This window comes from Caulobacter sp. CCNWLW153 (assembly GCF_036889365.1).
GTDB lineage: Bacteria > Pseudomonadota > Alphaproteobacteria > Caulobacterales > Caulobacteraceae > Caulobacter > Caulobacter radicis.
Genome location: NZ_JBAKFV010000007.1, coordinates 170735 through 262976 on the forward strand (window position 1 = coordinate 170735; position 92242 = coordinate 262976).

Sequence of the window (92242 nt, forward strand, 5' to 3'; positions counted from 1 at the left end):
CTGGCTGCTGGTCTACCGCCGTCCGCGCGAACACAAGAAGCTGGGCGCGGCCGAACTGGCCCACATCGAGCAGGATCCGGCCGACCCCGTCGAGAAGATCGGCTGGGCCAAGCTGCTGACCAAGCGCGAAACCTGGGCCTACTCGCTGGGCAAGTTCCTGATCGACCCGATCTGGTGGATGTTCCTGTTCTGGCTGCCCGACTTCCTGGGCAAGCGCTATGGCCTGGATCTGAAGACCTTCGGTCCGCCGCTGATCGCCATCTACCTGCTGAGCGACGTCGGCAGCGTCGGCGGCGGCTGGCTGTCGTCGAACCTGATGAAGCGTGGCTGGAGCATCAACGCCGCCCGCAAGACGACCATGCTGGTCTGCGCCCTGCTGGCCGTGCCGGTGATGTTCGCCTCGTTCGCCAGCAACGTCTGGCTGGCCGTGCTGATCATCGGCGTGGCGACCGCGGCCCACCAGGGCTTTTCGGCCAACCTCTACACCCTGCCCTCAGACGTCTTCCCGCGCGCCGCCGTCGGCTCGGTGGTCGGCATCGGCGGCATGCTGGGCGCCCTGGGCGGCATGGTGTTCTCCAAGTACATCGGCAAGGTTCTGGAGGACATCGGCACCTACACCCCGATCTTCGTGGTCGCTGGCACGGCCTACCTGATCGCCCTGCTGGTGGTGCACCTGCTGACCCCCAAGATGGAGCCGGTGAAGATCTGATCTTCGCCCCTCCGCTGAAATCGAGCCCCCGGACGCAGCCGCGCCGGGGGCTTTTTCGTTGTGCATTTCGCCCGCCGGCGCCGTGACCTCGCCGCGATCACGGCTTAGATTGGATGCATGACAACGTTGTCTCCCACCACGACCGCCCCGCTCAACGTCGCCCTCGTCGGCTACGGCTATGTCGGCAAGACCTTTCACGCCCCGCTGATCACCACGACGCCGGGCCTCGTCCTGCACACCGTGGTGTCGAGCGACCCGGCCAAGGTGCTCGCCGACCACCCGGAGACCAAGGTCGTCGCCGGCCTCGACGAGGCGTTGGCCGACCCGGCCATCGACCTGGTGGTGATCGCCACGCCCAACGACCTGCACGCCCCGCAGGGCCAGGCGGCCCTCTCCGCCGGCAAGCACGTGGTGATCGACAAGCCGTTCACCGTCACCCTCGACGAGGCCCGCGCCCTGATCGCCTCGGCCGAGACCCACGATCGCCTGTTGTCGGTGTTCCACAACCGCCGCTGGGACGCCGACTTCCTGACGCTGAAAGGCCTGATCGCGGAAGGCGCGCTGGGCGAGGTGACGCAGTACGAAAGCCACTTCGATCGCTTCCGCCCCGTGGTCCGCGACCGCTGGCGCGAGCGGGCGGGTCCGGGCGCAGGCGCCTGGTTCGACCTTGGCCCGCACCTGCTGGACCAGGCGTTGCAACTGTTCGGCCCGCCCCTGGCGGTCAATGCCGATATCGGCGTCCAGCGCCAGGGCGCGGGGGCCGACGACTATTTCCACGTGACCCTGCGCTATGCGGCGCTGCGGGTGATCCTGCACGGCAGCCTGCTGACCGCCGCGGCCGACCTGCGCCTGGCCGTGCACGGCACGAAGGGCAGCTTCGTCAAGCAGGGCCTCGACGCCCAGGAGGACGCGCTCAAGCGCGGTCTCACGCCCGCCGACGAGGGCTTCGGCCAGGATCCGCGCCCCGGGACCCTGACCCGCGCCGACGGCGACGCCCTGGCCAGCCAAGTCGTTCAGGGCCAGCGCGGCGACTATGCCGCCTACTACGCCGGGATCCGCGACGCGATCCTGACCGGAGCGGCCAATCCCGTGCCGGCCCGCGAGGCCCTGCAGGTGATGGAGCTTCTGAACCTGGCCGCCCGCTCTGCCGCCGAACGCCGCGAGCTTTCGGTCGAGGCCGCCCGATGAGCTGCAAGGACGACCTGGACCGCATCGCCGCCCAGGAGGCCAGCCTGGTCTTCCCGCGCTTCGACCTCGACGCCGCCTGGGCCCTGGGCGCGGGCCTGCGCGACGCGGCCCTGGCCCGCAAGGCGCCGCTGGCCATCGACATCTCGCTGCGCGACCGGCCGCTGTTCCACGCCGCCCTGCCCGGCTCGACCGGCGAGAACGCCGACTGGATCCGCCGCAAGCGCAACACCGTGCTGCATTTCTCCAAGAGTTCGTACGGGATCGGCCTGGCCCTGGCGGCCAAGGGCGAGACGCTCGAGGCCAAGCACGGCCTGCCGACGCGGGACTACGCCGCCCACGGCGGCGGCTTTCCGCTGCTGGTGAAGGGCCTGGGTTGCATCGGCGCGGTCACCGTCTCGGGCCTGCCGCAACGCCAGGACCACGTGCTGGTGGTCGAGGCCCTGGCGCTGGTGCTGGGCAAGGAGCTGGACGATCTGGCGCTGGGGTAGAGATCAAAGAACGAAGCGATCGGTTGGGGGACGTGGCCGCGAGCCTTCCTCAAAAGCGGAAGCTGAAAACGCCCCCCTCCGGCCCTTCGGGCCACCGCCCCCGGAGGGGGAGGATCTTTGCCCCAAGCACCCACTTTTCCCGCACGGCCTAGCCTCCCCCGCCCGCCGCCCCTAGAAACGGACTCGCCGTTTTCGTGGGGACCTCGACATGCGCCGTCGCACTTTCTTCGCCGCCTTGCCCGCCGTCGCCTTCGCGGGGCAAGCCCTGGCGCAGTCGCAGATCCTCACCGGCCCCAACCCGAACCGTAAGCGCCCCGACGTGCATGGCGGCGACCGGGTGGACGGCGCCAGCTTCGCCTCGCGCTCGGCGGCCTGGGGGATCCACGGCGCGGCGGCCACGGCCCATCCGCTGGCGACCCAGGCGGCGATCGCCGTCCTGAAGAAGGGCGGCTCGGCGGCCGACGCGGCGGTGGCCGCCAACGCCATGCTGGGCCTGTGCGAGCCGATCGCCTGCGGCATCGGCGGCGACTGCTACGTGCTCCTCTGGGATCCCAAGACCCGCAAGGTGGTGGGCCTGAACGGCTCGGGCCGATCGCCCAAGGGCCTGTCGCTGGAGACGGTCCGCTCGCGCGCCAAGGACGGCAAGATCCCCAGCTACGGCGCCGTCAGCGTCAGCGTGCCCGGCGCGGTCGACGCCTGGCGGGCCCTGCACGAGCGCTACGGCAAGCTGAAGTGGGCCGAACTGTTCGAGCCGGCGATCGCCACGGCCGAGGAAGGCCACCCGATCACCCAGAACGTCGCCTTCTACCTGGCGGGCAGCCATCGCCGCTTCACCAATCCGGCGTCCAACATCGAGGAGGTCGAGAACTTCAAGAAGGTCTGGGCGCCCGAGGGCAAGACCCCGGTCGAGGGCGAGATCTTCAAGAACCCGGCCCTGGCCCGCACCTACCGCCTGATCGCGCAAGGCGGCGGCCGGGCCTTCTACGAGGGCGAGATCGCGACCACGATCGAGGCCTATTTCAAGCGCATCGGCGGCTGGATGACCAAGGCCGACCTGGCGGCCCACCGCTCGGTCTGGACCACGGTGCACACCACCGGCTATCGCGGCGTCGACGTCCATGCCCTGGGCGACAACACCCAAGGCCTGGCCACCCTGCAGATGCTGGGCATCCTCGAGCAGTTCGACGTGGCCGGCATGGGCTTCCAGTCGGCCCAGGCCATCCACCACGCCGTCGAGGCCAAGCGCCTGGCCTATGAGGACCGCGCCCGGTTCTACGCCGACCAGGACTTCTACAAGTCGCCGATCGAGTGGCTGATCTCCAAGGACTACGCCAAGGAACGCGCCAGGCTGATCCGTCCCGACAGGATCTGGACGCCGAGCTATCCGGGCACGGCGCCCAGCAAGGGCGACACCACCTATTTCACCACCGCCGACAAGGACGGGATGATGGTGTCGATCATCCAGTCGAACTATCGCGGCATGGGTTCGGGCCTGATGCCCGACGGCCTGGGCTTCATGTTCCAGGACCGTGGCGAACTGTTCGCCCTGACCGACGGCCATCCCAATGTCTATGCGCCCGGCAAGCGGCCGTTCCAGACGATCATCCCGGGCTTCGCCACCCGCAAGGGCGAGCCGTGGCTGAGCTTTGGCGTCATGGGCGGCGACATGCAGCCCCAGGGCCAGACCCAGATCATCAGCAACATGGTCGACTTCGGCCTGGGCGTGCAGGAAGCCGGCGACGCCCCGCGCTGGCACCATGGCGGCTCGCCCGAGCCGACCGGGATCGCCGCCGAGGACATCGCCGCGCTCGACCTGGAGACCGGCGTGCCGGCCGCGACCCGCAAGGCTCTGGAAGCCATCGGCTGGACCCTCAAGACCGACGCCGGCGGCTATGGCGGCTACCAGGCCATCGAGCGCTGGCCGGGGCGCTATGCGGCGGCGACCGAGATGCGCAAGGACGGGGTCGCGCTGGGGTATTGAGACCGCGCAAGGCCCCCTCCGGCCCTCCAGGCCACCTCCCCCTTCAGGGAGAGGGTTCGAAGCCTTGCGGTGATGGGGAGTGCGCCTTGGGCGGCGCCCTCTAGGAGCGGGCAAATCAAGCGCTACAAGAATTGCGGCCCGAATCCGGCAGAAACGGCGCCATTCCGGGTCAGGAGGAACCACGTTCGAAACCTCCCGTTACTTATCCCGACAAGGATAAGCTGAGGAGGACCCAAATGCCTGCCTTGAACCTCGATGGTCCTGAACCCGCGATCGCCAATGCTGGCGACGGTTCGGCCCTGTTTCCGCAAGCCCCCGTCTATGCCCGCACCTCGACGCACAAGAAGAAGTCTTCCAGCAATCTGCCATTGCTGATCGGCGCCCCCGTCGCCGTGGTCGCCGTCGGCGCCCTGGCCTGGGGGATCATGAGCAATCAGGCCCAGACCCCGGCCTCGCCGGACGAAGGCTTGAAGGTCGCAGAAGCCGAGGCGGTTCCCACGCCGGCGCCGGCGCCGACCCCGGCTCCGATGCCTGAACCGGCGGCCGTGGTGCCCGCCGCCACGCCCGCTCCCGCTCCCGCGGCTCGCGTAGAAGTGGCCCGCGCCGAGCCGCGCCCGGCCGCCCGCCGCGCGGCTCGCCCGGCGCCCGTGGAAAGCGCGCCGTCGGCCGAGGAGGCCTCGAGCAACGTCAGCGCCACGGTCCCGGCCCCGACGCCGGCTCCGGCGCCCGCCGCTCCGGCCGCGATCGTCGCCGAACCGGCTCCGCTGGCCGTGCCGGCGCCCATCGCGGCTCCGGCTCCGCAGCCGGCCGTTCCGGTGGTCCCGGTGACGCCGAACACGCCCCAATAAGATACTGGCCAGTAAGGGCCTGAAACGACAAAGGGCGGCTCCATCGCTGGAGCCGCCCTTTCTGTACGTGAAACCTCGTCCTTCGACAGGCTCAGGAAGAGGCTTCAATGCGGGCGTCGAAATCGATCCTCACCCTGAACTCGTCGAAGGGCGAGGATCGCACCTCACATCACCACCACTTGTCGGCCTTGGCCGTGAAGCCGGCGGCCTTTTCGATGGCGCCGGCCACCGAGAACACCGTGCCTTCGTCCAGCGGCTTGCCGATGATCTGCAGACCCAGCGGCAGGCCGTTGGCGTCCAGGCCCGCGGGCAAGGACAGGCCCGGCAGGCCGGCAAGGTTGGTCGTCACAGTGAAGACGTCGTTCAGGTACATGGCGATCGGGTCGCTCGAGTTCTCGCCCAGGCCGAACGCCGCCGAGGGCGCGGTCGGGGTGAGGATGGCGTCGACCTTGGTCCAGGCGTTGTCGAAGTCCTCGGCGATGCGGCGGCGCACCTTGAGCGCCTTCAGGTAGTAGGCGTCGTAGTAGCCGGCCGACAGCACGTAGGTGCCGATCAGGATGCGGCGCTTGACCTCGTCGCCGAAGCCGGCGGCGCGGGTGTTCTCGTAGATCTCGGCGAGGTTGGCGCCCTCTTCGCGCAGGCCGTAGCGCATGCCGTCGTAGCGGGCGAGGTTCGACGAGGCTTCGGCCGGCGCGACGATGTAGTAGGCCGGCAGGGCGTACTTGGTGTGCGGCAGGCTGATCTCGACGATCTCGCAGCCGGCTTCCTTCAGCCAGGCGACGCCGTCGTCCCACAGCTTCTGGATCTCGGCCGGCATGCCGTCGACGCGATACTCCTTCGGCATGCCGATGCGCAGACCCTTGACCGACTTGCCGACGAACTGGGTGAAGTCCGGCGTGGCGATGTCGAGGCTGGTGGAGTCCTTCTCGTCGTGGCCCGACATCGAGTTCAGCAGCAGGGCCGCGTCCTCGACGGTCTTGGCGATCGGGCCGGCCTGGTCCAGGGAGCTCGCGAAGGCGACGACGCCCCAGCGCGAGCAGCGGCCATAGGTCGGCTTGATGCCGACGGTGCCGGTGAAGGCGGCCGGCTGGCGGATCGAGCCGCCGGTATCGGTGGCGGTGGCGCCCAGGCAGAGATCAGCGGCGACGGCCGCGGCGCTGCCGCCCGACGAACCGCCCGGGGTCAGGGCCTTGTTGCTGTCCTTGGCGCGCCAGGGGTTGGTGACCGGGCCGAAGTAGCTGGTCTCGTTCGACGAGCCCATGGCGAACTGGTCGAGGTTCAGCTTGCCCAGCATCACCGCGCCGTCGCGCCACAGGTTCGACGTCACGGTCGACTCGTAGGCCGGGACGAAGTTCTCGAGGATCTTCGAGCAGGCCGTGGTGCGCACGCCCTTGGTGCAGAAGAGGTCCTTCACGCCCAGCGGCGCGCCATCCAGCGGGCCGGCCTCGCCCTTGGCGCGGCGGGCGTCCGAGGCGGCGGCCATCTCGAGCGCCTGCTCCGGGGTTTCCAGGATGTAGGCGTTGAGGCCGCGGGCGGCTTCGACGGCGTCGATGTGGGCCTGGGTCAGCTCGACCGAGGTGAACTCCTTGGCGGCCAGGCCGTCGATGGCGCCCTTGAGGGTGAGCTTGTTAAGCGCGCTCATTATTCGACCACCTTGGGCACGACGAAGAAGTTGGAGACGGTCTTGGGGGCGTTGCCGGTCACGACTTCCGGCTCGCCGCCCATGGTGACGACGTCGTCGCGCAGCGGCAGGCCGGCGGCCACGACGCTGGTCAGCGGCTCGGCGCCGTCGGTGTCGACCTCGGCCAGCTGCTCGATCCACGTCATGATCCCGTTGAGCTCTTGCGTCAGAGCTTCGATGCGCTCTTCGGGTTCGGCGATGCGGGCGAGCCGGGCGACCTTGCGGACGGTCGCGGCGTCGATGGCCATGGGGCCTTCTCCAAGCAGTAGTGACGGCAGTCGGAAATTTCCGACAGTAGAGGGGTGGGTTACCCGCCTAGCCTTGTCTTTGACAAGCCCGACGGCTCTCGCATGGGGCTTTTCCTCGCCTGAGGGCCCGCGAAGCGCTAGAAGCCGCCCATGCCCGTTCTCGACATCGAACAATTCGCCGCCGCCATTCCCGACTACAAGCCGGTCATCGGCCTGGACCCTGGCGAGAAGACCATCGGCGTGGCCGTGTCCGACGTGACCCTGACGGTCGCCAGTCCGCTGACCGTGATCCACAAGACCAAGTTCACCCAGGACGCCGCGGCGCTGTTCGACATCATCGACTATCGCAAGGTCGCCGGGATCGTCATCGGCCTGCCGGTCAACATGGACGGCACCGAGGGCGTGCGCTGCCAGAGCAACCGGGCGCTGGCCCGCAACCTGCTGCGCCTGCGCCCCGACCTGACCATCACCTTCTGGGACGAGCGCCTGTCGACGGCGGCGGTGACCCGCGTGCTGATCGATGAGCACGACGTCAACCGCAAGCGCCGCGGCGAGGTCGTCGACAAGATGGCCGCCGGCTGGATCCTGCAGGGCGCCCTGGAACGGATGCGAGGGATCCGGGGGGAAGTCTGACTTCCCCTTCTCCCCTTGCGGGAGAAGGTGTCGGCGCAGTCGACGGATGAGGGGGTCTCTCGGAATTCCGATGCCCCACCCAGCCTGACCGCTTCCGAGCGGACAGCGCCTTCATCCCCTCACCCGACCTCGCTCCGCGAGGCCACCCTCTCCCGCAAGGGGAGAGGGGGCAGACTAGCCTTCCCTTCCCGCCCAAAGCCGCCTATGACGCGGGCTCATGACGGCTTCAGCCCATGACCCGAGCGCGGCGATCGAGACGATCCGCAAGCGCCTCTTCTCGTTCCCCAAGCGGCACTTCCTTTCGGCGGGCGATCTCAACGCTCCCCAGGCGGCCGACCTTCTGGACCTGGCCGACGCCTTCGTGGCGTTGAACCGGCAGACGTCCAAGTCCCTCGACCTGCTCAAGGGACGGACTCTGATGAACCTGTTCTTCGAGAACAGCACCCGCACCCAGAGCTCGTTCGAGCTGGCCGGCAAGCGGCTGGGCGCCGACGTCGTCAACATGAACCCCAAGACCTCGTCGGTGGCCAAGGGCGAGACCCTGATCGACACGGCCGTGACGCTGAACGCCATGCGGCCCGACCTGCTGGTGGTGCGCCACGCCTCGTCGGGGGCGGCGTCCCTGCTCAGCCAGAAGGTCAGCGGCAGCGTCGTCAACGCCGGCGACGGCCAGCACGAGCACCCGACCCAGGCCCTGCTCGACGCCCTGTCGGTCCGGCGGGCTTTCGGCCGCGTCTCGGGCCTGACCGTGGCCATCTGCGGCGACGTGCTGCACAGCCGCGTCGCCCGCTCGAACGTCGCCCTGCTCCAGATCCTGGGCGCCAGCGTGCGCCTGGTGGGCCCGCCCACCCTGATGCCGGCCCAGGCCGAGCGCTGGGGCGTGACCGTGCACCACGACATGAAGTCGGGCCTGGCCGGCGCCGACGTGGTGATGATGCTGCGCCTGCAGCTGGAGCGGATGCAGGGCGGCTTCGTGCCCTCGACCCGCGAATACTTCCGCTTCTACGGCCTGGACCGCGAGAAGCTGTCGCGCGCCGCGCCGGGAGCCAAGGTCATGCACCCGGGGCCGATGAACCGGGGCGTCGAGATCGACAGCGACGTCGCCGACGATCCCGCCGTCAGCCTGATCCAGGACCAGGTCGAGATGGGCGTCGCCGCCCGCATGGCCGTGCTCGCCGCCCTCGCCCACCGTCTCGAGGAGGAAGGCCGATGACCGCGCCCCAGCCGCTCGCCTTCGTCAACGCCCGCCTCGTCGATCCCGAAAGCGGCTATGACGGTCCCGGCGGCGTCATCGTCTCCGAAGGCGTCATCGCCGACGTGGCCAAGGGCCGCGAGTTCGGCAAGCTCAGCAAGGGCGTGCGCGTCGTCGACTGCGGCGGGGCCATGCTGGCGCCGGGCCTGATCGACCTGCGGGTCAAGACCGGCGAGCCGGGCGCGGAAACCAAGGAAACCCTGGCCAGCGCCGCGCGCGCCGCGGCAGCCGGCGGCGTCACCAGCTTCGTCGTCCAGCCCGACACCGATCCGGCGGTCGACGATCCCAGCACGGTCGACTTCCTGCTGCGCCGCGCGCGAGACATCGACAGCGCCCGCATCCTCTGCGCCGGCGCGGCCACCAAGGGCCTGCGCGGCGAGGAGATGGCCGAGATCGGCCTGATGCGCGAAGCCGGCTGCGTCTATGTCACCGACGCCGACAGGCCGATCGCCGACAGCAAGGTGTTCCAGCGCCTGCTCTCCTACGCCAGGGGCTTCGACACCATCCTGGCCCACCGCCCGCTCGACCCGTGGCTGGCCAAGGGCGGAGCCGCCACCGGCGGCGAGTTCGCCGCGCGCATGGGCCTGCCGTCGATCTCGCCGATGGCCGAGCGGATCATGCTGGAGCGCGACGTGGCCCTCCTGGAAGCCACCGGCGGACGCCTGCTGGTCGACCAGCTGACCAGCGCCCAGGCGCTGGAGACCCTGGGCCGCGCCAAGGCCAAGGGCCTGCGCATCCACGCCAGCGTGTCGATCAACCACCTGAGCTTCAACGAACTGGACATCGGCGACTACCGCACGTTCGCCAAGCTGACCCCGCCCCTGCGCGGCGAGGACGACCGCCAGGGGCTGATCGAGGCCCTGGCCTCGGGCCTGATCGACATCGTCGTCAGCGCCCACGCCCCGGCTCCGGCCGAGGACAAGCGCCTGCCGTTCGACCAGGCCGCGCCGGGCGCGGTGGGCCTGGAAACCCTGCTGCCGGCGCTGCTGGGCCTCTATCACGACGAGCGCCTGCCCCTGATCGACCTGATCCGCGCGGTGACCCTGGCTCCAGCGTCCCTGCTTGGCCTGCAGACCGGCCGCATCGCGCCCGGCGCGCCGGCCGACCTCGTGCTGTGCGACCTCGACGCGCCGATCATCGTCGACGCCGCCAGGCTGCTCTCGAAGTCGAAGAACTCGCCGTTCGACGGCCGCAGGCTGCAAGGTCAGGTGCTGATGACCATCGTCGACGGCCGGATCGTGCACCGCGCCGAGGGCTGAGGCCTAAGGGCAGGCCCGCGCCGGAACCAGGGCGACGCGTGCGGGGCTGAGCCTGATCTGGCGGGCCTGCCCCATGTCGCCATAGACGCCGACCTGGGCCGTGCCCGACACGCCGACGGTGGAGGCGTCGCCGCCGGGGATCTCGACCAGGGCCAGGCCGCCCAGGTCGCCGACGTGGTCGCGATCGAGGAAGGCCGCGCCCACCGAAGCCTGGCCGTCCAGGCCCGCGCCGCCGCGCGCGGCGGTCAGCGACCAGCCGGCCGGCGTCTTGCAGACCTTCGTGACCTTGGCGCCTGCCAGCTTCAGGCCGAAGGCGCCGACATAGTCGTCCGGGCCGAGCGCGATCCCCTGGATCGACAGCAGGAAGGTCGTCGCCGCGACGGGCTCCGGCGCGGTCTCCACCGGCTTGGGCGGCGCGATCTTGGCGGGCGACGCCGGCGCGGGCTTGTCGGCGGCCCCGGGCTTGCCGACGAAGTGGGCCAGGGCCAGGGCGGCGCCGACGCCGAGCACGGCGGCGGCGAGGATGGGAATCAGACGGGCGTAGCGCGGATCCTTCATGGACCGCTCAATAGAACAGGCGCGTCCGGACGCCCAAGCCGAACTTCCCAAACGGAAGCATGAACCGGCGCGCGAAGCGGCTATAAGAAGCGAAAACGGGCTTGCCTCACCGGCCAAGCTTGGCCATGTTTCGCTCGCGCAAAGGTAGCATTTCTTGGAAAGCCTCGCCCCCGTCGCCTATCTGACCCTCGCGATCGCCGTGATCGGGGGCTACCTGCTGGGCTCGATCCCGTTCGGCCTGATCGCCACGCGCCTGGGCGGGGCCGGCGACATCCGCAAGATCGGTTCGGGCAACATCGGCGCGACCAACGTGCTGCGCTCGGGCCGCAAGGACCTGGCGGCCATCACCCTGCTGGGCGACGGCGGCAAGGGCGCGGTCGCCGTGGGCCTGGCCCACCTGCTCAGCCACGGCAACCCGCTGGTCGTCGCCCTGGCCGGCGGCGCGGCCTTCGCCGGCCACATCTTCCCGGTCTGGCTGAAGTTCAACGGCGGCAAGGGCGTGGCCACCTTCTACGGCGTGCTGCTGGCCGCCGCCTGGCCCGTGGGCCTGCTGGCCGCCGCCACCTGGCTGGCCGTAGCCGCCCTGTTCCGCATCAGCTCGCTGGCGGCCCTGACCGCCGCCGCCCTGGCCGCCCCCTTCGCCCTGGCCACCGACCGCCCCTACCCGATCCTGGGCCTCTGCCTGTTCATGGCCGTGCTGATCTACATCCGCCACAAGGACAACATCACCCGCCTGCTCAAGGGCGAGGAGCCGAAGATCGGCAAGAAGAAGACGGCGGAAACGCCGCCCACGGGGGCCTGATGACCCGGGGCCTTTCCGATCAGGAGCGCCTGGCCTGGCTTCGCCTGGCGCGCACCGAGACGGTCGGCCCCGTCGCCTTCGACCACCTTCTTCAGCGCTTCGGCTCGCCCGAGCGGGCGCTGATCGCCCTGCCTGACCTGGCCCGCCGGGCAGGCCGGGCGGCCCCGCTGCGGCCGCCGCCCACGGACGAGATCCTGCGCGAACTGGACGACGGCGGCAAACTCGGCGCCCGCCTGATCTGCGCCTGCGAGCCCGACTTTCCCCATCGCCTGGCCACGCTGGACCCGCCGCCGCCGGTGATCTGGGCGCTGGGTCACTACGAGCTTCTGCCCCAGCCCAGCGTCGCCATCGTCGGCGCCCGCATCGCCTCGGCCGCCGGCCAGCGCTTCGCCCGGCAACTGGCGGCGGAACTGGGCCAGCACGGCCACGTGGTGGTCTCGGGCCTGGCGCGCGGCGTCGACGGCGCCGCGCACGAGGGTTCGCTGTCGACCGGCACGATCGCCGTGCTTGGCGGCGGGATCGCCGACATCTATCCGCCCGAGCACGCCAGCTTGCACGCCCGCATCGCCGAGCACGGCTGCGTCGTTTCCGAAAGCGCGCCGCTGCGCCGCGCCCAGGCCAAGGACTTCCCGCGCCGCAACCGGATCATCTCGGGCCTGTCCATGGGCGTGGTCGTGGTCGAGGCCGAACTGAAGTCGGGCTCGCTGATTACCGCCCGCCTGGCCGCCGAGCAGGGCCGCGACGTCTTCGCCGTGCCCGGCTCGCCGCTGGATCCCCGCGCCAAGGGCCCCAACGACCTGATCCGCCAGGGCGCGATCCTGTGCGAGGGGGTCGAGGACGTGCTGCGCTCGCTGTCCGCGTCGCCGTCCATGCGCGAGCGCGACAGGGCCTGGGATCCGGATGAAGCCGCCGACGATCTGGACCACGACGCCCTGCGCGAACAGGTGGCCGCGCTGCTTTCGCCCACGCCGGTGTCGCGCGACGAGCTGGTGCGCGCCGTAAAAGCGCCGACTTCGGCGGTGATGGCGGCGCTGGTGGAGCTCGCCCTGGCCGACCGGGCCGAATTGCTGCCCGGGGGCATGGTGGCCGGCGTCTGAGGGGGCGTTGAGTTGAAATCCAAGACCTTGAGCGTCGCAACGACGCTGACCCTGGCCATGCTGGCCGCGCCGGCGTGGGCCGCGCCCGTGGCCTATGTCGTTTCGCCGGTGATGAAGGACGGCGACCTGACGGCGCTGGAGGTCACGGCCACCTTCAAGGCCGACGCCGACGGCGAGACCCACCTGTCGCTGCCCAACAACTGGATGGGCCGCAGCGGCATCTGGCGCAACCTGACCGACCTGACGGTCGAAGGCGCGGACTCCGTCGTCGAGGACACGCCCAAGGCGCGGATCATCCGCTCCAGGCCAGGGCGCAGGCTGACCCTTCGCTACAGGGTCAACGACACCCTGAAGCGCGACCCCGTCCAGTCCGACAGCTATCCCAGCGAGCCCTGGATCCGGCCTTCGTGGTTCTATGTCGACGGGGTGAGCGCCCTGATCACGATCGACGGGCGAGAAGACGGCCCCGTCTCCTTTCGCTGGGGCAAGGGCTGGTCAAAGGACTTCAAGCTGGCCAGCAATCTCGACGACGCCGATTGGGACGAGGACGCGCGCCAGAGCGTGCTGATCGGCGGTCGCGACCTGCGCGTCGTACGCGCCGGTCCGGTGCGGCTGGCCATTCGCGGCGACCACGCCTTCTCGGACGCCGAGCTGAGCGGCGCGCTGGAAGCGATCCTGTGGGCCGAACGCGGCTTCTTCGGCGACGACCGCGAGAAACCCTTCCTGGTCACCGCCCTGAGCCTGGCCCCGCAGAGCGGGGCGTCGTTCCACGGCACGGGCAAGCACCAGGCCTTCGCCATGGCCGTCACGCCCAACATGACGCTGGAGGACATCCGCGTGCTGCTGGCGCACGAGATCTTCCATGCCTGGAACCCGAACCGGCTGGGCCAGGCCTTCGGGCCCCGCGGCTACTGGTTCAGCGAGGGCTTCACCGATTTCTACGCTCGCCGCCTGATGGTTCGCGAACGCCAGATCACGCCGCAGGCCTTCGCGGCCGCCTGGAACGAGACCTTGCGCGACTATGCGACTTCACCGGCCATCGCCATGCCCGGCGACGAGGCGGCCGGGAAATTCTGGACCGATCCCTACGCCGACAAGCTGGCCTACCAGCGCGGCGCGCTGCTGGCCGCGATCTGGGACCTGAAACTGCGGCGAGCCGGATCGAGCCTGGACGTCGTGCTGCGGGACCAGGCGCGAAACCGCGATCCCAAGGCCACCATGGTCCGCGCCTTCGTCGAAGCCGCGAAAGCCAAGGGCCTGGACGTCACGGCCGACATCGAGGCCCACATCGACCAGGGCCGGCCAATCCGCCTGCCCGCCGACGCCTTCGCCCCGTGCGCCACGGTGACGGACGTGACAGCGCCGGTCTTCGATCGCGGCTTCGAGCCCAAGACCGACGACAAGGGAACCATGACCATCGCCGACCTGCGCGAGGACAGCGCCGCCTATCGCGCCGGCCTGCGCAACGGCATGGTCATCGTCGAGCGCCGCAAGGGCCGAGGCGGCGACGCGACCACGCCGTACGAACTGGTCGTGCGCGAGGGCGACGGCCCGGTCCGGGTCGTCACCTTCCTTCCGCAAGGGACCCAGACCGAGCGCTTTCAGCAGCTGGCGCTGACGCCCGAGGCGGCCAAGGCGCCGGCGCTGTGCGCCTTTACCCGCACCGAGGCCTCGGCGACCGCTTCAAAACCCATCGAGTTGGGTTAAAATGATAGACCGTCCTTCGAGTGCTAGGGCTGCGTGCGGTGATCTTCACCAATGATCATGCCCAAGCCATGACGCGCGCGGAAATCCGCCGCGCCATGGCGATCGTCGTCGAGCACCGCAACGCCTGCTGGCGCGATGGAGGGATATCAATGGCTGACCTGACCGATGCCGAAATAGACGCCGCACTGGCCCTCGGCGAAAAGCAGGCCAATACCAAGCCCAGAGCACGGTCCGCGCGATATGATCGCGCGAGCGGCCGCATCGAGGTCGAACTGACCAGCGGCGCCGCGTTCGCCTTCCCCGCGCGCCTCGGCCAAGGCCTCGAAGCCGCGACCGAAGAGGAACTGGCGCAGGTCCTCGTCAGCCCGGGCGGATATGGTCTGCATTGGAAGGCGCTGGACGTCGACTTGTCGATCCCGGAGCTGGCCGCCGGGGTTTTCGGGACCAAGGCGCACATGGCCAGGATCGCCGGACAGGCCAGATCCGCCGCCAAGAGCGCGGCGGCGCGGGCCAACGGCGCCAAGGGCGGCCGCCCACGCAAATCCGGAATGGCCTGACGCTCGACACCCCTCTCTCTAAAGAGAGAGGTCGACAGGCGAATGCTCGGCAATTGCGAAGGTTCGCACAGCCGCCGTTGACATTGTCATAGGGTCGCCCCCACTTTCCGGCGCTCGCCTCCTGGTTCGCCGGAAGGTCGATCCACCTCCCCCTAGCTCAGAGTCGTAATGAACGTCGTCGTCGTCGAGAGCCCGGCCAAGGCCAAGACCATCAACAAGTACCTCGGGTCCGACTACACGGTTCTGGCCTCCTATGGGCATATCCGCGACCTGCCCTCGAAGGACGGCTCGGTGGAGCCCGACAACGACTTCGCCATGAGCTGGGAGGTCGACGCCAAGTCGTCCAAGCGCATCTCCGACATCGTCGACGCGCTGAAGAACGCCGACCGCCTGATCCTCGCCACCGACCCGGATCGCGAAGGGGAAGCGATCAGTTGGCACGTGCTCGAGGTGCTGAACAAGAAGAAGGCGCTGAAGGACAAGCAGATCCAGCGCGTCACCTTCAACGCCATCACCAAGAGCGCCGTGACCGAGGCCATGAAGGCCCCGCGCGACCTCGACATGGAGCTGGTCGAGGCCTACCTGGCCCGCCGCGCCCTCGACTACCTCGTCGGTTTCACGCTCTCGCCGGTGCTGTGGCGCAAGCTGCCGGGCAGCCGCTCGGCCGGCCGCGTGCAATCGGTGGCCCTGCGCCTGGTCGTCGACCGCGAGATCGAGATCGAGCGCTTCAGGACCCAGGAATACTGGACGGTCGACGCCGACGTCTCGGCCGGCTCCGACCCGTTCCTGGCGCGCCTGGTCAAGCACGACGGCAAGAAGCTCACCAAGTTCGACCTCGGCAACGAGGCCTCGGCGCTGGCCGCCAAGGCCGCCGTGCAGGCCGCGACCTTCAAGGTCGAGGCCGTCGAGAAGAAGCCGGGCAAGCGCTCGCCCGCCCCGCCCTTCACCACCTCGACCCTGCAGCAGGAAGCCGCCCGCAAGCTCGGGTTCTCGGCCCAGCGCACCATGCAGGCCGCCCAGAAGCTGTACGAAGGCATCGACATCGGCGGCGAGACCGTGGGTCTGATCACCTACATGCGTACCGACGGCGTCTCGATCGCGCCGGAAGGCATCGCCGACGCCCGCGACGTGATCGGAAACGTCTACGGCAAGGACTACGTGCCGGACGCCCCGCGCATCTACAAGTCGAAGGCCAAGAACGCCCAGGAGGCCCACGAAGCCATCCGCCCGACCAGCATGCGCCGCAACCCCGGCTCGCTGCGCCTGGATCCGGACCTGGGGCGCCTGTACGAACTGATCTGGAAGCGCACCATCGCCTCGCAGATGGAAAGCGCCCGCATCGAGCGCACCACGGTCGACCTGGAAAGCCACGACGGCCGCACCGGCCTGCGCGCCACCGGCCAGGTGGTGCTGTTCCCGGGCTACCTGGCGGTCTACGAAGAAGGCCGTGACGACGAGGAGGGCGAAGACAGCGCCCGCCTGCCCGCCATCGTCGAAGGCGCCGCCGCCAAGGTCATCGAGGCCCGCGCCGACCAGCACTTCACCGAGCCGCCCCCGCGCTATTCCGAAGCCAGCCTCGTCAAGAAGATGGAAGAGCTGGGCATCGGCCGTCCGTCGACCTACGCCTCGGTCCTGACCGTGCTGCGCGACCGCGAGTACGTGCGGATGGAGAAGCAGCGCTTCATCCCCGAAGACAAGGGCCGCCTGGTCACCGCCTTCCTCGAGCAGTTCTTCCGCCGCTACGTGGAGTACGACTTCACCGCCTCGCTGGAAGAGCGCCTCGACCTCGTCTCGGACGGCCAGCTCGACTGGAAGGAATTCCTGCGCGAGTTCTGGAAGGACTTCCACGCCGCCGTCGGCGAGATCGCCGAACTGCGCACCACCAACGTGCTCGACGCGCTGAACGACGCCCTGGGCCCGCACATCTTCCCCGACAAGGGCGACGGGTCGAACCCGCGCCTGTGCCCGACCTGCGGCTCGGGGATGCTGTCGCTGAAGACCGGCAAGTTCGGCGCCTTCATCGGCTGCTCGAACTATCCGGAATGCCGCTACACCCGCCAGCTGGGCGTGGCCGAGGGCGACGGCGAGGCCGAGAGCGCCGACAAGGAACTGGGGATCAACCCCGCCACCGGCCGCGCCGTGTGGCTGAAGAACGGCCGCTTCGGCCCCTATGTGGAAGAGGTGGCGGCCGAGGGCGAGAAGCCCAAGCGCTCGTCCCTGCCCAAGGGCTGGACGCCGGCGGCGCTGGACCTGGAGAAGGCCCTGCGGCTGCTGTCCCTCCCCCGCGAGGTCGGCATGCACCCCGACGACGGCAAGCCGATCACGGCCGGCCTGGGGCGCTTTGGGCCGTTCGTGCTGCACGACGGCACCTACGCCAACCTGGAGAACGCCGACGAGGTGTTCGACGTCGGCCTAAACCGCGCCGTCGCCATCCTGGCCGACAAACGGGCCGGCGGCGGACGTCCGCAGCGCGCGGCCGCCGCGGCGCTGGCCGAGCTGGGCGCCCACCCCGAGGACGGCAAGCCGGTGCGGGTGCTGTCGGGCCGCTTTGGTCCGTACATCAAGCACGGCGACACCAACGCCAACGTGCCCAAGGGCGCGGATCCGGCGGCCCTGACCCTGGCGGAAGCGGTGACCCTGCTGGCCGAGCGCGTCGCCAAGGGCGGCGGCAAGAAGCCGGCCAAGAAGGCCGCCGCGCCCAAGAAGGCTCCGGCCAAGGCAAAGGCCGCCAAGGCTGAAGGCGACGCCGCCGAGGCCAAGCCGAAGAAGGCCGCCGCCAAGACCACGGCGGCCAAGAAGCCGGCCGCCAAGAAGGCGCCGGCCAAGGCCAAGACCGAGGCGTGACGGCAGGCGACCGGGGGGAGTAGACTAGCGCGATGACCACGCTCGAACGTCCCATGCCGCTGCCTCTGGTGGTGGTCCTGCTGTCGGCGGTCAGCGTCGTGGGCTTCGTGCTGGGCCTGCGCGGCGCGCTGGACACCGGCAAGCCGGCCGACGCGGTCTCGACCGCGCCGCTGGCCGAGGTCTCGGGCGTGCCGGTCAAGGACGCGACCCCGGCTCCGGTCGAGGTCGCGCCCCCGCCGCCTCCCCCGCCGGTCAAGCCGGTCGAGGAAGCGCCCGAGGAGGTCGCCCCCGAGACGCCGCCGGTGGTCCAGGCCCCGGTCGCCCCGGCCACGCCCCCGCCGGCCGAGAAGAAGCCCGAGGTCCCTCCCGCCCAGCAGACGCCGCAGCGGATCGAGGACCTGTACTAGGGCCTAACCGCGCCTGCCCGTTCCCCTCGGCCGTGAAACGGCTTAGAGGGGAGCAATGGCCAAACCTCGCCTCCCCAAGACCGCTGCCCCGAAGTCCTCGCGCCCGAAGGTGGCTTCGAAGGCTCGCCCGCCCGCCGGCCTGCCCGACAAGGAGACGCTGCTGGCGTTCCTGCGCGACGCCGGCGAGGCCGCCAAGGCCGACATCGCCCGTCACTTCGGCCTGAAGGGCGCCGATCGCCGCGCCCTGCGCGAGATGATCCGCGAGATGGAGGCCCAGGGGCAGCTGGGCAAGCGCGGCCGCCGCGGCTTCGCCGAGGCCGGCGCCCTGCCGCCGGTCGGCGTGGCCGACGTGATCGAGCGCGACGCCGACGGCGACCTGTTCGTCAAGCTGACCAAGGCCGACGACGACGTGCCGATGGTGCGCCTGGCGCCCGACCGTCGCGAGGCCGCCGCCGGCGCGCCTGGCCTCGGCGATCGCCTGCTGGTGCGCTTCGAGCAGCTGGAGAGCGGCGAATACGAGGCCCGCCTGATCAAGCGCCTGGGCCAGAGCGCCCACAAGGTGCTGGGCGTGGTTCGCAAGCAGCGCCGCGAGATCCGCGTCGAGCCGGTCGACCGCAAGTCCAAGGAAAGCTTCATCCTCGACGTCGCCCAGCCGGGCGTCGGCGACCTGAAGGACGGCGACCTGGTGGTCGTGCAGCAGAGCGGCCACGCCGGCCGCTATGGCCCCAAGCCCTGCCGCGTTCTGGAGACGGTCGGACACGAGGAAGACCCCCGCGCCGCCTCGCTGATCGCCATCCACAGCCACGGCATCCCCACCGGCTTCTCGGACGAGGCCGAGGAAGAGGCCAAGGCCGCCAAGGAGCCGACGCTGGAGGGCCGCGAGGACCTGCGCGACCTGCCGTTCGTGACCATCGACCCGGTCGACGCCCGCGACCACGACGACGCCGTCTACGCCCATCCCGACGACAGCGAAGGCAACAAGGGCGGCTGGGTGGTCTGGGTGGCCATCGCCGACGTCGCCGCCTATGTCCGCCCGGGCTCGGCCCTGGACCGCGACGCCCGCGACAAGGGCAACAGCGTCTACTTCCCCGACCGGGTGGAGCCGATGCTGCCCGAGACCCTGTCGAACGGCCTATGCTCGCTGCGCGAAGGCGAGAACCGCGCCACGCTGGCGGTGCGGATGGTGTTCGACAAGTCGGGCCACAAGAAGAGCCACCGCTTCGTGCGCGGCCTGATGCGCTCGGCCGCCAAGCTCTCGTACGAGCAGGCCCAGGCCGCCATCGATGGCACGCCCCCGCCGGCCGGCCAGGATCCGGACAAGGCCCCGCCCCTGCTGGACGCGATCCTGACGCCGCTGTGGGAGGCCTTCCGCCTGATGGGCAAGGGCCGCGAGCAGCGCTCGCCGCTGGCCATCGAAAGCGACGAGCGCCGCATCGTCATCACCAAGGACGGCGAGATCGCCTCGATCACGCGCCGCGCCAGCCTCGAGGCCCACAAGCTGATCGAGGAGATGATGATCCAGGCCAACGTCTCGGCCGCCGAGAGCCTGGAAGCCAAGCGCTCGCCGCTGATCTACCGCGTGCACGACACGCCGAGTCTGGAGAAGGTGCAGAACCTGGCCGAATTCCTGCAGACCCTGGAGATCCGCTGGAATAAGGGCGAGGCCCCGCAGACCAAGCGGTTCAACCAGCTGCTGGAAGAGACGCGAGAGAGCCCGCACGCGGCGATCATCAACGAGGTGGTCCTGCGCACCCAGATGCAGGCCCACTACTCCAGCGACAACATCGGCCACTTCGGCCTGAATCTCGCCAAGTACGCCCACTTCACCAGCCCGATCCGGCGCTATGCCGACCTGATCGTGCACCGCGGCCTGATCCGGGCCCTGGGCCTGGGCGACGACGGCCTGACCGACCAGGACATCGCGCGGATCAAGGACACCGCCGAGGTCATCACCCACGCCGAGCGCCGGGCCATGGCCGCCGAGCGCGACGCCACCGACCGCTACATCGCCTCGTTCCTGTCAGACCGGGTGGGCGCGACCTTCAGCGGCCGCATCACCGGCGTCACCCGCTTTGGCCTGTTCATCAAGCTGGACGAGACCGGCGCCGACGGCCTGGTGCCGATCTCCAACCTCGGCGACGAGTTCTTCGTCCACGACGAGAAGCTGCACTCGCTGGTCGGCGAGCGCACCGGCAAGCGCTGGCCGCTGGGCCTGTCGGTCGAGGTGCGCCTGCGCGAGGCGACGCCCGTGACCGGCGGCCTGCTGTTCGAGATGCTCACCGACCCGCTGCCGGCCGACCCGAAGCTGCCGAGGCCTCGCCTGGGGGCAAGGCGGCAGGCGGCGGTGAAACCGCGCGGCGGCCTGCCGAAGGGCGTGCGGCGGGGAAAGCGGCGCTGATGTCCGGAACCTCCCCCTCTGGGGGAGGCGATCGCGCAGCGATCGGTGGGGGGTGTTACTGAGAAATCGGCCGGCGGCGCGGAAGCTGAAAACTGCCCCCCCCACCGGCCTTCGGCCGCCTCCCCCAAAGGGGGAGGTTTCTGTCAGACGGGCTTCTCGATCTCGTAGACCACGTCTTCCAGCTTTTGCAGGAACAGCGTCTGTGCGTCGCGGACGCCCTGGTTGAAGAACACCGGGCCCAGGGTCTCGCCGATGAAGTCGAGCAGGAAGCCGGCCTCCAGGCCGCTGACCGGGCGATCGAGCTCGTCGCGGAGGTAGAGTGAGAGCTTGCGCAGCGCGGCCTCGCGGACGTCCTTGTCGAGCTCGATGCGGGCCATGGTCAGCCGATGGCCCCGAAGCACCAGGCCAGGACCGACTTCTGGGCGTGGATACGGTTCTCGGCCTCGTCCCAGACCAGCGAGCGCGGGCCGTCGAGGACGGCGTCGGTGACTTCCTCGCCGCGGTGCGCGGGCAGGCAGTGCAGGAACACGCCGTCGGGCTTGGCCAGATCCATCAGGGCGTCGTCGACCTGATAGGGCTCGAAGGCCTTCAGGCGCTCGTCATGGTCGGTGTCGCCCATCGAGACCCAGGTGTCGGCCACGACCACGTCGGCGCCGCGCACGGCTTCCTTGGGGTCCTCGCTCATGGTCACGTCGCCGTTCAGGCCGGCGGCGCGGGCCAGGTCGTGCAGGTCGGCGTGATAGACCGCCGGGCAGGCGATCTTCAGCTTGAAGCCCAGCAGCGGGGCGGCGTGGATGAAGCTGGAGCAGACGTTGTTGCCGTCGCCCACCCAGGCGATGGTCTTGCCGCCCACGTCGCCGCGATGCTCTTCGATCGTCAGCAGGTCGGCCATGATCTGGCACGGGTGGCTCTTGTCGGTCAGGCCGTTGATCACCGGCACCGTCGAGACCTGAGCGAAGCGCTCGACGTCGGCGTGGACGTTGGCGCGGATCATCACTGCGTCGACCATGCGCGACAGCACCTTGGCGGTGTCCTCGATGGTCTCGCCGCGGCCCAGCTGCATGTCGTTGGACGTCGAGATGATGGCGTCGCCGCCCAGCTGGCGCATGGCCGCGTCGAACGAGAAGCGGGTGCGGGTCGAGTTCTTCTGGAAGATCATCGACAGCACGCGGTCCTTGGCGGGCGCGTCGGCGTCGACGCGGCCCTGCGGCCAGCCCTTGCGGGCGGTCTTGCGGGCCTTGGCGTCCTCGAGGATCAGGCGCAGCGTGGCGCCGTCGAGCTTCCAGAGATCGATGAAGTGACGGGGGGCGGTCATCTCAGGCCACCTTTCCGAAAATGGGCTGGAGTGGACGCCCCCGCTTGAGCGCGGAGGCGTCGGGTCATCGAGACGTCAGGCCGCCGCTTGGGCGCGGACGACCTCGCAGGTCTTTTCGAGCTTGGCCACGGCTTCCTGGGCCTCGGCCAGCGTCAGGTTCAGCGGCGGCAGCAGGCGCACGCAATTGTCGCCGCCGCCGGCCACCAGCAGTTGCTGGTCGCGGGCCAGGGCCATGAACTCACGGTTGTTGGACGCCAGCTTGATGCCGATCAGCAGGCCCTTGCCGCGGATGTCGAGCACGACGTCCGGGAAGCGGTCCTTCAGGCCGTTCAGCTGCTGGGTGAAGTAGCCGGCGACGGTCTTCACGTTGTCGAGCAGCTCGGGCGTATTGATCGCGTCGAAGGCCGCCGTGCCGACCGCCATGGCCAGCGGGTTGCCGCCGTAGGTCGAGCCGTGGGTGCCGGGGGTCATGCCCTTGGCGCCCTCGTGGGTGGCGAGGCACGCGCCGACGGGGAAGCCGCCGCCCAGGGCCTTGGCCACGCACATGATGTCGGGCTCGGCGCCGTCGGCCCACTCGTGGGCGAAGAGCTTGCCGGTCCGGCCCATGCCGCTCTGGACCTCGTCGAAGATCAGCAGGACGCCGGCCTCGCGGGTGATCTCGCGCAATTCGACCAGCTGGGCCTCGGTCAGGGCGCGCGCCCCGCCCTCGCCCTGCACCGGCTCGATGATGACGCCGGCCGTGGTCGGGCCGATGGCGGCCTTCAGGGCGTCGAAGTCGCCGAACGGCAGCTGGACGAAGCCCGGCAGGCGCGGGCCGAAGCCGTCGAGATAGCCGGCGTTGCCCGAGGCGTTGACTGCCGCGTACGAGCGGCCGTGGAACGAGCCGTCGAAGCCGATGATGTCGATGCGTTCCGGATTGCCGGCCACCGCGTGATAGCGGCGGGCGGCCTTCAGGGCGCACTCGATCGCCTCGGTGCCCGAGTTGGTGAAGAACACCACGTCGGCGAAGGTGGCCGCGCACAGCTTGTCGGCCAGCACTTCCTGCTCGGGGATCGTGTAGATGTTGGAGACGTGCCAGAGCTTTTCGCCCTGGGTCTTCAGGGCGTCGACCAGCACCGGGTGGGCGTGGCCCAGGCCGCAGGTGGCGATGCCCGCCACGCAGTCCAGGTATTCGCCGCCGTCGGTCGAGAACAGGCGCGCGCCTCGGCCTCGTTCGAACGCCAGCGGAGCGCGGTTGTACACGCCCATGATGTGGTGTTGCGAGGAGTTGGACGACGTCGCAGTGCTCAATTCGGCCTCCCAAAAAGGCAAGAAGCCCCCGGGCTTTCGCGCGGGGACTGGAAGGCCCGACGTTGTCGACGCGAAGCCCTGCCCTGTCAATGAAATCACTATGAATTTTCGCCCGGCGGGGCGTGGCGGACACACCCTGGCGGCGCGGGACCGCTAACTTGCCATCGGGGCGCGATCCGACCTAAGCCTGGGCGTGGGGGAGATGCATGGAGGATCCACGATGAAGGCCGCCGTTTCACTCGCCCTGCTGGCCCTGGCCGCCCTGCCCGGCTGCGCCTCGACGCCGCCCGCCGCCGGCCCCGCCGTCGTCACCGGGACCGTGGTCTGGCGCGAGCGCATCATGCTGCCGCCGAACACGAAGACGATCGTGCGCCTGCAGGACGTCAGCCTGGCCGACGCGCCGGCCAAGGTGCTGGCCGAGGACGTGATCGACGCCACGCGCGCCCCGCCCGTGGCGTTCAAGCTGGCCTATGATCCGGCCCAGATCGTTCCGAACCACCGCTACTCGGTGTCGGCCCGTGTGGAGGTGGACGGCCAGCTGCGCTTCATCAACGACACCCACATCGCGGTGATCAACGACGGCCCGACCAAGGACGTCGAGGTGCTGGTCAAGGGCGTGGGACGGTAGTCACCCCTACTCCCGTCATTCCCGCCCTTGTGGCGGGAACCTCTCTGTCGGCCGCAAGTGCGAATGGGGCGGCGTGCCAGGCACGCCGCTTGCGCCGCCCCTGCGAGCGGAACCAGGGGTTCCCGCCACAAGGGCGGGAATGACGGTAGGGAGGGAAAGGCTGAGCGAGCGACCTTCGCAGGCCGCCCCACGCCTCAGCTCTTCAGCCGGTACCCGCTGCGGAACAGGGCCCAGCACCACAGGAACAGGCCCGTGGCCAGCACGGCCGTGACCACGACGCCGATGGCGATGCTGCCGTCGGCGTGGCCGATGAAGCCGTAGCGGAAGCCGTCGATCAGGTAGAAAAACGGGTTGAAGTGGCTGGCCGTGCGGAACGGCTCGGGCAGTTTGTCGACCAGGTAGAAGGTGCCCGACAGGAAAGTCATCGGCATGATGGCGAAGTTGGTCACCGCCGCCAGCTGGTCGAACTTCTCCGACCACAGGCCCGCCAGCACGCCGGCCAGGCCCAGGATGATCGCAGCGCCGACCGCGAAGTAGATGATCGCCCAAAGGTGCGAGACCTGTAGCCCCGCGCCCGGCAGCACGCCGATCACGGCCGCCGTCACCGCGCCGACCACGACGCCGCGCGTCGCAGCCCCCAGGCCGAAGGCGGCCACCTGCTCCAGCGGGGTCAGGGGCGGCGTCAGGAAGTCGGACGTCAGGCCCATCATCTTGGCCTGGATCAGCGACGACGACGAATTGGCGAAGGCGTTGTTGAGCACGGCCATCATGATCAGGCCCGGGGCCACGAAATGGCCGAAGGTCACCCCCTCGACCGCGGGACGGTCAGACCCGACCGCGACCACGAACACCAGCATGTAAAGCAGCGTGGTGACCACCGGGGCGGCCACGGTCTGCATGCCCACCTTCCAGAAGCGGCGGATCTCGCGCTGATAGAGGGTGAGGAACCCGCTCCAGTTCCAGCCGTGATAGTCGCGCGGCTGCGGCGGAACGACGCTGTCTGCCATGTCTCTCATTGGCCCGATCCTGGAAATTCCTTCGCCATGTGCGCCCGGCGAGGGTCGGACGCAAGCGTCCCGCTCCGAGAATCAATATATAGTTTCTGTGGACAGACTACCTGGCGCCTATTGTGCGTCTTAACGCATTCTTTACACTATCTGGTAGGTCAGCCGCCGGCGGGGCGGTCTGTACACCAGATGTAGGGCGATGGCGAGGTGGGGTTTCTCGTCATGGCCCGATTTTAGGCGGAGATGGGCCATGAGCTGGACTGACGAGCGGGTCACCACCCTGAAGAAGCTTTGGCTGGACGGCCTGTCGGCCAGCCAGATCGCCAAACAACTGGGCGGGGTCACCCGCAACGCCGTGATCGGCAAGGTCCATCGCCTGGGCCTGTCGGGTCGCGCCGCGCCGTCGCAACCGGCTCGCCCGGCCTTCAAGGCCCCGCGTCCGGCCCGTCCGGCCGCCGCCTCGACGATCCCGGCCGCGCCGCGCCGCGTGGTCGCCGCCGAGCCGGTCGCCCCGGCCCCGGTCCAGGTCTCGGCCCACCAGCAGCCGTCGGTTCCGGTGCTGCGCAACGAAGCCCCGGGCTCGGCCACCGTGCTGACCCTGGGCGCCCACATGTGCAAGTGGCCGATCGGCGACCCGTCGTCGGACAGCTTCACCTTCTGCGGCCGCCGCTCGTCGGAAGGCCCCTACTGCGTCGAGCACGCCCGGGTGGCCTACCAGCCGCAGCAGTCGACCAAGAAAAAGGGCGGCGCCACCGAGCTGGCCCGTTCGCTGCGCCGCTACATCTAGCGCCAGCCGCCGATAAGAAGAGAGGCGTCGAAAAGGCGCTCTCGCCATGCAGCCCTCCCCGTTCCGCGGGGAGGGCTTTATGTTGTCTCCGATGACCGACCTCGCCCCCGATTCCAACGCGCCCGCCTATTCCGTCTCGGAACTGGCCTTCGCGCTGAAGCGCACGCTGGAAGACCGCTACGGCTTCGTGCGGCTGCGCGGCGAGCTGAGCAAGGTCACGCACCACTCCAACGGCCACGTCTACCTGACCATCAAGGACGACAAGGCCGCCATCGACGGCGTCGTCTGGAAGGGCAATGTACGCGGCCTGGGCGTGCGCCCCGAGCACGGGCTCGAGGTCATCGTCACCGGCAAGATCACCACCTATCCGGCCGGCTCGCGCTACCAGATCGTCATCGACAGCATGGAGGCCGCCGGCGTCGGCGCGCTGCTCGCGCAGCTTGAACGCCTGAAGGCGAAGCTGGCCGGCGAGGGCCTGTTCGCGCCCGAGCGCAAGCGGCCCCTGCCCTCGATGCCGGCCGTGGTCGGCGTCATCACCAGCCCCACGGGCGCGGTGATCCGCGACATCCTGCACCGCATCCGCGACCGCTGGCCCTGCCGGGTCATCGTCTGGCCGGTGGTCGTGCAGGGCGACGCCGCCGCCGGCCAGGTGGCCGGAGCCATCCGGGGCTTCAACGCCCTGGCGCCCGGCGGCCCGGTCCCACGCCCCGACATCCTGATCGTCGCCCGCGGCGGCGGCTCGGTGGAGGATCTCTGGGCCTTCAACGACGAGGCCCTGGCCCGCACGGTGGCGGAAGGGACGATCCCGCTGATCTCGGCCGTCGGCCACGAGACCGACACGACGCTGATCGATTTCGTCTCCGACCGCCGGGCCCCCACCCCAACGGCCGCGGCCGAGATGGCCACGCCGGTGCTGGCCGAACTGCGGGGCCTGGTTTCCGACTACGACCGCCGCCTGTCGCGCTGCGCCGGCCGGGTGGTCGAGGAGCGCCGCACGCGCCTGCAGGCGGCCGCCCGGGGCCTGCCACGCCCCAACGACCTGCTGGCGCTGGCCCAGCAGCGGTTCGACATCGCCGCCGGCCGCCTGGACGCGGCGCTGGAGCGCAACACCTCGGTCCACGCCCAGGACCTCCTGAAGATCACCGCCCGCCTGTCGCCCGAGGCCCTGGCCCGCCAGCGCCAGGCCAAGGGCGAGCGCCTTTCCGACCTGTCGCGTCGCCTGGACCTGGCCGCCCGCCGCGCGCCCGAGCGCGCCGCCCAGCACGCCCGCCTGCCGGCCCTTTGGGATCGCCTGAACGCCGTGGCCCGTCGCCGCCTGGACCGCGAGGCCGACCGCCTGGCGGGCCTGGACAAGCTGCGCCAGTCGCTGAACCCCGAGCGTCCGCTGGAGCTGGGCTTTGCCTTGGTGCGCAAGATGGACGGGACGCTGGCCCGCTCGGCCGCCGACCTGGCCGCCGGCGAGCGCGTGAACCTGAAGTTCAAGGTCGGCGAGCGCGACGCGGTGATCGACGGCGAAGGCGCCACGCCGCCGCCTCCCCCGCCCGCGCCGGTCGCTGCGGCCGCGCCCAAGCCCGCACCTCGCCCGAAACCCGCGCCGCCTTCGTCGTCGCAGGGCGACCTGTTCTAGACCCCGAGATTGGCGTAGAAGAGACCCATGAACGCTTACGATCGCGACCTCGGAAAATCCGGCCTGGCCGTCCTGCACTATGGCGACGGCGACTTCGCCGTGCTCCAGCCCGGCCAGTACGTGGTCTGCGCCGTCACCGGCGCGAAGATCCCGCTGGAGGCCCTGCGCTACTGGAGCCCCGAGTTGCAGGAAGCCTACGCCACGCCGAAGGAAGCGCTGAAGCGCTGGCAGGAGACCAAGGCCTGAATCCCTGGCCTCCGAATAGACGGGCGCTTCTCGCCGCCTTCGTCGGCGGCGTCGCTCCCCTTGCCTTCCCCGCCGCCGCCGCGGCGCCGGGACTGGTCCTGAACGGTCGCCTGGAACAGGGCGGCTATGCCCTCGGCCGCACCGCGCCCCGCGCCGAGGTGCTGGTCGACGGCCTGCCCCTCACCCAGGCCTCGGCCGACGGCTGGTTCATCGTCGGCTTCGACCGCGACGCCCCGCCGACCGCCGAGATCACCGTCCAGACCCCAGACGGCTCGGCCAGCCACCGCGTGGCGATCGCGCCGGGAACCTTCGACATCCAGCGCATCGACGGCCTGCCGCCGTCGCAGGTCTCGCCGGAAGACCCGGTCCTGCTGGCCCGCATCGCCGCCGAGGGCGCGCGCAAGGCCGCCGGCTTCGCCAGCCGCGTCGACGGCGACTTCTTCCGCGCGGGCTTCATCTGGCCGGTGAAGGCCACGCGGCGCTCGTCGCGCTTCGGCGGCCAGCGGATCCTCAACGGCGAGCCCAAGCGCCCGCACTACGGCGTCGACCTGGCCGCGCCGGCGGGAACCCCGGTGGTCGCCCCGGCGGCCGGGGTCGTCGCCTTCGCCGAGACCGGCCTGCACTTCGAGGGCGGCCTCGTCCTCATCGACCACGGCCAGGGCCTGATCAGCGCCTACCTGCACCTTTCGCGGGTCGACGTGGCCGCCGGCCAGCGGCTGGCCCAGGGCCAGGTCATCGGCGCGGTCGGCAAGGAGGGCCGCGCCACGGGCCCGCATCTGTGCTGGCGCCTCAAGTGGCGCGACCGCAATCTCGACCCCAGCCTGTGGGTCGTTGACGCAGGAATGCGACAGTGACGCGATCAAACTTGACCATTTCGGGACACCGCCTATCGACAGGTCCGCTCGGTTATGGTTATCCCCAGCCCCGCTTTTGAAACTCGCGTATGAGGCGTAATCCCGCATGTCCGCGGTGCTCGATAAGCTCCGTTTCCTCCTGGTGGACGATAACCACCACATGCGGGCGATCGTCAGCACGATCCTGAAAGGGGTCGGCGTGCGCCATGTGCACGAGGCGATCGATGGCGCCGAGGGCCTGCAGATCCTGAAGGATCGCCAGATCGACATCGCCATCGTCGACTTCAAGATGTCGCCGCTGGACGGGGTGCAGTTCACCCAGCTGGTGCGCAATTCGCCCGACAGCCCCGACCCGTTCCTGCCGATCATCATGCTGACCGGCTTCGCCGAACGGCATCGGGTGTTCGAGGCGCGCGACGCCGGCGTCACCGAGATCGTCGTCAAGCCGGTCACGGCCCGTTCGCTGCTCGACCGCATCGACATGGTGATCTTCAAGCCGCGGCCGTTCATCCGCAGCGGCGACTATTTCGGCCCCTGCCGCCGCCGTCGCCAGGACCCGCACTACGGCGGCCCGTTCCGTCGGGGAACGGACAAGGGCGCGATCGAGCTTTAGGGGAAGCCCTGCCCGTTCATTCCTCCCGTCATTCCCGCCCTTGTGGCGGGAACCTCTGGTTCCGCTCGCACGTGAGGCGCAAGCGGGCTGCTCCGCAGTCCGCCCCCCACTGCCCTTGCGGCTGACAGAGGGGTTCCCGCCACAAGGGCGGGAATGACGGGAATGAAGGAGACTCAGTTCGTGGGGATCTCGCCCGCCAGCAGCGCCGCATAGACCTCGTTGGGCCAGCGGCGGTGGACCCAGAACCACTCTTCCGGACGCTCGCGGATGCGGTCTTCCATGAAGGCGTTGATCATCCGTACGCCGGCCTCGATGTCGGCCGTGCGATCGCCGGTGCTGGGCGGGATGATCGGGTCGTGGACCACGGCGCGGAAATGCGCGCCCTTGGTGCGCTGTACCGACATCGGTTGCAGCACCGTGCCGAAACGGATGGCCAGGCGCGTGGGCCCAGGCGCGGTGCGCGAGTCGTGGCCGAAGAACGGGGCGGCCACGCCGCCGTTGAACTTCTGGTCGTTCATCAGCGCCACCGACTCGCCGCGCTTCATGGCGTCCAGCAGTTCGCGCGCGCCGTCCCCGCCCTTGGGCGCGAACAGGCGCACGCCGTAGCGGAACCGGCTCTTCTTGATGCGCTCGTCGATGTAGGGGTTGTTGGCCGCGCGATAGGTCATCTGGCAGGTGACGCCGGAATCGACGATCGCCGCCGGCATCACCTCCCAGTTCGACAGGTGGCCCGAAACGAACACCACCGGCTCGCTGTCGCGGGCGATCTGGGCCAGGCGCTCGGCGCCCACCACCTCGACCCGGCCGGTCGAGGGCAGGAGCTTGTCCATCAGCGGGAACTCGCCGAACGTGCGGCCCAGGCCGTCCCACTGCCGGCGCAGCATGTCAGCGCGCCAGGCGGCGTCCTTTTCCGGGAACGCCAGGCGCAGGTTGCGGTCGGCCACCTTGTGGGCGCCGCTCAGCGGCCCGAACGTGCGCCCGAACCAGCCGCCCAGGGCCGAGGCGGCGTCCACGCCCAGCAGCCGGAACAGACCCATGAACAGGTCGTAGCCGAACGCCTCGAGGCGCCAGAAGAAGTCTTGGGTGGGGGAAATACGAGCGTCGGACATCGGCCCTTACTAGCTCGACTTGGCCGGCGGCGGAACTGTGGCGTCGGAGACCCTCGCCGCCTCAAAGGCGATCCAGCTTCGCTTGGCGCGCGACTTGCGGCTGTCAGGGCAGACCGTTCCGTTTCGGGACGGGGGAAAGCCATCGGGGGTCAAGGGTCCACATCATGGGCAACGACATCGACACTCACCTGGGCAAGCGCCTTCGCCGCCGTCGCCGGCTGCTCGGCCTGACCCAGCAGCAACTGGCCGGCGCCGTCGGCGTGCGCTTCCAGCAGATCCAGAAGTACGAATGCGGCGCCAACCGCATCTCGGCCGCCCGCCTGTGGCAGCTGTCCGAGGCGCTGGAGGTTCCGGTCGGCTACTTCTACGACGGCCTGTCGGCGGTCGCCCGCGACACCGCGCCGACGGCCAGCAACGACTCCGAGGGCGGCGAGATGTTCGCCCGCAAGGAGACGATCGACCTGATCCGGGCCTACTACCTGCTGGGCGAGCGTCCGCGCCGCCGGCTGCTGGACCTGGCCAAGTCGCTGAACGGCGTCGAGCAGCTCGAGGCCTGAGCCGCTTTCGTGGAGTAGCGTCCTGGGCCAAGGCGGGCTAAAGCCTGCCCCCATGACGCTCTCCGCCGATCGCCTCGCCGCCCTCGACGCCTTCATCGTCGAGCTCAACGCCGCCTCCGCGGGCGCCATCCTGCCGCTGTTCCGGTCCGACCACGGGCTGGAGGACAAGGCCGCCGGCAAGAACCTGCCGCGTGACACCCACGCGGCGTTCGACCCCGTCACCGAGGCCGACCGCGGCGCCGAGGCGGCCATCCGCAAGCTGATCGCCGAGCGCTTTCCCGAGCACGGCGTGATCGGCGAGGAATACGGCGAGGACCGCCCGGACGCCGAGTTCGTCTGGGTGCTGGATCCCGTCGACGGCACGCGCGCCTTCATTTCCGGCCTGCCGCTGTGGACCACCCTGATCGGCCTGCGCCACCAGGGGCGTCCCGTTCTGGGCTCCATCGGTCAGCCCTATCTGGACGAGCTGTATGTCGGCTCGGCCGCCGGCGGCTCGCGCCTGATCGCCCGCGGGGCTGAGAAGGCCCTGCGCGTGCGCCCCTGCGCCGTGCTGACCGACGCCATCATCGCCACCACCGATCCCGAAGCCTGCTTCGACGGCGCCGAACTGGGCGCCTGGCGCCAGGTGCGCGCGGCCGCCAAGCTGGCCCGCCTGGGCTGCGACGCCTACGCCTACGCCATGGTCGCGGCCGGCACGATGGACATGGTCATCGAGGCGGGCCTGAAGAGCTGGGACGTCGAGGCCGCCATCCCCCTGATCGAAGGCGCCGGCGGCGTCGTCACCGACTGGCGCGGCGCGCCGATCGGCCAGCACGGCGGCCAGATGGCCATCGCCGGCGACCAGCGCGTGCTGGACGAGGCGCTGGTCGCCCTGAAGCGGTCGGCGAAATAAGACTTAAAGATCCTCCCCCTCTGGGGGGAGGTGGCCCGAAGGGCCGGAGGGGGGACGTTTTCAGCTGCCGCTGACGTCCCTCGCCTCGCACATACCTCCCCCCTCCGTCGGCTTCGCCGACACCTCCCCCAGAGGGGGAGGATCTGGGGAGCTAGAGACCTGCCACCGTTTCGTCGAACGCCGCCCAGAACCGCGCGCGGCGGTCATCGGTCTCGATCAGGATCTCGTGGAAGGCGTCCTCGATCTCGATGTAGCGGCCCTTGGGGATGCGGGCGGCGATGGCCTTCTGTGCCGAGGTCAGGACGCGGGTGTCGACCCCCGCCCCGACGATGGTCACCGGGATGGTGATCGCCTCGACGCCCCTGCTGCGGACCAGCCACTCGCAGGCGGAAAAGGCGAAATCGGTCCAGCCCCAGGTGATGCCGCCCAGCGCGATGTCGGGGCAGGCGCGGATCTGGGCCTGGTGTCGGGCGTAGCGGGCCGCGTCGTGGGTCAGGGCGTCCTGCGGGAAGACGTGCTTGAACGGGTCGCCGACGTCGCCCAGCACGTAGCCGCCGCGCAGGGGCGTGCGCGCGGCCAGCCAGGCCAGGGCGCGGGCCATGCCGGAAAGCTTGCCGCCGGTGTTCAGCCCCAGCATCGGCGCCGACAGCACGCAGGCCGAGAAGCGGGTCTCGCCGTGGGCCAGGACGAGGCTGGTCAGGCAGCCGCCCATCGAGTGCCCCAAGGCGATCCAGGGCCTGGGCAGGCGCGTATCGAAGGCCGCCAGCAGGGCCTGGTAGTCGCCGACGAAGTCGTGGAAGCCGGCCGCGTGGCCCTTCAGGCGATCGGGCAGCACGCGGTGCGAGAGCCCCTGCCCCCGCCAGTCGTGCACCAGGACGACGAAGCCCCGCGCCAGCAGGTCGTCGACGACCTCGTAGTACTTCTCGATCGGCTCGCTTCGGCCGGGGCTGACCACCACCGAACCACGCGGATCGCCCTTAGGCGAAAACAGAGCGGCGCGGAGGGTCGCCCCATCCGCGCCGGAAAACCATTCGGCCTGGCCGTGGTCGGGAACCGGCGCCTCGGGAATCGAGACCAGCGGCGCAGGTTCCCCCATGGCTTAGCGGAGCTTCGAGAACAGCGCCGCCATCTTGGACTGCAGCGCCATCGCCGCGCCCATGTCCGACAGCTTCAGCTTGCCGGTCATCACGGCCATGGTCGGGTCGAGCGAGCCGGCGCCGATGGCCAGGAAGTCTTCCTTCGACAGGGTCATGGTCAGGTCGGCCGGGCCGTCGTCGTTCGACACCGAACCGCCGTCGATGAGGATGACGCCTTCGCCCTTCAGGTCGAACTTCAGGCTCTTGCCCAGGCCGCTGTCGTCGCCCACGGCGGTTTTGATCTTGTCGGTGATTTCCTGCAACGTGGCCATAAACGCTGTCTCCCTCTTTTCTGCGCTTGAGCGTTCTGCGCGTGAAAACTTGGTGGGCACCCTGGCCGGAGCCGGGCCGCAAGTAAACACCGTTCAGACGCTCTCCACGCTATTTTTTGCTCTGGATGAAACCCACCCGCGCAGGGGTTCCGGACAACCGCACGCGGGTCGCGCCCTTGAAGTCGGCCAGGCGCAGGATCGGCGTCTTGCCCGACAGCGGCAGGGATTGCGACTTGCCGTCGGCCCCGACCACGACGCCGCCGGTCGCGCCGGGAAAGCCGAAGCCCGTCATCTTCGGCGCCAGCATGGCCATGGGCCCGGCGGCCTTGCCGATGACGCCGTTGGTCGAGTCGAGCACCGTCTTCAGCTCTGCGACCTCGTACTCGGCCGCCGGTTTCAGGACGGGTTCGATAATCAGGGTCGAGCCGAACTTGGCGTCGGCGGGCGCTTCGAACTCGATCTTGGCCCCACCTTGCAGCTGGGCGAGCGTCGGCAGGCGCTCGAAGCGACCGTCGGCGCCGATCGGCAGCGGGGTGCGCGCGCCGCTGGCCTCGACCAGGGTGGCCTTCAGGCCCGCCGCCGGCTTGCCGTCGCGCGACAGGGCGAAGGCGACGCGGGTGCGCGAGCGCTCCTGGGCGGGCACCTTCAGAAAGTTCTCCAGGTAGCTGAAGACCTTGTCGGCCGGAGCGGTCTTGGAGCCCTGGGCCAGAGCGGCCGAACCGGCGACCAAGGCCAGGGCCGCTGCGACCAGTGCGCGCCTTGCGATGCGGGCGCTCATTTCGGCTTCACGAACTTGAGGGTCATGCGGTCGCTCTCCCCTATGGCGTCGTACTTGGCGTGATCGAAATCGGGCTCGGCGGGCTCGCCGCGCGGCGCCGACAGGCGGGTCGGCGGCAGGGTCCAGACGCCGAACGGATGGTCCTTGGTGTCCTTCGGGTTGGCGTTGATCTCGCTGGATCCCGCCAGGACGAAGCCGGCCTCCTTGGCCAGCTGCTCGACATAGGCCTGCTGGACGTAGCCATCGGCGGCCAGCACGTCCTGCACGCGGCCCGGCTCGCCCCGATGCTCCTCGACGCCGAGGATGCCGCCCGGCTTCAGCGCCGCCAGCGCGTCCTTGAAGGCCTTCTCGGCGATGCCGCCGGCCATCCAGTTGTGCAGGTTGCGCAGGAACAGCACGCGGTCGGCCGTTCCAGCCGGCGCCACGGGGCCGCTGCCGCGGCCGAAGGTGGTGATGTCGACCTTGCCGTAGAGCTTCGGCTTGGCCTCCAGCTTGCGGCGGAAGGCGGCGACGATCTCGGCGGCGGCGGGGTCGGCCGGATCGGCCTCGAGCACCGCCTCGTAGAGCTTGCCGCCGGTCGCGGCCAGGAACGGCGCCAGGATGTCGGTGTACCAGCCCGCGCCGGGCCAGAATTCGACCACCGTCTGCCCGGGCCTGATCTCCCAGAACTCCAGGCTCTGGATGGGATGGCGCCAGGCGTCGCGGGCCTTGTCGGCGCCGTTGCGCCAGTCGCCGTCGACCGCGCCGGCCAGGGTGGAAGCTCCCCCCTTGGCGGCGGCCGCGGCGGGCTTGGGCGCCTCGGCCTGGGCCGGTTCGTCCTTCTTGCGGCCGCAGCCGACGAGGCCCGCCGCGCCGGCGGCGACGAGCAGGCCGCGACGCGACCAGGAAGAGACTGGGTCCATCGATCCCCCGTTACGCATGGATCCCAGCCCTAGACCGCGACCTTGGCAAAAAGACGCCCGCGGAGCGCAGGCTCCCGGGCCAGGAGGCGTCGCCTCACGCCGGCTTCTTGAAGCGCAGGGTCATGCGGTCGCTCTCGCCGATGGCGTCGTACTTGGCGCGGTCGAAGTTCGGATCGGCCGGCTGGCCGCCCGGCGCCGACTGGCGGGTGGGCGGCAGGGTCCAGACGCCGAAGGGATGGTCCTTGGTGTCCTTGGGGTTGGCGTTGATCTCGGACTTGGCGTCGAGCTTGAAGCCCGCCTTCTGCGCCAGCGCCACGACGGTGGCGGTCGACAGGTAGCCGTTGGCCCCGGCGCTCTTCTCGTCGGCGGGATCGGCGCGATGCTCCTCGACGGCCAGCACGCCGCCCGGCTTCAGCACCGCGAAGAAGTCGGCGAACAGCTTGTCGGCGGTTCCCGGCTGGACCGTCCAGTTGTGGACGTTGCGGGCGGTCAGCACCACGTCGGCCGAGCCCGGCGCGCCCAGCGGCGCGGCGACCGGGCCGAAGTCGACGAACTTGACCTTGCCGTACTTGGCCTCGTCGGCGAAGCGGGCCTCGAAGGCCGCGCGGCCCTTGCGGGCGCCTTCCGACAGCTTGGGATTGGCCAGGTCGGCGACGCCGGCGACGTAGGTCCCCTTGGTGGCCTTGGCGTAGGGCGCGAGGATCTCGGTCCAGTAGCCGCCGCCGGGCGAGACCTCGATGACGGTCTGGCCGGGCTTGAGCCCCCAGAACGCCAGGCTCTCGTAGGGATGGCGGGCGCCGTCGCGGGCGACGCTGGCGGGCGTGCGGTCGGGCGAGGCGACGGCGGCCTTGAGGGCGGCGTCGGCGGCCAGGGCGCCGGTGGCGGGAACAAGAGCCGCTGTGGCGGCGAGGATCAGCAGGTGGCGGCGGGCGGGCATGGTCTGTCTCCGTCGTCGTCGAGGTGACGGACCTTAACCTTGGGTGGCGGCCGATCAAGCGATTCCGGCCCGCCCTGCCACACGCCCGCCCACCTTGCACGGGCCGCGATCGACGCCCGTCGAATTCAAAAACGCCGCACCCCTTGAAGTCGAAAAACCATCTCCCAACTATTCAACCGAAGGCGCTGGACAACCGGGCCTTCCGGATCACAGACGAGGCCGATCTCGGGTCGTCGAAGGTTCGAACACTGACTGCAACCTTGCTTGAAGAGAAGGTTCTACACTTATGCGTACTATCGACCTGTCGCCGCTGTACCGTTCGCTCGTCGGCTTCGACCGCCTGGCCGCGCAACTCGACGCCGCCGCCAAGACCGAAGCCGCCTCCGGCTATCCGCCCTACAACATCGAGCGCACCGACGAGAATTCCTACCGCATCGAGATCGCCGTCGCCGGCTTCAAGCCGGAAGAGCTGTCGATCGAGGCCAAGGAAGGCCTGCTGACCGTCTCGGGCCGCAAGGCGGCCAACGACGAGACCAAGCGCTACCTGCATCGCGGCCTGGCCGAGCGCAACTTCGACCGCCGCTTCCAGCTGGCGGACTACGTGGTGGTGACCGACGCGGCCCTGGCCGACGGCCTGCTGACCATCTCGCTCAAGCGCGAACTTCCGGAAGCCCTCAAGCCCCGCACCATCCCGATCAACGCTGGCGCCGACACCGCCGTGATCGAAGGCGAAAAGGCCGCCTAACCGCGACCGACCGTTTTCTCTCTGAATTCCCCTCCGACTTTCGGGCGGCGCGATCTCGCGCCGCCCTTTTTTACGTCTGCACCGGATCTGCACGACCAGCGGTCGGGCCGTGCACGCCCACGCCGCCGCCCCTGCAACGCGCCCGCCTAAGCACGAGGCTCCGATGCCAGGAGCCCGTCCATGCCAGCCCTCCGCCCGCCTTCCGCCGCGCCATTCTGGATGAAGCCGATCGCGGCCGCCGTCCTGGTGCTGGCGGCCGACCAATTGCTCTATCGGCACGCGGCCGGGCTGAACCTTGGACTGTTCTTCCTGCTGGCGACCTTGGCCGTGGCCCTGATCTCCCCCGCCTCGCGAAAGGCCTGGCCGGCCCTGCTGCTCGCGGCAGGCTTCGCCGCGCTGATGATCGAGGCGCCGGGGCGACTGTCCTTCCTGTTCTGCGTGCTGTCGCTCGGCGTCGCGGCGCTGGCCGCCCGCGCCGGCCGCCGCGACGATGCGTGGCGGTGGACCCAGCGCCTGGGCTTCTGGCTGGCCATGGCCCTTGTCGCCCCGATCCTCGACCTAGCGGCCCTGCGCAGACATCGCTCCGTGAGCAGCGACCTGCTGATCGGCCGCCTGCCCGTCCTGGCCCTGCCCGTCATCGGCGGCCTGGTGTTCCTGGCCTTGTTCACCACCGCCAATCCGGTGATCGCCCAGGCGCTGGGCCGCCTGCGCCTGCCGCTGCTTGATCCGGCGCGGCTGGTCTTCGCCGGACTGATCGGCGTCTGCGCCTGGACGCTGCTGCGGCCGCGCTTCCTCAGGAAGACCAACGGCCTGACCGTCGGCTCGGGCCCGCCGCCCGGCGTCAGCGTGGCTTCGGTCGGGCTGTCGCTGGTGGTGTTCAACGCCCTCTTCGCCCTGCAGAACGGCCTGGACATCGCCTTCCTGTGGTCGCGCGCGCCGCTGCCCGAGGGCGTGACCCTGGCGCAATACGCCCATCGCGGCGCCTATCCGCTGATCGCCACGGCCCTGCTGGCCGGCCTGTTCGTGCTGGTCGCCCTGGCGCCGGGCTCGGCGACGGCGCGGTCGACCTGGCTGAGGCGCCTCGTGGTGCTGTGGGTGGCGCAGAACCTGTTCCTGGTCGCCTCGTCGATCCTGCGCACCACCGACTACATCGAGGCCTACGGCCTGACCCGCCTGCGGATCGCCGCCCTGATCTGGATGGCGCTGGTGGGCGTGGGCCTGGCCCTGATCTGCTGGCGGATGCTGCGCGGCAGGAGCGGCGCATGGCTGGTCAACGCCAATGTCGCCGCCACCGCCGTGGTGCTGGCCGCGTGCGCCGTGGTCGACATCGGCGCGATCGCCGCCGACTGGAACGCCCGTCACGCCGAGGAAGTGGGCGGTCCCGCCACCGCGCTCGACGTCTGCTATCTGGAGCAGCTGGGCGACTCCTCGGTCGTGTCGCTGAGCCGCCTGCGCGCCCGCCCCCTGCCCCAGCCCCAGGCGGCCCGCGTGGCCTGGTCGCGCGCGCTGCTGCTGGAAGACCTCTCCAGGCGCCAGGCCGACTGGCGCAGCTGGACCTGGCGGGGCGAGCGGCGGCTTCGCGCCGCCCTGGCGCTAGGCCCCCGCGACGTCGTCGTCAGGGTTCTGGTCGGCCAGAAGGACTGCGACGGCTACCTGATGACCAATCCGGGCCGCATCGATCCATCGAGCCCGCCTCGGGCCGTTCCCCTGACCCCAACCGCACCGTTGACCTCCGACGTCGCACGCGGAACATCTGCGCCATGACTCAGCCGATCCTGATCGTCGACGACGAGCCGCACATCCGCGAGCTGCTGGCCTTCGCCCTGGGCAAGGCCGGCTACGCCACGGTCGAGGCCGCCGACGGCGAGGCGGCGCTGGAGGCGATCGCCGCGCACAAGCCGGCGCTGGTCGTGCTGGACATCAACATGCCGCGCCTGAACGGCCTGGACGTCTGCCGCCGCATCCGCGCCGAGGGCCAGCTGCCGGTGCTGCTGCTGTCGTCGCGCGACGACGAGATCGACCGCGTGCTGGGCATCGAGCTGGGCGCCGACGACTATGTGGTCAAGCCGTTCAGCCCGCGCGAGGTCACCGCGCGGGTCAGCGCGATCCTGCGCCGCGCCAGCGCCGCCGCCCCGGCCGAGGAGCCCAAGCTGGTCAGCCGCGGCCGCCTCAGCCTCGAGGCCGACGCCTGGCGGGCGGCCTGGGGCGGCGACGAGGCGGCGCTGACCGTCACCGAGTTCGGCATCCTGTGGACCCTGGCCAGCGCCCCGCGCCGGGTGTTCAGCCGCGACGCCATCATCGACCGCCTGCGCGGACCCGGCTTCGCCCTGACCGACCGCACCATCGACAGCCACGTGCGCAACCTGCGGGCCAAGTTCGCCAAGCTGGGCGGCGTCGACCTGATCGAAACCAGGCCCGGCGTCGGATATCGCCTGGGTCCGTGCCAGGGCACGAGCGAGAGCGCCGGGGCGTGATCGCCGCCTTCACGGCCTGGAAGGACGCGGTCAAGCGGCGCTGGCCGGCGCTGCGGCTGCGCAGCATCCTGCTGGCGGTGCTGCTGTTCGCCGCCAGCATGCCGGCGATCGGCGGCGTGTTCCTGCGCAGCTACGAGAACACCCTGGTGCGCCAGACCGAGGCCGAGCTGGCCGCCCAGGGCGCGGCCCTGGCCGCCACGGCCGCGGCGCTGTGGCCCGGCGCGCCGCCGCCCGCGCCCGCGCCGCGCCCCGATCCCGAAGATCCCGACTACTACCGCCCCGAGCGGCCGAGCATCGACCTGTCGGCCGCCCGGATCCTGCCCGAACGCCCGTCCCCGCCGCCCAGCGCGACGCCTCCGCAGGCTGACGCCTCCGTCGCCGGAGCCCGCCTGGACCACATCTTCGCCGACACCACCCGCAGCACCCTGGCCGCCATCGTCCTGACCGACGCGCAAGGGCGCGTGGTGCGGGGCCTGGGCGCGGGCGGCGACCTGTCGGCCCTGCCCGAGGTGCGCGAGGCCCTGGCGGGACGGCCCGAAACCGTGCTGCGCCGCAACGGCCAGTACCGCCAGCGCTCGGTCTGGGAGCTGTTCAGCCGGGCCTCGGCCGTGCGCCTGCACCACGCCCGTCCCGTCGAGGTCGACGGCAGGACGGTGGGCGTGCTCCTGCTGTCGCGCTCGCCGCGCGGCCTGTTCAAGGGGCTGCACGAGGATCGCGGCAAGCTGCTGCTGGGCGCCGGCGTCATCCTGATGGTGCTGTTCGGCCTGGCGGGCCTGGTCTCGCGCGGGGTGACCCGGCCGATCGAGCAGCTGAGCGCCGCCACCCGGGCCATGGCCACCGGCCGGGGCGAGCCGCCCGAAACGCCGCGCACGGCGGCCGTCGAGATCCAGGCGCTGTACGACGACTTCCGGGCCATGTCCGAGGCCATCGACAAGCGCTCGCGATACCTGCGCGACTTCGCCGCCGCGCTGAGCCACGAGTTCAAGACGCCGTTGGCCGGGGTGCGCGGGGCCATCGAGCTTCTGCAGGACCACTACCCGACCATGAGCCAGGCCGAGCGCGAACGCTTCCTGGCCAACATCGCCGCCGACAACGCCCGGCTGTCGGCCCTGGTGGGACGCCTGCTGGAGCTGGCCCGCGCCGACATGGCCACGCCCGAGGCCGGGGTCGCCGCCGCGCCCGCCGCCGCCGCCAAGACCGTCGCGGCGGCCCTGTCGACGCCCGCCTTCGCGGTCTCCAGCGACCTGCCCGCCGACCTGCCGCCCGTCGCCGCCCCGCTGGCGATGATCGAGACGGTCCTGACCGTGCTTGTCGAGAACAGCCGCCAGGCCGGCGCCGGCAAGGTGGCGATCAGCGGCCACGATCGCGGCGAGGCCGTCGTGCTGGTGGTCGCCGACGACGGGCCGGGCGTGCCGCAGGCCGACGCCGCCCGGCTGTTCGAGCCGTTCTTCACCACGCGCCGCGCCGAAGGCGGAACGGGCCTGGGGCTGTCGATCGCCCGCTCCCTGGCCCGCGCCCACGGCGGCGAGGTGGCCTATGTCGCCGACCCGGGCGGGGCGCGCTTCACCCTGTCGCTGCCGACGGCCTGATCATCTGCACGAAATCTCCACATGGGGTCCATCAGGGCGCCGCATGCCGTCCGTAGGGTGTCGATCACGCCTTCCCGGCCAGGAGATTTCCCATGCTGACCGCCGCCCCGCCCGCCTCAGACTGCCAGGTCGAACTCGACATCGCCGCCGGCCGCTACACCTGGAGCGTCACCCGTCCCGACGGCATGCAGCTGTCCGGCCAGGCCGAGGATCCGACCTTCGCCCGCAACCAGAGCCACCTGGCCGCCGTGATGCTGGACGCCTTCGCTTCCCTCAAAAGGCGGCGCTTCTAGCTGCGCCTCGTCTTCGCCCCACGGCGGGTGTAAGCGAAGGCCTCGCTTCATCCGCAAGGCCTTCTACATGCGCGTGCTTCTTCCCCTCGCCCTGGCGCTCGGCGTCTCGGCCGCCGCACTTTCCGCTCCCATGGCCGCCAACGCCCAGACCGCGCCGCCCGAGAACTACGCGACCATCCGCATGAAGACCGACACCGCCTTCCTCACGCCCGAGGAGCGCAAGGTGGTGAACCTGCTGATCCAGGCCGCCGACCAGATGACGGCCATCTACGCCAAGCAGATGGTCGCCCAGGGCGGCCCCGACGGCCCGGGCCACGGCTTCTACCCGGCCGGCCTTACCAAGGCGCAGCTGGAGACCTACCTGGCCGCCCATCCCGACCAGAAAGCCGCGCTGATGGACACCTATACGGTGGTCCGCCGCGAAGGCGACAAGCTGGTCGCCGTGCCGTTCTCGGTCGCCTACAAGCCCGAGCTGACCAAGGCCGCCGCCCTGCTGGACGAAGCCGCCAAGGTCACCACCAACGCCAGCCTCAAGAAGTTCCTGACCCTTCGCGCCCAGTCGTTCCGCACCAACGACTACTTCCAGTCGGAAATGGCCTGGATGGACCTGGAAGGCACGCCCATCGAGGTGGCGATCGGTCCGTACGAGACCTACACCGACGAGCTGATGGGCCAGAAGGCCGCCTTCGAGGCCTTCGTCACCCTGAAGAACCCGACCGAGAGCAGCGCGCTCGACAAGTACAAGGCCTACTTGCGCGACATGGAGGCCAACCTGCCGGTGGCCGACACCTACAAGAACTTCAAGCGCGGCGGCGCCTCGCCCATCGCCGTGGCCGAGCAGATCCGCGGCGGCGGCGACAACCTGCACGGCCCGCAGACCGTGGCCTTCAACCTGCCCAACGACGAGCGCGTGCGCGAGGCCAAGGGCGCCAAGAAGGTGATCCTGTCCAACGTGCTGGCCGCCAAGTACGAGGGCATCCTGCAGCCGATCGCCAACCGTGTGCTGGTCGCCGACCAGGCCGCGCTGGTCAGCCAGAAGTACATGACACTGGAGACCCTGTTCCACGAGCTGTCGCACAGCCTGGGCCCGGGCTCGATCGTCGTCGACGGCCGCGCCACCACCGTCTCGGCCGAGCTGAAGGACATCGGCGGCACCGCCGAGGAGGCCAAGGCCGACGTCATGGGCGCCTGGAACATCCTGTTCATGATGGACAAGGGCGAAATCCCGGCGGCCGAACGCCCGCAGCTGTTCGCGACCTATCTGGCCGGCATCTTCCGCGCCGCCCGCTGGGGCGACGAGGAGGCCCACGGCCGGGGCGCGGCGCTGCAGTACGGCTACCTGAAGGCCAAGGGCGCCTTCGTCTACGACCCAGCCCTCAAGCGCTTCCGCGTCGACGACGCCAGGATGGCGGCCGGCATGCGCGACCTGGTGGCCGACATCGTCAAGCTGCAAGGCGACGGCGACTATGCCGGCATGGTCGCCTTCTTCGACCGCTACGCCCACCTCGACGACGACGCCCGCGGCGTGATCGCCACGCTCAAGGACATCCCGGTGGATATCGCGCCAGTCTATCCGGAGAAGGTGTGAGATAGCAGGATGCTTCCCCTGAAGGGGGAGCTGTCGCCCCCGGGTCCGGCGAAAGGCCGGCCCGAGGATAAACTCCCCGACTGCGGGGGAAGGGATTGCGGCGTCGGCGGATGAACTGACCTCACCAGCCACTTCCCCCGCCGGCCCTTCGGGCCACCTCCCCCTTCAGGGGGAGGGATCTTAGAGGTGGTTTCATAAGGCTATATCTGTCTGACGTCGTTATTCGACCGTTGCGACATAGTATATGCCTGTCGAAGTCGTCATTAGGCCGGGCCTTCCACCTCGATTTGCTATCACTTCAATGTGGTGACTTCGATTGCGCGCATTCCTGCGCAAAGAGGAGGTGACAATCTCTTCATCTGTTAGATGTCGACACTGCAATCGCGCGAGAAGCACCTTCATTTCGGCCTCAGAAAGCGAGCCGAACGGAATGCGCGTGTCAAACACGATGTCATAGCTGTCGTAGCCGACGATCCTCCAGTGCTTGGTCATGTCACCTCCCCGGTTGCTTATGCGCCGCGTGCAGCCATGCGCTCGTGATAGCGGCGCATGATGTTGTCGGCGTGCCAAGTCAGAAGGTCCCGATAGGACTCAATCGGCCGAGTTGGCCGGTCAGCGTCTTCAAGATTCAATTTTCTATTATTCATTGCGGGTCCTCGCAGTGAATGATGCTCGCTGCGCGCCAGACGTCGCAGCGAGTAGGTGAGAGGGCACGGCAATGCCCTCTCACCATCAACGCACGAGAATTATTTATCTTCCACGTCTTCTGTCACCGGCGGTTGCGGTTCAGGTGCAAAAGCAGGCGCAGCTTCGCTGGGTTGTGGTTCTGCCGCAGGATCAGCGGCGTGTTGAGAACCATTCAACGCACGCTGTATGAAACCTTGCGTTGGCTAGATGGTCGCAACGTGAACCCGAGCGCGGTCGTCGTTGACTCGCAATCTGTAAAGACAGGTAAGGCAGGTGGTCCGCGTGGTTTTGACGGCGGCAAGCGCGTCAAAGGTCGCAAGCGTCATCTTGTGGTCGATACGACCGGCCTGATGGTCGATGTAGCGATTACGCCGGCCAACGTTCACGACACCAAAGGTGCGCAGAAGGCCATTCGTAAAGCGCTGCGCTGGCTGACCTCAACGCCCGAGATCCTGTACGCCGACAAAGGCTACCAGGGTCGGCCGTTCGCCAAGTGGATGGAGAACAAGGTCGGTGCCGCGGTATCGGTCACGGACAATCCTGCGATGGTCGCCAAGCGCTTCATCCCGGTGAAGAAGCGTTGGGTGGTCGAGCGCACCTTTGCTTGGTTTGGCGACTACCGCCGGCTCGACAAAGATCAAGAACGACGCATGACCCACAGCGCTGCGATGGTGCGGTGGGCCATGGTCTCGTTGATGCTCAGACGGCTTTGTTAGGGGACTTGCTCAAGAGCGACGAGCGGAAACCGATCGCCTTCCTTCTTCCCGGTGGGAAGGAACCACTCGCAGTAGGCCATCCCATCTTCGATCCAAAAGATCGTCATGTTGGGCCCGCCAGATTTCAACCTGACTTTGTCACCGGCATTCATAGCTCAACTCCTCAGTCAAGCTAGGAAGGCTACCGGTGCGCGTGAGTCGCTGCAACTTTCGAGAGGTGAGAATGCATCCTTATGAAACACTCTCTTAGCCCCTAAGCCTTCAGTCCGAACGGGTCGTCGATCGAGGGCGACGGCGGGGTGAACCAGGCCGCGCCGTCGTCGGTCACGTGGAAGTGGTCCTCCAGGCGCACGCCGAAGCGGCCGGGGATGACAATCATCGGCTCGTTGGAAAAGCACATGCCCGGCGCCAGCGGCGTGGCGTCGCCGCGCACGAGGTAGGGGCCCTCGTGGATCGACAGGCCGATGCCGTGGCCGGTGCGGTGCGGCAGGCCCGGCAGGGCGTAGTCGGGGCCCAGGCCATGGCGCTCGAGCACCTGGCGGGCGACGGCGTCGATGGTCTCGCACGGCAGGCCGGGGCGCACGGCCGCGAAGGCGGCGGCTTGCGCCTCGTGCTCGATCTCCCAGATCCGGCGATGCTCGTCCGACGGCGTTCCGAAGACGTAGGTGCGGGTGATGTCGGCCTGGTAGCCCTCGACCTGGCAGCCGGTGTCGATCAGCACGAGGTCGCCCTCGGCCAGCTCCTGGTCGCCAGGCAGGCCGTGCGGATAGGCCGTGGCCTCGCCGAACTGCACGGCGCAGAAGGTCGAGCCGCCGCCGCTGGCCGCGCGGTGGGCCTCGTCGATGAAGCGCTTGACCTCGCTGGCCCGCACGCCCGACGCCAACACCGCGCCGGCGCGGCGGTGGACGTCCAGCGTGATGGCCTTGGCGTAGCGCATCAAGGCCAGCTCGGCCTGCGACTTCACGCCCCGGCAGCCGTCGACCACCGCTCCGGCGTCCTTCACCGACAGCGACGGCGCGGTCTCGCGCAGGGCCGCGAACAGCGAGAACGGCGCGGCCGGATCCAGGGCCAGGACGTCGACGCCAAGCTGCGCCAGCGAACGGCCGACCAGGACGGCAGGGCTCTCGTGCTCCTGCCACAGGCGGATCTCGACCTCGATCTTCAGGTCCGCCTGCAGCGAACCCAGCTCGAAGCCCGGACAGATCATCACCGGCGCGCCGGTCACCGGCAGCAGCAGGGCCACCAGCCGCTCGGTCGCGCCCCAAGGCACGCCGGTGAAGTAGCGCAGCGAGGCGCCGGCCCCGATCAGCAGGGCGTCGGCGCCCAGGGCGCGGGTCAGCCCCCTTGCCTTCTCCAGGCGCGCTGCGTATTCGGCCGCGCCGATAGCCGGCGGACGGCCCGCTCGCGGCGAAAGGCCGGCCAGTTCGACGGCCATGGTCGATCCGCCCACGCCCAGGGTCATGCGGTGTTCCTCGTCTTGTCGCGACCGGCCGGTCGATGTCGAAGCGCGCAGGATCGCCGGATTCGGCGGCCGTCGGACGGGCGATGTCGCCGCCGAATGCGTCAGCTTTCGGATCGATAGCGCGGATACATCCTAGCCGGCTTTCCCCGCGCCTCGATATGTCTGAGGTTTAATCCGAGGCTCGGGATATTCTGGTATACGGGCCGTCTCGGCGCGGGGGCGCCGAATTGGGGCTCAGTTCACAGCGCATGAGTATCGTCGTCCGCACCCTGTCCGATCAGACCTACGAGATCGTGAGACGGAGGATCCTGACGGGCGACATGCCGCCAGGAACGGCGGTGAGGCAGGACACCATCGCCGCCGAGCTGGGGGTGTCGAAGATCCCGCTGCGCGAGGCCCTGGGCCGGCTGGAACAGGACGGCCTGCTGAGCTCCTATCCCAACAAGGGCTACGTGGTGCGCCAGGCCTCGACGCAGGAGGCCAGCGAGGTCTTCGCCCTGCGCCTGAAGCTGGAGCCGGGCGCGGCGGCCGAGGCCGCCCTGAACGCGGTTCCCGACGACCACGCCCGGGCCGAGACGGCGCTGGCGGCGCTGGAGGCGGAACTCGGCAAGCCGCAGGGCGACCCCGTGACCTGCAACCGCGCCTTCCACATGGCCCTGGTCCGGCCCGGCGGCCACATCACCAGCCAGCTGGTCGAGCGGCTTCAGATCCTGTCGGAGCGCTATGTGCGCATCCACCTGGAGCCCTTTGGCCGCGACGAACGCGCCAGCCGCGAGCACCGCGCCATCCTCGACGCCTGGAAGGCCGGCGACGCGACGCGGGTGGAAACGCTGCTCGCCGAGCACATCGAGGGCACCCTGGCTGACCTGCGCCAGCAGCTGACGGCCTAAGCCAGATCGACATCTGAGATCTGAGACGAAAACCTCGTCCTTCGACAGGCTCAGGATGAGGTTTTTCTACGAGCTAGGCCTGTAAATGGTCCTCATCCTGAGCTTGTCGAAGGACGAGGACCACGCCCGAACCTTGAATGCCACCCCACCCTAAGCCGCCCGCCGCGCGTACAGGAACTCGATCACCGCCGCCCGGGCGTGGACGTAAGCCGCGTCCTCGGCCACGGCCAGGCGATCGCGCGGGCGGGCCAGGTCGATGGGGCGCACCTGCCCGATCGTGGCGCGCGGGCCGTTGGTCATCATCACGATGCGGTCCGACAGCAGCACCGCCTCGTCAACGTCGTGGGTGACCATCAACACGGTGTTGTTGAGCGTTGCCTGGATCTCCATGACGCTGTCCTGCAGGTGGGCGCGGGTCAGGGCGTCCAGCGCACCGAACGGCTCGTCCAGCAGCAGCACCTTGGGCTGCATGGCCAGCGCCCGGGCGATGCCGACCCGCTGCTTCATGCCGCCGGAGATCTCGGACGGCCGCTTGTCCGTGGCGTGGGTCATCTTGACGAGGTCGAGATTGTGCATCGTCCAGTCGCGGCGCTCGGCCGCCGACTTCTTGCCGGCGAACACCTTGTCGACCGCCAGTTGCACGTTCTCGCGCACCGACAGCCATGGCAGCAGCGAGTGGTTCTGGAACACCACCGCCCGTTCCGGCCCCGGCGCGCTGACGGCCTCGCGGTCGAGGATCACCGCACCCGTGGTGGCCGGCACGAGGCCCGCCACCACGTTCAGCAGGGTGGACTTGCCGCAACCCGAATGGCCGATGATCGAGACGAACTCGCCCTTGGCCACCTGAAGTTCGACGCCGCGCAGCACTTCGGAGGCGCCCGGGCCGTGCCCGAAGGTGACGCCGAGGTTCTCGATAGAGAGATAGGCCTTGCCCATGATGTTTCTCCTTTTCAGCCCGCGGCGTTGCCGCGCGACACGATGCGGCCCAGCAGGGCGACGATGCGGTCTAGGGCAAAGCCCGTCAGGCCCACCCACGCCAGGGCCACGACGATGTCGGAGATGCGCGAGGCGTTGTACTGGTCCCAGATGAAGAAGCCGACGCCGACGCCGCCCAGCAGCATTTCCGAGGCGACGATGGCCAGCCAGCTCATGCCCACCCCGATGCGCAGGCCCGTGAAGATGTAGGGCGTGGTCGAGGGCAGCAGGATCTTGAAGAAGTATTCGATCGGCGACAGCCGCAGCACGCGGGCGACGTTGCGGTAGTCCTCGGGGATGTTGCGCACCCCGACCGCGGTATTGATGATGATCGGCCAGATCGAGGTGATGAAGATCACGAACAGGGCCGACGGGTTGGCCTCGTGAAAGGCCGCCAGCGAGATCGGCAGCCAGGCCAGGGGCGGCACCGTGCGCAGCACCTGGAAGATCGGATCCAGGCCCCGATGCGCCCAGCGGTTGGCGCCGATCAGCACGCCCAGGCCGATCCCGACCACCGCCGAGATCGAGAAGCCGAAGGCCACCCGCTTGAGGCTGGTCAGCACATGCCAGAACAGGCCCTTGTCGACCCCGCCCCGGTCGTAGAACGGATCGACGATCAGCTCCCTGGACTCCAGCCAGATCCGCGAAGGCGACGGCAGGCCCTCGTAGGAGTCGCCGCAAAGCCCCTGCCACAGCGCCATCACCACCAGCAGGGTCAGGGCCGGCGGGACGACGGCGGCGGCGACCGCCCCCGCCTTCCGACCGAGGCCGGCCGCTCCGGGGATCTTCGGAGCGGCCGGCGCGGCCGCCGTCGCCGACGCCGTTGCCGGCGGCGGGACCGTCGCGGGGGCCGCGACGGGCGCGGCCTCGGCGAAGTCGGGCTTGGGATAGGTCATGGCGGGTCCTTTCCTCAAACGAGCTTCTTGATGGGCTGGCTGGCGAGGTACGCGCCCGGATTGGCCGGATCGAACACCTTGCCGTCGAAGAACCGCTCGGGGCCGCGGCTGTCGCCGGCCGGACCGCTCTGGCCGATGCTCTTGGCGGCGGCGCGCCAGATGTCGGCGCGATTGACCTTGTTCACGAGGGCCTGCTTGTTGACCCCCTGCCCGATCACGCCCCAGCGGATGTTCTCGGTGACGAACCACAGGTCGTGCGACTTGAAGGGGAAGCTGGCGTTGTCGGCCCAGAACTTCATGACGTGCGGCGAGCCCGTGACCTTGCGGCCGTCGCCATAGTCGATGACGCCCTGCTGGCGGGGCAGGATGTCGCCCATCGGCACGTTGATGTACTGCCGGCCCGAGACGATGGAGCACATGGCCGCCTTGTTGGCCGGCTTGTCGCACCACATCTGGGCCTCCAGCACGGCGGCGGTCAGGGCCTGGGCGGCGCGTGGATAGCGGTCCACCCAGTCGGCCCGCATGCCCAGCGCCTTCTCCGGATGGTTCATCCAGAGCTCGCTCGTGGTCGTGGCGGTGTAGCCGATCTTCTGGTTGACGGTCTGGCCGTTCCACGGCTCGCCCACGCAGAAGGCGTCCTGGGTGCCGGCCTTGAGGTTGGCCACCATCTGCGGCGGCGGGATGACGATGGTCGAGACGTCGACGTCCGGATTGATGCCCGCCGCGGCCAGCCAGTACCTGACCCACAGGTCGTGGGTTCCACCGCGGAAGGTCATGGCGACCTTGGCGATGTTGCCCGAGGCCTTCAGTTGGGCGAACTTGGCCTTGGCGCCGGCGGCGCTCAAGCCCACCTTCACCGCCTTCAGGTCGTTGCCGACCGAGATCGCCTGGCCGTTGGTGTTGAGGCGGGCCAGCACGTACATCGGCAGCGGCTTGCCGCCGGTCTGGACGCCCAGGGAAAACTGCAGCGGCATGGGCGAGAGGATGTGCGCCCCGTCGATGCCGCCGCCGCCCGAGCCCAGCACCAGGTTGTCGCGCGTGGCGGCCCACGAGGCCTGCTTGACCACCTCGACGTCGGGCAGGCCGTGCTTGGCGAAGAAGCCGCGCTCCTTGGCGATGATCAGCGGCGAGCTGTCAGTCAGGGCGATGAAGCCAAGGCGCGCCTTGGCGGTCTCGGGCCCCGCGCCGGCCGCATGGGCCCCGGCCGGGAACGCGGCCTTGACGGCGGCCATGGTGGCGGCGGCCCCGATCAGGGCGCTGCGGCGGGAAACGCCCTGCTGGAGAGCGGTCTTGTCGGTCTTGGTCATGATCGGGCTCACAGCTTGTATTCGAGGGAGAACCAGGCCTTGGTCCGCGAGGCGGGCGGGGCCAGGGTCCCGGCCGGCACGGTCGTCTCGCGCTGGAAGTCGGCGTACTTCAGTAAGAGGGAGAGCTTGGGCGTGATCGCCGCGGTCAGCTGGACCTCCCACTCGTGGCCGAGGTCGGCGCCGGTGCGCTGGTCGTCGAAGTCGTGGTAGCGGACCAGCAGGTCGCTGTTGAAGAAGTAGGTCTTCTTGAAGCGAGGCTTGACGTTGAGACCGAAGTTCAGGTCCTTCAGGCCGTCGGCGAAGCTCTTGTTGCCGCCCGGCGAGACCCAGGAGTCCGACCAGCCGTTGAAGGCGTGGACCGTGCCCAGCGGCGTGGTGAAGCCGCGTGTGCCGTCGCCCTCCAGCTGCTCGTAGGCCAGGCGGGCGGTGTAGATGTCGAAGGTCCCGGCCACCTCGCCGGCCCAATAGTCCAGGTCATAGCTCGCGGTGTTGCCGTGCCAGTCGCTCTGGCGGGCGAAGGTCGCGCCATAGGCCACCTGGTAGAGGCCCAGCCAGGTCTTGCCCGAGGCCTTGGCGCCCTTGGTGATCGACGAATTGATCGCCGAATTGCCGAAATCCAGCGCGTAGACGAAGCCCTGCAGGCGCAGCGCTTCGGCCGGCGACCAGGTGACGTTGAGCAGGTGGCTGTCGCTGTCCCAGTCGCGCAGTTCGCCCAGGATGCGGTTGACGTGGGTGATGTAGGCGTAGGTCCCCTTCACCCGGCCCGCCGCGAAGTCGGCGCGGAGGCCATCGAAGGTCTGCTCGTCCTGACGCCAGGCCACGCCGCCGACGAAGCGCTGGTCGTCGAGCACGATGCGCTGGCGGCCGGCCGTGACTTGCAGCGCGGCGCTTGGCGTCCAGGTCACCTGGGCGCGGTTGACCTCGGTGACGTCAGGATCGTTGACGATCGGATAGCGGGCCTTGTCGGCGCCGTTCAGCGGCGGCGTGGTCGCGCCGGGCACGTTGACGGCGTAGTGCTCGGGGCCGATCTGGCGGACGTCCTCGAACTCGATCAGGCCCTTGAGGCCGTGAAAGTCGCCGGTCTCCCAGCCGAGCCGGGTGCGCACCGTGTAGGCGTTGGCCCGCTCGCGCAGATTGGCCTGGTCGACGGTCTCGTAGCGCGCCCGCACCTCGAAGATCGGCTTGCCGGCCAGCATCTGGTCGCTGAAGGTCGGCGGCGGCGCGGGCGGCGGCGGCGGTTCGGCCGCCTCGGCGACGGCCTCCACTTCAGCGACCGGCGACTCGACGGCCGGCGGCGCGGTTTGCGTTGTCGTCTGAGCGTGCGTTCCCGATGCCCACAGCAGCGCCGCGAGCCCAGCGCCGAGCGTCAGCCCGGCCCTCGTCGTCTTCATGCCTCTTCCCCTTAAGGCCAAAAAAAAACGCCCGGCGAGGGCGCGAGCCCCCTCCGGACGTCGTTGTCCAAAACAGTCGCCGACCCCATCGTCGGCGTCAGGGCCTTGCGGCCCGTCGCGGAACGTCGTTGCCCCGCGTGTCGTGATCAGGGACGCATCGACCACCGGGGAACGGCAATCGACAAACCGTCGTTATCGGTCGTTTCGCAGGTGCGGCGCCTGTTTTTGCGCAGCAGCACGGCGCCCAAAGCTTGGGCGGTGCCCGTAAACCGGGCGCCATCCTCCCCTCACGGAGGAGTTCAGAGCTTGTACTCGAGGGTGAACCACACCTTCTTGCGCGAGGCGGGCGGCGCCGGAGTACCGGTCGGCACGCTCGTTACCCGGTCGAATCCGGCGTACTTCAGCTGGGCTGAAAGCTTCGGGGCGATGGTCGCCGTCAGTTGGGCGTTCCACTCGTGGCCGAGGTCGGCGCCCGTCCGGTCGTCGTCGAAGTCGTGATAGCGGACCAGCAGCTCGGGGCTGGAGAAGTTGCGCACCTTGATCTTCGGCTTCAGCGTGACGGTGAAGTTCAGGTCGTCGAGGCCGTCGGAGAAGCTCTTGTTGCCGCCCAGCGACGACCAGGCGTCGGCCCAGCCGTAGAAGCCGTGGGCCGCGCCCAGCGGCGCGCCGAAGCCCCGCGCGCCGTCGCCTTCCAGCGTGTGATAGCCCAGCTGAGCCGTATAGATCCCGCGCGTGGCCGCGATCTCGCCGCCCAGATAGTCGAGTTCGTAGTCGGCGGTGGCGCGGTGATAGTCGCTCTGGCGGGCGAAGCCGCCGGAATAGGTCAGGGTGTAGGGTCCGGCCTTGGCCTTGCCCGCGCCACGCACGCCCTTGGTGATCGAGGTGTTGAGCGGCGAGTCCGAGAAATCCAGGGCGTAGACGAAGCCCGTGGCCTTGAGCGCCTCGGAGAACGTCCAGCTGGCGTTGACGAAATGGCTGTCGCTGTCCCAGTCGCGCCGCTCGCCGAGCGCCCGGTTGACCCGGGTGACGTAGACATAGGTTCCCTTGAAGCGGCTGAGCGACAGATCGGCGCGCAGGCCGTCATAGGTCTGCTCGTCCTGGCGCCAGGCGGCGGCGGCCACGAAGCGCTGGTCGTCGAACTGGATCTTCTGGCGGCCGGCCGTCAGTTGCAGCGCCTTGGACGGCGTCCATTGCAGCTGGGCGCGGTTCACCTCGGTGACGTTGGGATCGTTGATCGCCGGGAAGCGGGCCTTGTCGGCGCCGTTCAGGGGCGTGGAGACGCCCGGGGTGGTGATGGCGAAATGCTCGGGGCCCACGCGACGGACGTCGTCGAACTCGATCAGGGCCTTCACATCATGCCAGGCGCCGGTCTCCCAGCCAAAGCGCGTGCGCACCGTCGTGCCCTCGGCGTTGTTGCGCAGGGTGGCGGTCTTGGTCTGGTCGTAGCGCTCGTATCGGGCGCGGATCTCCAGCAGCGGCTTGCCGGCCTTGACCGCGTCCAGCAGGGACGCCTCCTGGGCGTTCGCACCGCTCGCCCAGGCCAGGACCACGAGGCCCGCACACACAACATGAAGTCTGCTCATGCGGCGGGGCTCTAGGGCCCAAGAGTTAACCCGCTACCACCATCGCGCCATCGAACGATGTTGTATTTGCGAGGACCAGCTAAGCTTCTGGCCACGCGGGGAAATTCGGCGGGTGCGACCGTTTGTCACTCGCCCGCGCCCGGCGCTACCTCTCGGCGATCAGGCCGTGCATCACCCCGTCCAGCGTGACCTGCATCAGTTCCTCGGCCGGCGCCCAGTTGCGGCTGGGCTTGGTGATGACCAGCGAGACGATGCCGTGGCAGGCGGCCCACAGCACCTGGGCGGCGCTCTCGGCAGTGCCGGTCTTCAGCCGGCCGGCGGCGGCGATCTCGCGGATCGGGCCGCTGAACTCGTCGAAGCAGCGGTCGCCGAGGTCGGACACCGCCTGTTGCTTCTCCACCGAGATCGCCTCGTTCGAGCCGCAGAACACCAGCTGGTAGGTATTGGGGTTCTCGAAGGCGAAGCGCATGTAGGCGTCGAGCATGCGCCGCACCTTCTCCACCGCGTCGATCGGCTCCTGCGACAGGGCGACGTTGATCGACAGCAGCTTCTCGATGGCCTCCTTGCCGATCTCCAGCAGGATCTGGTCCTTGTCGCGGAAGTGCATGTAGAGCGCGGTCGAGGACACGCCCACGGCGTCGGCGATCTTGCGGATCGTCGCCCCGGCGTAGCCCTCGGCGATGAAGATCTTCTCGGCGGCGGCCAGGATCTCGCCCCGGCGCATGTGGCCGTCGCCCTTGGGCTTGCGGGCGGACCTGGGCGGCTTCTTCAACGCGACGGTCACGATACGGTACTTCCTCCCTCTTCCCCGACCTGACACTAAACGGGAATCACCCAGACCCGACAAGCGGAACACCGTTTTACGTAGAACGCGTATTTTTCCGTTTGACACTTTATAGTTGAATTAATCGAGTCGCTCCCGCCGATGAGGCCAAGCTGAGGGGGCGACATGGCGCGCGAGGAACGGCGGCTGCACGTCGATGGGCTGGACCATGCCGTCCTGCCCGATCCGCCACGGGTCTCGCCGCTTCCGATCGCCGACGGCGCGCATCGGCGGCTGAGCCAGGCGCAGGGCGTCATGTTGGCCTTGGCCGGCCTCGGGCTGTGCGTTGCGATTGCGCTCGCGCCCGGCCCAACGCTCGAAGTTCTACGATGGTCGGGCCTGGCTCTCTTCGCGCTGCTGGCGACGCTGCGGCTGGTCGCGGCCCTCACGCCTCGCCGCGTGAACGCGGCCCCGCCCCTCCCCGATCACGCCCTGCCCGCCTACACGTTGCTGGCGCCGCTCTACAAGGAAGCCTCCGTCGCCGCCGAGCTGGTCGCCAGCCTCGACCGCCTGGACTATCCGCGCGACCGCCTGCAGGCCCTGATCGTGCTGGAGGCCGACGACGCCGAGACCATCGCGGCTTTTCACGCCCTCGACCTGCCCGCCTTCGTCCAGGTGCTGATCGTGCCGCCGGGCGGCCCCAAGACCAAGCCCAGGGCCTGCAACCACGCCCTGGAGCGGGCCCGGGGCGAGATCCTGGTCATCTACGACGCCGAGGACGCGCCCGATCCGGGCCAGTTGCGAGAGGCCGCCGCCTGCTTCGCCGCGGGACCGGCGGCCCTGGCCTGCCTGCAGGCGCCGCTGCGCATCGAGATCCCGGCCATATCGGGGCTTCTGCCCCGCCAGTTCCAGCAGGAGTACGCCGCCCACTTCGAGGTGCTGCTGCCGGCGCTGGCCCGCTGGCGGTTGGCCTTTCCGCTGGGCGGCACCAGCAACCACTTCGCGGTCGCGGCCTTGAAAGCCGTCGGCGGCTGGGACGCCTTCAACGTGACCGAGGACGCCGACGTCGGCTTCCGGCTGGCCGCCGCCGGCTACGCGCTCGACGTCATCGCCCGGCCGACTCTGGAGACCGCCCCGACCACCTGGAAGGCCTGGCGTCCGCAGCGAGCGCGCTGGATCAAGGGACACCTGGCGACCCTGCTGGTGCATCTGCGCGGTCCCGCCGCCCGGCGACCACGCGTGGCCCTGGCGTTGTTCCTGACCCTCTTCCTATCGCTGGTCTCGACGCATCTGCATGCGCCGATCTTCGCAGGCGTCGTCCTGATGATCCTGCTGGACCTGGCGCCAGACGGCCATGCCGTGATCGACGGGCCGGGCCTGGTGCTCTTCACCTACGCCTGGAGCGGGTCGGCCATCGCCGCCGTGGTCGGAAGACGGCGCGCGGGCGGGTCGGCCAAGGCGCTGGACCTGCTGGGCCTGCCGCTGATCTGGCTGTTGCAGGGATGGGCCGGATGCCATGCGCTATGGCAGTTTGTGCGCCGCCCGCACCACTGGGACAAGACCCCGCATACGCCTCGGGCTGGACGACGCTTGGCCTGAGCGCGTATGGCGAGGCCATGCACCCGACCATCGCCGCCTCTCCCCTCGTCATGCGCACCACCGGCTGGGCCGACTACGCCCTGCTCGACAGCGGGCGCGGCAAGAAGCTTGAGCGCTACGGCCGCTACACCGTCGTCCGCCCCGAGCCGCAGTGCTTCTGGGAACCGCGCCTGCCGGCCAGCGCCTGGGACGAGGCCGACGCCGTGTTCGACCCGTCCGACGAGGACGAGGCCGGCCGCTGGCGCTTCCGCGGCAAGCCGATCGAGAAGTTCGACCTGGCCTGGGGCGAGGCGAAGTTCCACGGCCAGTTCACGCCGTTCCGCCACCTGGCCTTCTTCCCAGAGCAGGCCGCCAACTGGGCCTGGCAGGACGAGCGCGTGCGCGCCTTCGCCAAGGCCCGCGGCCGCCAGCCCAAGATCCTGAACCTGTTCGGCTACACCGGCGTGGCCAGCCTGGTCTGCGCCGCCGCCGGGGCCCACGTCACCCATGTCGACGCCTCCAAGAAGTCGGTCGGCTTCGCGCGCGAGAACGCCGCCTTCGCAGGCCTGGCCGACAAGCCGATCCGCTGGATCGTCGAGGACGCCCGCCGCTTCGTCGCCCGAGAAGTGCGGCGCGGCAACGTCTATGACGGCGTCATTCTCGACCCGCCGAAGTTCGGCCGCGGCCCCGACGGCGAGGTCTGGCGCCTGTTCGAGGACCTGCCGGCCCTGGCCGCCGACTGCGCGGCGCTGCTGGCGGAAGACGCCGACTTCCTGCTGATGAACGCCTATGCGGCCCGTGTCTCGGGCGCGGCCATGTCGGGCCTGCTGGCCCAGGCGCTGGACGGACGCGCCGGCGTCATCGACTGGGGCGAGCTGTCCCTCGTGGAAGACAAGGGCGACCGCCAGATCGGCCTGTCGTTCTTCGCCCGCTGGTCGTCGGAGGCCTGAGACAGACATGAGCGTCAAGACCGTCACCTCGCTGACCAACGCCACGGTGAAAGCCGTCCGCGCCCTGCACATGCGCAAGGAGCGCGAGGACAGCGGCCTGTTCCTCGCCGAGGGCCTGAAGATCGTCATCGAGGCGATCGACTGCGGCCACGCGCCCAAGATCCTGATGTACGGCCCCGACGCCGCCGACCATCCGATGTTGCAGAAGGCCGCCAAGGCCTGCGCCGCGGCTGGCGGCGAGGTCATAGAGGTCAACCGCGAGATCCTGGAAAAGGTCTCGCGCCGCGACAATCCCCAAGCGGTGGTCGGCGTCTTCCGCCAAGTCTACACGCCGCTGTCGGCCATCGTGCCGCAAAGCGCCGACTGCTGGGTGGCTCTCCAAGCCGTTCGCGATCCGGGCAACCTCGGCACCATCATCCGCACGGCCGACGCGGCCGGCGCCGGCGGGGTGATCCTGGTCGGCGACTGCGTCGATCCCTATTCGGTGGAAGGCGTGCGCGCGACCATGGGCTCGGTCTTCGCCGTGAAGATCGCCAAGGCCAGCGTGCAGGAGTTCCTGGCCTGGCGCGAGGAATGGCCCGGCAGCGTGGTCGGCACCCTGCTGACCGCCACGGTCGACCACAAGAGCGCCGACTACGTGAAGCCGTCGCTGATCCTGATGGGCAATGAGCAGCAGGGCCTGCCGCCGGAACTGGCCGCCGCCTGCGACGTCAACGTCAAGATCCCCATGCGCGGCCGCGCTGACAGCCTGAACCTGTCGGTGGCCACCGGGATCATGATCTACACGGTGACGGGCTGACTTCCCGATCCCCTCTCCCCTTGCGGGAGAGGGTGGCCCGCGAAGCGGGTCGGGTGAGGGGTCGATGAACGGCGCCACAGCGAAACTGAACGGCTGGGCGCTGTGTCAGGCCGTCTGAGAGACCCCTCATCCGTCGGCTCTCGCCGACACCTTCTCCCGCAAGGGGAGAAGGAACAAGCACTCCCCCGCCCCCTTGCGCGACAACGCGCCGCACACCATTTCGCAGCCTCGCCGCGGGAACGCACAGGCCACCTTCGCCGCTCTCCCAAACGTGAAGCCGATTTCGATGGCGCCCCTGTGCTAAAGCGGCGCAGTCGGGCGGCGGCCTCTTCCAAAGCCGCCGCTTTTCCATATCTAATTCATGAAGGCGGGTGATTTGCTTCCCGCCGGGAGAAAGCGGTCGATGGCCGAGCGAAAGCAAGGCGGACAGAATAACGGCGCGGGCTCTTCGGTCGTCACGGAAGTGAAGCCGAAGACGCAGAAGCCCTCGCTTTATCGCGTACTGATCCTGAACGACGACTACACCCCCATGGAGTTCGTCGTTTACGTGCTCGAACGGTTCTTCAACAAGTCGCGCGAAGACGCGACACGGATCATGTTGCACGTTCACCAGAACGGCGTCGGGGTCTGCGGCGTATTCACTTACGAAGTCGCAGAGACCAAGGTCGCTCAAGTGATCGACTCAGCCCGCAGACATCAGCACCCGCTGCAGTGCACCATGGAAAAGGATTGAGGAGCCTCCCCTTGCCCTCTTTTTCGCGTCCTCTCGAAGAATCCCTGCATCGCGCCGTCGCGTACGCCAATCAGCGAAAGCATGAGTACGCGACCCTCGAGCACCTGCTGTTGTCGCTTACCGACGACGACGACGCCGCCGGCGTAATGCGCGCCTGCGACGTGGACCTGGCCGCTCTGAAGAAGAGCCTGGTCAACTATCTCGACGTCGAACTGTCGTCCCTGGTGGTCGACGACGACGAGGACGCCAAGCCCACGGCGGGCTTCCAGCGCGTGATCCAGCGCGCCGTGATCCACGTCCAGTCGTCCGGCCGCGAGGAAGTGACCGGCGCCAACGTCCTGGTCGCCATCTTCTCCGAACGCGAGAGCCACGCCGCCTACTTCCTGCAGGAGCAGGACATGACGCGGTACGACGCGGTGAACTTCATCGCCCACGGCATCGCCAAGAAGGCCGGCGCTTCCGAACCCAAGGCCGCCAAGGGCGCGACCGCGGTCGAGGAAGACCAGGAAAAGCCCAACACCAAGACCGGCGGCGAGGCCCTCGAGGCCTACTGCGTCGACCTCAACGAAAAGGCCCGCCAGGGCAAGGTCGACCCGCTGATCGGCCGCGCGAACGAAGTGGAACGCGCGATCCAGATCCTGTGCCGCCGCACCAAGAACAACCCGCTGCTCGTCGGCGACCCCGGCGTCGGCAAGACCGCCATCGCCGAAGGCCTGGCGCGCAAGATCATCACCCACCAGGTTCCCGAAGTCCTGGCGGAAGCCACCATCTACTCGCTCGACATGGGCGCGCTGCTGGCCGGCACCCGCTATCGCGGCGACTTCGAGGAACGCGTCAAGCAGGTGGTCAAGGAGCTCGAGAACCACCCGAACGCGGTGCTGTTCATCGACGAGATCCACACCGTCATCGGCGCCGGCGCGACCAGCGGCGGGGCGATGGACGCGTCCAACCTGCTGAAGCCCGCCCTGGCCTCGGGCACCCTGCGCTGCATGGGCTCGACCACCTACAAGGAGTTCCGCCAGCACTTCGAGAAGGACCGGGCGCTCGTCCGTCGCTTCCAGAAGATCGACGTGAACGAGCCGACGGTGGAAGACACCATCAAGATCCTCAAGGGCCTGAAGACCTACTACGAGGACTTCCACAAGCTGAAGTACACCGCCGAGGCCCTGAAGGTCGCGGTGGAGCTGTCGGCCAAGTACATCACCGACCGCAAGCTGCCCGACAAGGCGATCGACGTGATCGACGAGGCGGGCGCGGGCCAGATGCTGCTGCCGGAAAGCCGCCGCAAGAAGACCATCGGCGTCAAGGAGATCGAGGCGGTCGTCGCCAAGATCGCCCGTATCCCGCCGAAGTCGGTCAGCAAGTCGGACACCGAGGCCCTCAAGGAACTCGAGACCGACCTGAAGCGCGCGGTGTTCGGCCAGGACGAAGCCCTGACCCAGCTGTCGGCCGCCATGAAGCTGGCCCGCGCCGGCCTGCGCGAACCGAACAAGCCGATCGGCTCGTATCTGTTCAGCGGCCCGACCGGCGTCGGCAAGACCGAAGCGGCCAAGCAACTGGCCTTGACGCTCGGCATCGAGATGCTGCGCTTCGACATGTCGGAATACATGGAACGCCATACCGTGAGCCGCCTGATCGGCGCCCCTCCCGGCTATGTCGGCTTCGACCAGGGCGGTCAGCTGACCGACGCGGTCGACCAGCACCCGCACGCCGTGGTCCTGCTCGACGAGATCGAGAAGGCGCACGGGGATGTCTACAACATCCTGCTGCAGGTGATGGACAACGGCACCCTGACCGACAGCAACGGCAAGAAGGTCGACTTCCGCAACGTGGTCCTGATCATGACCACCAACGCGGGCGCTTCGGACGCCCAGCGGCAGTCGATCGGCTTCGGCCGCTCCAAGGTCGAAGGCGAGGAAGAGGCCGCCCTCAAGCGCCTGTTCACGCCGGAGTTCCGCAACCGCCTGGACGCGACGGTGGCCTTCAAGCCGCTGACGCCGGAGATCATCCGCCAGGTCGTCCAGAAGTTCGTCATGCAGCTGGAGGCGCAACTCGCCGACCGCAACATCACGATCGAGCTGGCCGACGACGCGGCCGACTGGCTGGCCAAGAACGGCTTCGACGAGCTCTACGGCGCCCGTCCGCTGGCCCGGGTCATCCAGGAGCACATCAAGAAGCCGCTGGCCGACGACATCCTGTTTGGCCGCCTCGTCCGCGGGGGCCACGTCAAGGTGGTGCTCGAGAACGGCAAGATCGGCTTCGAGATCGAAAGCGCCGCCGAAGGCAAGTCCGGCAAGTCGGACGACGCCGAGGAGCCGGCCCTGGCCGAATAAGGCCAAGAGCCGCTTGAGACTGGAGAAGGCCCGGAGCGATCCGGGCCTTTTTCCTTGGCTAGCGCAGGTGGCGGGCGCCCAGCAGCGACAGCAGGCGGATGGCCCGCTCCTCGTCCAGGCCGGCGGGCGTGAAATGCTCCAACCCCACCTCCGACAGCGCCGAGGCGTCCTGCGCCTCCAGGCGCCGCTGGCCCATGTTCCAGTCGGTGAAGAGGCGACGCTCGGCCGGACCGTCGGCGATCAGCACGATCTCGTCGTGGCGAGGATCAGCGCCGATGCGCTCATAGGCCTGCGCGACCGTCTGGCCCGGCCCCTCCAGCACTTGCAGGAACCGCCCCTCTCCCGCCGCCAGGAAACCGGTGATGTCGTCGATGCGATTGTTCTGGATCGACTTGGCGACCACCGCCCGCAGCGTCTCGTCGATGGCCGCCGGATCGGTCGCCCGGCTGGCATAGACCAGGCGGTAGAGCCCTCGCCGGGCCAGGGTATCGGTCATTCGCTGTCCTTCGCCGGCCGTCGAAGCTGGGCCTTCTGTGGAAAGCCTCGAGGCCGGAAAGGTTCGCCCCGGCTCACGCGAAGGATTTAGACAAAACGAGAACGAACGAGTAGCGTGAGTTCATGAGCAACATCCCTTTCGACACCCTGAGCGCTTCAAAGCGCCTGCGTGAAGCGGGGATGGAGGCGCGCGCGGCCGAAGCCGTCGTGGAACTGGTGCAGCAGACGACGATGCTTCCCGACATTTCCGACCTCGCCACCCGCTCGGAGCTTCTGGCGACCAAGACTGAGCTCAAAAGCGAGATCGCCCTCACCGAGGCCCGCATCCGCGCCGATCTCAGTGAGAAGATCCGGCTCCAGGGCTGGGCGCTGCTGGGCGGCATGGCGGTGCTGGTGTCGATCTCGACCGCGCTGATCAAGCTGCTGCCTTAGCGGGCGCGCCAACCACCGCCGATCGCGTCGCCCTGATTTTCAACGGCTTACAAGCTTATCACCCAGGCCACGCAAAGCCGGGGCGCCGGGACCTCGCGTCGCTGCGGGCCCGTGAGAGCGCGAGAAATCCCGCCCCTGCCCCTGACGCGCGCCTTCAGCCCGGATGACGAGACCTGTATCGTTCGCCGACCAGGTATCGGCCCCCGCCGATGTCGCGCGTCAGCCGCGCTCGCGGATCGCCTTCACTTCGCGCCAGATGCGGAACAGGTACTCCACCGTCGCGGCCGCGCCGACATAGCCTATCGTATAGCCGAGGCTGGTCAGGAACCCCGCGATCGTGGCGCCCATCGGCTGAGCGGCCGCCCCATGCTGGAACGCCGAGACGATGCCGACCAGCTGCATCAGGTCGCCGCAGAAGCTGACGAGGCCGGCGGCCGCCACGATGCGGGTCACCGGATGCAGGCGGCGAATGAACGCGAAGGCATGATCGGCGGGGGCGTCCAGGGCGTCGGGCATAAAGCGTCTCCCAGCGCGTTCGCCGCGCGTAGATCTCGGTAGGTGCGGGCCAGGAACTCGACCCAGGCGGCCAGGCCGGCATTGACCACGATCGCGCCGAGGCGCTGCAGCACCTCCCCCAGCGACCGGCCGAGCCAGGCCTGGAGGATCTCCGGTTCGTAGCCGGCAGAGGTCGCCAGTTGCGACGCCTCGCCGGCCGCCTGGGCGACGCCGAGGACGTGAAGCGCCAGCACGCCCAGCTGCACGCCGGCCGACCCAAGCAGGATCCAGGTGATCGGATGAAGTCTCATGCAGCCCCCGCCTCCGTATGGCGAGGTTCGCAAGGCCCGGCAACCTGAAGCTTTAGAGCGCCGCGCTGATCTTCGCGGCCAGGGCCTTCAGCTCCTCGACATCGGCCATGCCGCCGCCGTGACGGCCCAGGGCCTCGCCCTCGTAGCGGGGGATGACGTGGAAATGCAGGTGGAACACCGTCTGGCCGGCCGGGGCGCCGTTGAACTGGGTGACGACCACGCCGTCGGGCTTCAGGGCCTGGGTCACCGCGCGGGTCGCCTTCTGCACCGCACCGATCAGCCGGCCCAGGGTCTTGGGCTCGGCCTCCAGCACGTTGCGCGCCTTGGAGGTCTTGGAGATCACCAGCAGGTGGCCGCGCGACTGCGGAAAGGCGTCCATGAAGGCCAGGACCTCGTCGTCCTCGAAAACCTTCACGCTCGGGATCTCGCCGCGAACGATCTTGGCGAAGATGTTGTCCGGGTCGTAGGTTCCGTGAAGGCTCATGGTCGTCTCCATTGCGTGGGACAGGCTCTAGCAAACCAGGGAAGGGGCGCAAGCGTGGGCAAGACCGACGAGACGGGCCAGGGCCTGACCGAACGCCAGAAGAAGTGGTTCGCCTCGGTGCAGGCCAGCCTCGAACGCGACACCGGCAAGACCCTGGAGCAATGGGTCGAGATCGTCCGCCGCGACTGCAAGGAGACCAAGCCCAAGGCTCGGGTGGATTGGCTGAAGGCCAACCACGGCCTGGGCGTCAATCGCGCCGCCCACATCCTGGGCGCAGCCTTCCCGTCCGAACTGGGCTGGGACGACGCCGAAGGCCTGCGCGCGGCGCTGTGGACCGACCCGGCCTCCAGCGCGATCCTGGCGGCGATCGAGGCGGCCGTGGCCGACTTCCCGGGCCTCGTCACCGGCCAGCGCAAGGCCTTCACCGCCTGGTCCAGCAAGGTGCAGTTCGCGGCCGCCAAGCCGGTGAAGGGCGGAACGGTGTCGCTGGGCCTGGCCCTGACGCCCGACGCCTCCCCTCGCCTGTCCGAACCGAAGAACGAGAGCTGGTCCGAGCGGTTGAAGGCCAAGCTGAGCCTCGCCTCCCCGGCCGAGGTCGACGACGAAGTGAAGGCCCTGCTGAAAGCGGCCTGGGACCGTTCCTGACGGAACGGCGCCGGGCGCGGCCACGTTTTGACGGCGGGAGGACAAGACCATGTCCAAGGAAGCCGATCTAACCGCCAAGTTCTGGAAGACCCTGAAGGCCGACCGGACCGTCATGCTGGGCCTGCGCGACGTCGAGGGCGGCCACAGCCAGCCGATGACCGCCCTGATGGAAAGCGAGCAAGGCGGCCCGCTTTGGATCTTCACCTCCGCCGACTGCGACATGGTCGCCGCTCTCGACCGCGAGCGCGACGCGGTGATGCATTTCGCCTCGAAGGGCCACGACCTGTTCGCCGAGATCGACGGCCGCCTGCGGATCGACAATGACCGCCAGGCCATCGACGGCCTCTGGAGCCCGTTCGTCGCCGCCTGGTTCACCGGCAAGACCGATCCGACGCTTCGCCTGCTGCGCTTCGATCCCGAGCACGCCCGCATCTGGCTCAACGAGAACAGCCTGTTCGCCGGCATGAAGCTGATGCTGGGCCATGACCCCAAGCGCGACTATCGCGACAAGGTGGCCGAGGTCAGCCTGCACTAGCCTGGGAAAGCGCCCCTAGGCCTCGTGCCTAAACGGTGAGAACTCCTCGGTGAGCATCGCCATGTCCTGCGTCACCGCCTCGCGCTCGCGCTCCAGGTAGCGGGCGACGGGCTCGCGCAGGGCCGGGTCGGCGATCCAGTGGGCCGAATAGACGGCGCTGGGAAGGTAGCCACGGGCGATCTTGTGCTGGCCCTGGGCGCCGGCTTCGACGCGCGGCAGGCCAAGGCGGATCGCGTGCTCGATGGCCTGGTAGTAGCAGAGCTCGAAATGCAGGAACGGTACGTCCTCGGTGCAGCCCCAGTGGCGGCCGTAGAGGCAGTCGCGGCCGAGCAGGTTCAGCGCGCCGGCGATCCACGGCCCGCCCGGCCGCCGGGCCAGGATCAGCAGCACCTTGTCGGCCATCCGCTCTTGCAGCAGCGAGAAGAAGCGGCGGTTCAGGTACGGCCGGCCCCACTTGCGGCCGCCGGTGTCCATGTAGAAGGCGAAGAAGGCGTCCCAGTGCTCGTGGGTCAGCTCGTCGCCGGTCAGGGCGACGATCTCCAACCCGTCCTGGGCGTCGCGGCGCTCGCGGCGGATGGTCTTGCGGCGGTTGGCCGACAGGGCCGCCAGGAAGTCGTCGAAGGTGGCGTAGCCGGCGTTTTCCCAGTGATACTGCTGGTCCTGCCGGCGCAGCAGGCCGCGGTCGCCCATCCAGTCCCACTCGTCTTCCGTGGGGAAGGTCACGTGCAGCGACGAGGCGCCGATCCGCTCGCACAGTGTCAGCGCGCCGCCCAGCAGGGCCGAGCGCGCCTCGTCCGGATCGACGTCCGGCCGGGCGATCAGGCGCGGCCCGGTCACCGGCGAGAACGGCGCCGAGCACTGGAGCTTGGGATAGTAGGCGCCCCCTGCCCGCTCGTAGGCGTCGGCCCAGGCGTGGTCGAAGACGTATTCGCCCTGGCTGTGGTTCTTCAGATAGAGCGGCATCACCCCGGCGATGGCGCCGTCGGTGTCGGAGACGCTGACGTGGTGCGGCGCCCAGCCGGTGCGATCGCTGGCGCAACCGCTCTCTTCGAGGATGTCGAGGAAGTCGAAGCTGACGAAGGGATCGCCGGAAATTCCGGCGCAGGCGTCCCATGCTTCCTTGCCGATGTCGGCGATGCGGCGGTGGATGCGCACCTCCGCCTTAAGCGAACTCACGCAGCGAAGCCCTCGAAGATCAGGTTGTCGCAATGGTCGGAAACGGCGTCCCACTGCTCGGGCGAGCGCACCGTCCAGGCGACGATCGGCATGCCCTTGGCGCGGAAGACGTCGGCGCGCGGGCTGGGCAGCATATCCAGGCCCAGCGCGAGGAAATCAGGCCGGGCGATCTCGACCTGCTCCAACGCGGCCAGCGACTTGCGCAGTTCCGGCGCCAGCTTGCGGGCGCTCTCGTCGTTCCAGGCATAGGAATCGAGCCCCCGCAGCACCTGCGGATTGTGGTCGGCGAACCAGGCGTGGGAGTACGGGTTGAAGCCGATCACGGCGATCGGACCGTTGTGGTCGATCAGGATCTCCGAGACCTTCTTCTCCAGCTCGCCGACCTCGCCGAACGGGGTCTTGAGCTCGATCTGGACCATGGCCCGGTGACCGATCACCGCCAGGGCGTCGGCCAGGGTCGGAATGGTCTCGTCGGTCCCCGACAGCTTCATCGCGCCGAGTTCGGCCGCGGTGTGGTCTCGCAGGCGCCCCTCCACGCCCGTCAGGCGCTCCAGGCGATCGTCATGGAAGACCACCGCCTGGCCGTCGGCCGTCAGTTGCACGTCCAGCTCGATGGAGTAACCCTTTGCGCAGGCGGCCTGGAAGGCGGCCAGCGAGTTCTCGGGCGCGCCGCCCGGCGTCCACAGGCCCCGGTGCGCGATCGGCGGATCGAAGAGGCGCTCCCACGCTTCGCCGAACACCTCGGTCCCGGGCCGCGGACGCGCGCGCATTAGAAGACCTCCACCACCGCGTCGACCTCGACGGCGAAGCCCAGCGGCAGCTTGTAGACGCCGACCGCCGAGCGGGCGTGGCGGCCGGCGTCGCCGAACACCTCGACCATCAGGTCCGAGCAGCCGTTGATGACCTTGGGAATGTCGATGAAGTCCGGGCCGGCCTGCACGAAGCCGCCCAGCTTGACCACCCGGGCCACCTTGTCGAGGTCGCCGACGGCGGCCTTGATCTGGGCCAGCAGGTTGACGCCGCACAGCCGCGCGGCCTTCTGGGCGGTCTCCAGGTCGACGTCGACGCCGACCGTGCCCTTGATGCCGCCGGCCGGATCGATCGAGATCTGGCCCGAGATGTGGACGAGGTTGCCCGAGCGCACGAACGGCACGTAGTTGGCCACCGGGGCCACCGGCTGCGGCAGCGTGATCCCCAGACCCGCCAGACGCTCTTCCACCTTCGACATTCAAACGCTCCCTTACCGAGAGCGCATGCTTAGCAAGGGCGCGCCTTCGCACAAGAAAAAAGGCCCGGACGCAGGGTCCGGGCCAAGGCGCACAAGAAAAAAGGCCCGGACCGCGAGGTCCGAGCCTGAAGGCTGGGTAGACTTATGAAACGGCCCGCAAGCGGGGCCGTTCCAAATCTCGAATTAGCGAGCGGCCTGGAACTTCTCGACCGTGGCGGTGACGCGCTCGTTCAGCGGCTTCACCGAGTCCTTGATCGAGGCCGAGACGATCTCCGAGGCCTTGCTCAGCTGGGCGATGTAGGCTTCCAGCGCCGACTTGGCCCAGGCGGTCTGAAGTTCGACGGCTTCCTGCACGCTCTTGGCGCCGGCCAGGGCCTTGGCCGCGGCGACTTGATCCTCGGCGGCCTTCTTCGAGTAGGCGAAGGCTTCGGCGCCCAGGGCTTCGGCGCCCTTGGTGGCGGCGGTCACCGAGGCGACGACGGCTTCGAGGTTCTTCTTCGAATGGGTGTTGGCTTCGGCCAGGGCGGCCAGCGACTTCTCGACACCATCCTTGAACGCCTGGTTGCTGGCGGTGGAGTATTGCTCGACGGTGCTCTTCAGGGTCTCGGTGACGGCCATGGGGAGGGCTCCTGGGCGGGTCATGGTGGGACGACGCGACCTTGTTAGGGTTTTCCGGTCGCGATCCCGCGCCATGCGTTGGGACGACATGGTTTTCTCATGTTGCAGTGCAGCAGTCAAACGATTTTGTGCAGCGCACCATAACCCTAGGTGAAGCTGCTCCGTGCGCTGAACGCATGGCGGGCGAAGCGTTGCCGCAACGCCTAAGTTTTATCTTAATCTGCGGCGAAATCGCTCACCAGTTGTTTACTTTGGCGTAAGGCGACAACGCGCATGCTAGCTCTCACGCGTGTGGCGGTGCGGAACCGCTCAGTTCAAATGACGGACGTTTGTCGCATGTTCGCCAAGCTTAACTCCGCCCGTCGCCTCCTCGTCGCCGCCGGCCTTGCCGCGGCTACGCTGTTTGGCGTCGCTGCTCCCACCGTCGCTTCGGCCCAGATCCCGTACCTGCAGCTGAACGCCGCCGAACCCAAGTACGCGGCCATCGTGATCGACGCCAACTCGGGCGAGGTCCTTTACGATAAACGGGCCGACAGCCCCCGCTACCCGGCTTCGGTCACCAAGGTGATGACGCTGTACCTCACCTTCGAGGCGCTCAGCGAAGGCCGCCTGAAGCTGACGGACCGCGTGCCGATCTCGCCGCGCGCCGCCGCCCAGGCCCCGACCAAGATGGGCCTGCGCCCCGGCGACAGCCTCAGCGTCGACGAGGCGATTCGCGCCATGGCCGTGAAGTCGGCCAACGACATCGCCACCGCCATGGCCGAGAAGCTGGGCGGCAGCGAAAGCCGCTTCGCCGCCCTGATGACCCTGAGGGGCCAGGAGCTGGGCATGCGCAACACCCGCTTCGTCAACGCCTCGGGCCTGCCCGACAGCCGCCAGATCAGCACCGCCCGCGACCTGGCCATCCTGTCGCGCGCCACGATGCGCGACTTCCCGCAGTACTATTCCTACTTCAGCCTCAAGGGCTTCGAGTTCCGCGGCGGCTATGTCCGCGGCCACAATCGCCTGCTGTCGAGCATGGAAGGCTTCGATGGCCTGAAGACCGGCTACACCAACGCTTCGGGCTACAACCTCGCCGGCTCGGCCGTGCGTGACGGCCGTCGCCTGATCGCCGTGGTCCTCGGCGGCTCGTCCACCGCCTGGCGCGACAACAACATGGAAGACCTGCTGACCACCGGCTTCGACGTGATGCGCCGCCGCTCGCACGGCGAGCGCACCAGCATCGCCGCCAACCTCTACGAGGATGATCCGACCGGCCCGATCATGCGCCCCTCCTCGGAAGAGGGCGACGGCGACCAGGCCGGCCTGAAGATCGTGCTGACCGACAACCCCAAGCCCGCCCCGGTGAAGGTCTCCCCCACCCTCAAGGCCGCCAAGGACGCCGCCAAGCCGGCCCCGAGGAAGCCCAAGGGCGAATGGAGCGTCCAGGTCGGCGCCTTCCAGTCCAAGAGCCTGGCCAACAAGCAGCTGGGCATCGTCCGCGATCGCTTCGCCAAGGCCGTGGCTGACGCCGAGGGCGCCGTGGTCAGCGCCGCCGGCGGCGCCTTCCGCGCCCAGTTCCAGGGCATGACCGCCGACGCCGCCCGCGCGGCCTGCTCGGCCATCACCGCCAAGCGCCAGCCCTGCATGGTCATCGCCCCGCGCTGACCTCGGGCAGAGCCGAAAACAGGAAAGCCGGCGACCTCGCGGTCGCCGGCTTTTTCCTTGAGCCCTGTGCGAGCCTTCACCGCCCCTTCAGCAGCCGGTCCCGCGCCGCGTTGAGCTGCGCCGCAAGGCCCGCCGTGCCGCCCTTGTCGGGATGGGCCAGGCGGATCAGGCGAGCATAGGCGGCCTGGATCTCGTCGGGGCCGGCCTTGGCGTCGACGCCGAGGATCGAGCGGGCCTCGCTGGCGGACAGTTCGGTCTTGCGGGGCTCGGCCACCTTGCGGACCACCGGCCGCTGGCGGGCCGAGGTGGCGCACCACAGGCCGATCACGCCCAAGGCGATCGCCACCGGCCATTGGCTGCGGATGCCGGTATAGGCCGCGCCCGCGAAGGCGGCGGCCGACATGACGCCCGCGCCGATCCGCCAGCCTTCGCCGGCCAGCAGCGGCTTGCGCTTGCCCCATAGCAGCCAGGCGACGACCACCGCGCCGAGGATCAGATAGAACAGCATGCGCGGACTCAGGCGCCGCCCCAGCGGGTTACTGGGCGGCGAGCAGAGTTTCGCCCGAGAAGGCGGCCAGGCCAAGCGAATGCATCAGCGCCCGCAGCTCCTGGCGCGCGGCCAGGTGTTGAAGCGACACCGGCACCGGGCGGACCTGGGTCGACAGGTCGGCGATGGTCAGGCCGAACGGGAACAGCTCGCGATAGATCACGCGATCGCGCAGGCCTGGGCCCATGCGGAAACCAACGCGCTTGGCCAGGGCCGTCAGGCGGTCTTCCAGGCGCTTGCGGTTACGGGCCTCGGTGGTGGCCAGGCGGTTGCGCAGCACCACCCAGTCCAGCGGCTGGCGCTGGCCGGCCATCGCGCGGGCCTTGCGGGCCTCCCACACCGTCTGGGAGTAGAGGCTGGGCTTCTGCAGCTCCATGGTCACCGGGTCGACATGGCCCAGCATGTCGAAGTCGACGAAGCTGTCGTTCATCGGCGTGACGATCAGGTCGGCCAGGCCGTGGGCCATGCGCGTGATCTGGGTGTCGCCGCCGGGGGTGTCGATCAGCACGAAGTCGGCCACCTCGCGCGCGGCCAGGAACGCCTTCTCGAACGCGGCCACCTGCTCGGCCTCCGACGCCGCCGCCAGGGCGATGTCGTCGTCGCTGAGACGGAAGGTCTGCGGCATCGGCAGCTTGACGTCGTTGCCGGCCAGCCAGGCCGCGCGGTTCTCGCAGAACCGCATGCTGGTGCACTGGCGCAGGTCCAGGTCCATGATCGCGACCCGGGCGCCGCCGTACAACAGCGACGTCATCAGGTGCATAGCGATGGTGGACTTGCCGGCCCCGCCCTTTTCGTTGCCGACGACGATCACGCGCGTTTCGGCCATAGGCTTCTTCCTTCGTTCCGCCCGACTCGGGCGAATCTAACCAAAATCTTAACGCGCATGAAACGCCCTGCGCGCTCCTAGCGTCAATCTTATGGCGCCCTGCGTCCACAGACTCGGTGTCGCAGGTGGACCCGATGTCCCATATCGGCCATAAGCCGCGCGTCCGAACGCTCGTTTTTGCGTCGCAGCAGAGTCCCCCGACATGACCCGTATCGTCCGCACCGTCGCCGAATTGCGTGAGCAGGTCCGCGCCTGGAAGGCCGCCGGCGAGCAGGTGGGCCTGATCCCGACCATGGGCGCTCTGCACGACGGCCACCTGTCGCTCGTCCGCCTGGCCCAGACCCGGGTGAAGCGCACCGTGGCCAGCGTCTTCGTCAATCCCAAGCAGTTCGCCCCGCACGAGGACTTCGACGCCTATCCGCGCGGCGAGGCGCGCGACGCCGAGCTGCTGGAAAGCGCCGGCTGCGACCTGCTGTTCGCTCCCAACGCCGCCGCGATGTACCCGCAGGGCTTTTCCACGACGATCAACCTGACCGGCGTGTCCGAACCGCTGGAAGGCGCGGCCCGCCCGCAGTTCTTCGGCGGCGTCGCCACCGTCGTCACCAAGCTGCTGATCCAGGCGGAGCCGGACATCGCCATCTTCGGCGAGAAGGACTACCAGCAGCTCCAGGTCATACGCCGCGTCACCCGCGACCTCGACCTGCCCGTCGAGATCGTCGGCGCCCCGACCGCCCGCGCCGAGGACGGCCTGGCCCTCTCCTCGCGCAACGCCTACCTCTCGCCCGCGGAACGCGCCGCGGCCGTGGCCCTGCCCGACGCCATGAAAGCCGCCATCGCCGCCGTGCAGGCCGGCGAGCGCGTCGAGACGGCCGAAGCCGCCGGCAAGGCCGCGCTCGAGGCCGCCGGCTTCAGGCAGGTGGACTATTTCGATTTCCGCGACGCCGACGACCTGTCGCGCCTGGGGCCCGACGCCTTGCCCCAGGCCGAAGGGAACGGCGCCAAGGCGCGCCTGCTGGCGGCCGCCTGGCTGGGCAAGACCCGCCTGATCGACAACATGGGCGCGTGAATGGGGGCGCCCTAGCCCTTGGCGACCAGGGCGATGCCGACGGCGATCACCATCGCCAGGAACAGCAGGCCCATGCCGAGCGCCATATAGGCCAGTCGCATCTTGGCTCTCCCTCTGGAAGGTCGAGCCATCAGCTTCACACCCTTGGGTTTATGATCCGCTAAACGATCACCAGGCGCCAAGCTCCCGGAGTTGGCGAGCCAGCTCCGGCGGCATCTCGGCGGCCTCGCCCTCGGTCAGGTCGGGCGGCGCGTCCTCGGGCTTGAGATAGCGCCAGCCCTGGAAGGCCCGGCGCGGCTGGGGCGCGACACGAACGATGGTCGGATCCACCGTCACCTCGCAGCGCGCGTTCTGCCCCTCGCCCACCGTATCGATGGCCATGATGGCCTGTCGGCACAGCACCTGGCCCTTGAACACCCGGTACAGCGAGCCCCCGTCGAGGATCTCGTCGATCCGCTTGGGGGTCATGCGGGTGTGCATCACCCACGGATGACCTTCCTTGTGCCAGGCGACGAGGTCGTCGATCGTGTCGCAGCCGACGACCAGCTTGATCATGTGCAGAGCCATGGAGCCGATTTAGCGCGCTGCGACGGCCGCGCAAGCGCTCGCCTTCGGCATCTATGTGACAACGCTATCATTTAACATCTATGTCCGGTTCCAGACCGGTGATATCGGAGCGTCAAGGGAAGAGACGGCGACCGTCGAAGGACGGCGCGATTTCGGGGGAACGGGACCATGACGGCTGCTGAGCTCAGCGTTGTCTTCTTTCTACAGATGTTCGTGATCATCGCCGTCAGCCGCCTGGTCGGCTGGCTCGCGAAGAAGTATCTGGGCCAGCCCCAGGTGGTGGGCGAGATGATCGCCGGCGTGATCCTGGGCCCGTCGCTGTTCGGCCTGCTGGCGCCCGACCTCCAGCACATGCTGTTCCCCAAGGACTCCAAGAGCGTCCTCTATGTCGGCGCCCAGATGGGCGTGGGCCTCTACATGTTCCTGGTGGGCCTCGGCTTCCAGGCCGACCACTTCAAGAGCAACGCCAAGAGCGCGGCGGCCGTGTCGCTGTCGGGCATGGCCGCGCCGTTCCTGGTGGCCGTGGCCATCGCGCCGTGGCTGCTGAGCCTTGGCCTGTTCGGCAAGGGCATCGACACCTTCCAGGCCACCCTCTTCATGGGCGCGGCGATCTCGATCACCGCCTTCCCTATGCTGGCTCGCATCATCCACGAGCGCGGCCTCTCGAAGACCCCGCTCGGCACCCTGTCGCTATCAGCCGGCGCCATCGACGACGCCGGCGCCTGGACGGTGCTGGCCATCGTGCTGGCCACCTTCGGCGGCGGCCCGGCCGTAGCCATCAAGGCCATCGTCGGCGGAGCCGTCTTCGTCGCCTTCATGATCACCCTGGGCCCCAAGCTTCTGGCCCCGCTGGGCCGCTGGGCCGAGCGCGAAGGCAAGGTCACGCCCAACATCCTGGGCGTCGTGGTCATGCTGTTCATGCTCAGCGCCTGGGCGATGGACGCGGTGGGCATCCACGCAGTGTTCGGCGGCTTCATCCTGGGCACGGTGCTGCCGCGCGGCGTGCTGAGCCGCGAGGTCAAGAAGCAGCTGGAGCCGTTCGCGGTCGTCCTGCTGCTGCCGATGTTCTTCACCTTCTCGGGGCTGCACACCCAGCTGACCATGGTCAACAGCGTCAGCCTGGTGGCCGTGACCCTGGTGATCCTGGCCGGTTCGATCCTGGCCAAGGGCGGCGCCTGCTGGGCCGCCGCGCGCCTCACCGGCCAGGACAACGCCACGGCCTGCGGCATCGGCGCCCTGATGAACGCCCGCGGCCTGATGGAGCTGATCATCATCAACATCGGCCTGCAGAAGGGCATCATCGGCCCGGCGCTGTTCTCGATGCTGGTGCTGATGGCGATCATCACCACCCTGATGGCCTCGCCGCTGTTCGAGATCCTCTACGGCAAGGCGGCGCGGGCCCGAGGCGAGCTTGGCGCGCTGGACGAGAGCGAGGACGAGGACAGCGAACTGGCGAGGGCGCCGGCTTAGAGCCCCCTCTCCCCTTTGCTGGCCCTCTCCCCTTGCGGGAGAGGGTGGCCTCCGAAGGAGGTCGGGTGAGGGGCCGCATGAACAGAAACGCCGCGACAGCCGATCAGCTGTCGCGGCGTTTGATTTTTGAGAGACCCCTCATCCGTCGGCGGAGTTTATCCTCGGGGCGGCCTTTGGCCGGACCCGGGGGCCGACACCTTCTCCCACAGGGGGAGAAGGATCAGGCCGACGCCTCCAGCCGCGCCAGCACCACGCCCTCGGCCACCTGGCCGCCGGCCACGGCCGCGAGCTCGCCGACCACGCCGTCGAACGGCGCGGCCAGGGCGTGCTCCATCTTCATGGCCTCCAGCACCAGCAGGGTCTGGCCCTTGGTCACGGCCTGGCCGGCCGAAACCGCCACCGACACCACCTTGCCCGGCATCGGCGACAGGATCGCCCCGTCCGACGCCGCGCCATGCGCGCCCCCGCCGACCTGGGGCGTGAAGTCGAACTCGCGCACGTCGCCGCCCTCGAACACGTAGAGCGGGTCGCGGCCGTAGACTCCGGGCAGCACGTCGACGTCGTCCAGCGGCCGGCCGTCCTCGACGGTGATGTCCCACGACCAATCGTCGCCGGCCCCCGTCACCAGGCCCACCCGCAGCGGAACCCTGGCGCCGTCGATGGTCAGCGGCAGCTCCATGGCCGCGCGCGGCGCGCCCATGCGGAAGCCCAGCAGGCGCGAGGGCGCGCTGGCCCACGGATCGGCCTTGGGCTGGTCGGCGGCCATGAAGCTTTCCAGCCGCTGGCCGATCGCCGCCAGGGTCGGGGCGTCGCTGAACCCGCGCTGGGTCAGCTCATCGAGACGGGCGGCGATGAAGCCGGTGTCGATCGCGCCCTCGACGAAGTCCGGATGGCTGGCGCAAGCGGCCAGGAAGGCGGCGTTGGTCTTGACCGGATAGACCTCGACCAGCTTGCAGGCCTCGGCCAGCCGATGGGCGGCGTCCTCGCGGTCGACGCCGTGGGCGATCAGCTTGGCGATCATCGGGTCGTAGAAGGGCGTGACCTCTCCGCCCTCCTCGACCGCGCTGTCGACGCGGACGTCGCCCTCCGGCAGGCGGAAGTGCTTCAGCGGCCCGGTCGAGGGCAGGAAGCCGGTCGCCGGGTTCTCGGCATAGAGGCGCGCCTCCATGGCCCAGCCCTGCAACTCGATCTCGTCCTGGGCCAGCGGAAGCGGTTCGCCAGAGGCGACGCGCAGCTGCCATTCGACCAGGTCCTGGCCGGTGACCATCTCGGTGACCGGATGCTCGACCTGCAGGCGGGTGTTCATCTCCATGAACCAGATGCGGTCGGCGCGCAGGCCCTCGCTGGCGTCGGCGATGAACTCCACCGTGCCGGCGCCCACATAGCCGACGGCCTGGGCCGCGCGCACGGCCGCGCCGCAGACGGCCTCGCGGGTCTCCTCGTCCATGCCGGGGGCCGGAGCCTCCTCGATGACCTTCTGGTGGCGGCGCTGCAACGAGCAGTCGCGCTCGAACAGGTGAACGACCTCGCCGAACTGGTCGCCGAACACCTGCACCTCGATGTGGCGCGGGCGGGTGACCCATTTTTCCAGCAGCACGCGGTCATCGCCGAAGCTGGCCGCGGCCTCGCGGCGGCACGAGCCCAGGGCCTCGACGAAGTCCTCGGCCCGATCGACCTTGCGCATGCCCTTGCCGCCGCCGCCGGCCACGGCCTTGATCAGCACGGGGAAGCCGATCTTCCCGGCCTCGGCGCTCAGTCGTTCGACCGACTGGTCGTCGCCCAGATAGCCGGGCGTGGTCGGCACGCCGGCCTCTATCATCACCTTCTTGGCGGCGTCCTTCAGGCCCATGGCGCGGATCGCCGAAGGCGGCGGGCCGATCCAGACGAGGCCCGCGTCGGTCACCGCCTGGGCGAAGTCCGCGTTCTCCGAGAGGAAGCCGTAGCCGGGATGGATCGCCTCGGCGCCCGTCTGGCGCGCGGCGGCCAGGATCTTGGCCGGGTCGAGATAGCTTTCACGGGCCGGCGAGCCGCCGATCAGGATGGCCATGTCGGCCTCCATCACGAACGGGGCGTGGCTGTCGGCCTCCGAATGGACGGCGATGGTGCGCACGCCCATCTCGCGCGCGGTGCGGATGATCCGGCGCGCGATCTCGCCGCGATTGGCGATCAGAACCGACTCGATCAACGCGTTCCTCCTCAGGACGAGGCGGTTTGGGACCAGCCTCTGTCGCACGCTTCGTTATCGGTCGAGGTTTATGCCCTAAAATACCGATAGACCAGCACGACCTTTGCCGCACACCGCGACAACGCCGCCAGCTTGCCCCCTGCCCTCGCCGTTGCAAAGCGCCGCCATGTCTTCCTAGATCACGGCTCGTACAGCGTCGCCCGGAGGAAGCATGCCCATCGACACCTCGCGACGGGCCATTGCCCTTGGGGCCGCCGCCCTGGCGCTGGCGCCCGCCGCCGTTCGCGCCGAGCCGATGCTGCGCCTGCCCAACATGCCGCTGCACGACCCGTTCATGGTCGCCGACCAGAAGGCCGGCCTCTACCGGCTCTACACCTCCAACATCGCGCGGCTCAGCGGAACGCCGGGGCTGGGGACGATGATGTACGTCAGCCGCGACCTGCTGGATTGGGAGAAGCCCCGTTGCGTCTTCCGCGCGCCTGCCGACGCCTGGTTCAAGGGCGGAGCCTGGGCGCCGGAAATCCACCAATGGCAGGGACGCTGGTTCCTCTTCGCCACCTTCCACGACGAGGCCGCGCTGCTGCCGCCGGCCGGCAAGCGTCGCCCCTACCGGCGAGGCACGATCCTGGCCATGGCCGACAGCCCCGATGGCCCCTTCGCGGTCGTTCGCAACGGCGAACCGGTCGCGCCCGAGGACCTGATGACCCTCGACGGCACGCTCTACGTCGCCCCCGACGGTCGTCCCTGGTACGTCTATTCGCGCGAGTGGCTGCAGGTCGGCGACGGGGCCATCGAGGCCCTGCCCCTGACGGACGACCTGGCCGCCGCCGGCCCGCCCCGCACGCTGTTCACCGCCAGCCAGGCACCCTGGGCCGACGGCAAGAAGCAGCCCGAGGGCGATCTCGCCTACGTCACCGATGGCCCGCAGCTGTTCACCACCAGGACGGGCCAGCTGCTGATGCTGTGGTCCAGCTACGACAAGGACGGCTATGTCCAGTCGCAAGCGCGCTCGACGAGCGGAACGATCGAGGGACCGTGGGAGCAGCTGCCGCCGCTGGTCCGCCACGACAGCGGCCACGGCATGCTGTTCCACCGCTTCGACGGCCAGTTGATGATGGTCGTCCACCGCCCGTTCAAGAACGCCCGCGGCAAGCTCTACGAGATGCGCGACGCCGGGGATCGGCTGGAGATCGTGCGGCAGCGGCTGGATTTGGATGGGGATGAGAAATCCCTCTCTCTCAGAGAGAGGGATTTTGGTACGCCACCCTGAACCCCACGTGCGAGGTTCCGATGCCCTCCTCCTGGGCCTGCCAGGCGGCGGGGCGGAAGTTGGCGCAGTAGTTGAAGGCGCAGAGGAATGAGCCGCCCTTGATCAGCCGCTCCACGCCAGAAGCCCCGGCCGGGCTGGCCGTCCACTCCCAGACGTTGCCGATCATGTCCGACAGGCCGAAGGCGTTGGGCGCAAAGCAGCCGACTGGAGCCAGGCCGGTGAAATGGTCCTCGCCTGCCTGGGCCAGCGGGAACTCGCCCTGCCAGGTGTTGGCCGTGGGCTTGCCGTCGTCGTCATAGGCCCAGGCCTGCGGCGCGCGCGGTCCCGACTGGTCGCCGCGCGCGGCCCGCTCCCATTCGGCCTCGGTGGGCAGGCGCCCGCCGGCCCAGCGGGCATAGGCCGCCGCGTCGGCATAGGCCACGTGCACCACCGGCTCGTCGGCATGGGCCAGGTCGTCGGCCCCGCCGCCGTGCGGACGGCGCCAGCTGGCCTTGCGGACCAGCTTCCACCACTGGCCGGCGTCATCCATGCCCGACAGGTGCTCGGGCTGGACGAACACCGCCGAGGCCCCGTCGCGCTCGCCTTGCGTGACGTAGCCGGTGGCGTCGACGAAGGCGGCGAACTGGCGGTTGGTCACCTCGTGGCGATCGAGCCAGAAGCCCTCGACCTTGACCGCCCTGCCCGGCCGTCCCGGACCGTCCTCGCCCAGCGACACCTCGCCGGCGGGAATGAAGGCGCGGCCCTCCTGGGTCTTGCAGGCGCCCGGAGGCGCGGCGCGGATCGCCGCGACCTCGACGCCCGCCGGGTCGGCGGTGGTGAAGCCGCCGGCCGCGAGGCCCGCGACCAGCACGACCACCGCCGCCGCTCCAGGAAGGCCGCGCCGCATCAACGCGCGCCGGCCTTGGCGGGCGCGGGCGCTCCGGCCGCCGGTTGCGGCGGCGGCAGGACCACGCCGTTCTGGGCGGCGTAGCGGTTCCAGGCCTCGACCAGTTCCTTCAGCTTCTCGGGCTGGCTGGACGCCAGGTCGACGGCCTCGGCGGGGTCGCTCCTGAGGTTGAAGAGCTGCCAGTTGGCCGGCAGCACCGCCTCGCGCGAATAGGCCGCCCCGCCCGGCGCGCTGGGCAGATAGATCGCCTTCCATTCGCCCTGGCGCACGGCCCGGCGGAAGAACAGCTCCCAGGCCACCAGGTCCTGCGGACCGCGCACGCCGGCGTCGGCGCTGGCCAGGGCCGCAACCCACGAGCGGCCGATCGACGGCGCCACCGCGCGGCCGCGATAGGTATCGGGACGCTTCACCCCGGCCAGCTCCAGCACCGTGGCCTCGACGTCGGCCACGTGGGCCAGGGAGTCGACAATGCGGCCGTCGCCCTTGACGCCCGGTCCCTCGACGATGGCCGGCGTGTGGATGCCGCCCTCGGTGGTGTAGCCCTTGACCTGGCGGGTCGGCGCGGTCGCCGCCTGCGCCCAGCCGGGGCCGTAGCCCACGTGCGAGGAACCGGCGCCCAGGTTGTCGAAGCTGTTGTCGACCGGCAGCGTCGCCAGCTTGGCCGGATCGGGCACGCCGCGGATGGTGTCGATGCGGCTGCCCTCGGCGCCGTTGTCCGACAGGAAGACGATGACGGTGTTGTCGTACTGACCCGAGGCCTTCAGGGCCGCGACCACCTTGCCGATGTTCTGGTCCATGCGGTCGACCATGGCCGCGTAGATCTCCATCCGGCGCGACTGGTCCTTCTTCTCGGCGGGGCTCAGCGAGCTCCAGGCCGGGGTGTCGACGAACGGATGCGGCTTGACGTCCTTGGGGACCAGGCCCAGCGCCTTGAGCTTCGCCAGCCGCTGCTCGCGCAGGGCCTCGTAGCCGGCGTCGTAGCGGCCCTTGTACTTGGCGATGGTCTCGGGCGGCGCCTGCAGCGGCCAGTGCGGCTCGGTGAAGGTCAGGTAGGCGAAGAACGGCCGGCCGTCGCCCGCGCCCTCGCGGATGAACTGGGCCATCTTGTCGCCGTAGAAGTCGGCCGAGTAGACGCCCTTGGGATAGGTCACCACCTTGCCGTCCTCGCGGAAGGTCGAGGCCGCGCCTGCGGCCTTGTAGGCCTCGGTCTGGTCCTCGCCGAAGTGGTTCTGCAGGCCCTGCAGCAGGGCGTAGGATCGCTCGAAGCCGCGCGCCGCCGGCGACTGGTCGTCAGCCAAACCGAGGTGCCACTTGCCGGCCATCAGGGTGCGATAGCCGCTGTCGCGCAACAGCTCGGCCACGGTCACCGAGCGCTCGTTGAGATAGCCCTCGTAGCCCGGCCTACCCTTCTGGCCGGGGGTCAGCACCTCGGCCATCGAGCCCAGGCCCACCTGGTGGTTGTCGGAGCCCGTCATCAGCATCGAGCGGGTCGGCGAGCAGGTCGGCGCGGTGTGGAAGCCCGACAGCCGCACGCCGCCCTGGGCCAAGGCGTCCAGGTTCGGCGTCTCGATCTCGCCGCCGAATGCTCCGAGATCAGAATAGCCCAAGTCATCGGCGACGATGATCAAGAAGTTCGGACGCTTCTCGACCGCGCGGGTCGCGGCCGCAGCCACGGGTTCCGCGGCGCTGGCGAGGCCGCCCGCCAGGCTGGTCGCGGCGATCAGGGCGCCGGCCAGAAGCCGTCCGCGCAGGGTCGTGTGATGGGTCTTCATGACGCTTTCCCTCGTGTTCTCCCTTCCCCCTAAGGCCTTCGACGTCGAGCGCTCTTACGACAATTTCGAAACGCCCTGTTGAGAATTTCTGTAATGCCGATCGGAGTAGTTGGGATTTAAAGCTCCCTCCGCACCGCAACGACGACGCATCGGCGAAGGGCCCGCCGACGCGTCAATGGCCGTCGTTTTCTGCGGTTGTTCTTGCAGTCTATGGGGGCTCCTCGCGATGTCGGGCGTACTCGTTTCTATTCACCAGGCGAATACTCGCCGTGACCACAACCACGGCGCGACGCTGCGTCGCCTGGCCTTGGCCGCCTCGTGCGTGGCCCTGATGTCCGGCGCCGCGCCCGCCTTCGCCGCCGAGACGCCCGCGAACCCCGAGCCGACCTCGGCGTCGGCCGACGACAGCGTGGGCCTTGAGGCCGTGGTCGTCACCGCCCGCCGCCGCGACGAGGACGCACAGACCGTGCCCGTCGCCGTCTCGGCCTTCGGTGGCGCCCAGCTGGAAGCCGCCCGCGCCTTCAACGTCCGCGACCTGCAGACCCTGTCGCCCAGCCTGTCGGTCAGCGTCACCAACCCGCGCAACACCAGCATCAACATCCGGGGCCTGGGCAACAACGTCTCGGTCTACAACGACGGCCTGCAGTCGGCGGTCGGCGTCTATCTCGACCAGGTCTATCTGGGCCGTCCGGGCCAGGCGGTGTTCGACCTGGCCGACCTCGACTCGGTCCAGGTGCTGCGCGGCCCGCAAGGCACGCTCTTCGGCAAGAACACCTCGGCCGGCGCCCTCGTGATCGCCACCAAGGAGCCGAAGTTCACGCCGGAGTTCTCGGCCGACGTCACCGGCGGCAACTACGACTACTTCCAGGCCCACCTGATCGCCTCGGGCCCGATCGTCGAGGACAAGCTGGCCTACCGCGTCTCGCTGGCCAACACCCAGCGCGGCGGCTACATGACCAACGTCTATGACGGGTCGAAAACCCAGGACTATCACGACTTCGGAGGCCGGGTTCAGTTCCTGCTGACGCCGAACGAGAAGCTCTCCATCAAGCTCTCGGGCGACTACGGCCAGCAGTATTCCAACACCGCCGCCGGCGTCCTGACCGGCCTCTTCACCAATTACGCCGACAGCGGCGCGGCCTATCCGAACGGCTACCTGGCCCGCACGGCGCGCATCGGCTTCACGCCGCCGCCGATCGATCCGGAAGCCCGCCGCGTCTCGGTCAACACCAAGAACAGCTATTTCGAGACCCACGGCGGCGTCTCGGCCATCGTCGACTACAAGCTGGCCGACGCCACGATCACCTCGGTCACCGCCTGGCGCGGCTGGCACTGGCGCCCGCACAACGACGCCGACGGCACCACCGTCTCGGCGATCATCGACGCCCACCAGGACAACGACCAGCAGCAGTTCAGCCAGGAGCTGCGCATCCGCTCGGAAGGCGACCGCAAGCTCGATTACGTCGCCGGCCTCTACTACTTCTGGCAGGATCTCGAGGCCGAAGCGGTCAACTACTACGGCCCGGCGGCGGCCGACTGGCTGCTGGCCCCGGCGGCGGCCTCGGCCACGGTGCGGGCGGCGGCGCTGAACAACTACTCGATCGTCAGCCACTCCAGCCCCGAGACCACCAGCGCGGCGGCCTTCGCGCAAGGCACCTGGCACGTCACCGACCGCTTCGATATCACCGGCGGCCTGCGCTACACCTACGAGAAGATGACCGGCTGGTTCGACCAGACGGCCTGGGGCGCGGACCTGTCGGGCCTCAGCGCCGCCGACCGGGCGACGGCCCTGGCCCTGCGCGCCCGCTTCGGCGCGGCCAATACGTTCTCGTCCAAGACCTCGGGCGACAGCCTGACCGGCAACGTCACCCTGGCCTACACCTTCGACAACGGCCCGCTCGTCTATGCGACCTACGCCCGGGGCTACAAGGCCGGCGGCCTGAACCTGTCGAACATCAACACCTCCGGCGCCAACGCCGTCGATCCGGTCATCGCGCCGGAGACCATCGACGCCTACGAGGCGGGCCTGAAGAGCACCTGGTTCGACCGCCGCCTGACCGCCAACCTGGCCTTGTTCTGGACGAAGGACGACGGCTACCAGACCACCGCCGTCAACCTGATCAACAACACCAGCTACCTGACCAACGCCGGCAGCGTGCGCAGCCGCGGCGTCGAGCTGGACCTGCGGGCCGCGCCGATCCAGGGCCTGACCCTCTACGGCTCGACCACCTACAACGACGCCAGCTACACCAGCTACGAGCAGGCCGCCTGCCCGATCGAGATCCAGCTGTCGACCTACTGCAATCTCACCGGCCGCCGCCTGCCCGGCGCGTCGCTATGGGCCGCCTCGACCGGCGGCGAGTATCGCAAGGCCGCCGGAACCTGGCGCGGCGACGGCCTGCAGGCCTATGCCGGCTACGACGCCAGCTACAAGTCGTCGTACTACACCAGCGCCTCGAACTCGGAGTATTCCAAGATCAAGGGCTACACCCTGCTGAACCTGCGCGCCGGCATCGGCGCCGAGGACGGCAGCTGGGACCTGCAGGTCTGGGGCCGCAATGTCTTCGACAAGCTCTACTACCTGTCGCTGGGCGCGGGGAACACCGGCGCGATCACCGGCACGCTGGGCGATCCGCGCACCTTCGGCGTGACGCTGCGCGTCCGTCGCTAACCCTCGCCTCCTCCTGCTTCTACCTACTGGGCCCGCTTCACCGCGGGCCCTTTTTCTTTGTCTGGATGGCTGCGCTTGATGGGAGGCGGATTGACTCGCCGCGCCGGCGGTGGAATTTTACTGGCAATATCTATTTTATAAATAAACGGGATGGAAACGCGAATGGATGTCGCCCAAGAGCGATCGCAGGCCCTGGCGCGGCTGCCGCGACTGGGCTTTGGCGGCGCGGCCGTGGGCAACCTCTACGCCGCCGTCTCCGACGTCGACGCCCTCGCGGTGATCGACGCGGCGCTGTCGGCCGGCATCCGCTATTTCGACACCGCCCCGCACTACGGCTTCGGCCTCAGCGAGACCCGCCACGGCCAGGCCCTGGCCGACCGCGAGGTGATGATCTCCACCAAGGTCGGCCGAATCCTCGAGCCGATCGCCTCCCCTGCCCGCGAGCGCCACGGCTTCGTCGACGCCGCCCCGTTCGAGCCGGTGTTCGACTATTCCTATGACGGCGTCATGCGATCGTTCGAGGCCAGCCTGCGCCGTCTGCAACGCGACCGCGTCGACATCCTGCTGGCCCACGACCTGGGCCGCCTGACCCATGGCGAGGCCCATCCGGGCCACATGCGCGCCTTCCTGGACGGCGGCTACAAGGCCATGCGCGAACTCAAGGACGCCGGCTTGGTCGGCGCCATCGGCCTGGGCGTCAACGAGCAGGCGGTCTGCGACGAGGCGCTGGACCACGCCGACCTCGACGTCTTCCTGCTGGCCGGCCGCTACACCCTTCTGGAACAGACCGCGCTGGACGGCTTCCTGCCGCGTTGCGAGCGGCGGGGCGTAAAGATCATCGTCGGCGGCCCCTTCAACTCCGGCGCCCTGGTCGAGACGCCTGGCGGCGGGCCGATCCACTACAACTACGCCCCGGCCGACGCCGGGATCGTCGCGCGGGTCGAGCGCCTGCGCGCGGTCTGCGCCGCCCATGGCGCGCCGCTGGCCGCCGCCGCCCTGCAATTCCCGCTCGCCCACCCGGCCGTGGCCTGCGTGATCCCCGGCATGGCCAGCCCGGCCCAGGTCGCCGACGCCGTCGCCTGGACGCAGACGCCGGTTCCCGAAGCCCTCTGGAGCGACCTGCGCGCCGAAGGCCTGCTGCATCCAGCCGCGCCGACACCCGTCGCGCGAGCCGCCGCATGAAGCCGATCCTGCTGCATCCGGACGACAACGTCCTCGTGCTCGCCGCCGCGATCCAGGCTGGCCAAACGATCGAGATCGACGGCGCGATGCTGGCCGCGCCGCAGGATGTGGCCGTCGGCCACAAGATCGCCCGCCACGCCCTCTCCATCGGCGACAAGGTGCTGAAGTACGGCGCGCCGATCGGCTCGATGACCGCTCCAGCCGCGGCCGGCGCCCACGTCCATATGCACAACATGAAGAGCGACTACATCGCCAGCCACACCCGCCAGGCCACGGGAGAGCCGTCATGAGCGCGCTCACCGGCTTCCTGCGCGCCGACGGCCGCAAGGGCGTCCGCAACGTCGTGGCGGTGGCGTACCTCGTCGAGTGCGCCCATCACGTGGCCCGCACCATCGTCACGAAGAGCGACGATCCGGACGTCCACCTGATCGGCTTCCCCGGCTGCTATCCCAACGCCTATGCGCTGAAGGTCATGCAGGCGATCGGCGCGCACCCCAATGTCGGCGGGGTGCTGCTGATCTCGCTGGGCTGCGAGAGCTTCAACCGCGAGGCCCTGCGCGCGACGATCGCCGCCAGCGGCCGCCCGGTCGAGGTGCTGGTCATCCAGGAAAGCGGCGGCACGGCCGAAACGGTCCGCAAGGGCGTCGAGGCCGTCGCTCGCCTCAAGGCTATCGCCGACCAGGCGCCACTCGTTCCGATGGACGTCTCCGAACTGGTGATCGGCACGATATGCGGCGGCTCGGACGGCACCAGCGGCATCACCGCCAACCCCGCCGTCGGCCGCGCCTTCGACCGCCTGGGCGCGGCCGGCGCGGCCTGCGTCTTCGAGGAGACCGGCGAACTGGTCGGCTGCGAGAAGATCATGGCCGACCGGGCGATCACGCCGGAACTGGGGCTCGCGCTGGAGGCCAGCGTCCGCAAGGCCGAGGCCTACTACACCGTCATGGGCTACGGCAGCTTCGCGCCCGGCAACGCCGAGGGCGGCCTGACGACCCAGGAAGAAAAGTCGATGGGGGCCTATTCCAAGTCGGGCTCGGCTCCGATCGTCGGCATCCTCAAGCCCGGCGACCAGCCGGTCAGCGGCGGTCTCTACCTGCTCGACGTCGTGCCTGACGGCGAGGTGCGGTTCGGCTTCCCCAACATCTCCGACAACGCCGAGATCGTCGAACTGATCGCCTGTGGCGCGCACCTGACCCTGTTCACCACCGGGCGCGGCTCGGTCGTGGGCTCGGCGATCTCGCCGGTGATCAAGGTCTGCGCCAATCCCGAGACCTACCGCAAGCTCTCCGGCGACATGGACGTCGACGCCGGCCGGATCATGGAAGGCCGCGGCACGCTGGACGAGGTCGGCGACGAGATCTTCGACCTGGTGCTGGCCGTGGCCGGCGGCGCGCGGACGGTGTCGGAGGCCCTGGGCCACCAGGAATTCATCCTCACCTACAAGGCCTTCGACCCGATCGGTCCGGCCTGCCTGCCGCTGCGGCGCGTAAGTTAAGGGGCGACACCGATGGGAAGACTTTCAGGCAAGACCGCCCTCGTGACGGCGGCCGCCCAAGGCATCGGCAAGGCCAGCGCCGAACTCTTCGCCCGTGAAGGCGCGCGGGTGATCGCCACCGACCTCAACGCCGACCTGCTGGCCAGCGTCGAAGGCTGCGAGGGCCGCCGCCTCGACGTGCGCGATCCCGACGCCATCAAAGCCCTGGCCGCCGAGCTGGGCGCGGTCGACGTGCTGTTCAACTGCGCCGGCTACGTCCATTCCGGCACGATCCTCGACTGCGACGAGCAGGCCTGGGCCTTCTCCAACGACCTCAACGTCACGGCCCAGTACCGCGCCATCCGGGCCTTCCTGCCGGCCATGCTGGCGGCCGGCGGCGGTTCGATCGTCAACATGGCCTCGGTGGCCAGTTCGATCAAAGGCGTGCCGGGTCGCTTCGCCTACGGCGCCACCAAGGCCGCGGTCATCGGCCTGACCAAGGCCGTGGCGGCCGACTTCGTGGGCCAGGGGATCCGCTGCAACGCCATCTGCCCGGGCACGGTCGACACGCCTTCGCTGAACCAGCGCCTGGCCGACACCGGCGACTACGCGGCCGCCCACAAGGCCTTCACCGCCCGCCAGCCGATGGGGCGCCTGGGCAAGCCGGAAGAGCTGGCCCAGCTGGCGCTGTATCTGGCCAGCGACGAGTCGGCCTTCACCACGGGCCAGATCCACATCATCGACGGCGGCTGGATCAACTGACGTGCGCCGCTGCCTCGCTCTCGACCTCAAGGACGACGCCGACCTGATCGCCCGTTACGAGGCCTGGCACCGCCCCGGCGCGGCGCCCGAGCCCGTGATCCGGTCGATCCGCGAGGCCGGCATTCTCGAGATGGAGATCTGGCGCGTCCAGGACCGCCTGTTCATGGTCATCGAGGCGGGACCTGACTTCTCGCCCCAGGCCAAGGCCGCCGCCGACATGGCCTCGCGGGACGTCCGGGCCTGGGAACGGCTGATGTCGGCCTTCCAAAAGCCCCTGCCCGGCTCGGCCCCGACCGAGAAGTGGCGCGACATGCGTCGGATCTTCGCCCTCTCCGAGCAGCCCTGACCGTCCTGGCCGCTCTCCCACCACCACGATTGTTTTCGCGTTCAGAACAAGGCACGGCGACAAGATGAATGTGACCCGCAGAACCGCCCTGGCCGCCTCCGCCGGCGCCTCCCTGGTCGCCGCCTCGCCCGTGCGCGCCGCCCCGGCCAAGGCTTCGACGCCGCGGCTGTGGTACCGCCAACCGGCCAAGGAATGGGTCGAGGCCCTACCCGTCGGCTCGGGCAAGCTGGGCGCCATGGTGTTCGGCGGCGTGGCGGCCGAGCGCCTGCAACTGAACGAAGACACCCTGTGGGCCGGCGGCCCTTACGAGCCGATCAATCCCGAGGCCAACGGCGCCCTGCCGGAGATCCGCCGCCTGATCGACGCGGGCGAGTACGCCAAGGCCACCGATCTGGCCGAAGCCAAGTTCATGGCCCTGCCCAAGCGCCAGATGTCCTACCAGACCATCGGCGACCTCAAGCTCGACTTCCCCGGCCTGCCCGACGCCGTCGAAGGCTATGTCCGCGACCTCGATCTCGACGGCGCGATCACCACCACCCGCTTCACCGTCGGCGGCGTCAGCCATGTGCGCGAGGTGATCGCCAGCCATCCCGACGGCGTCATCGCGGTGCGCCTGACCGCCAGCCGCAAGGGCGCGATCGATGTCGACCTCTCGTTCAGCTCGCCGCTGAAGTCCAAGCCCGTCTCGTCGGTCGAGGGCGCGCACCTGGTCCTGGCCGGAAAGAACGAGGCCTCGCAGGGCATCGACGCCCGCCTGACCTTCGAGACCCGCGTCGAGGTCCGCGCCAAGGGCGGCCAGGTCTCGGGCGCTGACGGCAAGCTGTCGGTGAAGGGCGCCGACGAGGTGCTGCTGCTGGTCGCCGCCGCCACCAGCTATCGCCGCTACGACGACGTCTCGGGCGATCCGGCCGCGCTGAACAAGGCCACGCTGGCCAAGCTCGCCGGCAAGCCGTGGTCGAAGATCCTGGCCGGGCACCAGGCCGATCACCGCGCCCTCTTCCGTCGCTTCAGCGTCGACTTCGGCCGCACCCGCGCCGACCTGCTGCCCACCGACGAGCGCATCAGGCAGTCGCCGACTACCGACGATCCCTCGCTGGAAGCGCTGTATTTCCAGTACGGCCGCTACCTGCTGATCGCCTGCTCGCGCCCCGGCAGCCAGCCGGCCAACCTGCAAGGCGTCTGGAACGACAAGACCTTCGCCCCCTGGGGCAGCAAGTACACGATCAACATCAACACCGAGATGAACTACTGGCCGGCGGAGCCGACCGACCTGCCCGAACTGGTCGAGCCGCTGATCGCCCTGGTCGCCGACATCGCCCAGACCGGCGAGCGCATGGCCAGGGCCATGTACGGCGCGCGCGGCTGGGTCACGCACCACAACACCGACCTGTGGCGCGCGACCGGCCCGATCGACGGCGCCAAGTTTGGCGTCTGGCCCACCGGCGGCGCATGGCTCTGCAAGCACGTCTGGGACCACTACGACTACGGCCGCGACAAGGCCTATCTGGCCCGCGTCTATCCGCTGATGAAGGGCTCGGCCCGCTTCTTCCTCGACACCCTGGTGGTCGACCCGAAGTTCGGCGTGCTGGTCACCAACCCGTCGATCTCGCCCGAGAACAACCACGGCCACGGCTCGTCCCTGGTCGCCGGCCCGACCATGGACCAGGCGATCATCCGCGACCTGTTCGACAACTGCCTGAAGGCCGAGGCCATTCTCGGCTCGGAAGGGGGCCCCGACGCCGCCTTCGTCGCCGAGGTCCGCGCCGCCCGCGACAAGCTCGCCCCCTACAAGATCGGCAAGGACGGCCAACTTCAGGAGTGGCAGGAGGACTGGGACGCCGACGCCAACGACATCCATCACCGCCACGTCTCGCACCTCTACGGCCTGTTCCCGTCCGACCAGATCTCGGTCGACACCACGCCGGATCTGGCCAGGGCCGCCAGGACCTCGCTGGTCACCCGCGGCGACCTGTCGACCGGCTGGGCCATCGCCTGGCGCCTGAACCTGTGGGCCCGCCTGGGCGACGGCGACCGCGCCCACAGCATCCTCAAGCTGCTGCTGGGCCCCGAGCGCACCTATCCCAACATGTTCGACGCCCACCCGCCGTTCCAGATCGACGGCAATTTCGGCGGGACCTCGGGCATGACCGAACTGGTGATGCAGAGCCGCAACGACCGCATCTACCTGCTGCCCGCCCTGCCCAAGAGCTGGCCCACCGGCCGGATGACCGGCCTGCGCGCGCGCGGCGCGGTCGCCCTCGATATCCGCTGGAGCGGCGGCAAGCTGGCCGAAGCCGTCCTGACCGCCAAGGAAGCCGGCAGGCACACCGTCGTCCTGGCAGGCTCGACGCTGGACCTCGAGCTTAGGAAGGGCCAGCACATACGGCTCGTGGCGCGCAACGGCGTGCTGAAGCAAGCATGACCAGCCAGATGTTCAAGGAAAGTAGCTCGATGTCGTCGCGTTCAAGCAAGCTGGCCATGGCGGCGGCGCTGTTCCTGGCCCCGATGATCCAGCCCGCCGTCGCCGCGGGGCAGGCCCCGGCCGCCACGGTCGGCGCCGAGGTCGTCCCGACGCTCGGGCCCAAGCCCTTCATCGGCTACTTCAAGCCCATGCCGCGCGCCAAGCTGTCGACGAGCGCCTGGGGCGCCAGGGAGGTCGGCCCGCGCGACCCGCGCAACGGCCTCGAGGACGCCGGCATGGCCCGCTGGAACTACTGGGACGGCCAGATCCTCAAAGGCGCCGACGGCAGGTACCGCATGTTCGCCAGCCGCTGGGACCAGGCGCTCGGCCACAAGGCCTGGGGCCGGTCGCTGGCCGTCAGCGCGATCAGCGACACCCTCTTTGGCCCCTATCAAGACCGTGGCCTGACCTGGCCCGACAACCAGGGCGGCCTTGGCCACAACGTCACCGCCCTGAAGATGCACGACGGCCGCTACGCCGCCGTGGTCAGCGAGACGCGCGGCGGCGACGTCTTCGTGTCGGACAGCATCGACGGCCCGTGGACGCAGCTGGGAACGATCAGCCTCGACCAGAGCCGCTTCCAGCTGGTCAAGACGCCCGGCGACGTGGCCCTGCGCGACACGCCCACGGCGACGCCCGCCAAGCCGGCCAATTTCAGCGTCCTGCTGCGCCCCGACGGCGCCTATCAGATCGTGCCGCGCTCGGGCCAGGTCCTGATCAGCCGGACGGGGATCCTCGGCCCCTACACGGTGATGGGCGACAGCGTCTATCGCGGCCTCGACGGCGTCCCCCAGCGCGACATGCGCGCTTTCGAGGACCCGGTGCTGTGGTTCAGCGGCGGCCTCTACCACATCGTCGTCAACCAGTGGCGCGAGCGCCGCGCCTATCACCTGGTCTCGCGTGACGGGATCACCGGCTGGCGGGTGCAGGGCCTGGCCTATGAGCCGGGCGCCGACTTCATCCGCTACGCCGACGGAACCAAGAACCACTGGAACAAGCTCGAACGGCCCGGCGTGGTGATCGAGAACGGCCACGTCGTGGCCATGACCTTCGCCGTCATCGACACGCCCAAGGACGACCAGACCGGAAACAACGGTCACGGCAGCAAGGTCATCGTCGTGCCCTTCGACGGCGCGGCGATGGACCGGGATCTGGCGGGGCTTCCCTAGATCCCGTTCCGCGCCGTCGGGCCGATCTCGGCGCTGATGGCGGCGGCGTGGCGCTGCAGGTTGGCGATGGTGTCGGGCATCGAGATCGCGCTGGGCGTATCGACATACGGGCAGGTCAGGGCCGCCACCACGCCGTCGGCGCCGTGAACCGGCACCGACAGGTCGATCACCGCCGAGGTCACGTAGCTGGCGGCCTGCACATGGCCGTCCTTGCGGGCCTGGGCGGCGGCGGCCAGGAAGGTTTCCCAGGTCGCCTTCGTCGCCCCGTCGCGCAGCTGCGCGCCCCAGCGCTCGCGCACTCGCTCGGGCTGGAAGGCGAACAGCACCAGGCCCGAGGTCGCCTCGACGATCTTGCGGCGATAGCCAACGCGCACCGAATAGCCCTGGTCGCCCGGGGCCTCCATGCGCGCCACCACCACCATCTGGTCGCCGCTGGCCACGGCCAGGTGGCACGACTGGCCGGTGACTTGGCACGAAGCCCGCATCTCCGGCAGGGCGGCTTCGAGAAGGTCCTTGGCCGGCGCCCGGGTCATGCCCAGGGCGAACAGCTTGTTGGTCAGGACGAGACCGTCCTCGTCGGCGGCGCGGCCCACATAGCCCCGCGCCTCCAGCACCTGGACCATGCGGAACAGCTCGCTGGACGAGCGATCGAGCGCCGCCGAGATCTGCGCCAGGGTCAGGCCGCCCCGGTGCGCGGCCAGCAGCTCCAGCACGTCGAGGCCCTTTTCCAGGGCGGGAGCGCGATATTCTCGCTTCTTGGCGGGCGCGTCGGACATGGCTTCTATAAGCGATAGAATCGTCGCGCCGTCTCGCCAAATAGCGCCGCTCGCCCGGCCGGCGGGACCCAGGCCTCGCACGTGTCCCGCCAGGCCGCGTAGTCGCCGGCCAGGTTCAGCACCGGCCAGTCGCTGCCCCACATCAGCCGCTCAGGGCCGAAGACCTCCAGCAGATGCGCCGCATAGGGCGCGACCACCTCTGCGGTCGGGCAGTCGCCGGCCTCGGTCAGCAGGCCCGACAGCTTGCACTGCACGCCCGGCTCGGCGGCCAGGGCGGCGACGTCGTCGCGCCAGGGCTCCATGCCGCCCTCCCCGATCGCCGGCTTGCCGCCGTGGTCGACCACCACCCTCAGGTCCGGCCAGCGACGAACGAAGGCCAGCAGGGACGGCAGGAGCCTGGGCCTGACCAGCGCATCAAAGGCCAGCCCCGCCTCGACCATCGCCGCGATCGCCGGCTCCAGGCCCGGATCCAGGATCCAGTCCGACGCCAGGTCCTGAAGCATCGGCCGCAACCCCTTCAGCTTGGGATCCCTGGCCAGGGCCGCGATCCGCGCCGGCGCGTCAGGCGCCGCCAGGTCCATCCAGCCGACAACGCCCAGGGCCAGCGGATCTTCCGCCGCCAGCGCCAGCAGCCAGGCTGTGTCCTGTTCGCTCGGCTGCGACTGCACCAGCACCACGCCGTCAGGCCCGCCCGCCGCGCGCAGGTCGTCCAGGCCGAAGTCGCGGTGGATGACCGGCAGGTCCGGCGTCGGCCATCGGCAGTCGTTCTCCCCGATCCGCCAGACGTGGCAGTGGGCGTCGATCAGCACGCGACGATGGCCTTGATCACCCCGGCCGACGGCTCCATCCAGCCCGGCAGGGCCTGCGCCAGATCCCGCAGGTCGGCCCTGTGGCTGTTCAGCGCCGCCGTCGGCACATGACCCGCCCGCATCGCCGCCAGCACGTGGTCGAAGTCCTCGATCGTGGCGTTGCGGCTGCCCAGCAGCGACATCTCGCGCTTGTGGAACTCGGGGTCGGAAAAGGTGATGTCGGCCGCCACTACCGAGATCAGCACATAGCTGCCGCCGTGGCCGACATAGGCGAACCCCTGCTGCATGGCCGCCGGATTGCCGGTGGCGTCGAACACCACGTCGAAGAACGCGCCGTCGGTCAGCGCCGACAGCGCTTGCGCCGTGTCCTCGCCGACGGTCAGCGTCCGCTCGACGCCGAGGTGCTCGGCGCAGAAGGCCAGCCGGTCCTCGCGGCCGTCCAGCACCGTCACCCGCGCTCCGGCCAGCCGGGCGAACAGCGCCGCGGCGATGCCGATCGGGCCCGCCCCGACCACCAGGGCGCTCTGCCCCGGCTCGATCCGGGCCCGCCGCACGGCGTGGGCGCCTATGGCCAGGAACTCGACCATGGCCGCCTCGTCCAGGCCCACGCCCTCGACCCTGCGCACGAAGCCCTGCGGCACGGCCAGGTACTCGGCCAGCCCGCCGTCCATGTGCACGCCCAGCACGCGGATGTTCATGCAGCAGTTGGTCTTGCCCTTGGCGCAGGCCGGACAGGCCCCGCACGACAGGTAGGGCATGACGTAGGCGTGGTCGCCGGGCGCCAGGTCGCTCCCCGGCGGCGCGGCGACCACCTCGCCCGACAGCTCGTGGCCCATCACTCGCGGATAGGACAGATAAGGCTGGGTGCCGCGATAGATGTGCATGTCGGTGCCGCACACCCCCACCCTGCGCACGCGCAGCAGCACCTCGCCGGGCCCCGGCGTCGGCATCGGCCGGCGCTCGAGCACCAGCTCGCCCGGCGCCGCGCAGACCAGAACGTCCATCATCCTCAATGGCCTCCGACCAGCACGGCGTCGTGGGCGCAGAGCTCGCGCCGGCGGGCGGTGATCGCGAACAGTCCCACCACGGCGAAGCAGGCGCAGGGCACGAGGATCGCCGTCCGGATCGAGCTGGCGTCCGACAGCGCGCCCATCGCCGCCGTCAGCACCGCCCCGCCGATGATGCTCATCACCAGGAACGACGATCCGGTCTTGGTCAGCGGCCCCAGACCCTTCAGCGAGCTGGCGAAGATGGTCGGGAACATGATCGACATGAAGAAGCTGGTGGCCGCCAGGGCCAGCAGCCCCGTGTGGCCGCCGACGGCCACGGCGACCAGGGTCAGCGCCACGTTGGCGGCGGCGAACAGCGCCATCAGCCGCGAGGGATCGACCCGGCTCATCAGCGCCGTGCCGGCGAAACGCCCGGCCATGAAGCCGACCAGCGACCATGACAGATAGGCGGCCGCCGTCTTCTCGCCCATGCCCGGGACCTGGTCCTGGCCGTAGCGGATCATGTAGCTCCACACGCCCACCTGGGCGCCGACATAGAAGAACTGGGCGACCACGCCGAACAGGAAGCGCGGGCGCGAGAACAGGCCCAGGATCGGCTTGTCGACCTTGTCCTCGTGGGCGTCGGCGCCCGGGCGGCTGGCCTGGACCGGAAAGCGCGTGAAGGCCACGAGCAGCGCCCAGGCCAGCACGACAGCGGCGATGATCAGGTATGGAGCCTGGGTCGACTGGGCCTCGGCGGCCTGGAAGGCCGACAGCTGCGCCGGCGTCATGGCCGCGAACTCGGCCTTGGTCGGCTCGACGCCCGACAGGATGAACTGCCGGCCGACCACCACGGCGGTGATCGCGCCCAGCGGGTTGAAGGCCTGGGCCAGGTTCAGCCGCTGCTCGGCCCGGGCGGTATCGCCCAGCACGGTAATCAGCGGGTTGGCCGAGGTCTCCAGGAACGCCAGGCCCGAGGCGATGACGAACAGGGCGCTGAGGAACAGCTCGTAGCGACGCAGTTCGGCCGCCGGCCAGAACAGCAGCGCCCCCGCCCCGAACAGCACCAGGCCCACGATCACCGCGGCCTTGTAGCCGTAGCGGCGCATCAAGAGGCCCGCCGGCAGGGCCAGGAAGAAATAGCCCAGATAGAAGGCCGACTGCACCAGGCCCGACTGCAGGTCGGTGAGGAAGAAGGCCTTCTTCAGGTGCGGGATCAGCACGTCGTTGAGATTGTTGGCCACGCCCCACAGGAAGAACAGCGCGACGATCAGCACCAGCGGCGCGAGGCCCGCCCGGCCTCTTGAATCGCGTGCTGTGGGGTCCTTGGTCATGAGGCGTCTCCTCCCGGCCGCGCCCTCTGACGGAGCGCCTGCCGACAAGGCATCATATATGAACCATATCGTCAAATATGAAATCAATCAGACGGCGCGAAGCGGCCGCGCGGGGTCGAAAACACGGCCCGAAACGACAAAAGGCCCCCGCGCTAGCGAGGGCCATTTGTAGAAGATTTGGGTGCGGGGACAGGATTTGAACCTGTGACCTTCAGGTTATGAGCCTGACGAGCTACCGGGCTGCTCCACCCCGCG

The 92242-nt window shown here is 69.4% G+C and carries 91 protein-coding genes, 1 tRNA gene and 2 pseudogenes (1 of these 94 only partly in view); 53 read left to right on the forward strand and 41 right to left on the reverse strand.

Annotated elements, in window-relative coordinates; translation table 11 throughout:
- From V6S85_RS13145 to V6S85_RS13165, 5 genes are all read left to right on the forward strand, one after another.
- Window positions 1-709 carry the 3' portion of an MFS transporter gene (locus V6S85_RS13145; protein ID WP_116564144.1) on the forward strand. It extends 566 nt beyond the left edge of the window, so only the last 709 of its 1275 coding nucleotides appear in the window; the start codon falls outside the window, past its left edge; its stop codon occupies window positions 707-709.
- A 117-nt stretch (window positions 710-826) separates the two neighbouring features.
- A complete protein-coding gene (locus V6S85_RS13150) occupies window positions 827-1897 on the forward strand; it encodes an oxidoreductase (protein WP_334349158.1) in 1071 nt (356 codons plus the stop codon).
- Window positions 1894-2385, forward strand: a complete 492-nt coding sequence (locus tag V6S85_RS13155; RefSeq protein ID WP_116564141.1) for a heme-degrading domain-containing protein — start codon at window positions 1894-1896, stop codon at window positions 2383-2385. Before V6S85_RS13150 ends, V6S85_RS13155 begins: the two co-directional genes overlap by 4 nt.
- Before the next feature lie 208 nt (window positions 2386-2593).
- Complete coding sequence (locus V6S85_RS13160) at window positions 2594-4366, forward strand: gamma-glutamyltransferase family protein (RefSeq protein WP_334349159.1); 1773 nt, start codon at window positions 2594-2596, stop codon at window positions 4364-4366.
- 236 nt (window positions 4367-4602) lie between these two features.
- Window positions 4603-5214 carry a hypothetical protein gene (locus V6S85_RS13165; RefSeq protein WP_334349160.1) on the forward strand — a complete coding sequence of 204 codons (612 nt, stop codon included), beginning with the start codon at window positions 4603-4605 and terminating at the stop codon, window positions 5212-5214.
- Window positions 5215-5383: 169 nt separating this feature from the next.
- On the opposite strand, the gene gatA is transcribed toward V6S85_RS13165, so the two are convergent.
- Window positions 5384-6856 (reverse strand): Asp-tRNA(Asn)/Glu-tRNA(Gln) amidotransferase subunit GatA, encoded by a 1473-nt coding sequence (gene gatA, locus V6S85_RS13170; RefSeq protein ID WP_334349161.1) that lies wholly within the window; start codon window positions 6854-6856, stop codon window positions 5384-5386.
- Complete coding sequence (gene gatC / locus V6S85_RS13175) at window positions 6856-7143, reverse strand: Asp-tRNA(Asn)/Glu-tRNA(Gln) amidotransferase subunit GatC (RefSeq protein ID WP_116488863.1); 288 nt, start codon at window positions 7141-7143, stop codon at window positions 6856-6858. Before gatC ends, gatA begins: the two co-directional genes overlap by 1 nt.
- Window positions 7144-7293: 150 nt before the next feature.
- On the opposite strand from gatC, the gene ruvX reads away from it, so the two are divergent.
- The 3 genes from ruvX (at window position 7294) to pyrC (ending at window position 10287) form a co-directional block, all read left to right on the forward strand.
- Window positions 7294-7776 (forward strand): Holliday junction resolvase RuvX, encoded by a 483-nt coding sequence (gene ruvX, locus V6S85_RS13180; RefSeq protein ID WP_334349162.1) that lies wholly within the window; start codon window positions 7294-7296, stop codon window positions 7774-7776.
- Window positions 7777-7993: 217 nt separating this feature from the next.
- Window positions 7994-8989, forward strand: a complete 996-nt coding sequence (locus tag V6S85_RS13185; RefSeq protein ID WP_334349163.1) for an aspartate carbamoyltransferase catalytic subunit — start codon at window positions 7994-7996, stop codon at window positions 8987-8989.
- Window positions 8986-10287, forward strand: coding sequence for a dihydroorotase (pyrC, locus tag V6S85_RS13190; protein WP_334349164.1), 1302 nt, complete (start codon window positions 8986-8988; stop codon window positions 10285-10287). The genes V6S85_RS13185 and pyrC overlap by 4 nt, the downstream gene beginning before the upstream one ends.
- 3 nt (window positions 10288-10290) lie before the next feature.
- Here pyrC and V6S85_RS13195 read toward each other — a convergent pair whose 3' ends face one another.
- Window positions 10291-10845: a hypothetical protein gene (locus V6S85_RS13195; protein WP_334349165.1), complete on the reverse strand. Its 555-nt coding sequence runs from the start codon at window positions 10843-10845 to the stop codon at window positions 10291-10293.
- Between the two features lie 154 nt (window positions 10846-10999).
- On the opposite strand from V6S85_RS13195, the gene plsY reads away from it, so the two are divergent.
- The 7 genes from plsY (at window position 11000) to rnr (ending at window position 20657) form a co-directional block, all read left to right on the forward strand.
- Window positions 11000-11647, forward strand: a complete 648-nt coding sequence (gene plsY / locus V6S85_RS13200; protein ID WP_334349166.1) for a glycerol-3-phosphate 1-O-acyltransferase PlsY — start codon at window positions 11000-11002, stop codon at window positions 11645-11647.
- Complete coding sequence (dprA, locus tag V6S85_RS13205) at window positions 11647-12744, forward strand: DNA-processing protein DprA (RefSeq protein ID WP_116569704.1); 1098 nt, start codon at window positions 11647-11649, stop codon at window positions 12742-12744. Before plsY ends, dprA begins: the two co-directional genes overlap by 1 nt.
- 12 nt (window positions 12745-12756) lie before the next feature.
- On the forward strand, window positions 12757-14451 hold the full coding sequence (locus V6S85_RS13210; RefSeq protein WP_334349167.1) for a M61 family metallopeptidase: 1695 nt from the start codon (window positions 12757-12759) through the stop codon (window positions 14449-14451).
- Window positions 14452-14489: 38 nt separating this feature from the next.
- Entirely contained in the window at window positions 14490-15008 is a 519-nt protein-coding gene (locus V6S85_RS13215; protein ID WP_334349168.1) for a DUF2442 domain-containing protein, read from the forward strand.
- Window positions 15009-15176: 168 nt separating this feature from the next.
- A complete protein-coding gene (topA, locus tag V6S85_RS13220) occupies window positions 15177-17852 on the forward strand; it encodes a type I DNA topoisomerase (protein WP_334349169.1) in 2676 nt (891 codons plus the stop codon).
- A 32-nt stretch (window positions 17853-17884) separates the two neighbouring features.
- On the forward strand, window positions 17885-18259 hold the full coding sequence (locus V6S85_RS13225) for a hypothetical protein (protein WP_116569708.1): 375 nt from the start codon (window positions 17885-17887) through the stop codon (window positions 18257-18259).
- Between the two features lie 55 nt (window positions 18260-18314).
- Window positions 18315-20657 (forward strand): ribonuclease R, encoded by a 2343-nt coding sequence (gene rnr / locus V6S85_RS13230; protein ID WP_116569709.1) that lies wholly within the window; start codon window positions 18315-18317, stop codon window positions 20655-20657.
- Between the two features lie 143 nt (window positions 20658-20800).
- On the opposite strand, the gene V6S85_RS13235 is transcribed toward rnr, so the two are convergent.
- The 3 genes from V6S85_RS13235 to V6S85_RS13245 all read right to left on the reverse strand — a co-directional run bounded on the left by V6S85_RS13235 (window position 20801) and on the right by V6S85_RS13245 (window position 23262).
- On the reverse strand, window positions 20801-21058 hold the full coding sequence (locus V6S85_RS13235) for a DUF2164 domain-containing protein (protein ID WP_243410664.1): 258 nt from the start codon (window positions 21056-21058) through the stop codon (window positions 20801-20803).
- Window positions 21037-21972: an ornithine carbamoyltransferase gene (argF, locus tag V6S85_RS13240; RefSeq protein WP_058347636.1), complete on the reverse strand. Its 936-nt coding sequence runs from the start codon at window positions 21970-21972 to the stop codon at window positions 21037-21039. The genes V6S85_RS13235 and argF overlap by 22 nt, the downstream gene beginning before the upstream one ends.
- Before the next feature lie 75 nt (window positions 21973-22047).
- Window positions 22048-23262: an aspartate aminotransferase family protein gene (locus tag V6S85_RS13245; protein WP_116569710.1), complete on the reverse strand. Its 1215-nt coding sequence runs from the start codon at window positions 23260-23262 to the stop codon at window positions 22048-22050.
- 220 nt (window positions 23263-23482) lie between these two features.
- On the opposite strand from V6S85_RS13245, the gene V6S85_RS13250 reads away from it, so the two are divergent.
- Window positions 23483-23890, forward strand: a complete 408-nt coding sequence (locus V6S85_RS13250) for a YbaY family lipoprotein (RefSeq protein WP_334349170.1) — start codon at window positions 23483-23485, stop codon at window positions 23888-23890.
- 194 nt (window positions 23891-24084) lie between these two features.
- On the opposite strand, the gene V6S85_RS13255 is transcribed toward V6S85_RS13250, so the two are convergent.
- Window positions 24085-24906, reverse strand: coding sequence for an ABC transporter permease (locus V6S85_RS13255; protein WP_101719657.1), 822 nt, complete (start codon window positions 24904-24906; stop codon window positions 24085-24087).
- A gap of 241 nt (window positions 24907-25147) precedes the next feature.
- Between V6S85_RS13255 and gcrA the strand changes: the two genes are divergently transcribed.
- From gcrA to V6S85_RS13280, 5 genes are all read left to right on the forward strand, one after another.
- Window positions 25148-25684, forward strand: coding sequence for a cell cycle sigma 70 cofactor GcrA (gene gcrA / locus V6S85_RS13260; RefSeq protein WP_116569712.1), 537 nt, complete (start codon window positions 25148-25150; stop codon window positions 25682-25684).
- A 91-nt stretch (window positions 25685-25775) separates the two neighbouring features.
- The gene (gene xseA / locus V6S85_RS13265) at window positions 25776-27311 is read left to right on the forward strand and encodes an exodeoxyribonuclease VII large subunit (protein ID WP_334349214.1); all 1536 of its coding nucleotides are present in this window, start codon (window positions 25776-25778) and stop codon (window positions 27309-27311) included.
- A gap of 27 nt (window positions 27312-27338) precedes the next feature.
- The gene (locus V6S85_RS13270) at window positions 27339-27557 is read left to right on the forward strand and encodes a DUF2093 domain-containing protein (protein WP_058347630.1); all 219 of its coding nucleotides are present in this window, start codon (window positions 27339-27341) and stop codon (window positions 27555-27557) included.
- A 158-nt stretch (window positions 27558-27715) separates the two neighbouring features.
- On the forward strand, window positions 27716-28411 hold the full coding sequence (locus V6S85_RS13275) for a M23 family metallopeptidase (protein ID WP_442885662.1): 696 nt from the start codon (window positions 27716-27718) through the stop codon (window positions 28409-28411).
- A gap of 106 nt (window positions 28412-28517) precedes the next feature.
- Window positions 28518-29024, forward strand: coding sequence for a response regulator (locus V6S85_RS13280; protein WP_101719653.1), 507 nt, complete (start codon window positions 28518-28520; stop codon window positions 29022-29024).
- Window positions 29025-29197: 173 nt separating this feature from the next.
- On the opposite strand, the gene V6S85_RS13285 is transcribed toward V6S85_RS13280, so the two are convergent.
- Window positions 29198-30133: a lysophospholipid acyltransferase family protein gene (locus V6S85_RS13285; RefSeq protein WP_334349171.1), complete on the reverse strand. Its 936-nt coding sequence runs from the start codon at window positions 30131-30133 to the stop codon at window positions 29198-29200.
- Window positions 30134-30297: 164 nt separating this feature from the next.
- Between V6S85_RS13285 and V6S85_RS13290 the strand changes: the two genes are divergently transcribed.
- Window positions 30298-30690 (forward strand): helix-turn-helix domain-containing protein, encoded by a 393-nt coding sequence (locus V6S85_RS13290; RefSeq protein WP_101719651.1) that lies wholly within the window; start codon window positions 30298-30300, stop codon window positions 30688-30690.
- A gap of 52 nt (window positions 30691-30742) precedes the next feature.
- Entirely contained in the window at window positions 30743-31582 is an 840-nt protein-coding gene (hisN, locus tag V6S85_RS13295) for a histidinol-phosphatase (protein WP_116569715.1), read from the forward strand.
- A gap of 151 nt (window positions 31583-31733) precedes the next feature.
- Here the strand turns inward: hisN and V6S85_RS13300 are convergent, their stop codons facing one another.
- The 5 genes from V6S85_RS13300 to V6S85_RS13320 all read right to left on the reverse strand — a co-directional run bounded on the left by V6S85_RS13300 (window position 31734) and on the right by V6S85_RS13320 (window position 35607).
- Window positions 31734-32678, reverse strand: coding sequence for an alpha/beta hydrolase (locus V6S85_RS13300; protein ID WP_334349172.1), 945 nt, complete (start codon window positions 32676-32678; stop codon window positions 31734-31736).
- A 3-nt stretch (window positions 32679-32681) separates the two neighbouring features.
- Window positions 32682-32990 carry an SCP2 sterol-binding domain-containing protein gene (locus V6S85_RS13305; protein ID WP_101715565.1) on the reverse strand — a complete coding sequence of 103 codons (309 nt, stop codon included), beginning with the start codon at window positions 32988-32990 and terminating at the stop codon, window positions 32682-32684.
- 109 nt (window positions 32991-33099) lie between these two features.
- Entirely contained in the window at window positions 33100-33768 is a 669-nt protein-coding gene (locus tag V6S85_RS13310; protein WP_116569717.1) for a hypothetical protein, read from the reverse strand.
- On the reverse strand, window positions 33765-34670 hold the full coding sequence (locus V6S85_RS13315) for a class I SAM-dependent methyltransferase (RefSeq protein ID WP_116569718.1): 906 nt from the start codon (window positions 34668-34670) through the stop codon (window positions 33765-33767). Before V6S85_RS13315 ends, V6S85_RS13310 begins: the two co-directional genes overlap by 4 nt.
- 94 nt (window positions 34671-34764) lie before the next feature.
- A complete protein-coding gene (locus V6S85_RS13320) occupies window positions 34765-35607 on the reverse strand; it encodes a class I SAM-dependent methyltransferase (RefSeq protein ID WP_334349173.1) in 843 nt (280 codons plus the stop codon).
- A gap of 286 nt (window positions 35608-35893) precedes the next feature.
- Here V6S85_RS13320 and V6S85_RS13325 point away from each other — a divergent pair, with 286 nt between their 5' ends.
- The 6 genes from V6S85_RS13325 to V6S85_RS13350 all read left to right on the forward strand — a co-directional run bounded on the left by V6S85_RS13325 (window position 35894) and on the right by V6S85_RS13350 (window position 42296).
- Window positions 35894-36352 carry an Hsp20 family protein gene (locus tag V6S85_RS13325; protein WP_116488884.1) on the forward strand — a complete coding sequence of 153 codons (459 nt, stop codon included), beginning with the start codon at window positions 35894-35896 and terminating at the stop codon, window positions 36350-36352.
- Between the two features lie 180 nt (window positions 36353-36532).
- A complete protein-coding gene (locus V6S85_RS13330; protein WP_334349174.1) occupies window positions 36533-38116 on the forward strand; it encodes a DUF4153 domain-containing protein in 1584 nt (527 codons plus the stop codon).
- On the forward strand, window positions 38113-38826 hold the full coding sequence (locus tag V6S85_RS13335; protein ID WP_334349175.1) for a response regulator transcription factor: 714 nt from the start codon (window positions 38113-38115) through the stop codon (window positions 38824-38826). The genes V6S85_RS13330 and V6S85_RS13335 overlap by 4 nt, the downstream gene beginning before the upstream one ends.
- Entirely contained in the window at window positions 38823-40415 is a 1593-nt protein-coding gene (locus V6S85_RS13340) for a sensor histidine kinase (protein WP_334349176.1), read from the forward strand. Before V6S85_RS13335 ends, V6S85_RS13340 begins: the two co-directional genes overlap by 4 nt.
- Before the next feature lie 92 nt (window positions 40416-40507).
- Window positions 40508-40708, forward strand: coding sequence for a hypothetical protein (locus tag V6S85_RS13345; protein ID WP_116567660.1), 201 nt, complete (start codon window positions 40508-40510; stop codon window positions 40706-40708).
- 67 nt (window positions 40709-40775) lie between these two features.
- Complete coding sequence (locus tag V6S85_RS13350) at window positions 40776-42296, forward strand: dipeptidyl-peptidase 3 family protein (protein ID WP_334349177.1); 1521 nt, start codon at window positions 40776-40778, stop codon at window positions 42294-42296.
- Window positions 42297-42515: 219 nt separating this feature from the next.
- Here the strand turns inward: V6S85_RS13350 and V6S85_RS13355 are convergent, their stop codons facing one another.
- Entirely contained in the window at window positions 42516-42788 is a 273-nt protein-coding gene (locus V6S85_RS13355; protein WP_334349178.1) for a hypothetical protein, read from the reverse strand.
- 353 nt (window positions 42789-43141) lie between these two features.
- Between V6S85_RS13355 and V6S85_RS13360 the strand changes: the two genes are divergently transcribed.
- On the forward strand, window positions 43142-43699 hold the full coding sequence (locus V6S85_RS13360) for an IS5 family transposase (RefSeq protein ID WP_334349179.1): 558 nt from the start codon (window positions 43142-43144) through the stop codon (window positions 43697-43699).
- Here the strand turns inward: V6S85_RS13360 and V6S85_RS26605 are convergent.
- Together V6S85_RS26605 and V6S85_RS13365 are read right to left on the reverse strand one after the other, a co-directional pair.
- Entirely contained in the window at window positions 43696-43851 is a 156-nt protein-coding gene (locus V6S85_RS26605; protein WP_442885664.1) for a YodC family protein, read from the reverse strand. The genes V6S85_RS13360 and V6S85_RS26605 overlap by 4 nt on opposite strands.
- Window positions 43852-43952: 101 nt before the next feature.
- Window positions 43953-45161, reverse strand: coding sequence for a M24 family metallopeptidase (locus V6S85_RS13365; RefSeq protein ID WP_334349180.1), 1209 nt, complete (start codon window positions 45159-45161; stop codon window positions 43953-43955).
- A 248-nt stretch (window positions 45162-45409) separates the two neighbouring features.
- On the opposite strand from V6S85_RS13365, the gene V6S85_RS13370 reads away from it, so the two are divergent.
- Window positions 45410-46051, forward strand: coding sequence for a GntR family transcriptional regulator (locus tag V6S85_RS13370; RefSeq protein ID WP_116567654.1), 642 nt, complete (start codon window positions 45410-45412; stop codon window positions 46049-46051).
- A gap of 150 nt (window positions 46052-46201) precedes the next feature.
- Here the strand turns inward: V6S85_RS13370 and V6S85_RS13375 are convergent, their stop codons facing one another.
- The 6 genes from V6S85_RS13375 to V6S85_RS13400 form a co-directional block, all read right to left on the reverse strand.
- Entirely contained in the window at window positions 46202-46987 is a 786-nt protein-coding gene (locus tag V6S85_RS13375) for an ABC transporter ATP-binding protein (RefSeq protein ID WP_116567652.1), read from the reverse strand.
- 14 nt (window positions 46988-47001) lie between these two features.
- Window positions 47002-47922, reverse strand: a complete 921-nt coding sequence (gene ntrB, locus V6S85_RS13380) for a nitrate ABC transporter permease (protein ID WP_334349181.1) — start codon at window positions 47920-47922, stop codon at window positions 47002-47004.
- Between the two features lie 14 nt (window positions 47923-47936).
- A complete protein-coding gene (locus V6S85_RS13385) occupies window positions 47937-49229 on the reverse strand; it encodes a CmpA/NrtA family ABC transporter substrate-binding protein (RefSeq protein WP_334349182.1) in 1293 nt (430 codons plus the stop codon).
- Between the two features lie 8 nt (window positions 49230-49237).
- Complete coding sequence (locus V6S85_RS13390) at window positions 49238-50620, reverse strand: alginate export family protein (protein ID WP_334349183.1); 1383 nt, start codon at window positions 50618-50620, stop codon at window positions 49238-49240.
- A gap of 299 nt (window positions 50621-50919) precedes the next feature.
- Window positions 50920-52203 carry an alginate export family protein gene (locus V6S85_RS13395; protein ID WP_334349184.1) on the reverse strand — a complete coding sequence of 428 codons (1284 nt, stop codon included), beginning with the start codon at window positions 52201-52203 and terminating at the stop codon, window positions 50920-50922.
- A gap of 145 nt (window positions 52204-52348) precedes the next feature.
- Complete coding sequence (locus V6S85_RS13400) at window positions 52349-52987, reverse strand: TetR/AcrR family transcriptional regulator (protein WP_116567644.1); 639 nt, start codon at window positions 52985-52987, stop codon at window positions 52349-52351.
- A gap of 165 nt (window positions 52988-53152) precedes the next feature.
- Here V6S85_RS13400 and V6S85_RS13405 point away from each other — a divergent pair, with 165 nt between their 5' ends.
- From V6S85_RS13405 to clpA, 5 genes are all read left to right on the forward strand, one after another.
- Entirely contained in the window at window positions 53153-54565 is a 1413-nt protein-coding gene (locus V6S85_RS13405; RefSeq protein WP_334349185.1) for a glycosyltransferase, read from the forward strand.
- A 17-nt stretch (window positions 54566-54582) separates the two neighbouring features.
- A complete protein-coding gene (locus tag V6S85_RS13410; protein WP_334349186.1) occupies window positions 54583-55494 on the forward strand; it encodes a class I SAM-dependent methyltransferase in 912 nt (303 codons plus the stop codon).
- Window positions 55495-55501: 7 nt separating this feature from the next.
- Complete coding sequence (locus tag V6S85_RS13415; RefSeq protein WP_116488899.1) at window positions 55502-56293, forward strand: TrmH family RNA methyltransferase; 792 nt, start codon at window positions 55502-55504, stop codon at window positions 56291-56293.
- 403 nt (window positions 56294-56696) lie between these two features.
- Window positions 56697-57026, forward strand: coding sequence for an ATP-dependent Clp protease adapter ClpS (clpS, locus tag V6S85_RS13425; RefSeq protein WP_101715544.1), 330 nt, complete (start codon window positions 56697-56699; stop codon window positions 57024-57026).
- 11 nt (window positions 57027-57037) lie between these two features.
- Window positions 57038-59359 (forward strand): ATP-dependent Clp protease ATP-binding subunit ClpA, encoded by a 2322-nt coding sequence (gene clpA, locus V6S85_RS13430; RefSeq protein WP_116567638.1) that lies wholly within the window; start codon window positions 57038-57040, stop codon window positions 59357-59359.
- A gap of 58 nt (window positions 59360-59417) precedes the next feature.
- Here clpA and V6S85_RS13435 read toward each other — a convergent pair whose 3' ends face one another.
- Window positions 59418-59855: a BLUF domain-containing protein gene (locus tag V6S85_RS13435; RefSeq protein ID WP_116567636.1), complete on the reverse strand. Its 438-nt coding sequence runs from the start codon at window positions 59853-59855 to the stop codon at window positions 59418-59420.
- A 122-nt stretch (window positions 59856-59977) separates the two neighbouring features.
- Here V6S85_RS13435 and V6S85_RS13440 point away from each other — a divergent pair, with 122 nt between their 5' ends.
- Entirely contained in the window at window positions 59978-60286 is a 309-nt protein-coding gene (locus tag V6S85_RS13440; protein ID WP_116488902.1) for a hypothetical protein, read from the forward strand.
- 219 nt (window positions 60287-60505) lie between these two features.
- Here the strand turns inward: V6S85_RS13440 and V6S85_RS13445 are convergent, their stop codons facing one another.
- The 3 genes from V6S85_RS13445 to V6S85_RS13455 are packed head-to-tail and all read right to left on the reverse strand — an operon-like array spanning window position 60506 to window position 61576.
- Window positions 60506-60802, reverse strand: coding sequence for a hypothetical protein (locus V6S85_RS13445; protein WP_334349187.1), 297 nt, complete (start codon window positions 60800-60802; stop codon window positions 60506-60508).
- Window positions 60736-61092, reverse strand: a complete 357-nt coding sequence (locus V6S85_RS13450) for a hypothetical protein (protein ID WP_334349188.1) — start codon at window positions 61090-61092, stop codon at window positions 60736-60738. The genes V6S85_RS13445 and V6S85_RS13450 overlap by 67 nt, the downstream gene beginning before the upstream one ends.
- Before the next feature lie 52 nt (window positions 61093-61144).
- The gene (locus tag V6S85_RS13455) at window positions 61145-61576 is read right to left on the reverse strand and encodes an HIT family protein (RefSeq protein WP_116567628.1); all 432 of its coding nucleotides are present in this window, start codon (window positions 61574-61576) and stop codon (window positions 61145-61147) included.
- 54 nt (window positions 61577-61630) lie between these two features.
- Between V6S85_RS13455 and V6S85_RS13460 the strand changes: the two genes are divergently transcribed.
- Together V6S85_RS13460 and V6S85_RS13465 are read left to right on the forward strand one after the other, a co-directional pair.
- Entirely contained in the window at window positions 61631-62221 is a 591-nt protein-coding gene (locus tag V6S85_RS13460; protein ID WP_334349189.1) for a DUF4287 domain-containing protein, read from the forward strand.
- 49 nt (window positions 62222-62270) lie between these two features.
- Window positions 62271-62756, forward strand: a complete 486-nt coding sequence (locus V6S85_RS13465; RefSeq protein WP_116567624.1) for a pyridoxamine 5'-phosphate oxidase family protein — start codon at window positions 62271-62273, stop codon at window positions 62754-62756.
- A gap of 15 nt (window positions 62757-62771) precedes the next feature.
- Here V6S85_RS13465 and V6S85_RS13470 read toward each other — a convergent pair whose 3' ends face one another.
- The 4 genes from V6S85_RS13470 to V6S85_RS13485 all read right to left on the reverse strand — a co-directional run bounded on the left by V6S85_RS13470 (window position 62772) and on the right by V6S85_RS13485 (window position 65778).
- Complete coding sequence (locus V6S85_RS13470) at window positions 62772-63932, reverse strand: GNAT family N-acetyltransferase (protein WP_334349190.1); 1161 nt, start codon at window positions 63930-63932, stop codon at window positions 62772-62774.
- Entirely contained in the window at window positions 63929-64702 is a 774-nt protein-coding gene (locus V6S85_RS13475) for a glycerophosphodiester phosphodiesterase (protein ID WP_334349191.1), read from the reverse strand. The genes V6S85_RS13470 and V6S85_RS13475 overlap by 4 nt, the downstream gene beginning before the upstream one ends.
- Window positions 64702-65160 carry a RidA family protein gene (locus tag V6S85_RS13480; RefSeq protein ID WP_058347593.1) on the reverse strand — a complete coding sequence of 153 codons (459 nt, stop codon included), beginning with the start codon at window positions 65158-65160 and terminating at the stop codon, window positions 64702-64704. The genes V6S85_RS13475 and V6S85_RS13480 overlap by 1 nt, the downstream gene beginning before the upstream one ends.
- A 183-nt stretch (window positions 65161-65343) precedes the next feature.
- Window positions 65344-65778 (reverse strand): phasin family protein, encoded by a 435-nt coding sequence (locus V6S85_RS13485; RefSeq protein ID WP_116488910.1) that lies wholly within the window; start codon window positions 65776-65778, stop codon window positions 65344-65346.
- A gap of 336 nt (window positions 65779-66114) precedes the next feature.
- Between V6S85_RS13485 and V6S85_RS13490 the strand changes: the two genes are divergently transcribed.
- Window positions 66115-67425 (forward strand): D-alanyl-D-alanine carboxypeptidase family protein, encoded by a 1311-nt coding sequence (locus V6S85_RS13490; protein ID WP_334349192.1) that lies wholly within the window; start codon window positions 66115-66117, stop codon window positions 67423-67425.
- 76 nt (window positions 67426-67501) lie between these two features.
- On the opposite strand, the gene V6S85_RS13495 is transcribed toward V6S85_RS13490, so the two are convergent.
- Together V6S85_RS13495 and mipZ are read right to left on the reverse strand one after the other, a co-directional pair.
- Window positions 67502-67930: a J domain-containing protein gene (locus tag V6S85_RS13495; RefSeq protein WP_116567664.1), complete on the reverse strand. Its 429-nt coding sequence runs from the start codon at window positions 67928-67930 to the stop codon at window positions 67502-67504.
- 31 nt (window positions 67931-67961) lie between these two features.
- Window positions 67962-68798 carry a division plane-positioning ATPase MipZ gene (gene mipZ / locus V6S85_RS13500; RefSeq protein ID WP_101719620.1) on the reverse strand — a complete coding sequence of 279 codons (837 nt, stop codon included), beginning with the start codon at window positions 68796-68798 and terminating at the stop codon, window positions 67962-67964.
- Between the two features lie 202 nt (window positions 68799-69000).
- Between mipZ and panC the strand changes: the two genes are divergently transcribed.
- Complete coding sequence (gene panC / locus V6S85_RS13505; RefSeq protein WP_334349193.1) at window positions 69001-69864, forward strand: pantoate--beta-alanine ligase; 864 nt, start codon at window positions 69001-69003, stop codon at window positions 69862-69864.
- Between the two features lie 168 nt (window positions 69865-70032).
- On the opposite strand, the gene V6S85_RS13510 is transcribed toward panC, so the two are convergent.
- Complete coding sequence (locus tag V6S85_RS13510; protein ID WP_334349194.1) at window positions 70033-70431, reverse strand: DUF1489 family protein; 399 nt, start codon at window positions 70429-70431, stop codon at window positions 70033-70035.
- 168 nt (window positions 70432-70599) lie between these two features.
- On the opposite strand from V6S85_RS13510, the gene V6S85_RS13515 reads away from it, so the two are divergent.
- Complete coding sequence (locus V6S85_RS13515) at window positions 70600-71901, forward strand: cation:proton antiporter (protein ID WP_334349195.1); 1302 nt, start codon at window positions 70600-70602, stop codon at window positions 71899-71901.
- Between the two features lie 220 nt (window positions 71902-72121).
- Here V6S85_RS13515 and V6S85_RS13520 read toward each other — a convergent pair whose 3' ends face one another.
- Window positions 72122-74086, reverse strand: coding sequence for an acetyl/propionyl/methylcrotonyl-CoA carboxylase subunit alpha (locus V6S85_RS13520; RefSeq protein ID WP_334349196.1), 1965 nt, complete (start codon window positions 74084-74086; stop codon window positions 72122-72124).
- A 211-nt stretch (window positions 74087-74297) separates the two neighbouring features.
- Between V6S85_RS13520 and V6S85_RS13525 the strand changes: the two genes are divergently transcribed.
- Window positions 74298-75356 (forward strand): glycoside hydrolase family 43 protein, encoded by a 1059-nt coding sequence (locus V6S85_RS13525; protein WP_334349197.1) that lies wholly within the window; start codon window positions 74298-74300, stop codon window positions 75354-75356.
- Here V6S85_RS13525 and V6S85_RS13530 read toward each other — a convergent pair.
- Together V6S85_RS13530 and V6S85_RS13535 are read right to left on the reverse strand one after the other, a co-directional pair.
- A complete protein-coding gene (locus tag V6S85_RS13530) occupies window positions 75325-76242 on the reverse strand; it encodes an SUMF1/EgtB/PvdO family nonheme iron enzyme (RefSeq protein ID WP_334349198.1) in 918 nt (305 codons plus the stop codon). The two genes, V6S85_RS13525 and V6S85_RS13530, sit on opposite strands and share 32 nt — an antisense overlap.
- Window positions 76242-78014 carry an arylsulfatase gene (locus tag V6S85_RS13535; RefSeq protein WP_334349199.1) on the reverse strand — a complete coding sequence of 591 codons (1773 nt, stop codon included), beginning with the start codon at window positions 78012-78014 and terminating at the stop codon, window positions 76242-76244. Before V6S85_RS13535 ends, V6S85_RS13530 begins: the two co-directional genes overlap by 1 nt.
- Before the next feature lie 331 nt (window positions 78015-78345).
- Here V6S85_RS13535 and V6S85_RS26610 point away from each other — a divergent pair.
- The 10 genes and pseudogenes from V6S85_RS26610 to V6S85_RS13575 form a co-directional block, all read left to right on the forward strand.
- Window positions 78346-78741, forward strand: a pseudogene (locus V6S85_RS26610) (TonB-dependent receptor plug domain-containing protein); the annotation flags it as partial.
- A pseudogene (locus V6S85_RS26615) lies at window positions 78724-78799 on the forward strand (hypothetical protein); the annotation flags it as partial. The pseudogenes V6S85_RS26610 and V6S85_RS26615, both read left to right, overlap by 18 nt.
- A 167-nt stretch (window positions 78800-78966) precedes the next feature.
- Window positions 78967-80685, forward strand: coding sequence for a TonB-dependent receptor (locus V6S85_RS13540; RefSeq protein WP_442885665.1), 1719 nt, complete (start codon window positions 78967-78969; stop codon window positions 80683-80685).
- A 162-nt stretch (window positions 80686-80847) separates the two neighbouring features.
- Window positions 80848-81867, forward strand: coding sequence for an aldo/keto reductase (locus V6S85_RS13545; protein WP_334349201.1), 1020 nt, complete (start codon window positions 80848-80850; stop codon window positions 81865-81867).
- On the forward strand, window positions 81864-82157 hold the full coding sequence (locus tag V6S85_RS13550; RefSeq protein ID WP_116567597.1) for a UxaA family hydrolase: 294 nt from the start codon (window positions 81864-81866) through the stop codon (window positions 82155-82157). Before V6S85_RS13545 ends, V6S85_RS13550 begins: the two co-directional genes overlap by 4 nt.
- On the forward strand, window positions 82154-83362 hold the full coding sequence (locus V6S85_RS13555) for a UxaA family hydrolase (protein WP_334349202.1): 1209 nt from the start codon (window positions 82154-82156) through the stop codon (window positions 83360-83362). Before V6S85_RS13550 ends, V6S85_RS13555 begins: the two co-directional genes overlap by 4 nt.
- Window positions 83363-83374: 12 nt before the next feature.
- Complete coding sequence (locus tag V6S85_RS13560; RefSeq protein ID WP_334349203.1) at window positions 83375-84103, forward strand: SDR family oxidoreductase; 729 nt, start codon at window positions 83375-83377, stop codon at window positions 84101-84103.
- Window position 84104: 1 nt separating this feature from the next.
- Window positions 84105-84449 carry an L-rhamnose mutarotase gene (locus tag V6S85_RS13565; protein WP_334349204.1) on the forward strand — a complete coding sequence of 115 codons (345 nt, stop codon included), beginning with the start codon at window positions 84105-84107 and terminating at the stop codon, window positions 84447-84449.
- Window positions 84450-84513: 64 nt separating this feature from the next.
- The gene (locus tag V6S85_RS13570) at window positions 84514-86871 is read left to right on the forward strand and encodes a glycoside hydrolase family 95 protein (RefSeq protein ID WP_334349205.1); all 2358 of its coding nucleotides are present in this window, start codon (window positions 84514-84516) and stop codon (window positions 86869-86871) included.
- Between the two features lie 29 nt (window positions 86872-86900).
- Window positions 86901-88079 carry a glycoside hydrolase family protein gene (locus tag V6S85_RS13575; RefSeq protein WP_334349206.1) on the forward strand — a complete coding sequence of 393 codons (1179 nt, stop codon included), beginning with the start codon at window positions 86901-86903 and terminating at the stop codon, window positions 88077-88079.
- On the opposite strand, the gene V6S85_RS13580 is transcribed toward V6S85_RS13575, so the two are convergent.
- From V6S85_RS13580 to V6S85_RS13600, 5 genes are all read right to left on the reverse strand, one after another.
- Window positions 88076-88855 (reverse strand): IclR family transcriptional regulator, encoded by a 780-nt coding sequence (locus tag V6S85_RS13580; protein WP_334349207.1) that lies wholly within the window; start codon window positions 88853-88855, stop codon window positions 88076-88078. The genes V6S85_RS13575 and V6S85_RS13580 overlap by 4 nt on opposite strands.
- 5 nt (window positions 88856-88860) lie before the next feature.
- Window positions 88861-89664 carry an amidohydrolase family protein gene (locus V6S85_RS13585; RefSeq protein WP_334349208.1) on the reverse strand — a complete coding sequence of 268 codons (804 nt, stop codon included), beginning with the start codon at window positions 89662-89664 and terminating at the stop codon, window positions 88861-88863.
- Window positions 89658-90671 (reverse strand): zinc-binding alcohol dehydrogenase family protein, encoded by a 1014-nt coding sequence (locus V6S85_RS13590; RefSeq protein ID WP_334349209.1) that lies wholly within the window; start codon window positions 90669-90671, stop codon window positions 89658-89660. The genes V6S85_RS13585 and V6S85_RS13590 overlap by 7 nt, the downstream gene beginning before the upstream one ends.
- 2 nt (window positions 90672-90673) lie before the next feature.
- Window positions 90674-91987, reverse strand: a complete 1314-nt coding sequence (fucP, locus tag V6S85_RS13595) for an L-fucose:H+ symporter permease (protein WP_334349210.1) — start codon at window positions 91985-91987, stop codon at window positions 90674-90676.
- Between the two features lie 178 nt (window positions 91988-92165).
- Window positions 92166-92242 (reverse strand) — tRNA-Met (locus tag V6S85_RS13600).

What these genes read in the sequence shown, in the direction of transcription:
- V6S85_RS13150 (WP_334349158.1), top strand. Translation starts at nt 827, where the DNA reads ATGACAACGTTGTCTCCCACCACGACCGCCCCGCTCAACGTCGCCCTC.
- V6S85_RS13155 (WP_116564141.1), top strand. Translation starts at nt 1,894, where the DNA reads ATGAGCTGCAAGGACGACCTGGACCGCATCGCCGCCCAGGAGGCCAGC.
- V6S85_RS13160 (WP_334349159.1), top strand. Translation starts at nt 2,594, where the DNA reads ATGCGCCGTCGCACTTTCTTCGCCGCCTTGCCCGCCGTCGCCTTCGCG.
- V6S85_RS13165 (WP_334349160.1), top strand. Translation starts at nt 4,603, where the DNA reads ATGCCTGCCTTGAACCTCGATGGTCCTGAACCCGCGATCGCCAATGCT.
- gatA (WP_334349161.1), bottom strand. Translation starts at nt 6,856, where the DNA reads ATGAGCGCGCTTAACAAGCTCACCCTCAAGGGCGCCATCGACGGCCTG.
- gatC (WP_116488863.1), bottom strand. Translation starts at nt 7,143, where the DNA reads ATGGCCATCGACGCCGCGACCGTCCGCAAGGTCGCCCGGCTCGCCCGC.
- ruvX (WP_334349162.1), top strand. Translation starts at nt 7,294, where the DNA reads ATGCCCGTTCTCGACATCGAACAATTCGCCGCCGCCATTCCCGACTAC.
- V6S85_RS13185 (WP_334349163.1), top strand. Translation starts at nt 7,994, where the DNA reads ATGACGGCTTCAGCCCATGACCCGAGCGCGGCGATCGAGACGATCCGC.
- pyrC (WP_334349164.1), top strand. Translation starts at nt 8,986, where the DNA reads ATGACCGCGCCCCAGCCGCTCGCCTTCGTCAACGCCCGCCTCGTCGAT.
- V6S85_RS13195 (WP_334349165.1), bottom strand. Translation starts at nt 10,845, where the DNA reads ATGAAGGATCCGCGCTACGCCCGTCTGATTCCCATCCTCGCCGCCGCC.
- dprA (WP_116569704.1), top strand. Translation starts at nt 11,647, where the DNA reads ATGACCCGGGGCCTTTCCGATCAGGAGCGCCTGGCCTGGCTTCGCCTG.
- topA (WP_334349169.1), top strand. Translation starts at nt 15,177, where the DNA reads ATGAACGTCGTCGTCGTCGAGAGCCCGGCCAAGGCCAAGACCATCAAC.
- V6S85_RS13225 (WP_116569708.1), top strand. Translation starts at nt 17,885, where the DNA reads ATGACCACGCTCGAACGTCCCATGCCGCTGCCTCTGGTGGTGGTCCTG.
- rnr (WP_116569709.1), top strand. Translation starts at nt 18,315, where the DNA reads ATGGCCAAACCTCGCCTCCCCAAGACCGCTGCCCCGAAGTCCTCGCGC.
- argF (WP_058347636.1), bottom strand. Translation starts at nt 21,972, where the DNA reads ATGACCGCCCCCCGTCACTTCATCGATCTCTGGAAGCTCGACGGCGCC.
- V6S85_RS13250 (WP_334349170.1), top strand. Translation starts at nt 23,483, where the DNA reads ATGAAGGCCGCCGTTTCACTCGCCCTGCTGGCCCTGGCCGCCCTGCCC.
- V6S85_RS13255 (WP_101719657.1), bottom strand. Translation starts at nt 24,906, where the DNA reads ATGAGAGACATGGCAGACAGCGTCGTTCCGCCGCAGCCGCGCGACTAT.
- gcrA (WP_116569712.1), top strand. Translation starts at nt 25,148, where the DNA reads ATGAGCTGGACTGACGAGCGGGTCACCACCCTGAAGAAGCTTTGGCTG.
- xseA (WP_334349214.1), top strand. Translation starts at nt 25,776, where the DNA reads ATGACCGACCTCGCCCCCGATTCCAACGCGCCCGCCTATTCCGTCTCG.
- V6S85_RS13270 (WP_058347630.1), top strand. Translation starts at nt 27,339, where the DNA reads ATGAACGCTTACGATCGCGACCTCGGAAAATCCGGCCTGGCCGTCCTG.
- V6S85_RS13280 (WP_101719653.1), top strand. Translation starts at nt 28,518, where the DNA reads ATGTCCGCGGTGCTCGATAAGCTCCGTTTCCTCCTGGTGGACGATAAC.
- V6S85_RS13285 (WP_334349171.1), bottom strand. Translation starts at nt 30,133, where the DNA reads ATGTCCGACGCTCGTATTTCCCCCACCCAAGACTTCTTCTGGCGCCTC.
- V6S85_RS13290 (WP_101719651.1), top strand. Translation starts at nt 30,298, where the DNA reads ATGGGCAACGACATCGACACTCACCTGGGCAAGCGCCTTCGCCGCCGT.
- hisN (WP_116569715.1), top strand. Translation starts at nt 30,743, where the DNA reads ATGACGCTCTCCGCCGATCGCCTCGCCGCCCTCGACGCCTTCATCGTC.
- V6S85_RS13300 (WP_334349172.1), bottom strand. Translation starts at nt 32,678, where the DNA reads ATGGGGGAACCTGCGCCGCTGGTCTCGATTCCCGAGGCGCCGGTTCCC.
- V6S85_RS13305 (WP_101715565.1), bottom strand. Translation starts at nt 32,990, where the DNA reads ATGGCCACGTTGCAGGAAATCACCGACAAGATCAAAACCGCCGTGGGC.
- V6S85_RS13310 (WP_116569717.1), bottom strand. Translation starts at nt 33,768, where the DNA reads ATGAGCGCCCGCATCGCAAGGCGCGCACTGGTCGCAGCGGCCCTGGCC.
- V6S85_RS13315 (WP_116569718.1), bottom strand. Translation starts at nt 34,670, where the DNA reads ATGGACCCAGTCTCTTCCTGGTCGCGTCGCGGCCTGCTCGTCGCCGCC.
- V6S85_RS13320 (WP_334349173.1), bottom strand. Translation starts at nt 35,607, where the DNA reads ATGCCCGCCCGCCGCCACCTGCTGATCCTCGCCGCCACAGCGGCTCTT.
- V6S85_RS13325 (WP_116488884.1), top strand. Translation starts at nt 35,894, where the DNA reads ATGCGTACTATCGACCTGTCGCCGCTGTACCGTTCGCTCGTCGGCTTC.
- V6S85_RS13330 (WP_334349174.1), top strand. Translation starts at nt 36,533, where the DNA reads ATGCCAGCCCTCCGCCCGCCTTCCGCCGCGCCATTCTGGATGAAGCCG.
- V6S85_RS13335 (WP_334349175.1), top strand. Translation starts at nt 38,113, where the DNA reads ATGACTCAGCCGATCCTGATCGTCGACGACGAGCCGCACATCCGCGAG.
- V6S85_RS13345 (WP_116567660.1), top strand. Translation starts at nt 40,508, where the DNA reads ATGCTGACCGCCGCCCCGCCCGCCTCAGACTGCCAGGTCGAACTCGAC.
- V6S85_RS13350 (WP_334349177.1), top strand. Translation starts at nt 40,776, where the DNA reads ATGCGCGTGCTTCTTCCCCTCGCCCTGGCGCTCGGCGTCTCGGCCGCC.
- V6S85_RS13355 (WP_334349178.1), bottom strand. Translation starts at nt 42,788, where the DNA reads ATGACCAAGCACTGGAGGATCGTCGGCTACGACAGCTATGACATCGTG.
- V6S85_RS26605 (WP_442885664.1), bottom strand. Translation starts at nt 43,851, where the DNA reads ATGAATGCCGGTGACAAAGTCAGGTTGAAATCTGGCGGGCCCAACATG.
- V6S85_RS13365 (WP_334349180.1), bottom strand. Translation starts at nt 45,161, where the DNA reads ATGACCCTGGGCGTGGGCGGATCGACCATGGCCGTCGAACTGGCCGGC.
- V6S85_RS13370 (WP_116567654.1), top strand. Translation starts at nt 45,410, where the DNA reads ATGAGTATCGTCGTCCGCACCCTGTCCGATCAGACCTACGAGATCGTG.
- V6S85_RS13375 (WP_116567652.1), bottom strand. Translation starts at nt 46,987, where the DNA reads ATGGGCAAGGCCTATCTCTCTATCGAGAACCTCGGCGTCACCTTCGGG.
- ntrB (WP_334349181.1), bottom strand. Translation starts at nt 47,922, where the DNA reads ATGACCTATCCCAAGCCCGACTTCGCCGAGGCCGCGCCCGTCGCGGCC.
- V6S85_RS13385 (WP_334349182.1), bottom strand. Translation starts at nt 49,229, where the DNA reads ATGACCAAGACCGACAAGACCGCTCTCCAGCAGGGCGTTTCCCGCCGC.
- V6S85_RS13390 (WP_334349183.1), bottom strand. Translation starts at nt 50,620, where the DNA reads ATGAAGACGACGAGGGCCGGGCTGACGCTCGGCGCTGGGCTCGCGGCG.
- V6S85_RS13395 (WP_334349184.1), bottom strand. Translation starts at nt 52,203, where the DNA reads ATGAGCAGACTTCATGTTGTGTGTGCGGGCCTCGTGGTCCTGGCCTGG.
- V6S85_RS13405 (WP_334349185.1), top strand. Translation starts at nt 53,153, where the DNA reads ATGGCGCGCGAGGAACGGCGGCTGCACGTCGATGGGCTGGACCATGCC.
- V6S85_RS13410 (WP_334349186.1), top strand. Translation starts at nt 54,583, where the DNA reads ATGCACCCGACCATCGCCGCCTCTCCCCTCGTCATGCGCACCACCGGC.
- V6S85_RS13415 (WP_116488899.1), top strand. Translation starts at nt 55,502, where the DNA reads ATGAGCGTCAAGACCGTCACCTCGCTGACCAACGCCACGGTGAAAGCC.
- clpS (WP_101715544.1), top strand. Translation starts at nt 56,697, where the DNA reads ATGGCCGAGCGAAAGCAAGGCGGACAGAATAACGGCGCGGGCTCTTCG.
- V6S85_RS13435 (WP_116567636.1), bottom strand. Translation starts at nt 59,855, where the DNA reads ATGACCGATACCCTGGCCCGGCGAGGGCTCTACCGCCTGGTCTATGCC.
- V6S85_RS13440 (WP_116488902.1), top strand. Translation starts at nt 59,978, where the DNA reads ATGAGCAACATCCCTTTCGACACCCTGAGCGCTTCAAAGCGCCTGCGT.
- V6S85_RS13445 (WP_334349187.1), bottom strand. Translation starts at nt 60,802, where the DNA reads ATGCCCGACGCCCTGGACGCCCCCGCCGATCATGCCTTCGCGTTCATT.
- V6S85_RS13450 (WP_334349188.1), bottom strand. Translation starts at nt 61,092, where the DNA reads ATGAGACTTCATCCGATCACCTGGATCCTGCTTGGGTCGGCCGGCGTG.
- V6S85_RS13455 (WP_116567628.1), bottom strand. Translation starts at nt 61,576, where the DNA reads ATGAGCCTTCACGGAACCTACGACCCGGACAACATCTTCGCCAAGATC.
- V6S85_RS13465 (WP_116567624.1), top strand. Translation starts at nt 62,271, where the DNA reads ATGTCCAAGGAAGCCGATCTAACCGCCAAGTTCTGGAAGACCCTGAAG.
- V6S85_RS13475 (WP_334349191.1), bottom strand. Translation starts at nt 64,702, where the DNA reads ATGCGCGCGCGTCCGCGGCCCGGGACCGAGGTGTTCGGCGAAGCGTGG.
- V6S85_RS13480 (WP_058347593.1), bottom strand. Translation starts at nt 65,160, where the DNA reads ATGTCGAAGGTGGAAGAGCGTCTGGCGGGTCTGGGGATCACGCTGCCG.
- V6S85_RS13485 (WP_116488910.1), bottom strand. Translation starts at nt 65,778, where the DNA reads ATGGCCGTCACCGAGACCCTGAAGAGCACCGTCGAGCAATACTCCACC.
- V6S85_RS13490 (WP_334349192.1), top strand. Translation starts at nt 66,115, where the DNA reads ATGTTCGCCAAGCTTAACTCCGCCCGTCGCCTCCTCGTCGCCGCCGGC.
- mipZ (WP_101719620.1), bottom strand. Translation starts at nt 68,798, where the DNA reads ATGGCCGAAACGCGCGTGATCGTCGTCGGCAACGAAAAGGGCGGGGCC.
- panC (WP_334349193.1), top strand. Translation starts at nt 69,001, where the DNA reads ATGACCCGTATCGTCCGCACCGTCGCCGAATTGCGTGAGCAGGTCCGC.
- V6S85_RS13510 (WP_334349194.1), bottom strand. Translation starts at nt 70,431, where the DNA reads ATGGCTCTGCACATGATCAAGCTGGTCGTCGGCTGCGACACGATCGAC.
- V6S85_RS13515 (WP_334349195.1), top strand. Translation starts at nt 70,600, where the DNA reads ATGACGGCTGCTGAGCTCAGCGTTGTCTTCTTTCTACAGATGTTCGTG.
- V6S85_RS13525 (WP_334349197.1), top strand. Translation starts at nt 74,298, where the DNA reads ATGCCCATCGACACCTCGCGACGGGCCATTGCCCTTGGGGCCGCCGCC.
- V6S85_RS13530 (WP_334349198.1), bottom strand. Translation starts at nt 76,242, where the DNA reads ATGCGGCGCGGCCTTCCTGGAGCGGCGGCGGTGGTCGTGCTGGTCGCG.
- V6S85_RS13535 (WP_334349199.1), bottom strand. Translation starts at nt 78,014, where the DNA reads ATGAAGACCCATCACACGACCCTGCGCGGACGGCTTCTGGCCGGCGCC.
- V6S85_RS13540 (WP_442885665.1), top strand. Translation starts at nt 78,967, where the DNA reads ATGACCAACGTCTATGACGGGTCGAAAACCCAGGACTATCACGACTTC.
- V6S85_RS13545 (WP_334349201.1), top strand. Translation starts at nt 80,848, where the DNA reads ATGGATGTCGCCCAAGAGCGATCGCAGGCCCTGGCGCGGCTGCCGCGA.
- V6S85_RS13550 (WP_116567597.1), top strand. Translation starts at nt 81,864, where the DNA reads ATGAAGCCGATCCTGCTGCATCCGGACGACAACGTCCTCGTGCTCGCC.
- V6S85_RS13555 (WP_334349202.1), top strand. Translation starts at nt 82,154, where the DNA reads ATGAGCGCGCTCACCGGCTTCCTGCGCGCCGACGGCCGCAAGGGCGTC.
- V6S85_RS13560 (WP_334349203.1), top strand. Translation starts at nt 83,375, where the DNA reads ATGGGAAGACTTTCAGGCAAGACCGCCCTCGTGACGGCGGCCGCCCAA.
- V6S85_RS13570 (WP_334349205.1), top strand. Translation starts at nt 84,514, where the DNA reads ATGAATGTGACCCGCAGAACCGCCCTGGCCGCCTCCGCCGGCGCCTCC.
- V6S85_RS13575 (WP_334349206.1), top strand. Translation starts at nt 86,901, where the DNA reads ATGTCGTCGCGTTCAAGCAAGCTGGCCATGGCGGCGGCGCTGTTCCTG.
- V6S85_RS13580 (WP_334349207.1), bottom strand. Translation starts at nt 88,855, where the DNA reads ATGTCCGACGCGCCCGCCAAGAAGCGAGAATATCGCGCTCCCGCCCTG.
- V6S85_RS13590 (WP_334349209.1), bottom strand. Translation starts at nt 90,671, where the DNA reads ATGATGGACGTTCTGGTCTGCGCGGCGCCGGGCGAGCTGGTGCTCGAG.
- fucP (WP_334349210.1), bottom strand. Translation starts at nt 91,987, where the DNA reads ATGACCAAGGACCCCACAGCACGCGATTCAAGAGGCCGGGCGGGCCTC.